This is a genomic window from Streptomyces sp. NPDC047525 (assembly GCF_040643025.1).
GTDB classification, from domain to species: domain Bacteria; phylum Actinomycetota; class Actinomycetes; order Streptomycetales; family Streptomycetaceae; genus Streptomyces; species Streptomyces durmitorensis.
In genome coordinates this window covers 802,640-914,279 of sequence record NZ_JBEYTL010000002.1, presented here as the reverse complement: position 1 = coordinate 914,279, position 111,640 = coordinate 802,640, and the positions used below count along the sequence as shown (strand labels likewise).

The window sequence follows — 111,640 nt, the reverse complement described above, 5'->3', positions numbered from 1 at the left end:
GACGTATCCGTAGAACCCCTTCTTCTTCTCGGTGAGTTCGAGTGCGGCCGACATCAGCGCGTCCAGGGTGCGCGGCGGGCCGCCGAGCCCCTCGACGAGATCCTTGCGGTAGTACAGCGTGGGGCGTTCGGTCACCACGGGGACGCTCAGGATCTTGCCCGCCGCCAGGGACGCATCGCGCGGCGCCTTCTGGAAGTCCGCCCAGGCGAACTCCTTGTCGCCCTCGACCCGGTCGGTGAGGTCGGTCAGCCAGTCGTTGTGCGCGAAGACCAGTTGCTCCTGGAGCGCGCGCACCATCATGACGTCCACGTCGGTGCCCGATGCGTTGAGCTTGACGTTGTAGCTGCTCGACAGCTGATCCGAGGTGAGCAGGGTCATCGAGACCCGGCGCCCGATCTGCTCCTCGAACTCCTTGGTCCGGCGCTTGATCGCCTGCGACCACACATGGTTGATCGCCATGATCCGCAACGGGCTGCGGGCCGAGGGCCTGGTGCCCTGTGGTGAACAGGCGCCCGATGCGCCCATGCCGACGGCGCCCGCCGCGCCTGCGGCCAACCTGCCGAAAGAGCGCCGACTCAAGGGCTGGCTGCTCGTGGACATCGTTGTCCTCGTCTCTGTCCTGGGAATGTTCCCGAACCCGTGGTTCCAGCAGTGGTTCCCACCGCGGTCCAAGAGTGGTCCAAGGCTGGTCCAACTGGTAGGACCAGTTGGAATCTGACGGGACCGTAGCAGGATGCGGAGGCCCGCCAACAGCCCCTGAGAGAAAGATCCACACAACGAAGCGGTCACGCCCACCACCTCGCGCCATGCCGCACAGAGCCCTCAACTGCAGGTCAGGGCTTGGCCGATGGCACCTGGCGGCTACTCCCCCGCCCTGCCGCCCGTCCGTCGGACCTCCGCCTGCCCAAGGAGCGTCTCGATGTGGTTGCGCGCCATGATGTCCACCTGCACGTCGAGATCAGCGCCGTAAGTGCGCAGTCCGAGCATGAGGTGCTCTCGCATGCGCGCAGCCGCGAGCTCCTCGTCACGCGCCTCGATCGCCTCGAAGATCTCCGGGTGATGCGGCACTCCGGGCTCGCCGATCGAGGGGTCCGAGTTCGAGCGGAGCATCATCTCGAACATCATCCCGCTGATCGACGACAGCATGATCCGCAGTACGGGATTCTTGCTCGCCACCGCGATCGCGTCATGGAACTCCATGTCCGCCTGCGCCTTGACGACGACGTCCGTGGCCGACTCCAGGGCATCGCACGCGCCCCGCATCACCGCGATGTCCTCGTCCGTGGCCAGCCGGGTCGCCAGCCGCACCATCTCGACCTCCAGCGGAAGCCGCGCCTCGATGAGCTGACGGACCGTGGGCCGGCCCGCACGGTACAGCGCGTCATACCCTCGGGCCTGGCCCGAGGTCTGCTCACGTACGAAGGAACCGCGCCCCGGAGCGACTTCGATGAGGTGCTGCGCTTCCAGCCGCCGCAGGACCTCCCGCACGACATTGCGGCTTGAGCCGAACTGGGTGGCCAGTTCACGCTCGGAGGGCAGCTTGGCCCCGACCTCGATCTCACCGGAGCGGATCTCGTGTTCCAGCTGGCGCGCGATCCGCTCGGTCAGCAGGCCGCGCTCAGCCGTTTCGGGGAGGCGGCCCGGCTGCGTGGAACCCGGTGACGAGGAGGATGCGGACGGCTGCATGGTCGCAGCGTACAGCGGGGCCTTGCTCTCATCCCAGGTAGTGGTGATCTTGCCGAAGGGGGTGATCAGGCGGTTGAGCTGGGAGGTGCCAGCATGTCCCTAGGTGCGCTCCAGCCCGTGGCGGGCGGCCCAGCCGTTGATCGCCGCGGCCAGCTCTTCGGGGCGGTCCTCCGGGGAGTGGTGGCCTGCGAGGCCGTGGCGGGAGACCTCCAGGCCCGCGATGTGTTCCTCGCACCAGGCGACGGCTCCCTGGTCGGTCATCGCGCCCGGTCCCGGTTCGAATGCGGCCAGCAGCTTGGGGACTTCGGGGCTGGCGGCCAGCCAGGCGTCGTAGCGTTCGATGCGGGCCACGACGTCGGCGGGTTCGGCGTCCAGCGGCATCATGCGGGTCCATGCCAGTACCGGGCGGCGGCTGTGCGGGGTCGGGAAGGGGCGGCGGTAGACCTCCAGGTCCGCGGGGTCGAGCGGGGTGGCGAGCGTGTCCGGCAGGCCCTCGATGAACAGCGAATTCTCCAGGATCATCTCCTCTCCCACGCCGGGGGTGCGAAGAAGCGTGAACAACTCCCTTCCGGCCGCCGGGAATTCGTCGCCGACCAGCGGCTTGATGATCGTCTCGGTGAACGCGATCCCACGGACGCGACCCGGGAGGCGGGCGGCGCGGTCGAAGGCGAGCGCGCCGCCCCAGTCGTGACCGACGAGGACGGCCTCGGCAAGGCCGAGGGCGTCGAACCAGGCGTCGAGATGGCGTGCGTGGTCGTCGAAGGTGTAGGCGAGGTCGGGCTTGCCGGATTCGCCCATGCCGATGAGATCGGGAGCCAGGAGGCGGCGGCCGGGCGCGGCCACACCTGGCAGGACGTTCCGCCAGAGGTGGGACGAGGTGGGGTTGCCGTGGAGGAAGACGAACGGCAGTCCGTCGGGGTCGCCGGACTCCCGGTAGTGGAGGGTGGATCCGAGGACGGGGAGGGTGGGCATCGCGGGGTCACTTCGCTTTCAGGGCAGGGAGTCGGAGGCCGTGAGCCAGAAACAGGGAGTCAGACACAGGGAGTCAGACGCAGGGAGTCACAGGTTCAGGCTCAGGGCGCGTTCGACGGTGATCTCGATGACGGCCAGGTCCGGCGGGGCGGGCGGGGCCGCGCGGTAGCGGACGGTGTAGCGGCGGACCGCTTCGGCCAGGCACACGGGATCGTCGGTCACGGAGGCCCGGCCTTCGAGGGTGATCCACCGGAAACCGTCCGCCTGGCAGAGGGCGACCCGGGACATCGGGCCACCCTCCGTCACGTTGCGGGCCTTGCGGGCCCCCGCCCGCGTGGTCACCCGCGCCAGGCCGGCGGCAGCGTCGAAGGTGAAGCGAACGGGGGTGACGTGCGGCGTGCCGTCGGGGCGCAGGGTGGTGAGGGTGGCCGTGTGGGGGCGAGCGAGGAACGCCCGCGCGGTGGCCGGGAGTTCGGCTGCCTGGCTCACTTCTTCTTCACGCCTTCGTTCCAGATCAGCTTGGCGATGTTCGGCTTCACGGCCGTGGTGATCACGCCCATGGCCCGGTGGACGTACTCCCGCTCCCCCAGCTCGCGCAGCATGCTCGCCGCCAGGTCGGCGCGTGCGGTGAAGACGCCGTCGGCGCTGGTCTCGGCCGTGTGGTAATCCGTGACGACGGAGTGCTCGAAGAGGCCCGACGGACGGACGAGGGTCCAGTCGAGGTCCGCCTCCCGGATCACGGCCTCCATACGGCGCATGTCCTCGTGGAGGGTGCGGCCGAGCCGTCGGTTCACCAGCGGGTCCAGGACGTGGTTGAAGAAGTGCGCGCCGGTGGGGCGCCAGTTCGGGTCGGCGATGCTGGAGCTGACGGCGAGCAGGCGCTTGATGCCGTGGCCCGCCATGGCCTCGGTGATGGCCGTGGCGCTCGCCGAGTACGTGGTGACGGCCTCCTTGCTGAATCGTGCGCCCAGGGCGGAGAGGACGGCGTCCGTCCCGCCGATCGCGGCATCGACGGCTGCCGGGTCGGTGGCGTCGGCGACGGCGACAGTGAGGGCGGGTCGCGGGGTGAGTGAGCCGGGGCGACGGGTCACGGCGACGACCTCGTGGCCGGCGGCGATGGCTTGGTCGGTGAGGTGGCGGCCGGTCGGTCCGTTGGCGCCGAAGACTGCGATGCGCATGGTGTCGGGACATCCCTTCGTGTGGTTCCTGGAACGCCCTTGACTGTCCCGATCCGTGTGCGCAGGCTCAACGCTGATGAATAACGAAGCCCCTGCTCCAGCCCGCACGCGAGGCCGCCCCCGCGGCAATCCGCCGACCCGTGAATCGATCGTCTCGGCCGCCCGTGCGCTGTTCTTGGAGCGCGGCTACCGACGTACCACTCTGCGTGCGGTGGCAGGAGCCGCCGGAGTCGATCCGGCGCTGATCGCCTACCACTTCGGCTCGAAGAAGGGGCTGTTCGCGGATGTGATGCAGTTCCAGTGCGCCAACGCGCTGACGGTGGACCATGTCCTCGGCGGTGACCCGACCACCCTTCCCGAGCGTCTGATCGACGCGGTGACGGGTCTGTGGGAGGACGCCGATTTCCTGGCGCTCACCGCCCAGGGCGACGAGGCCGCCGAGGTGATCCGTGAATACCTGGAACGCGAGTTGCTGGCCCGGCTTGTTGAATTTCTCGGCGGCCAGGACGCGACCGCCCGCGCCACCGCCGTGACGACGATCCTCGGCGGCCTGATCTACACCCGCTACCTCAACCCGCTCCCCACCCCCGCCGCCCTCACCCCGTCCGAGGCCCGCCACGTCCTGGTCCCCGCGCTGCGCGCGGCCCTGACCCCCAGGCCACGCACCGCGTCGCCCCGGGCCGACGGACGGCTGGGAGCGCGGTCTTCGGCGTAGCGAGGGTGCGACCGGAGAACGGCGAAGGGGTGGGCCCGGCCGTCCCAGGCCAGGCCCACCCCTCAGGCACGCACGCCACCGCCCGTGGCGCCGCGCCGCTCTTTGGTTGGCGCACTCAGGTGCGCGTCACCGTGTTGTCGCATTCAGGTGCGCGTCACCATCGGTACCAGCGGCCCTTGCGGCCGCCGCTCGCAGCGGGCCTGATCACGAAGCCGAGCAGCCACACCACCAGCAGGATGACCGCGACCCACCACAACGCCTTCAGCGCGAATCCCGCACCGAAGAGGAGCAGGGCCAGAAGAAGTACCACGATAAGGGGAACCATTGTTATCAACCTCCAGACGACCGTGTGCTCCCATCCCTGCCGCGCAAACACACAAGAAGCCTGTTTCCCACACAGGTTGAAGGGATCCGATCCCGATCGCGGTCATGATGTTTGGCGGGCAGCTGAGCGGCCAGACGTACCGACAGAACATGACGTCGATGCCAAGGGAGCGTGAGCGGACCATGACCGCCAACGAGAAGGCCAAGGCGAAGACCGAACAGGCCGGCGGCGCAGCCGCGCAAGCCATCGGACGCGCGGTGGGCAACGAAAGCCTTACTGCCAAGGGGCACGCCCTGCAGATGAAGGGCGACGCACGCGAGGCCAAGGAAAAGACCAAGGACATCGGCAAGCATTAACACCCTTTCCACTGCACGTCGTTGGGGCGGCCCCTCCTTGGGGCCGCCCCAACGGCGTTTGGTCAAACGGAAGAAGACAACGGAAGCGGCGGCCGGTCATCACCCGCCCATGAACCGCCGTCGGCCCTCACCTGGGGCGATCAAACTGCTGTTGATGACGATACGCCCGTTTTGACACGAAGAACGACCTCCGCAATATGTCCGTCTTTGAGTTAGAAAGCCACTCCTTTATGTCATTGGCGGAGTATATGCAGTCGTCCCCAATTCAGTGAAACGGGTCACACCGGCAGCCGATCCCGCAGGAGCCACTGAGCGCATTTCCGTTCCACGCAAAGAAAGTTGGGCTTTTCGATCAAAGAGGGCAACGGGCTCCGGTCGACGGCGGCCGGGCCTCGCACATTTCTATTTGAATTCTGGCCTTGTTCGGTCCGGTCTTTCTCGCCTAACGTCACCGTCAATCCGGACGGAACGCCGAATCCTGCCGCTGTCCGGAAACCCTCCACCCACTCACATACGCCCGGCAGGAGCGGGGGACCCAGGTAAGCCGCCGATCCGGATTCCGGAACGGCTCGGGGTGAAGTCGCCTTTGCAGTGCGACCGGACATCTCCCGTCCGAACCCGACAGCTCACCTCGTAGGCGACGGAGAGGAAATTCGTCATGCCTGCAAAGGGAAAGCACCGCCGTCCCAAGTCCAACTCGCTCACCCGGGGTATCGCCGCCGCAGGCACGGGCGGGGCCGTGCTCGTTCTCCCGGTGCTCGGCGCGACCACCGCCGGCGCGGCGGAGGCGGCCGCGGCCGCCAAGCCCGCCGCGGCCCCGAAGACCTACGTCGTCGTCGCGGGCGACACCCTCTCCAAGATCGCCCGAGAGCACTCCGTGAGCGGCAGCTGGAAGAAGCTGTACGAGGACAACCGCAGCGCCCTCGGCGACGACCCGAAGCTGATTCGCCCCGGTGTCCGGCTCACCCTCGACAAGGAGGACTCGGGCAAGCCCTCCAAGGCATCCGGCGAGCGGGCGGACCGCTCCGAGCGCAAGGACGCGGTCGAGCCCGCAGCCGCCCCGGCGAAGAAGTCCTACGCCAACAACCTCGACGGCTGGATCAAGGAGTCGCTCGACATCATGGCCGAGCGCGGCATCCCCGGCTCCTACGAGGGCATCCACCGCAACGTCATGCGCGAGTCCTCCGGCAACCCGCTGGCCATCAACAACTGGGACTCCAACGCCACCGCCGGAACTCCCTCCAAGGGGCTCCTGCAGGTCATCGCCCCCACGTTCTCCGCGTACCACGTGCCCGGGACGTCACTGGACAGCTACGACCCGGTCGCCAACATCACCGCCGCCTGCAACTACGCGGCCGACCGGTACGGCTCGATCGACAACGTGAACGGCCCGTACTAGACCTGATCCCTGTTCGTCTGAAGGACGTCCACCTGCGGCAGAGAACGGTGCCGATGGTGGGCGTCCGCCGTCTCCGCGAGCCTGGGGCGGCCCAGCGCGCGATAGGCCGTGACGAGGAGTTCGTTCGCCAGTGCCTCGCGCGCCGGGTCGCCTGCGGACGCCCAGTGCAGGTCGCGGCCCAGCAGAAGGGCCTCCGTCGGGTCGCCCGCCGAGCAGCGGCGGCGGGCCTCCTCCAGGGACTCCCCCAGGGACTCGGCGTCGTCGAACAGGCCGTACATGTACGTCGCGAACTTGTACTCGTCGGCCCCGTTGTGGGCCGGGCGGCCCAGCGCGGAATCGCCCGACGCGAGTGCGCCGGCGCCGTCGAGCGTGGTGATCCGGTCGGGGTCCACGGGCGGGACCGCCGTGTCGTACGCCCTGGAGTAGGCGAGGCCCGTCTCGGTGCGCTCACCTGTCTCGACGGCGGTCAGCGCATCACGCAGCAGGCCCAGGCGCGAGCGACGGGCCGACACCTCGTCGTCGTCCTGCACGTCGTCGTCGAGGTCGCGCCAGCAGCGTTCGAGGATCGCCCGCACCGCTTCGAGCGGGGTCGTGGAGCGCGTGTCGATGCCGCCGCCGTCGTTGTTGTAGTAGGAGGCGACACCACTGCAGGTTCGGCCGTCGTCGAACCACAGGCCGTGGTGCAGACCGTCGGAGCCGCCGTGCAGGAAGGTCAGGAACTCCGGCGGATCGCGGTAGTAGCGACCGTGCACCCGGACGTCGATGCCGTCCCGCGGCCGCAGACCCGGATCCGCGAACAGATCCAGGATGCCGACCGGGCTCACGCCCAAGTCCTGGAGCGCCCGCTCTCCGTCCGGGCCAAGGGATCCCAGGAACTCCCAGAACTGGAAGATCGATTCAGGCAGTTCGAGCCCCCAGTCCTGGCGGAACCGCTCTTCCACGGCGGCCCGGTCCCTGAAGCCCTCGCCCTTCTCCCCGCTCATTGAACTCCCCGCTCATGACGCTCGTACAGCCGATGACGACGGCCAAGGGTAAGGCTCGCTCAGGCGTCGATGATGACCGGGATGATCAGGGGCCTGCGGCGGTGGGTGCGGTACGCCCAGTTCGCCACGGCACGAGCGATGAGCTGCTCGAGCTGGTGGGCGTCGCCGACCCCTTCCTCGGCTGCGGTGGCCAGCGTCTTCTCGATCACCGGGATGACGGACTCGAAGGTGGTCTCGTCGTGGACGAAGCCGCGGGCCAGGAAGTCGGGGGCCTCGGCGAGCGCGCCCGTGTCGGCGTCGACGATGGCGACCACGGTGACGACGCCCTCCTCGGCCAGCGTGAGCCGGTCCTTCAGCGAGGCTTCGTTGACGCCGCCGACGGTCATCCCGTCCACGTAGACGTAGCCCGCGGGCACCTTGCCGGTGATGGAGGCGCGGCCGTCGACGAGGTCGACGACGACGCCGTCCTCGGCGATGACGACACGATCGGGGTCGACACCGGTGCGGATGGCCAGGTCGGCGTTGGCCTTCAGGTGCTTCCACTCGCCATGGACGGGCATGACGTTGCGGGGCTTGACGATGTTGTAGCAGTAGACGAGCTCGCCCGCGCTGGCGTGCCCCGAGACGTGCACCTTGGCGTTGCCCTTGTGGACGACGTTCGCGCCCCAACGGGTCAGCCCGTTGATCACTCGGTAGATCGCCGTCTCGTTGCCGGGAATCAGGGAGCTGGCGAGGAGAACGGTGTCTCCCTTTCCGATGCGGATCACGTGGTCGCGATTGGCCATCCGCGACAGCGCGGCCATCGGCTCGCCCTGGGATCCGGTGCACACCAGGGTGATCCGGTGGTCGGGGAGCTTCTCCAGCTCCTTCATGCTGACGACCAGGCCCGAGGGAACGTTCAGATAGCCCAGGTCGCGGGCGATGCCCATGTTGCGGACCATCGAGCGGCCCACGAAGGCGACCTTGCGGCCGTGCTGGTGGGCGGCGTCGAGCACCTGCTGGATACGGTGCACATGGCTGGCGAAGCTGGAGACGATGACCCGCCGCGGCGCGGTGCGCAGGACCTGCTCGATCGCGGGGTTGAGCTCGCGCTCGGATGTGGTGAAGCCCGGCACCTCGGCGTTGGTGGAGTCGGTGAGGAACAGGTCGACGCCCTCCTCGCCGAGCCGCGCGAAGGCGCGCAGGTCGGTGATGCGGTCGTCGAGCGGGAACTGGTCCATCTTGAAGTCACCGGTGTGGAGCACCATCCCGGCACCCGTGCGGATGGCGACGGCGAGCCCGTCGGGGATGGAGTGGTTGACCGCCACGAATTCGCAGTCGAAGGGCCCGAATCCGCGCCGGTCCCCCTCCCGCACCCGCACCGTGCGCGGCCGGATGTTGTGTTCCTTGAGCTTGGCCTCAAGGAAGGCAAGTGTCAGCTTCGACCCGACGACGGGGATGTCGGACCGTTCACGCAGCAGGTAGGGCACGCCGCCGATGTGGTCTTCGTGGCCGTGTGTGAGGACCACGGCCACGACGTCGTCAAGGCGGTCCCGGATCGAGGTGAAGTCGGGAAGAATGACGTCGACGCCGGGCTGGTTCTCCTCGGGGAACAGCACGCCGCAGTCGACGATGAGCAGCTTGCCGGCGTGCTCGAAGACGGTCATGTTGCGGCCGATCTCGCCCAGGCCGCCCAGGGCGACAACCCGCAGGCCTCCCTTGGGCAGCGGCGGGGCAGGCTTCAGCTCGGGGTGCGGATGGCTCATGGGGTGACGCTACCGGAGAGTTGAAAGAGCTGTTCAACAGGACGCCCGCGGGCCGCGCGACATGCGCACAGCACATCCCCCGGACGGCTGGTTCGACTCGCCCTCCGAGCTCAGACGCGGAAGATGTGCACGACGTGCCGGGCGTCGGCCAGGGTGTGCGGGGCCAGGGCGTGGTACGCCCACACGTGGACCCAGGCATTGCCGGTGCGCAGGGTGAGCACCGCCTTCATCATGCCGGGGGCGAAGTAGGTCAGGAGCAGGAAGGCCGCCGACAGCAATGCGTCGCCGGGTGAGCCGAACCGTGTCCAGGCATCCCAGAGGTGGAAGACGGCGTAGGCGAGGCCGCACAGGATCACGGTCGCCGGGGTCGAGCCGGTGAGACGGAGCATGCGGGGCAGCAGGATCGCGTAGATGAAGATCATGGCCGGGAGCACCGCCCCCGCGAGGTAGAGCGTGAAGGTCAGTGGCAGGCCCAGGAGGAGTTGGCGGCCGCCGAGGTCGAGGATCTCGGGTTTGAGCACCAGGAACTGCACCGCCGACTCGACCAGGAGGACGGTGGTGATCAGGACGGCGTCGGCCGGGCGGTCACTGGAGCGCAGGCAGAGCCGTTCGGCCGTGTAGCGGCGGAAGTACAGCAGGGGCAGGAGGGCGTACACGACCAGGTTGTAGAGCGCCCAGGTGACGGCCTCCGCCGCGGTGACCTGCTCGTGGGTTCCGTAGAGCGTGCCCGCGAGGTGGAAACCGAAGGGGTGCCAGCCGAGTGAGCGGGCGAGGACGTGTCCGAGGGCGAGCCCGGCGGCTCCATAGGCCAGCAGCAGGAGAGTCTCGCGCAGGGCCTGGGTGCGCTCGGGGGCTCGGGCGGCGATGTCCGGGCGCCGGCGGTGGCGGGTGAGCAGCCGGACGAGGGCCATGAGGAGCAGGACCTCGACGAGTCCGATGTTGGCTTCCAGTAAATGGTCGGTGGTGGTTCGCCCGGTGCTCGACGGCCAGTTGAAGGGCAGCCGGTCCCCGGCGGCGGCGAGGACCAGTGCGTTGAGGGCCAGCCAGCCGAGGACTGCGGCCCATACGGCTCGTGAGCGTGGCAAGGGGATGCGGCGGGCGCGGCGCGACTTCGGGTCGGTGGAGCGGGTGAGCTGCATGGGAGCCTCCGCGATCTATGTAGCACGACCGTGCCACATAGAAAGTAACACAGGCGTGCTATAAAAGACTCATGCCCAAAGTGGTCGACCCTCAGCTCCGCCGAAGAGAGCTGGCCGAGGCCGTATGGCGCGTTGTCCGGCGCGACGGCCTGGACCACGCCTCGGTGCGCAACGTGGCCCGGGAAGCGGGCCTTTCGATGGGGTCGTTGCGGCACTACTTCGTGAGCCAGTCCGAACTGATGGCCTTCGCCCTGCGGATGGTCATCGACCGGATCGAGCAGCGGATCGCGGCGCTGCCTCCGGATGACGATCCCCTGCGGCACGCCGCACGCACCCTCGCCGAACTGCTGCCGCTGGACGACCAGCGGCGGGCGGAGAACGAGGTGTGGCTGGCTTTCACGGCTCGCGCCATGACCGACCCCGAACTGCGAACGCTGCGCGACGAGGGGTACGACACTCTCCGCGCAGGCTGCCGCGGCCTCGTGGCGGGCCTCATCAGCCCCTGCCGCGACCCGGAACAGGAGACCGCCCGGCTGCACGCCCTGGTGGACGGGCTCGCCGTGCACGCGGCGATGCGGCCGGACATCGAAACTCCCCAGTCCATGTACGCCGTCGTCGTCGACCACTTGGCGGAACTGCGGACCCCGCAGGCCACCCGCCCTCCGGCCGAACCCTGACGGGGCCCGGCCGGGTCGGCACGGGGGAGGTCTGCGTGCCATGAGACCCGCCATGGATCACCGAGGGCCGGAAGCGCCGCTCTCGCCCGCCCTGCGGTCCTGGACCTTGATGCGATACAGCCACAGGACGACAGAGAGCCCGAGGACGGCCAGGGCGGTGCCGAGTTCCTTGTAGCCGCCGTACCCCGTGATGGAGAAGCCCGTCGCGCCGACGACGAGGATCGCGCCCAGGGCGACGACGAGGACCCAGGCCAACGGGATGAAGATGCCGGGCAGGCGTATGGGGCGGAGCGCGCTCACCCTGTCCCTGCCGCGCAAGTCCACGGCGACCACGGCGCGCATCGCCTTCGGCGCCCACCGGCCGGATTCCATCGCTCTGGAAGGCCGTACGAGGCAAGGAAGTTGGCGCGAGCTCGCCACCGCCGCGCCGCCCGCGAGTGGCCCGCTGAACCTCGCCCTCCCGAAGCTGCGCACAGACACCTACCGGCTCACGGTGAAAGCCAAGGAAGCAGGCAGCCAGGTCACTTCGCTGGAGCTGCGCACGTCCTGAAGCAGCTCCCCGGCCGGAAACGGCTTCTCCCCCACACGCACACAGCCCAGGAGGCGCACATGAACCTGCTCATCAACGGCGACGCCGAGCAAGGAAGGACGGAGCCCGGACGTCCGTGGAGTTCCCGACACCTGGCACTGCCGGGCCAACTCGATCATGCTCAGCCAGCAGCGCTGGAAGGACGGCAACTACCTCTTCACCGACCAGTGGGACGGCTTCGTCCCCGAACTCAACGACGTCCTGGACCACGTGCGCGCATCCGGCCTAGAAGACCTGGTCGTCATCACCGGCGACCGGCACTCGGCGTTCGTCGCCGACATCCGCACCGATTTCGACGACCTCGACACGCCCGTCATCGGCACCGAATTCACCGCGCACTCGATCACGTCGGACGGCTACGACGCCGACTGGAATGCGGAGGCCGGCCCGGTCTTCGGTAGCGCCAACCCCCACCTGCAGTACTTCGAAGGCAACCGCTACGGATACGACGTGAACGAAACAGTCCGCCGCGCAGTACCGACGCGACTGACAGGTCAAGGCACCCGCGCCACCACCGCGTACATCCCGCTCGGTTCGGGCTGCGGCGCGGGCTGCTCGCGGAACCACTCGGGGGCCGTCACCAACCCGGGGTCGACGGGCTCCAGACCCTCGATGAAGCGGACCGTCTCCTCGCGGGAGCGGAGCGCGAGCGTCATGCCGCTCCTCGCGTACTGCTCGGTCACCCGCTCCGCCACCTCGGGGAAGATGTCGTTGGAGGCGTGGGACAGCACCAGGTGGCTGCCGGACGGCAGGGCCGAGACCAGCGTGGCGACGATGCCGTACGGGTCCTGCTCGTCCGCGACGAAGTGCATCAGCGCGATCAGCGAAAGACCGATCGGACGGCCGAAGTCCAGTACGGTACGGGCGTGTTCGAGGATCACCTCCGGCTCACGCACATCGGCCTGGAGGTAGTCGGTAGCACCTTCCGGGCTGCTGACCAGCAGGGCCTCCGCGTGGCGCAGCACGATGGGGTCGTTGTCCGTGTAGACGACCTTCGCGGACGGCGCGATGCGCTGCACGATCTGGTGCAGATTGGGCGCGGTGGGGATACCTGCGCCGATGTCGAGGAACTGGTCGACGCCCAGTCCCGCGAGATGGGCGGCGGCCCGCTTCATGAACGCGCGGTTCTGCAGGGCTCCGATGCGCACCTCGGGCGGCAGCTTCTCGCCCACTGCCTCGTCCACGGGGTAATTGTCCTTGCCCCCGAGCAGCCAGTCGTAGACCCGTGCGGGGTGCGCCTGGCCGGTGTCGATGCGGGGTCGGGGGGAGGGTGCCGTCATGAGCGGACTCCATCGTCACAGGGAGGCGGGCGGGTGGCTGGCGCTCAGCAGTGTGCCATGCCAACTGGCTTATACAGCAGGTGCGTTGGCGGTGCGGGCGTTGACGGCGCGGGCATTCCGGTGCGGGGCCACCACCATCGTTCGCATGTGCCGTGGCTCACACGGGCCCTCCGTCCTGCGGATGCGGCGCAAGTTCGGTCTCGCATAGTGGTCGCGCTCTGGACCTGGGCACTGGGCAGCATGTTTCCATGCGCATAAGACGTGATCGTCCCGCGCACGGCTATGGCGCCGTACGCCCCGACCGGCTGTACCGGAGCGCGCCGCGCCGGACCCCCGGTGTCAGCCGTTCCAGAAAGGGCTCCTTTGACCACGCGTTCCGAGACGAAGACCACGCTCGCGCAGTTGCTCACCGCGATCGAGCACCGCAACCCGGCCCAGCCGGAGTTCCACCAGGCTGCCCAGGAGGTCCTGGAGACTCTGACGCCCGTCATCGAGGCTCGCCCCGAGTACGCCGAACCCGGACTGATCGAGCGGCTCTGCGAGCCGGAGCGGCAGGTCATCTTCCGAGTGCCGTGGCAGGACGACCGGGGTCGCGTCCACGTCAATCGCGGGTTCCGGGTGGAGTTCAACAGCGCGCTCGGCCCGTACAAGGGCGGCCTGCGCTTCCACCCGTCGGTGAACCTCGGTGTCATCAAGTTCCTGGGCTTCGAGCAGATCTTCAAGAACGCGCTGACCGGTCTTGGCATCGGCGGCGGCAAGGGTGGCAGCGACTTCGACCCGCGCGGCCGAAGCGACGCGGAGGTCATGCGTTTCTGCCAGTCGTTCATGACGGAGCTTTTCCGGCACATCGGTGAGCACACGGACGTGCCCGCGGGTGACATCGGCGTCGGCGGTCGCGAGATCGGCTACTTGTTCGGCCAGTACCGGCGCATCACCAACCGCTGGGAGGCCGGTGTCCTCACCGGCAAGGGGCCGGGCTGGGGTGGCTCACTGATCCGTCCGGAGGCCACCGGATACGGCAACGTCCTCTTCGCGGCGGCGATGCTGCGCGAGCGCGGCGAGGACCTCGAGGGCCGCACGGCGGTCGTCTCCGGCTCCGGCAACGTCGCCATCCACACCATCGAGAAGCTGGCCGCCCTCGGCGCCAACGCCGTGACCTGCTCGGATTCGTCCGGTTACGTGGTCGACGAGAAGGGCATCGACCTTGACCTCCTCAAGCAGGTCAAGGAAGTGGAGCGCGGCCGGGTCGACACCTACGCCCAACGACGGGGCGCATCGGCCCGCTTCGTGCCGGGCGGGAGCGTCTGGGAGGTCCCGGCCGACATCGCGTTGCCGTCGGCCACACAGAACGAGCTCGACGGCGACGATGCCGCCGCTCTGATCCGCAACGGTGTGAAGGCCGTTTCAGAGGGCGCCAATATGCCGACGACCCCCGAGGCGGTGCAACTGTTCCAGGAGGCGGGTGTCGCGTTCGGGCCCGGCAAGGCGGCCAACGCAGGCGGTGTAGCGGTCAGCGCCCTGGAGATGGCCCAGAACCACGCCCGTACGTCGTGGTCGGCAGCACGGGTCGAGGAAGAACTGACGCACATCATGAACGACATCCACACCACCTGCCACGAGAGGGCCGAACGCTACGGTGCCCCCGGAAACTACGTGACGGGGGCGAACATCGCAGGCTTCGAGCGGGTGGCGGACGCGATGCTGGCCCAGGGCGTCATCTGAGAACCCAGGCGCCAGACGCCTGCCCGTGGGCCCCTGCCGAGAGTTCAGCAGGGGCCCACGGTGTGAAGAGCTACCGAGGGCCGGGAGCCGGGACCTGTACCTGTACCTGTACCTGTCCTCGATGAGCGGCATTCCGGCCGACGTCAGCCAACGGCTGCTGCCGGACGGCCCGGCCTCACTTCAGGTGTCGGGTGAAGAACTGGGCCGCGGCGTCCCCCGCGAACTGCGGGACGCCGGTGTGCCCGCCGAGGTGGGCGTGCAGGGACTTCTCCTTGGAGCTGAAGGCATCGAACAGGTCCAGGGCCGCCTGCCGGTCGTTGCCTTCGTCGTCCCACTGCAGCAGGACATGCAGTGGAATGGTGACCTGCCGGGCCTCCTCGTACATGGCGCGAGGCACGAAACTTCCGGCGAACAGAACACCGGCCGAGATACGCGGCTCGACCACCGCCAGCCGGATGCCGATGGAGATCACTCCCCCCGAGTACCCGACCGGGCCACCGATCTCGGGCAGCGTGAGGAGGGCGTCCAGGGCGGCCTGCCATTCCGGGACGGCCTGTTCGACCAGCGGGAGGATGAGGGCGTCGACGATCCCGTCGCTGACCGGTTCCCCGGCCTCCATCGCCCGCCGCAGGTCGGCACGGGCCTGCTCGGCGGCGGGCAGGCGGGGCCGGTCGCCGCTTCCGGGGAGCTCGATGGTGGCCGTGGCGAAGCCATCCGCCGCTGCTTGCTGGGCTCGGCCCACCAGCCGGGGGTACATCTTGCGCAGCCCCAGGGGAGGATGGCCGAGCAGGATCAGAGGCGCAGGTGCGGATGGCTCTGGTGCGGATGCGGATGCAGATGCGGGTGCGGATGCGGGTGTCCACAGGATGCCGGGGATCTCACCGAGAGTGAATTCGCGCTCGAGGACGCCGCCGTCGAGGCGTTGCTCGGAAGTGAAATGCATGGTCGTGCCTTTCGGGAGTGCACTGGAACGGCGCTCCCGGACGACCTGTCTATCGCCCGACCGTGGCCCCGGAGGGGAGCACCCATGTCGATACTGCGTTCACGGGTACCACCTCCTCGATCTCTCGCACGGCCTCCGGAAACGTAGCAGTGGTCGCCCTCGTCCGCCCAACGGTTTTTGCGGTATCTCCGTCGCCGGATGCCAAGGAGTCACCGAGCAGGGCTACTTGGGGTGCGTCGCCTGCATAGGGAGGCTGGAAAATCTGGATAAACGCGCCTAAAACTACCCTCAGAACAGGGCGGCGGTGCAAGTACAAGATCCGTACCCTCTTCCTCTCCCCGCACGGCGCGCGATACCCCTGAGAACGAGCGGCCGGTCAGCGGGCGCCATGCGTAAGGGAGTGGACCATGGGCGATGAACGGTTTGAGGGCGGCTGGCACGTGGACGAGCGCTGCATGAACTGCGACGTCGCCCGGCAGCTCGCCCCCGGCCTGATCGGTGAGGCTGACGGTCGCGCGGTCGTCCTGCACCAGCCGCACGGCCAGGACGAGATCCGGCAGTTCCACGCCGCCGCGCACGCCTGTCCCACCCGCTCGGTTCGTCCCCCGACCGGGCGGCTGGACGCGGCGCTGGATCCCTTCCCGCTGGCACTGGACGACTCCGTGTACCTGTGCGGGCACAACTCCCCGCACACCGCAGGAGCCAACTCCTACCTGTTACGCCGCGCCGACGGCGCCCTGATGATGGTGGACACGCCGCGCTGGAGCACTTCGCTGGCCGCGCGCTACGAGGCGCTGGGGCCCGTCACCGACGTCCTGCTCACCCACCGCGACCACGCCGCGCACGGCCGTCGCTACGCCGATCGTTTCGGGGCCAAGCTGTGGATCCACGAGGGTGACCTGGATGCCGCCCCGGAGGCCGATTGTGTGCTCCGTGGCACCGAACCGGCGGAGATCGCCGGCGGGGTCGTCGCCTTCCCCCTTCCTGGACACACGCGGGGCAGCGTGCTCTACCTCGCCGACCAGCGGTACTGCTTCAGCGGCGACAGCTTTTACTGGTCGCGCACGACAGCGGACGTCGAGGTGGCCGACAGCGTCACCTGGTATTCCATCGAGGAGCTGGCCGCCTCCCTGGCCCGCACCGCCCACCAGTTGCGCTTCGAGTGGCTGCTACCGGGCCACGGCGACCGCCAACGCCTCCCCGGCGACGACATGGCACAACGGCTGCGGCAGCTGACAACGCGTACCCAAGAACTCCGGCCCCGCCCCGTCGACTTCACCGCGATGCGCTGGTAGCTGCGCTGTCCCGCGCGAGTGGGGGGCTGGTACCCCCGGAGGCCGGGGGCGTGCACCATGAGCAGCCGTCGCACCCACGTAGCCGCCCTTCTGTCCGCCGCCGCTCTCGTCGGCATATCCACTCCGACGGCCGCCGCGCCATCAAGGCCGGGACCGCCGTGATGCGTCTGGTGGCCGACGGCGAACTGCAGGTGGACGACCGCGCCGGAAGGTACGTGCCGCAGCTCGCCGACAGCCCGATCACCGTCCGGCAGCCCCTCAAGCAGTGCAGCGGCCTGACCGACTACGCGCGGCTGATCGACTGGGACGAGCCCAACAGTGACGAGGGCTACGTCGGGCTGGTGCTGAAGGCCGGCCCCGAGTTCGAGCCCGGCACGGAGTGGGGCTACTCCAACACCAACTACCTGGTGCTCGGCATGGTGATCGAGAGCGCCTCCGGCACCGACTACCGTTCGTACGTCGAGGACACGATCCTGGAGCCGCTGGACCTCAGGTCCACGTACTGGCCCGACCTCGACGAGCTCACCCTGCGCGGCCCGCACGCCCACAACTACGGCATCCACCCCGCCCACCCGGAGCAGGGCGAGGCGGATGTGACGGAGCTGCCTGGCCATGAGTTCGGCGCGTCCGGCGGCCTCGTGACGACGCCCGGGGACCTCAACGCGTTCTGGACGGCCTGTTCGGCGGCGGGCTGCTGCCGCGCTGGGCGGTGCGGCAGATGACGCACGACACGACGCGTGTACACGACCACCGGGGCGGCCGAGGGCTCCAAGCTCGCCCACCTCCAGGGCGCGGTGGACGCCGCCCTGTGCGACGGGCGCTGAGGGAAGCACGCCTGGCGGCACCTCATTTGCTGCGTGCGGGCCAGACCCGTGCGGCAGCCTCCGCCCTCTGCCCTCTGCCCTCTATCCGAGCGTGAGCATCGCCTCGGTGACCTCGCCGACCGCCGCGTCGGGGATCGCGTTGGCGGTCTCCTTGAGGACGAGCAGTCGTGCCCCGGGGATCTCGCGCGCGATCGCCTCGCCGTTGCCGACGGGGAAGAACCGGTCGCGGCGGCCGTGGACGACGAGTGTGGGGATCTCGATCTCGGGCAAGCGATCGCGCCAGCGGGGTGTGCAATCGAGCCTGGAGAACACCATGCCCATCTGGTTGGCCATGTGGACCGGGGCCCCGGTGCCGGGCGTGCGGTCCCAGATGCGCGCGGCGATCGTGCGCGCGGCGACGGGGTCGTCACCACGGATCTCCGCGCCGGCGGCGGCGAACTCCGCAACCGCCTCGCGGTCGGTCCAATCGGGCATCGGACGCGCGAACAATCGGCTCATCGTCGCCTGGTCATGATCGGGGAGGTCGTCATCGGGCGGGCCAGGTGCAACCGCGCGGGTGCCGACCAGGGTGAGCGCCGAGAAGGTGCCCGGGTGGTCGAGCACGGCCACCTGGGCGACCATCCCGCCCACGCCGATCCCCGCGAGGTGCGCGGGTCCCCCGCCGAGCGCCTCAGCAAGCGCCGCCGCGTCGGCGGCGAGGCCGCGCAGGGTGTAGGCGGGCGACTCCGGATCCGCCGTTGTCGACTCCCCGCTGTCGCGCAGGTCGTAGCGCACCACACGGCGCCCGCCGGCGGCGAGGCGCTCGCACAGCGCGTCGGGCCAGGAGAGCATCGTGGTCCCGCCCGCGAGCAGAACGAGTGGCGCGTCGTCGTCACCGAACGACTCGATGCCCAAGGCGATCTCATTGGCGTTGACAGTGGTCATCGGATCACCGAATCCCGGCGCCCGGCACAATAGGCGCGACGTGCCGTGCCGTCGCTGCCCGGACCGTTGTCCGAGCTGGGGTCGGGCCCCGGTGACGAAGCCGTCGCGAGAGTCCGAGATGCAGCGATGATTCGAGTCATGCCAGGGCAGACCCGATCCACCGCCCAAACTCATCGGTCACGCACGAGGCGTGTGGCGGGGGGGCGAGTTCGGCGGCACGACGCGCGAGGCGAGGCGGCACGCCGTACGTACAGCTCTCCTCGCACCCCCAGCCATGCACGAGGACGGCATAAGACTTCGGCCCGTCCCGGTCGACAATCTCTACGGCTACCCGCGCTCGTGACCTGCGCCTGGGCCCGGGGCCTCTGAGTTCCTTGCCACCTCTCGGCAAAGAGCAGTCAGATGCACCGAGTTTCACAGGGCGCTGACTGGCAACACGGACTGCATGGCTGAAGAGAGAAGAACCTCTGACAACAGCGCCGGAAACGGCCGGCACAGCACGAAGGCAACAGCCGCCAAGGGGCGGTCGACTCCAAGCACAGGAGCGCACAAGGTGAACACCACTGCACAGAAGGCCAAGCAGGAATCGGCTCAGGCTGCCGAGAAGGCGAAGGATTCCGCTGGCGAGGCGGCCGACGCCGCCGCTTCTGGTGCCCATACGTTCGGTCTCGCGACGCAGCGCGCAAAGCAGGCGGCATCCGCCGGTATCGAGAGCGGCGGCAAGACAGTGGTATCGGCCACCGGCAAGGTCGCTTCCACGGCAGTCGCCGGCTGGACCCTGGTGAAGAACCGCAAGGCCATTGCCGCAGGGGCTGCCGCTGGTCTGGTCACCGTGGTCGGAGCTTCTTTCACCGCCGGGCGCCGGTCAGCGAAGATCCAGGGCGGACCGCTGACTCGGCTGACACATGGCCGTATCTGACTTCTGCCGCATGAACCACATAGACCCACCACTTCAGGCGTCAGGGTGGCGAGAGGGCTAGTCCCCTCTCGCCACCCTGACGCCTGAAGTGGTGCAGCCACCCGCCTCAACTGCTCCGACCTCGCGCCCTGAGGCCCGGAGATCTCGTCATGATCGCATCGCTGTCCGGTCCGCTCCATGCCGCTTCCCCACGACGGGGTGGCCGGCGGCGCACCGATCGGTTCCGTACCGTCAGCGTGGTGTGGTTAATTCCGCACGACGGACGTGACCGGCGTCGCGCCCCTCCTCGGGGGGAACCGAGGTGATCATGCATCAGCGCACGACGTCGAAGACGTTCATCTGCATGCCGTTGGCGTACGCCTCGTGCTCGACCAGCTTCAGCTGCTGCGCGTCCTTGTCGGTGGTGCTGAACGGACGCTTGCCCGCGCCCAGCAGTCGACGAACTGGGAGCGGTCCAGCGCCAATTGCGGGACAGCCTGCGGCGCGCCGAGCAGGCAGCCCGAGGGGCTACCGGGATTCTCCGCCTGGGCATGATCGCCGCCAATGTGGACGATCTAGAGCCGTACTTCCAGGCGTTCGCCACCGCGCGTCCCGGCGTCGCAGTGCAGATCCGCACCATCGGCTTCGCCGACCCCTTCGCCGGGCTGCGCGCCGGAGAACTCGACATCGCCATGCTGTGGCTGCCCGTCCGGGAGCCCGACCTGACGGTGGGCCCGGTGATCCACATCGAGCCGGTGGTGCTCGCCGTCTCCTCCCACCACCCGCTCGCACGCCAGGCTTCGGTCTCCCACGAGGACCTCGCCGACCAGGTCACCATCGGCGACGCCGCGCCCGCGTACTGGCGCGCAGCCATGGTGCCGTCGCACACCCCTACTTCGCACGGCCGGGGTCTTTCGTGCGGACCGCTGGGCGGCCCGAGGAGGATGCCCAAGATCAGCCTCGAGCCATGTGCACCGTGACCGTCTTCTGTCCGTATGCCGACGCGGGTACAGGAAGGCGACCTCGTGCTCGCGGGCGGTCAGCACGACGGTCACGGTGCAGGAGGACGGGGCCGGGCCGTCGGATCCGTGAACACTGTGGATCAGGTGCCCGGCTTGCGGCCGTAGACGAAGACGTCGTCGCCCTTGCGCAGCATGTTCCAGTACTGCACGGCGTCCTTCTTCGTCATGTTGACGCAGCCGTGGGAGCCCGGTGGGGACCAGACGCTGATGCCGACCGAGTGGAACGCCTGGCCGCCGTCGAAGAACTGGCTGTACGGCATCGGCACGTGGTAGATGCTCGACACGTGGTCGATGTTGCGCCAGTAGACCTTCTTCAGGCCCGTGCGGGTCTCGTGGCCGTTGCGGCCGGTGCGCACCGGGACCGGACCGTACTTGAGGTTCTGGCCGTCCTGGATCCAGCTGAGCTGGAGCGTCAGGTCGACACAGGCGATGCGCCCCTTGTTGGTCGGGCACTTGCCCGCCTTGTTGGGGTTGTTGCCCACCGCCTTCTGCTTGTTCATCAGGTTCATGACGCCCCAGGTGACGCTGCCCGCGTACCCGGCGTTCGGGGCGATCTTGTGCTTGGTCTGGAAGGCCCTGATGACCTTGCAGTCGGCTGCCGACTGCTTGCCGTCCACCGGGCGGCCGAGGAACTTCTCGACCTGCTTCTGGTAGGGCCCGGTCTGTGTCGAGCACGACGCGGCCTGAGCACTCCCCGTACCGAGCGCCACCGTGAGCGGGGCCACCAGCACGGTGATCCCCAGAGCCACGGCTCCTCGTCTGCGTATGTCCCCCACTGCTGACCACTCCTCGTTCGTCATTCGTCCACGGGTCGGATCCCACCTGCTAGACGACGCGGCCCCGGAGTTCGTTGTAGGGCAAATCGACACAGGTGTGTAACAGGGGATGATTTGCCGCCGGGGCAGCCGCCCGGCGCCGGGGCCCACCGCGACGTCCGTGTCGGCCGCAGCGTGATGCCCCTTGACCGCCGTAACCACGCCCCCCACCCACCGGCAGAGCCAAGCTCACAATGACGGTGATGGCGCAACTCCCCGCCCGTCAAACGGAGTTCACGCGAATGTCTCGTTTATTGAAGGGCCAACTGTGGGCATGAAAGCGCTTGTTGAGACGGAAGCGTCATCCCCCCGCAGGAGACCCCATGCGCCCTCGACTGACCGCTCTCGCCGTGAGCTGTGCATCCCTCACCCTGGGATTAGGAGTAGCCGCCGCCCCCGCGTACGCCGTGCCCGCCGACAAGGCTCAGGTGCTCGGCCAGTGGACCCAGACCGACGCCGGCAGTTACAACGCCTGGGTGTCGGCCAACGGGAACCAAGGCGCCTGGAGCGCGTACCAGTTCAACTGGTCCACCGACTACTGCTCCAGCTCGCCCGACAACCCCCTCGGCTTCCCCTTCAAGACGGCCTGCGCCCGGCACGACTTCGGGTACCGCAACTACAAGGAAGCGGGCACCTTCAACGCCAACAAGGCCCGCGTCGACAGCGCCTTCTACGAGGACCTGAAGAGAGTGTGCGCGAGATACAGCGGCGCGACGAAGACCACGTGCGACGGGACGGCCTGGACCTACTACCAGGCAGTCGACAAGCTCGGCTTCTCCCGTGTGGTGGGCGACGGAACCGCCCGCTGACCCATCACTCCTCCAGACGAAGGGTGGTGGCCGCGTCCGAGCCACCGCCCCTGAACCTCGCCGTGGCCTCCCCGCGGCCACGGCGAGGCCACTCACCCGGTCAGCGTGGGCGTGGTGCGAGGAGCCGACTCCGTACGCTATAGTTGATCTTGAGCCCGCAGCCGGTGAAACCCCGGCAACGGGCCCGGCGTTGGTCGTCCAAGGAAAGACGCCCCGCTTCCTGCGGGGAAATGCAGGTGCAAGGCCTGCCCAGCGCTCATGGCAAAGCCCCGGACGCTTTTCGGCGTCCGGGGCTTTCTGCTGTGCCGCTACGCCGCCGTCAGCGCGGCAACCAGCTCATCCAGGCTCTGCGCCCGCCAGTCGAAGGAGTCGGTCGCCCTGGGTGGATCCCCGGCCGGCCGCCTCACGTAGGCGGTTCGCATGCCCAGCGCCTGAGCTCCGCGCAGATCCCAGGCATGCGCGGCAACCATCAACACACGCTCGGGCGGACAGCCCGCCGCCTCAACCGCGAGCTTGTAGACCTCCGGAGCGGGCTTGTAGGCGCGGGCGTCATCGGCCGACAACACCTGATGCCAGCGCAGCCCCGCATGCGCGTTCAGACGGAGCAGAGCGCCAGGAGTGGCATTCGAGAGTCCCAGTACGGGAAAGTGCCGCGAAAGGCGGGCGAGCCCGGCGACGGAGTCCTCCCAGGGGCCGAGCCGCTGCGATGCGGCAGCAAGCCGCCCCGATGGCCACCGGGTCGGTGATCCCGGCACGCTCGGCCACCCGCTCGGCCGCCTCGCGGTCGATGACCTCGCTGTTGGCATACGCCCGGTCCCCCTCTCCGATGCGCCGCTGCTCACGCTCGACATGCTCGTGCCACACCGCGAGCAGGTGCTCGACCGATGCCTCTGACGAGGCATGGTCAGACGTGGCGACCGCCTCGCCGATGGCCGCACCGAGCCCACCGGACTCGTCCACCATCGTTCCCAGGACGTCGAAGACGACGACCTCGATTTCGTGCGCCTCGGGCATCCGTTCTCCCAGGTCCTGTCCGTACGTCACCGGTTCAACAGGTGACAAGTGTTGCCCGACCGCACGTCACCGGTCAAGATGGTGACGTGCACTTCGCCTTCGTCAGCGGAAACCCCGCCCTGGACCTGGTCGCCACCGTGGAATCCCGCCGCGACCAGCCCCGCGACCTCCTTGCCACCCCCGCCGACCTCGAACAGTGGGTGATGGCCTGCGACGAACTCCCCGACCAGGTGCCCGCCGACCCCGCAGCTCTCACCTTCGCCCTTCAGCTCCGTGAGGCCATCCACCGACTCGCCCTCGACCTCATGCAGAGCCGCCCCTACACACCGGACAGCCTGGACATCCTCAACAACGCCGCTGCCGGGCCACTCCCCACCCTGCGGCTCAGCGACGCAGGCACCCATCTGTCGGGAGATCTCCGCTCCGCGCTCACCCACATCGCCCGCCGCGCGATCACCCTGCTCGCCGACCCCCACACCTGCCTGAAGGAGTGCGGCCGCCCCACCTGCACCCGCCTCTACCTCGACCGCTCCCGCGGCACGCGCCGCACCTGGTGCGGCATGCAGGCCTGCGGCAACCGCGTCAAGGCCGCCGCCTACCGAGCCCGCAAGCACACCGCCCCCTAGCCCCGGCGGGAGGACGGCACCCGGCGTACACGCGGCGCCGTCAGTCGTCGATGCCCGAGCGCTCCACTCCCGCCACGATCCACCGCTGGAAGAACAGGAACACCACGAGCAGCGGAACGATCGACACGGCGGCCGCGATGAAGAGCTCGTGCAGTCTGATCACCTGTGACGTGGTGAACGACGACAGGGCCACCTGTACCGTCCACGCGTTTCTGTCCTGGCCGATGACCAGTGGCCACAGGAACGAGTTCCACGCACCGATGAAGACGATCGTGCCCACCGCCGCGAAGACCGGCCGGGAGTTGGGCACGACCACCCGCCAGTACGTGCGCCAGTATCCGAGCCCGTCGACGCGCGCCGCGTCCTCCAACTCCCTTGGAAATCCCAGGAAGTACTGCCGGAAGACGAAGCACGCGAAGGCGGAGAACAGGGTCGGGACGATCAGACCGCGCAGCGTCGACACCCAGCCGAGCGACGAGACCAGGACGAAGGACGGCACGAAGGTGACGGAGGCCGGGACCATCAGCGTGCCGAGGATCGCGTAGAAGACCTTGTTCGCGTGGCGGTAGGGGATGCGGGCCAGGCCGTAGCCGGCGAGGGAGGCGAGCAGCAGTGTGCCGAGCGTCGTCGCGACCGCGATCAGGGAGGAGTTGAGCAGGGAGCGCGCGAACGGCACGGAGGTGTCGTCGAAGAGTTCCTTGACGTTCCCCCAGCGCAGCGAGGACGGGAAGAAGGTCCACTCGGGCGAGGTGATGTCGCTCTCGGCCGAGAGTCCGTTGCGCACGAGGAGGTAGAAGGGGATCAGGAACAGGAGGGCGAGCGCGATGAGCAGGGAAAGCCGCAGTGCGCGGCCCGCCCTGACCCTTGAGTCGTCTCTCACTCCGCCTCCTTCTTGCCGAGCCCGAACCACTTAGCCTGTCCCACCGTCACCACCGCGATGATCAGTGCGAGCAGGACGGCGCCCGCGCTGCCGAGGCCGAGGTTCTGCCCCTGGCCGAGCGCCGTGTAGTAGAGGTAGACGAGTGGGGGTCTGGCGTAGGGCGGATAGCCGCGGGAGTCCGAGAGCAGGTTGTAGAACTCGTCGAACGCCTGGAACGCGTTGATGACCAGGAGCAGCACCACCGCCACGGATGTGGCCTTCAGCTGCGGGAAGGTGATGTGCCGGAAGACCTGCCAGCCGGGCCGTGCCCCGTCCACGGCCGCCGCCTCGTAGAGGGTGGGGCTGATGCGCTGGAGTCCGGCGAGGAAGAGCACCATGTAGAAGCCCGCCTGGAGCCAGAGCCGGACGGTGACGATGACCGCCCAGTACCAGGGCGGGTCGGTCGTCGACAGCCAGGCGATCTGGTCGCCGCCGAACCAGCCGAGGACGGTGTTGGCGAGCCCGAACCGCACCCCGTTGAAGATGGACATCTTCCAGATCAGCGCGGCCACCACGTAGGAGCAGGCCGCGGGCAGGAAGAAGACCGAGCGGAAGAACGCCTGGGCGCGGCGCTGGCGGTGGACCATGAGGGCGAGCGCGAGGGAGAGCGCGTAGGTCGCGGGCACGATGAAGAGCGAGAAGACGAGGAAGGTCCACAGGCTGTCCGTGAACGCCTCGTTCTGCAGCATCGCCGTGTAGTTGCCGAAGCCGACGAAGTCGCTCGGGGTGACGGTGTTGTGGGCGTCGAAGAAGCTGAGGTAGACGCTCCAGCCGAGTGGGATGTACGTGAAGATGCCCAGGCCGAGCACGAAGGGCCCGACGAACACCCAGAACCAGAGGGTGCGGTTCTGGTGGCCCCACACCTTCCGTCGCCCGGTCGCCTGCTGTTCGCCACGGGCTGCTGTCGTCACGACGTCTTCTTCACCCGGCCGAGCTCGGCGGACACCTTGCGCACGACCTTCTTGAGCTCGTCGTCCGGGCTCGCGCCGTCCTTGATGATGCGGCTCAGGGCGTCCTGGTAGGCGCTCCTGCTGGCCGGGGTCCACAGGAGGGGTTCGGCATGGCCGTACTCCGTGGTGTAGCGGACGGCGTCGGCAGCCGCGCCCTTCCTGAGCTTCTCGGCCTTCTTCGCCAGGGAGATGCGGGCCGGGATGTGGAATCCGTACGCGAGGGCGAAGTCCTCCTGGCGTTCGGTGCTGTCGATCCACAGCCACTTGAGGAAGTCCTTGCCGGCCTGTTGGTGTCTGCTGCGGGTGCTGACCGCGGCGGCGTACGCCCCGACCGGCACCGAGGGCTTGCCCGCGGCTCCGTCCTTCGGGAACGGCAGGACGCCGAAGTCGTCGCCGAGTTCCTTCTGCACGGTGGGCAGTGCCCACAGGCCCGACCACTGCATGGCGGTCAGCCCCTGGACGAACGCCGACGGGTCCGACCAGTCGGCGGGCGCCCCCAGGAGCAGCGACTTGTCGGCGTACAACTGGTGGATCTTGCCGAGGGCGCGGGCGGCTGCCGGGTCGTCGAAGCCGACCTTTCCGTCGGCGGTGACGAGTTCGAGGCCGGCCGCGTGCAGGGGCGTGCCGCCCAGGACGCCGGCACCTCCGTCATTGCCCAGGAACAGGCCCTTCGTCTTCTTCGTGGTGAGTTTCCTCGCGGCGTCCACGAGCTCGTCCAGCGTCCTGGGCGGCCGGACACCGGCGTCGGCGAGCAGGCTCTTGCGGTAGTAGAGCATCTGCATGTCGATGACCTGCGGGATGCCCCAGATCTTGCCGTCGTACGTCTTCGGGGCGAGGACGGCAGGGTTGAAGTCGTCCTTGACGCCGTCGAACAGTTCGGTGAGGTCGGCCACCTGCTTGCCCTGGATCTGGTCGAGGGAGGGTCCGTTGGCCTCGAAGACGTCGGGGCCGGAGTCGGTGAGGAGCGCGGCCGCGGTCTGTTCGTCGTAGTTGCCGGGCCGCCACTGGACGGTGACGTTCGCCTTCTTGTAGGCGGCGGCGTACTTCTTCACGGCCTGCTCGGTGCCCTGCTCGCCGTACTGGTGGTACCACTGCGACAGCTTCGGCCCGTCCCCTGAACCACCGTCGTCCCGACCGGTGTTGGAACCACATGCACTCAGCAGCCCCAACGCCGCGCTCGCCCCGAGCAGTCCTCTGCGGCTGATGGTCATTGATCGTCCCCCTGTTCGGCGTACGGCTGATTCCGACGGCCCAACGATCAACCATGCAGGCGGATTACGACAGGGGGACTACGGCCGTGTGTCGGCTGATCCGGACACCCGGTTCTACCCTCTTCGGATGGCAGCCGCCGTGAGAGGCGTCAACATCAACAACATCGTCGGGGGGAGTCTCCAGAGCGGAGCCCTCGGCTACACCTCCTACGCCTCCACCACCGGCTGAACGGCTGGAACTCCACCGGCTGGAAGCGAACATCCAGCCGGACAACACCGCCTCGCTCCACCTCGTCGAACGCCTGGGGTTCCGGCGCGAGGGATTCTCCACCGCCTTCCAGTTCATCAACGGCGAGTGGAGGGACCACGAGCGCTGGGCGATCACCGCACAGAGCGGGCGTACTACCCTTCCAGCGTGACAAAACCCCCCGAGCGCCAGGGCCCGCGGCCGGCCAACCAAGGGCCGCGGGTCGCGGCCCGCAACCGTGCCGCCCTCATCGCGGCCGCCCGCGAGGTGTTCGCCGAGCAGGGTCTTGACGCACCCCTTTCGGCCGTCGCCCGCCGCGCGGGGGTGGGACAGGGCAGCCTCTACCGGCACTTCGCCGACCGGATCGCGCTGGCCTCCGCCGTCCTGGACGAGAACGTCCAGCAGATCGAGCTGGCCGCAGACGAAGCCGGAGCCGACCTCGCGAGCGTCCTGGGCGTGGTCACCTGGCACCTGACCCGCTCGACGGCGTTCGTCGACCTGCTGCGCATACGGGGCGCGCGGGGCGACGGCGAGCAGGCCAGGGCGCTGGCCGGGCGCGTCCACTGCGTCCTGTCCCGGTGCCTGGCCGCAGGCCATCGGCTGTCCGCCGACGACGTCATGCTCGCCGTCGCGATGGTCTCCGGGGCCGTCACCGGCCCCACCCCGGAGGAACGGGAACGCCGCGCTCTGGCGGCCTGGGGCCTGCTCGGCGTCGAGGTGGGGCCGTTGCGGCCCGTCGAGACCGATGTCGACGTGTGACCGTCAGCCGCCGTTGGACTGACGGATGCCCTCGGCGAGCGCGGTGAACCGGAAGACGTACCCGCCGTCGGGTCCGCTGACGGTCATGTACGCCTTCTTGCCGCCCGGGGTGATGGCGACATTCGTGGCCGACTCCAGCCCCTTGGCGGCCTTGGCCGGAATCTCGACGGTGGCGAGCCGCTCTCCGTTCGGGCTGTAGACCGCCATGGCCGGTCGGCCGTGCAGCGCCTGGTAGAGGTTGCCGTCGGCGTCCACGGCGATGGAGTCGGCCTGGGCCACCCCGGCGTCGACGTGGATGGCCTCGTGCTGAGAGGTCACGGCGGTCTTGTCGGCGTCGAGCAGGAGGTACGAGACGGTGTTCTCGGCGAGTTCGCTGATCCACAAGCCGTGCAGCTCCGGGTCGAACATCACGCCGTTGGGGTGGGCGAGCCCGTCGGCAAGGACGGTGGACTTCTCGCCGTCGCGGTCGATGCGCACGATGCGGCCCTTGGCCTCGCCGGGCTTCATGCCGTGCAAGTCGCTGACGTACAGGTTGCCCTCGTCGTCGAAGGCGATGTCGTCGAGGTTCGTGGCGGAGCCTTCGACCTCGCCGGAGAAGAACGTACGCGGGTCCGAGCCGTCCGGCTCGATGCTGACGATCGATCCGGTGTAGTCGGTGAGGTAGAGGCGGCCGTCGTACGGGCTGATCTGCGCGGAGGTGTAGGCGCCCGTCTTGTCGGTGTAGACGCCCTCGCTCTTCCCGGTGGTCAGGTCGACGGAGAGGACCTTGGGCTCACCGGCGGGTGCGGTGACGTCCACGACGTACAGGTCGCCGTCCTCGTCCAGGACCGGGCCCTCCAGCAGGGTTCTGCCGGTGACCTCGTGAGGGTCGGTCACGTGCGCGATCTGGGTGGCGCGGATCGTGCGGCCTTCACCGGACGGCTCGGGGCGCGAGGCCGATGCGCTGGTGGTGGTCTGGGTGCCGCATCCGGTCAGGGCAAGCAGGCCCCCGGCAGCCAGGATCGCCAGGGCGGGGCGGGGGTCGAGTGTGCGGTGGGGTGTCATGGGGTGGAGGTGCTCCTTCCGCGCGTCCGGGCGGGGCCGGACGTGGTGGTGTGCGGGAGACGTACGGCGGACTGCGGGGCCGGTGCGTGGGCGGCGGGCGAGCCCCGGCCGGACGGGTGTCAGGCGGCCGACCAGCCGCCGTCGGAGGGCAGGATCGCGCCGTTGATGTTCACCGCGTCCCTGCTGAGCAGGAACGTGATCGAGGCGGCCAGTTCATCGGCCATGGCCAGGCGCGGGATCGCCACGCGCATCTTCGCCGTGCGGGACGAGCCGTAGGGGGCGGCGGCGGGCATCGGGATGCCGGTGGCGACCGCGCCGGGGGCAACGGCGTTGATCTGCACGCCTGTTCCCGCGTACTGATAGGCCGACGACATCGTCAGGCCGACCAGGGCGTGCTTGGACGTCGTGTAGGCGGCGCCGGCCGCCGAGCCGCGCAGGGCCGCCTCGGAGACGACGTTGACGATCCGGCCGCCGCCCGCGGCGAGCATGCCGGGCACGACGGCGCGCATCAGCCGCATCGGGCCGTCGACGTTGATGCGCATGACGCGTTCCCAGGTCGTGTCGTCGACTTCGTGCACGGCGGCGTCGTCGTCCATCACGCCCGCGACGTTGGCCAGGGCGTCCACGCGCCCGCCCGCGGCGGCCAGGACCGCGTCGGCGGAGGCGGGAGCGGTGATGTCCGCGGTGACGGGCACGAGTTCATCGCCCAGGTCGGCGGCCAGGGCCGCGAGGCCGTCGGCGGAGATGTCGACGGCGATGACGCGGCCGCCCTCGCGCACGATGCGGGAGGCGACGGCCTTGCCGATGCCGGAGGCGGCGCCGGTGACGACGACGCTCCGGCCGCCGAAGCGGCCGGGCGTGACCTGCTCGGTCCACGGCTCGGGGGCGCCGATCTCGACGCCCAGGTCGGGCTCCGGGGCAGGGACAGCGGCACCGGTCGGCGACGGGGCCGGTGCCGCGGTCGGCAGGCCGTCGGGGATCTGCCCCGTCTCGGCCGCGGTGACCAGCACGTCCACGAGCTCCGGCGGGAACTTCCCCCCGGACATCTTCACGAGCTGCTCAAGCGGCAGGCCGAGGGCGGGGGCAAGGGCCTCCTCGCTCTGTCCCTGGGAGGCCAGCAGGCCGCGCAGCACCTGTCCGGCGGTGGGCTCCGCCAGCCAGTCGCGCAGCGGGGAGGCGGGGGTGACGTTCGGCATCGCAGGCCTTTCATGTCGTGGCGCTCGGGCGGGACGCGGGGTGACCGACCCCAACCGGACAACACTGTCCGGTTCCTGGGTTACGGTACCTGTGGCCGCGCGGGACGCTCCAACGAGGGCACTGACCACGCCTGTTCGGGACCCGGCGCAGCTCCCCCACGAGCCCGACCCACCTCCCCCACGAGAGGCCTCGCACCATGCACCTGCCGCAGTACGCCACCCAGCCGACCCCGCAGGAGATCGTCGCCCTGCGCGAGCGCTACCGCCTCGAGCGGGAACGCCGTGTGCGCCCCGAAGGCGCGGGCCAGTACCGGTCCACCGAGGCGGAGTTCGGCTACTTCGCCGACGACCCGTACTCCGGTGGGACGGCGGAGCGCGAGCCGCTGCACGACGTGGTGGACGTCGCGATCGTCGGCGGCGGGTTCGGCGGGATCCTGGCGGGCGCACGTCTGCGCAGTCAGGGAGTGGCGCAGGTGCGTGTCATCGAGAAGGGCGGTGACTTCGGCGGCACGTGGTACTGGAACCGCTACCCCGGCATCCACTGCGACATCGAGTCGCACGTCTATCTGCCGCTGCTCGACGAGACCGGATACGTGCCCGAGTGGAAGTACGCCCCGGGCGAGGAGATCCGCCGGCACGCGGTGCGCATCGCCGAGCAGTTCGGCCTGTACGAGCACGCCCTGTTCTCCACCGCCGTCACCTCCCTGACCTGGGACCAGAGGGCCGAGCAGTGGCTGGTCAGGACCGACCGGGGCGACGAGTTCCGGGCCACCTACGTCATCACCGCCACCGGCACGCTCTCCGAGCCCAAACTGCCCGGCATCCCCGGCATCGAGGACTACCGGGGCCACACCTTCCACACCTCGCGCTGGGACTACGGCTACACCGGCGGCAGCCCCGAGGGCGGCATGAAGGGCCTGGCGGGCAAGCGGGTCGGCGTCGTCGGCACCGGAGCCACCGGTGTGCAGGTCATCCCGATGCTGGCCGAGGACGCCGGTCAGCTGTACGTCTTCCAGCGCACACCCTCGGCCGTGGACGTGCGGGGCCAGCAGCGCATGACGCCGCAACAGGTGGGGGCGGACCGGCCGGGGTGGGCCGCCGAGCGCCGCGAGAACTTCCTGCGGATCTGCTCCGGCGAGCACGCCGAGCAGGATCTGGTCTCGGATCGCTGGACGGAGTCGGCCGGTCTGCTCGAGAAGCTCCTGCCCAGCTTCCGCCGCCGGGGTGAGCCGGACTTCGAGGCCGCCTACGAGGTCGCCGACCACGCGACGATGAACACGATCCGCGCCCGCGTGGCCGCCGAAGTCACCGACCGGGCCACCGCCGCCGCCCTCAGGCCCTGGTACCGGTACGCGTGCAAGCGCCCCACCTTCTCCGACAAGTACCTGCCCGCGTTCAACCGCGGCAACGTCACCCTGGTGGACACGGCCGACACCCATGGGATCGAGCGCATGACCGAGCGCGGCGTCGTCGTGGGCGGGGTGGAGTACGAGGTCGACTGCCTGGTGTTCGCCACCGGGTTCTCCGTGGGCCTGTCCGGCATCACCTCCGGGAAGCTGCCCGTGACCGGCCGCGACGGCATCCAGCTGCTGGACACGCTGAGGCAACGGGGTCCGCGCACCCTGCACGGCTTCACCAGCAACGGATTCCCAAATCTGATCCGGATGGGCTCACTGCAGAACGCCAGCAGCGTGAACTTCACACACATCCTGGACGAGCAGGCCGTGCACGCCGCCGCCCTGGTAGCCGCCGCGGAGGAGAAGGGCGCCGTCGTGGAGCCCACCCCCGAGGCCGAGGACGCCTGGGTCGATGTCTGCGGGCAGGGCGCCCCCGACCACGCGTGGTTCCACGCCGAATGCACCCCCGGCTACTACAACGGCGAGGGCCGCGGCCGCCCGAACGGTCCGACGGCCTATCCGCACGGCGCCGTCGCCTTCCACGAACTCCTGCGCCGCTGGCGCGAGGAGAACATGGGCGATGCTCTCCAGGCCAAGGCCGCCGCCTCGGCCTGATTCCCGCCGAACCGGCGGGCGGACAATTTGCCGGTCACTCTTGATCAGCCTAATTTTGCGGCGACACGGCTTTTTCTCGGTCAAGAGGAGAAAAGCTTCATGGTGAAAGGCCTTCCGCACCGAAAGCCCCCGCGATCCCGGGGCCCTGAGACGGAATCGACGCGCGCATCACGGTCGGCGACCGACCGCATGGCGCGTACGCTGCTGCGTCGTCGGAAGAAGGCGCTCAGTGCCGAGGACGTCATGGTCTCGGACCGCCCGAAAGTGCGGCGCGCGGTGACGGCTGCCGCACTGGGCAACACCATGGAGTGGTTCGACTTCGGCGTCTACGCCTATTTGGCGGGCACGATCGGCAAAGTCTTCTTTCCGTCGAGTTCGCCCGGGGCCCAGGTCGTCGCCACCTTCGCCACGTTCGCCGCGGCCTTTCTCGTACGCCCACTGGGCGGTCTCGTATTCGGGCCGCTGGGTGACCGCATCGGCCGGCAGAAGGTGCTCGCAGCCACGATGATCATGATGGCCGCGAGCACGTTCGCCGTCGGCCTGCTGCCCTCCTACGCCTCGATCGGCTTCGCGGCCCCGCTGCTGCTGCTCGTGTGCCGACTGGTCCAGGGCTTCTCCACGGGCGGCGAGTACGCCGGTGCCACCACCTACATCGCCGAGTACGCCCCCGACCAGCGGCGCGGCTTCCTGGGCAGCTGGCTCGACTTCGGAACCTTCGTGGGCTACTCCCTGGGCTCGGGCCTGGTGACGGTCCTTACGCTCACCCTCGGATCGGACGGCCTGGAGAGCTGGGGCTGGCGCATCCCCTTCTTCATCGCAGGGCCGCTCGGGCTCATCGGCCTGTACATGCGGCTGAAGCTGGAGGAGACGCCCGCCTTCCAGCAGGAAGCCGCCACCGCCGCCGCGGAGCGGGAGGCGGGTCCCGAGGGCGGCGAGGACGACCCCGTCGAGCAGGCTCGCCAGTCCGGCAAGGGGCGCCTCAAGGAGATCTTCACCCGCCACTGGCAGGCGGTGCTGATCTGCATGGGGCTTGTGCTGCTCTACAACGTCACGAACTACATGGTGACGTCGTACCTGCCCACCTTCATGACCGTGACCCTGGGCGAGAGCGACACGACCGCCCAGTTGCTGGTGCTCGGCACCATGCTGCTCGTCGCCCTCGCCATCACCACCGTGGGCCGCAGCTCCGACCGGTGGGGCAGACGCCCGATGTTCATGGGCGGCAGCATCGCGCTGATCGCACTCGCCATCCCGGCGTTCCTGCTGATCCGGGAGGGTGGCATCCTCCTGCCCGCGTTCGGCTGCGCCATCCTCGGTCTGCTGCTCGTCTGCTTCGCCGGCACGGCCGCGGCAACGCTTCCCGCCTTGTTCCCCACCCGTCTGCGCTACGGCGCGCTCTCGATCGCGTACAACATCTCCGTCTCCCTCTTCGGCGGCACCACCCCGCTGCTGGCCTCCTTCCTGGTCGACAAGACCGGCAACACTCTGGTGCCCGCCTTCTACTTGATGGTGGCGGGAGTGATCGGCCTGGTCTCGACGTTCTTCCTGCACGAGACCGCGGGCCGACCGCTGCGTGGCTCAGGGCCCATGGTCGAGACGCACGACGAGGCCCGCGAGATGGTGGCGCGCAGCCGCACGGAGGCGGGGCGCCACGCACGCGACGTGTGGCTGCGGTTGTGGCATCCCCGTGGGAGCCGGAACGATTCCACGCGAGGCCGTGAGCGCGGGGACTGACGTGTCGCGCGCGGTGGGACAGCCCACGTGCTCACGGTCCGGCCTGCCGCCCGACTCCCCCGGGCTCGTCCTCCACCGCCACCTCGAAGGTGTTGAGGAAGTCGCAGATGAGTTGGTAGAAGCCCACGGTGATCACGAGGTCAGCGAGCTGGTTCATCGTCAGGAATGCCAGTAGCTCCTCACGTGCGGCGTCATCGAGGGTGTGCCGGTCGAGCAGTTGGTCCGTGGCGGCCAGGACGGCGGCTTCGGGGCCGGAGAGCTTCACGGCCGAACCGGTATCGGCGGCGGCGAGCGCCTCGTCCCCCAGCCCCACGAGGCGAGCGGCCTTCTCATGGTGGTGGACCTCGTAGGCCGCTCCGTAGACACGGCCGACCCGCACGATGGCGAGTTCGCGCAAGGTGTCCGGCAACGAGTTCCGCTGCAGGATCGCGTCTCCGAGCCTGAGTACGCCCGGTGCGAGGACCGGCGAGTGCATGATCATCCGGAAGATGTTGAGCGAGCCGTGAGACGTCACGGCCTCCTGTAGTTCCACGGGCAGCTGGGAGAGATCCGGATACTCCATGTCGGCTCCGTTCGAGAAGGGCGACGGGCTACGCGAGCCTAAGGGAACACCAAGCGCGTCGCTTCGTCGTCCGGAGCGGAATCGCCCGGCCTCATTGCTCACACGGCGGACAGATCTGACCCATCGTCAGAGAAGGGAGAAGACCCGCCGGAACAGGTCCAAGGCCTCATCGGCCCAGCCAAGGGCCTTCAGGGAGGAACCCAGATTCCCCGGCGGGCGGTTGACCAGTGTGTCGTGGCGGATGAGCCGGTCGAAGTCGACGAGCACCGGGTCCTGGCGGAGGGTGTCGCCGTCCGGGCGGAAGAACCGGACTCCCGCCAGCCGCATCACATTGATCACCTCCTGGGCGAGAATCCCGTACCCGACGGTCGTCGGGTGGACACCGTCGAGGGAGAACAGGCCGCCGTCGGTGCGCCGTTCGCCGTCGCCCGCGAGGAAGTGGGAGTTCGGGGGCGGAGAGAGCGCCTGCAGCGCCGACGGCAGCGGATACGGCTGCCACCAGTCCGGACGCGCCTGCGGGTCCTCGGCGTAGCGGCGCGACGCCAGGCGGTCCATCAGGCCGCAGGTCTCCAGCAGGTACCAGTCCTTCCCGTTCTTCCGGGCAGCGCGGACCGTCGCGGTGATCGCGTCGTTGTACTCGTCGATCGCCTCGTCCACCTGCCGCGCCTCGTCCGCGGTGATCTTCGGGTCCCGGCCGGCGTCGAAGTCCCTGTCCTTGATCCACGGACGGGTGTAGTAGGGGTAGTACCGCGAGCCGGGCTGGACCTTGCCCGCCACCCCGCGCGCTATCGGCGCGATCGTCACGTGCGGAACCGTGCACCAGATGACGTGGCGCGCCTTGATGGCGGCGACTTCCGCAGCCACTTTGCGCAGTTCGGACGTGAAGTGCTTGGGCTGCCAGACCGTGAAGCGCCGCTTGTCGTCCAGGCTGTCGAAGCCTGAGTCCTCGCTCCACACCACGTTCAGTTCGGTCACCGCCCGCAGCGCGTTGTTCGCACCCAGGAACACGATGAGCGTCTCGATGCCGTGCTTCGCTCCTGTGCCCTCGGTGTCCTTGCCCAGCTCGGCCGCCGCGCTCAACTGGGTCAGGGCACCCGCCGCCTGGGGCCGGGTGGGCAGCACGCGTAGCGCCGCGCGCTCGCCGGCGTTCTGCACCACCTGATTCACCAGGTTGTCCTTGGGCACGTCGATCCGCTTGCGGCACTCGTCCGCCGACTTCGACAGCGCATCGCGCAGGTCCCAGCCGAACACGGCGAGGTTGTGCATGATCGCCGTGGTCGAGGGCACCGTTCGGCCCGGCCCGCGCTCCCAGTAGTCCTCCACGCGGTCCATCACACTGCGGGCCCGGAACAAGGCCAGCGGCGCCTCCCACCAGTCCACGGTCCGCCCGTAGCGGGACTCCAGGTCACGCAGGAACAGCTCGAGGTTGAAGGGCAACCCGCCGAAGCCTCCGTAGAGGGGGTAGCGGAAGTCCGGCAGGCATCCCAGCTCATGGGCGACGATCGCCGGGTACGACAGAGGGGTGTTGAAGATCGCCGCGCTCTGGAAACCCTGCGTCAGCGAATCCCCCACCGCGACCAGCCGGTGCCGCGGATTGCCCGCCCGGTTCGTACTGACGTCGACCCCCACCTTGGGATCGGCCTCGGGCGCCCGTGGACCTTCACGACGTACGGCACCGGCCATGATTCCCCCTGGCACACCGCGGGGCACCGGCTGCGCCCTCGCGCGGGGCCTGTTCCTGCGTAGCAGAGCCTGCCCGCGGGCGGCACGTCGCGGACGAGAGATACGCAGAATTCGGTGCCGCCGGGCTTCTCGCACCATCGGGACGCGGTGTGGGGTGGATCACAGTGGCGAACTGTCACGCTTCGCCGTCGCGGGGTGTCTCGATGGGCGTGCGACGAGAGGAGCAGGGTGTGCTGACGGAGTACCGGTCCACAATGACCGGGCGGGACGGGGCCGCTGATGACTGAGGACGACGCCTTCACCGAGCACCGTCCGCTGCTGTTCACCATCGCCTACGAGATGCTGGGCAGCGCCGCCGACGCCGAGGACGTACTGCAGGAGAGTTACCTGCGATGGAGCACCGTCGACCGGGCGGCCATCGCGCATCCGCGTGCCTATCTGGTCCGCGTGGTGACCGGCCAGGCCCTCAACCACCTGCGCGCGGTCAAGGCGCGGCGCGAGGACTACGTCGGCCCGTGGCTGCCCGAGCCGATCCGCACCGCGCCCGAGGTGAACGAGGACGCGATCCTGGCCGAGTCGGTGTCGATGGCCATGATGCTCGTCCTCGAAACGCTCAACCCGACCGAGCGCGCGGTGTTCGTGCTGCACGACGTGTTCGGCTACACCCACGGCGAGATCGCCGCCTCGGTCGGCAAGACCGAAGTGACCGTCCGTCAGATCGCCCACCGCGCACGCGGGCACGTCCACGCACGGCGCCGCCGCTTCGAGCCCGACTCCGATGCCACCCGGGCCATCGTCCGGCGATTCCTGCTCGCGGCCACGACCGGTGAGATCCAGGCGCTGATGGACCTCCTCGCGCCCGACGTCGTGGAGATCTCCGACGGCGGCGGGAAGGTGACCGCAGCCCGCCGGCCGATCACCGGCCGCGACGACGTCGCCCGCTTCACCCTCGGCGTGGCCCGCACCAGCATCACCGCCACGACCCGCATCGAGCACGCCGTCCACAACGGCATGCCCGCGGCCCTCTGCCTCACCGACGGCCGACTCGACTGGCTGCTCGCCTTCGAGATCCACCACGGCCGGATCACCGGCCTCTACGCCATGCGCAACCCGGACAAGCTGCACCGCGCCCGGACGGTGCGCCCACTCGACCGAGGAGATCTCCAGCCATGGAAACCATGACCGCCCGGCGCACCATCGACGCCCCGATCGACGACGTGTTCGCCTGGCTCACCACGACCACCAACTACACGCGCTCGCCCCTGGTGCTGCGCTGCCGCCTGACCCGCCACGGCGACGGCGCCCCCTACGGCGTGGGTGCGGTCCGCAGCCACCTCTGGATGATCGGCTGGCTCAGCGAACGCATCACCCACTACGACCCGCCCCACGCCACCGAATACGTCGTCGACCGCAGCGTGCCGCCGTCCCGGCACGAACTCGGCCGCATGACGTTCACCGAGACCGACGGCGGCACCCTGGTCGAATGGATCACCCGCGCCGAAATGCGCGCCCCGCTCGTCGGCGCTTTCCTCACCCGGCACCTCGTACGCCCGATGATCACCCGCAGCTTCCACAGCATCCTCGACGCCGCCGACACCGCACTGGCCCGACACCCCAGCCCCAACCGGGCATGACGACGCACGCCGTCCCGGGCGGGGACAGGGGTGGCGGCTGTTCCACCGCCCGCATGCGGTACGAAGTGTTCTGTGAACGAACAGATTCAGCCCGCGACCGTTCGTGTGTTCATCGCTCTCGCCCCGCCCGACGACGCGAAGCAGGAACTGGCCCGGGTACTCGAACCCGCCTACCGCGCGCATCCACGGATGCGGTGGAACCGCATCGAGGACTGGCACATCACCCTGGCGTTCCTCGGTGAGGTTCCCGCCTCGGCGGTTCCCCTCCTGCGTACGCCGCTCGCGCGCATCGCGGCCGCCCGCAGCCCCCTCGCCCTGTCGCTGCGCGGTGGCGGGCACTTCGACGAGCGTGTGCTGTGGAGCGGGATCGACGGCGACCTCGACGCGTTGCATCTGCTCGCCACCGAGGTGCGTGCCGTGGTCGACGACTGTGGCATCGCTCGCGCGAACCGGCCGTTCCGCCCGCATCTGACGCTGGCCCGCGCCCGCCGGGACACTCCGTCGTGCGCGGTGGAAGCCGCTGCCGGGCTCACCGAGTTCAGCGGCCGGACATGGCAGGCCGCGCGTCTGCACCTGGTCGCGAGCAACATCGGCCGCGGACCTGGGCCCATCCACTACCGCGACGTCGGCGCCTGGGACTTCGGGGCCTAGTCGCCTGGAGGCCCGGGTGTCACGCGGTGGCGCTTGTAGTGGCGAGCCGCGCGGGCCCGGTTGCCGCAGGAGGCCTTGCACCACTCCTGCCTGCCGTGGCTCTTGACGAAATAGCGCACGCACCGAGGCGCCGTACAGGCGCGCAACTGCTCTCGCTGCGGGCCGCTCAGAAAGTCCACCGCCGCTCGGGCAAGGGCCGCCAGGACGCCGATGTGCGGGTCGCTCTGCGCCGTCAGAAACCGTGCGGTGGGGGTCCCGTCCCGGGGCCAGTCCAACTGCGGGGCGACCAGCTCCCGGGCGGCGGTCGCGTTGAGATGGGCCAGCGCCTTGTCCGCGGGCATCAGGTGACGGGCGTCCGCCGGGCTGGGCGGCGCCGGGCTCACCGCCCGCGCGAACAACGCCCGCACCGCTCCCCGCAGTTCGATGATCCCCTGTCTGAGGTTGTCATCCGCCGTGAGTTCCCCTGCCCGGATGTGGACGGGCAGCAGGTCGTCCTGCGCGCGGATCCAGCGGGTGACGTCCTCGACCGTGGCCAGGTCGTCGGCGACACCGCCGTCCCCGTCATGCCGGATCGTGCTCGCCAACTCCAGTGCCGGCCAACGCTCCACGATCCGTCCCCTTCTCCCTCTGCCCGTTCCGGGCCCTGCTCTCCACCACTTGATCACATCCCCCGCACACTCTACTGTCCCTAACGGTAAATCCGTAGACTTCCGTTAGGCCCCTGAGGCGGGGATCCCTCCACCCGACCGACCCCGCCACCTGGAGGAGACAGAGCGATGACAGCGTTGCTTGCCCACATCAGCGACCTGCACCTGGACGGCAGCGAAAGGGCGACCCGGCGCGCCACGCACGTCATGGACTACCTGCGCGCCCTGCCCCGCCCGGTCGACGCCCTCCTGGTCACCGGGGACATCGCCGACCACGGCGACGAGGCCGAGTACGAGGAGGCGGCCCGGATCCTGATCGCCCCCTTCCCCGTCCTCACCTGCCCCGGCAACCACGACGCGCGCCCCGCCTATCGCAAGGCCCTGCTCGGCCAGAGCCCCGCCGACAGCCCCATCAACCAGGTGCACCGCATCGCCGGCACCGCCGTCCTGATGTGCGACTCCACCATTCCCGGCCGCGACGAGGGGCGCCTGGACGCGGCGACACTCGCCTGGATCGACTCCACCCTTGCCGCGCTGCCCCACGGCATCCCCGCGCTCATCGCCTTCCACCAGCCGCCCGTCGCGCTCCACCACCCGCTGCCCGACGCCCACAGCCTCCAACACCCCGAACAGCTCGCCGCGCTCCTCGCAGCACACCCGCGCATCGCAGCCGTCCTCACCGGCCACGCCCACACCGCGGCCGCCACGACCTTCGCCGCGCGCCCGCTGATCGTCGGCCCCGCCATCACCTGGACGCTTCGCCTGCCCTGGGAAGGCGACCGGCCCGCCGACCGCGAGCAGCCGCCCGGCCTCGCCTTTCACATACTCGACGACGACCACCGCCTGACCACCCATTACCGCGTCCTCCCCTGAGGCCGGGAGGGGAAAGGCCACCTCGCGCCCCTCCCCCAACGACTCGCTCAAGGGCGCCAGGTGAAGGTGGCCACCGCCCCTGCGGGCAACGTGCAGGTGAAGGTGCGGCCCGCGTCCGTGACCGAGAACGTCTTCGCCGCGGAGCCCGTGTTCACCGCGTACACGGCCCGCGATCCGTCCGGGTTCTGGAACGCCACGTTCTGGATGGTCGCGTCGGCGGTCGAGCCGATCCGGGTCGCTCCCTCGTCCACGAACTTGGTCAGATGGCCGAGCATGTAGAACTCGGCGTTCCTGGTGACCGTGCCGTCGGTCCTGGTCTCGACGACGCCGTTGCAGCGGGTGCCGCACAGTCCCTGGTGCGGGCCGCCGTTCTCGTCGAGGGCGAGGTTCCAGCTGACGACGGTCTCGCCGCCGCTGCGCATGTTCCGTACGACCAGATTCTCGGCGTGCCACTTCAACGTGTCGCCGAACGTCTTCGAGGCGTCCGAGGAGTCGGTGCCCGAGCACTCCGTGAAGAACACGCGCTTGCCCGCGTCCCGCACCTGCTGCTCGGCCTCCGGGGTGCCCCCGTAGCAGTGGAACGCGGCGCCGATGAGCCGGTTCATCCCCGAGGTCCTGCCGAACACGTCGAGCGGGTAGTTCGGGTGGTCCCAATTGTGGTCGTAGGCAAGGATGTTGGTGCTCAGACCGGCATCGGTAAGGGTCTTGTCGAGGACCTTGAGGAAGGATGCCTGCTCACTTGAGGTCATCGACATCGACGGGTACGTGGAGTTGGCGAACTCCGGCTCGTTCTGGACGGTGAGGTCGGTGAGCTTCACGCCCTCTGCCTGGTACGCCTTGACGGCCTTGACCAGGTAGTCGGCGTAGTCCTGGTAGTGCGCGGCGCTGAGGCTGCCGCCCTTGAGGGAGCCGCCTGTCTTCATCCAGGCAGGCGCCGACCAAGGGGATCCCATGAAGCGGATCCGCGGGTTGACGGCGAGCGCCTCCTGGAGGACGGGGAGGGTGTCCTTCTTGTCGCGGTCGATGGTGAAGGTGCCCTTGATGTCTTCGTACGTGGTGAAGTTCGCGTCCGCGTTGAAGTCGCTGCTGCCCAGGGGCTGGCGCAGGTAGTTCAGGCCGATGCCCTCGCCGTCCCGTGAGAACAGGGACGTGAGCAGCGCCTTGCGCCGGTCGGCGGGCAGTTGCCGGATGAGGCGGGCGGACGCCTCCGTCACCGAGGCGCCCGCGCCGGTGAAGCGCTGCCCCGTGGCTTCGGGGTCGATGCGGATGTCCGTGCTCTGGGGCTGACCGGTGAAGGGCGCCTCGCCCGCGTGCGTGAGCCTCTTGCTCCCGTCCGGCGTGGTGATCCATACCTGCGCCGCGGGATCGGCTGCCGCGCGCTCGGAGTTGCCGTGGGCCGCCGCGGGAGTCGTCGCGGGGGCCGGGCGGGCTTGCGCCTCGCCGAGGGGGCCATAGGCGATGGCCGCGCCGGCGAGCGCCAGGGCCGCTGCCGCCCCGGCGGTCTTCATACCTGTGCGGGGGTGTGGTCCGGTGCTTGATCTGGTGCGCGTTCCGGCTCGTGTTCTCATGTGCGGCTCCTGGTCTGCGATGGGACGCGAACAGGGATCCATCGCAGGCCCTGCCGTACGGCGGCGGCAGGGCCTGCGATGGCGTGAACGGGCAACATGGAAGCACACTTACTAAGTACTCAGTAAGTGGTTGGGGAGCGGTTCTTTCCGGGCGATCAACTCGCGCCTAGACTCCGCACGGTGAGCACGCAAAAGGCGGCGAAGGCCGCAGGCGCGAAGACTTCGACGGACCGCCGACGCCAGGGGGAGACCACCCGCCGCGGCCGGAGCCAGGCCGCCCAGGAGCGTCACGACGAGATCCTTCAGATCGCCATGGAAACCTTCGCGGCCCGTGGCTACGGCAAGGCCTCGCTGGCCGAGATCGCCGATCGCGCGGGCCTGACCCAAGCAGGCGTCCTGCACTACTTCCGCACGAAGGAGAATCTCCTCACCGAGGTCCTCGAACTGCGCGACAACGCCGAGATCGCACCGCTCGGCCCGCAACGGCCCCGCGGACTCGCCTTCCTGCGCCACCTCGTGGACACCGTCCGCCACAACACCGAACGCGAGGGCATCGTCCGGCTCTACACGGTCCTCTGCGCCGAGAGCGTCACCGACGACCACCCGGCCCAGCCCTATTTCCGGCAGCGCTACGCAGGCTTGCGCACCTTCATCACCGAGGCCCTCGCCGAAGCCTGCGAACTCGACGAGGCGCGCCCCGACCTGGACATCGAGAACACCGCCAACGTGATCATCGCCGTCATGGACGGTCTACAGGTGCAGTGGCTCCTCGACCCGGCCGCGGTGGACATGGCGGCCGCCACGGAGCAGGCGCTCGACGCCCTTCTCGCGCACATCCGCGCCCAGCAGTCCTGACAGCCGAGTGCCCCGCCCCCTGCATCACGGGGGCGGGGCGGCAGCGCTGCAGCCACAGCGCGGATGGAAGAACCCAGGCTATCGGCGGGCACTGACAATCGTCGGCCGCCCTACGGCTGCGAGGCGGACCTACGACTGCGGGGGCTGGTCCTGGTCCCTGCCGAGCTGGTCCCTCAGCTTGTCCTGGGCCGTGTCGACCTGGCCGGAGTACTTGCTCTGGGTCTTGTCGTCGACGAAGTCGCCCGCCTTGTCGATTCCCTTGCCGGCCTGGTCCTCGTGGCCCTTGAGCATCTGCTTCAGCTTGTCCATGACTGACATGGGCAACCGCCTCTCTGTGTCGCCCCCACCACCAGGCTCACATTGCGGGGCGCGATGCGCATCCGGTGGCCCGCCCCGGCGCCTCTGCCTGCGGTAACCCGTTCGCGCGCCTCCTGCTGCACCGGGCCGGGCATCCCTTGAAGCTGAGGGGCGGATGGCACGGCGTACGAATCCAACTCGGAAGAAGGCGTTCATGGCGAAGGCGTATCTGGTGGGCAGCGGAATCGCGTCCCTGTCGGCGGCGGCGTTCCTGATCCGCGAGGGCGGGTTCTCGGGATCCGACATCGTCGTACTGGAGGAGCAGGACCGTGAGGGCGGGAGTCTGGACGCCTCGGGGTCGCCCGAGACCGGCTACACGATGCGTGGCGGCCGGATGTTCGAGATCCACTTCGAATGCACCTACGACCTGCTCGGTTCGATCCCCTCTCTCGACGATCCGTCGAAGTCGGTGACCGACGACACCTTCGCCTTCCACGAGGACTTCGCCTGGGACGACCACGCCCGGCTCGTCGACGCCGACGGCAAGGTGATCGACTCGCACTCGATGGGCTTCTCGGAGCGTGACCGGCTCGAACTGGTCAAGTGCGTGGGCACCCCCGAGAAGCTGCTCGACGGCAAGCGCATCACCGACTGCTTCAGCCCGGAGTTCTTCCGCACGAACTTCTGGTGGATGTGGTGCACCACCTTCGCCTTCGAGCCGTGGCACAGCGCGATCGAGTTCCGCCGCTACCTCAACCGCTTCATCCACCTCTTCAAGACCTTCGACTCCATGTCGGGGATCTACCGGACCCGCTTCAACCAGTTCGACTCGATCGTGCGCCCGCTCCTGAAGTGGCTCACCGACCAGGGCGTGACCGTGCAACTCGGCACCAAGGTCGCCGACTTGACCCTGACCGACGGTGACGCCCTCACCGTCAAGGCTCTGAGCTGCGCGCGGGGCGACCGGACCGAGGAGATCACGCTCGGCCCCGACGACCTCGTCATGGTCACCAACGGCTCGATGACGGCCGGTTCGACCCTCGGGTCCACCGACACGGTGCCCGCCCTGGACACCTCGGGACGCGACGGTGCCTGGCGCCTGTGGGAGACCCTCGCGGCCAAGCGCCCGGGGCTCGGCAAGCCGGAGGTCTTCAACTCCTCGATCCCCGAGTCGACTTGGGAGTCCTTCACGGTCACGACCAAGGACCCCACCTTCTTCAAGCTGATGGAGAAGTTCAGCGGCAGCGAGGCCGGCAAGGGCGGGCTGATCACCTTCAAGGACTCCAAGTGGCTCCTGACCATCGTCCTCAACCATCAGCCGCACTTCCACGACCAGCCCGAGGACACCTTCGTCTGGTGGGGGTACGCCCTGTTCCCGGACGAGGAGGGCGACTTCGTCCGCAAGCCGATGCGTGAGTGCACCGGTCGGGAGATCCTCGACGAGGTCCTGCACCACCTGCGCTTCGAGGAGGGCCCTGACATCCTCGACCACTCGATCGTGCTCCCGGCCCTGATGCCGTACATCACCAGCCAGTTCCTGGTGCGCAGCGCGGGTGACCGGGCTCCGGTCGTGCCGGAGGCCTCCACCAACCTCGCCTTCATCGGGCAGTACGCCGAAGTCCCCGACGACGTGGTGTTCACGGTCGAGTACTCGGTGCGCACCGCCTGGACGGCCGTCGCGCAGCTGCTCGGCCTCGAGAAGCAGCCCCCGCCCGTCTACAAGGGCGGGCACGACCCGAAGGTGCTGGTCGAGGCGTTGCAGACCATGCACCGCCGCTGACGGCCGCCGTCGTCGCGCTAGGCGGACTCACGCACCACAAGTTCCGGCTCGAAGATCACTGAGGTGGGGTCGGTCCGTACGCCCTCTATCTGTTCCTGCAGCAGCCGGGCCATCTCCGCGCCCATCTCTTCGACCGGCTGCCGCACCGTCGTCAGCGGGGGCACGCAGGTGACCGCCACGCTCGAGTCGTCGAATCCGACCACCGCCACGTCCTGAGGCGCCCGCTTGCCCTGTTCCCTCAGGACCTGGCAGACACCTTGTGCCATCAGGTCGTTGGCCGCGAACACCCCGTCGACGTCGGGATGCTCGGCCAGCAGGCGACGCATCGCCCTCGCTCCGCTCTCCAGGGTGAACCCGCCCTCCGCGACGGGGATGTAGGGCTGTCCTCCCCGCTCCATGCCGTCCTGGAAACCGGCGAGGCGTTCCCGGCCCGCGGGGATGTCCAAGGGGCCCGAGATGGTCGCCACCCGTCTGCAGCCGCGGGCCAGCAGATGGTTGGCGGCCAGCCTCGCCCCGTCCCGGTGTGCGAAGTCGACGAACGTGGCGCGGGCCCGCAGTGCCGGGCGCGCGAAGAACACCGCGGGCAACCGCGCTTCGGCGAGCAGGGCCGGGAGCGGGTCCTTGGCGTGCGTCGAGACGACCAGGGCGCCGTCCGCGTTGCCCTGGCGCAGGTAGGTCAGGACCTGTTGCCGGGCCTCCTCGGTCTCCGCGAACATCAGCACCGGATGCATGGCACGCGGGCGCAGGAATCCCACCACCCCGCTGACCGCCCTGCCGAAGAACGGGTCGGCGAACACCCGGGCGGCGAACGCGTTCTGCGCGGTGTCGGAGTTGTCTCCGGCGCCCGACACGACCAGGGCGATGGTGCCCGCGCGCTGGGTCACCAGGGAGCGCGCCGCCCGGTTGGGCGCGTAGCCCGTACGCTCGATGGCCGCTCGGACCACGTCCTGGATGGCGGGGGCGACATTGCGCACGCCGTTGACCACCCGGGAGACGGTGGCGCGCGAAACCCCCGCTTCGCGCGCCACGTCCTCCAGCGTCGGCATCTGTCTGTCCATTCGGGAACCCTAACGCCCCGCCCCCGCGGGGCCATAGAGCGCTCTCCCGCCCTGAATCGTCGGCTACCGGCGGTCGTTTGACCTGCGTACCGTCGCCGTCAGCGGCAGATCCCCCGCGCTGCGCCCCGCGAGGACCTGCCAGACGCCCGCTTCGGTTCGCCAGCGGCCCGCCCGCGTGTCCCAGTGGCGCAGCATCCTGGCCGGCACCCGCACCGATGCCGTCACCGTCTCCCCCGGCTCCGCCCGGACCGCCGTGAAGCCCGCGAGCCAGCGGACCGGGCGCTCCACGGCGGATTCGGGCCGCGCGAGATAGACCTGCACCACCTCACGTCCCGGACGCACGCCCGTGTTGCGCACCTGGACCTCGACGACCAGCGCCTCTCCCCCGTCGACCCCGTCGACCCCATCGCCCCCGCCGACCTCGCTCGCCACTCGAAGGCGGTCGTAGCTCCACGTCGTGTAACCCAGGCCGTGACCGAACCAATAGGCGGGTTCGAGGCCCGCCCGCAGCCACGCCCGGTAGCCGATGTGCAGGCCCTCCGCGTACTCGAGCACACCGTCGCGCGGTGTTGTGTCCCTGACCGGCACGTCCGCCAGGGCGGCTGCCCAGGTGGTGGGCAGCCTGCCGCCCGGTTCGGCCTGCCCGAACAGGACGTCGGCGAGCCCGGATCCCGCCTCCTGCCCGGGGAACCACGACAGCAGCACCGCCGCTGCCCGCTCCCGCCAGGGCAGCTCCACGGGCCCGCCCGAGTTGACGACGACCACGGTGCGCGGGTTCGCGGCGGCCACTGCCGCGACCAGTTCGTCCTGGCGGCCGGGGAGTGTGAGCGAGGTGCGGTCGTGCCCCTCGGACTCGCTGCCATCCGTGGTGCCGACCACGACGACGGCCACGTCCGCGTCCCGCGCGGCCTCGACCGCTTCGGCCAGGGCCTGTTCGGGCTCCGGCTCGGGCGCCGCGGCCGTCACGACGACGGCGCGGCCGGTGTCGGGGGCCAGCTCCCGGCGTGCCACGACGTGCGCGGCGTGGCCGCCGGCCAGCCAGACAGAGGCGTGGCGGCGCGGAGGGTCGAGGTGAATGACGGCCGGATCCTCGGTGTCGCGCGCGAACTCCCCTTCCACCAGCAGTTGTCCGTCCACCGCGAGACTCATCCGGCCGTAGCCGCCCACGCCGAAGGTCCACTTTCCGTCGCTGGGCGGGCGCACCAGGGCGCTGATCTCGACGGTGTGCGACCGCGGTGCGAGGGGAGGCTCCAACTGCCGCCCGGTCAGACGGTGTTCGGCGGACAGCTCACGCCCGGACGCGTCCAGGACCCGCATCAGTACGCCGGGCTCCCCGGTCAGGGGGTTCGCGCACCGTGCGGGATCCAGCGGCAGTGGTTGCCCGCCCAGGTCCGGGCCCGGGGCGTAGCGCACCCGGGCCCGCCCGTGCAGCCGGGCCCGGATGCCGTCCAGTGGCGTGACGACGTCCGCCGGGTAGACCCCGGCGCTGCCTTCTCCCTGGAGCCGGGGCGCGCAGGCGTGCCGTCCGATGACCGCCACGCTGTGCAGCGCGGAGACGTCCAGGGGCAGGACGTCCTCGTTGCGCAGCAGCACGGTGCCGGACGCCACGGCCCGCCGCAGAAGACGGCGGGCCGTGCCACCGGGCCACGCGCGCCGCGGGAGCCTGCGTCCGCTCCCGAGCGCGCCGACCCGGTCGGCCAGGGTGAGCAGCCGTACCACCTTGTCGTCGATCGCCTCCTCGGGAACGTTGCCGCTCCGGACCGCGGCCACCAGCGCCTCGCCCCACGGACCCTCCGGGCCGGGCATCGCGAGGTCCTGGGCGGCCGCCGCGCTCTCGGCCGTCAGCCGCACGGCGCCCCAGTCGGAGACGACGGCCCCGTCGAATCCCCACTCTCCTTTCAGCGGTTGGGCCAACAGCTCGTTGGCGGTCATCGTCGTGCCGTTGACACCGTTGTACGCGCTCATGACGAGCCACACGCCCGCTCTGACGGCGGCCTCGAACGGGGCCAGATACACCTCGCGCAAGGTCCGCTCGTCCACCCGTACGTCCACGGTGAGCCGCTCGGTCTCCGAGTCGTTCGCCACGTAGTGCTTGGCGGTCGCGGCGACGCCGTGGGCCTGGATGCCGCGGATCAGGGCGACTCCGGTGCGGGCCGCCAGTTCCGGGTCTTCGGCCAGGCACTCGAAGTGGCGCCCTCCCAGCGGGGTGCGATGGAGGTTCAAGGTGGGCGCCAGGACCGCGTGCACGCCCTTGCGCAGGGCCTCGTGGGCGAGCAGCTCGCCGAGCTGACCGGCGAGTCGCTCGTCCCACAGCGAGCCAAGGGCGGAGGCGGAGGGCAGGAGGAGTGAGGGACTGCGTTCGTCCCACGCCTCGCCCCGCACGCCCGCGGGACCGTCCGAGAAGACCATCTCCCGTAGCCCCACGGCTGGTTCGGCCCGGGTGCGCCACACCGTGGCTCCGGTCAGCAGACCCACCTTCTGCGTCAGGTCCAGCGTGCCCACCAGCGTGAGCAGTTCGTCCCGCGTCATTCGTTGCTCCTCCTGCCCCCGACGAGGATGCGGCGCCGAAGCCGGATCAGTCGCAGATCAGTCTCAGATCAGTTGACGGTCAGTCAAAGATCACTTGTAGACGCCGAACTCGTAGAGCGAGTAGCCGTATCCGGTGCCTCGCTCCGTGCCGTTGACCCGGACGTAGCGGCCGGAGCCGCTCACATCGAAGTCGTCGACCCCGCCGTTGCCGCCGCGCACCTCGTGCACGGTCTTCCAGTTCTGTCCGTCGTCGGAGGTCTGGATCGTGTACGTCTTCGCGTACGAGGTCTCCCAGTTGAGCTGGACGTGTTTGAAGGACGTCGTGGAGCCGAGGTCGACCTGGACCCACTGCGGGTCGCTCCAGTCGCTGGCCCAGCGGGTGTCGTTCTTGCCGTCGACGGCGTTGGCGGCGGGGCACGGGCAGTCCCCGCTGCCGGGCTGGAAGGAGGAGGCGGTCGCGGGCTTGCCCAGGGCGACGTTCGTGCCGTCGACCGGCGGCACCACCACACGCACGGACCGTGTCTCGATGCCGACGTTCCCCTTGCCGTCGGTGACCTTGACGTAGATCTTCCAGACGCCGGGCTTGTCCGGGGCCGTGACCTTCAGACGGCCCGATCCCTGGTCCGTGGCGGTCAGCGGGGTGAGGTCCTTGTTCTTGTCGATGTACATGCTGTTGGCCAGCACTTCGTACGAGAGCGCGTCGCCGTCGGGGTCACTGACCTTGGTGGTGAGCGTGAGCGGGCCACCCGCGGGGACCTTGCCCGCGTCGCCGTCCACGGCCAGTTCGGAGATCACCGGCGGGGTGTTGTCACCGGCGGTGCTGCCCTTGTAGGCCTTCTTCGCGGCGTAGTACGCGAGTCTCTTCTGGCCTGCGGGAAGCAGGTTGAACCAGACGCCGCCGAAGTCGTACTCCGTGCCGTAGTGGAACATGGTGGCGCCGAGCGCGACGCCGCGGTGACCGGTGACGCAGTCCCAGGCCTTGATGTAACCGGCCGCCTTGGCCTGGTCGGTGGGCTCCTCGGGGACCCCGTTGGCGTCGTCCGGAACCTCCCACTCCCCCGCGGGACCGGTCTCGGTGACGATGTAGGGCTTGGTGTAGCCGCCCTTGTCCCAGTCGGCCTTGATCTCGCAAGTGGCGTTGTAGGCGTTGACGGCATAGAGGTCGAGGTCCGGGGCGTTCTTCTTGTAGTACGGCCAGGCCCCGGTCCAGGCGTCGGTGGAGGTGACCGGGTGGTTGGGGTCCACCGCGTGGATCTTCTTGGCGACGTCGTTCACGAAGGTGGTGTACGCGTCGCGCTGCTTCTCCAGCTCGTCACCGGCGTAGCAGTTCTGCAGGCCGAGCACCGACTCGTTGCCCACGTTCCACATCAGGACACCGGGGTTGTCCTTGTAGGTGTCCACCCACTTGGGGAACTCGTCGAGCATCTTGTTCTTGTACTCGGTGTCCGTCAGGTAGTTGACACAGCCGCCGCTTCCCGGGCCGCCGCCGGGCTGGAGCCAGAAGCCCGCGACGACCTTGATGCCGTGGGCGGCGGCGGAGTCGAACAGCGGCTTGCTGGAGGCGTCGGTGCCCCAGGTCCGGATGGTGTTGACGCCCATGGACTGCAGATCGGGCATGTACTTGTCGGCGTCGGCGACCGAGGGACCCCAGGTCAGGCCCTTGACCTGGTAGGGCGAGCCGTCGACGGTGAGCTGCCAGTTGCCTTGCGAACCGGTCACCTTCACGACGCTGCCGGCCGCGTGCGCCTGCTGTGCGGGCAGCGCGAGCGCGCCGGCCACCAGCAGGCCGGCTATCGCGGGGGCCACGATGCTGCGTGGGGAGAGTGCGGTACCAGGTCTGCGCATGGGGGTCTCCTGGGCGAGGGGGATGAGGTGTTGGAGCGAGGGGGAAGGTGCGGAGTGGGGGCGGGCGCCTGTGAAGGGCGGAAGGGAGCTCCGCCCTTCACAGGCCTCGGTCACGGCAGCTCGTAGTTCTCGTCGAGCGCCGCGCCCGCTTCGGGGTGCGTCTGGTCATAGCCGCGCGGGTCGCACTGCAGTCCGCCGACGATGCAGTGGTCCACCATCGCCTTCAGCGTCGCGTCGTCCCACGCGTTGAAGAAGTCGTAGTGGAAGGAGTGGCTCGCGCCGCTCGCCAATCGGGCCTTCGACAGATCTCCGTTGACGGGGAACGCCATCTTGAACTCGACCATCGGCAGGGCGACGGGGTGACTGGTCGGGCAGATGTTGTCGTTGGTTCCGTCCTTGACCACCGGGTAGGACATGTGGCTCTGGTGGTTCGGGGAGTCCAGCGACTCACCGTCCCAGCAACTGGGCGCCTGGAAACGGATGTTGAGCTGGGTGTCCGCTGTGGTGGGGCAGTCCTTGGGGAACTCGACGTTGAAGTAGCTGGTCCCGCACTCCCACCCTTCGACGAAGCCCGGGTGATTGCGGAACTCCTGTGCGGTCTGCATCGGGCTGCCGACGACGAACCTGAGCCCCTTGGGGAACGGCCGCACGCTCGTGTAGTCGGTGACCCCGGCCTTGTAGTAGATCGTCTGATCCCCTACGGGACGGATCTCCTTGTCGCCGTTGTACAGCGTCGGCATCCAGTACGCCGACCTGTCGCCGGGAGCAAGGCACTTGGTGGAGCCGGAGTCCAGCGACCCCGTGGTGCTGTGGGCGTTCGTCGTGGTGTTGCCCATGAACGTGTGGTCGTGCGACTTGCCGGGCTGCCCGGGGTAGACGACGGGGTCGTCGGGGGCGGTGTGCGACACCGAACAGTGCGCCTGGAACTCATGGAAGTAGCGGTGCGGTGGCGCCTTGACCGACGGCTTGACGCCGGTGACGGGCGACTTCGCGGGGATGTACCCGTCCGCGTCGGCGTCCTCCGCCGACGCGCGGGTGGATGCGGCCATGGTGTGTCCCGAGTGGGATGCCATGGCCTTCGGCGACCGGGACTGCGACGCGTTGTCGGCGCTCACCGCGATACCGCCGATGCCGAGTGAACTCAGTATCAGGGCGCCCGCGATGAGCGCTCCTGAGATCGTTCTCGATCTCCGTGCCATGGAGACCTCCTGCCACGTGGAGAGGGATGTGGGGACCGGCCTGCCGGGAGCCGTGGCCGTGCGCTCCCGGACACCGGGTGGGGACATGGGTGGCCGAGGGCATGCCAATCGGCCGCCCCAGGACACCTGTTGCAGAGCACCCGTACGGCAATAGAACCGGGAGAGCGCTCTCCCGGAGTGTTCCCACCGTGACACGAACGTGTCAAGAGACGGTGAACGAATGGATGCCGATGACTGCGGCCCGCGGCCCCGCTCATGGCGTACGCGACTTACGGCTCCCCCGGTCGCGCGAACTCCGCTGCGCAACTTCCCGGTGGTCAGAGGGTGTTGGGAGCGCGACGCACGTGAATCCGGACGCCGCCGCGCCGGTCGACGCCGCCCGGCGGCAACATTAAGAGGTGGCTCACGAGCGTTGACGTCTCAGTGCGGCGCGTGAAGGATGCAGGAGGAATGCAGCGCAGGAGAGCGCTCTCCTCGAGCGCTCTCCTGGATTTCGCAGGCCCATCAGGCCCATCAGGGGCATCAGGGGTATGCGGTTGAGCGGTCAGCCGCCGTCGCAGGCGAGGTCGGCGGGCCGCATGTAGCCGAGCTGCTGGCCGTTGTCCGTGCGCGAGACCTGCCACAGGGCGTCCACCCCCTGGCGGGTGCCGTTCACCGGGGTGCCGGGATCGAGGTAACCGACGATCTCGGTCCACGGGTTGTCGCCGGCGTAGATCGGGGCATCGGCGTGGGTGGCAAAGCACGTGCCACCGGCTGCGGCGGTGCCGCCGAGCACCGGGAGCGTCAGCAGGCTCAAGGTCAGCGCGGCCGCGAGTCGGGTCGCGCTCTTGCGCGCCGGTCGGGTACGGGACAAGTGGGTCCTCCAGGTGTGGGCGAGTGCGCCACGTGTTCTTCGGGGGCGTGTGCGCGACGCGGGGCCGGGACGCGTACGTCCCGGCCCCGCGTCCGTCGCCTCAGAGGTTCTGAGTGCTGGAGATGTCAGGGGCGACCACGCCCACACCGGCGCCGGGGGTCGGCGGGGCGCTGTCGGTCCACGGTGCGGCGTCGCCGCTCTCCTCCAACACCCCCGCGGCGTGGGCGGGCTCCTTCGTGTCGGCCGTGTCCGCTCCCGGGGGCGGGCTGATCGCGGCGATGACAGCCCCCGCGGCGAGAGAGGCAACGGCCAGTACGCTTCGCTTCTTCATACCGGGGTCAACTCCCCGTCGCCCTCAAAGGGCACGGCCTGATCCCGGAGATCACTGCAGCGGACGGCTCCGGTTCTGATTCTGATCCTGGTCCTGATTCCAGTTCTGTTGCCGGTTCTGGTTCCGGTCCGAGGCGTGGGCTCACGGCGCCTACGCTGTGCGGATGTTGGTCTACGCCCCGGCGGCGCTCCTATTCCTCGTCTTCTGCGTGCGCGTGGCGCGCGAGCGCAGGAAGTTCAGCAATGCGGTGATCCTGGGTCTCGCCGTGCTCTGTGCCCTTGCGGCCTGGGTGATCCAACTGGTCAGGTCCGGTTCGGCATCGGGTCAGGCCGTCGCGTGGGCGCTGCTGGGCCTGGGGGCGCTCGGCATTCTCGTACTGACCTGTCTTCTGTTCCTCAACGGCCTGCAGATGGTGCGCAAGGAAGGCAGGAGCCCCACCAACCTGCTCTCGTTGCTGGCCGCGTTGTGCATCCTGGCGGTCGTGGCGCTGCTCATCACGGCCGTGGTCGTGCGGACACCGCTGTGGGTCGGGGTGGGCGTGGCGGCCGGCGGGCTCGCCGCCTACCTCTCGTTCCTGTTCCTGAGCTTCGTCTTCTACGCGTTCCTGTACGGGCGGCTGCGGGTGCGCCGCAAGGCCGACTACGTGGTCGTACTCGGTTCGGGCCTCGTCGGGGGCTCCACCGTGCCTCCCCTGCTGGCCAGCCGCCTCACGCGAGCGCATGCGGTGCACGCGGGCCTGGCCAAGCGGGGCGGCTCGCCGGTGCTCATCACCTCGGGAGGCCAGGGCCCTGACGAGGACGTGCCGGAGAGCCACGCGATGGCCGACCATCTGATCGCCCGTGGGTTTCCCGCCGACCAGATCGAGCGGGAGGACCGCTCGACGACGACCGACGAGAATCTGCGGTTCAGCAAGGCGATCATGGAGAAGGCGAAGCCGGACTACCGGTGCGTCATCGTCACGAACAACTACCACGCCTTCCGGGCCGCCCTCACGGCTCGGCGGACCGGGATCAGGGGCCAGGTGGTGGGCTCGCCCACCGCCGCGTACTTCTGGCCCACCGCGACGATCCGCGAGTTCACCGCGGTCCTCGTCGCGTACAAGCGGACCAATGCGGCCATCTGCCTGCTGATCGTGCTCGGCGGGGTGCTCGCCTGGTGGGCGCGGCAGAACGGCGCCGGGTGAGGCTGCCGCCGTGTTCCCCTGAGGCAGACGACGAAGCCGGGGCTACGGCCGGCGGCGGGGCTTGCCCTTCTTGCCGCCCTTGGCGGCGCCGCCGGAACCGCTCCGTGTGCTCTTGCCGGGCGTCCCGCCCTTGCTGCTCTTCCCAGCCTTTCCGGTGTTTCCGGTCTTTCCGGTGGGCTTGCCCGCCGTCGGCTTTCGCCGGGCGCCGCCCTTGTCGGGGCTCTTGCGCTTCGACCGGTCCGCGGCCGAATCGGCAGCGGGATTCTGGGTGCGGCCGCGTGAGCTGTTGACCGTGCGGCCCCGGACGATGCCGATGAAGTCCTCCACCAGGTCCGTGGTCGCCTCCTCGGGCCACGAGAGGGCGACCCTTGATTCGGGGGCTTCCGCCAGCGGCCGGTAGGTGAGGTCCTTGCGGTGGTGCAGGCGGGCGAGCGACTGGGGGACGGCGAGGACGCCCACGCCCGCCGCCACCAGTTCGATGGCGTCCGCCGTGGTGGCGGGGCGCTCGTTCGCGGCCTGTCCCGGCAGGCTCTCCCACGGGAGGGTGTCGTCGAGGGGGTGCAGCACGATCTCGTCGGCCAGGTCCTCGGTCGTCACTTCGTCGACCGCAGCGATGACGTGGTCCTTGGGGATCACCACGACCGTCGTCTCGGTGTAGAGGGGGATCGCGCTGAGGTCGGTGCGGTCGACCGGCAGCCGGACGAATCCCGCGTCGGCGCCGCCGCCCCGCAGGAGCTCGAACGCCTCGCCCGGATCCACCGCCACGAGGGTCAGCGGCACGTCGGTCCGCCGCTCGTTCCAGATCCGCACCCACTTGGTGGGCGTCACCCCCGGGACATACGCGAGCCTGAACGAAGGGGTTACTTGCGAGTCTGTCACCCCGCCAGGTTACCGGTCGTGGTCGGCGGTAGCTCACATGCTCGATACCCTGGGGACCATGACGTCGCACCAGACCACCCAGACCATGAAGCCCGCGACCGCGGCGAAGAAGCTGGGTGTGTACCTCGAGGCCACCCCCGCCGAGTTCCAGGAGGGTGTCGTCTCGCGCACCGAGCTCAACGCCCTGCAGACCGAGCCGCCCGAGTGGCTGCAGGAGCTGCGGCGCAACGGCCCGCATCCCCGGCCGGTCGTCGCGGCGAAGCTCGGCGTGTCCATCGCCGGTCTCGCACGCGGCGGGGTCACGGAGGCCCTCACCACGGAGCAGATCGACGCGCTCAAGACGGACAACCCCGAGTGGCTGCAGAAGGAGCGCGCCACCCAGGCCGAGGTCCGCAAGGAGACGGTACGCATCAAGGAGAAGAACGCGGAGCGGGCCGAGCAGGACCGCCGGCCGCGTTCCTGACCCAGCTCGGACCGAGCCCCCGGACACTGACACCGTCGGCCGGGGGCTCCGTCATACGCGGCCGCCCCTGGTCAGCGGCCCTGCTCGGCCGGATGTCCGCCCCCGTTCCTGGCAGGGCCGGGGCCCCTGCGATGCTGATGCCGTGGTCCTCACCCCCGCCGTGCCGGAACCGATAACCGCCGATCCGCCCGCCTCCGCCGAGAATCCGCTGCTCACGCAGTCGTGGCTCGACCTTGCCTTCGTGCACTGGGCCGTGGATCCCGCGGACGTCGCGCCGCTCCTTCCGGCCGGGACGGTTCCCGATCTGCACGACGGGGTGACCTATGTGGGCCTCGTCGCGTTCCGCATGCACCGGGTCGGCTGGTTCCGGCTGCCCGGCATCCCCTATCTGGGTACGTTTCCCGAGACCAACGTGCGCCTCTACTCGGTGGACGCCCATGGCCGCCGCGGCGTCGTCTTCCGCTCCCTCGACGCCTCGCGCCTGATCCCGGTGGCGGTCGCGCGCGGTGCCTTCCGGCTGCCGTACCAGTGGTCGCGGATGAGCATCCGACGCAGCGGCGACACCGTCACGTACACGAGTGCCAGGCGCTGGCCGGGCCCGCGCGGTGCGCACAGCCGGATCGCCGTCCGGGTGGGCGAGCGGGTCGAGGAGGCCACCGATTTCGAGCACTTCCTGACGGCCCGCTGGGGCATGCACAACACGTTCTTCGGGCGGCAGATGTTCCTGCCGAACGTCCATCCGCGCTGGCCTCTGCACCGGGCCGACCTGATCGAGTGCGACGAGGACCTGGTCGCGGCCGCGGGGCTGCCGCGGCCGGTCGGGGATCCGGTGAGCGTGCTGTATTCGCCGGGCGTTCCGGTCCGGTTCGGGCGGCCCGCGCGGCCGGGCGGCATCCCGACTCCCTGACGGGTGGCACGACGGCGTACGACACCGCGCCGTCCCCGTACGGCCTCACAGCGAGGTGGGCACGACGAACAGGGCCCAGGTGACGAGGGGGCCGATCACGGCGATGCCGAGCCCCCAGGCCATGAGACGACGGAAGACGAAGTCCCGTTGATCCTCGGGGGTGTTGGCGGTCACCAGCGCTCCGCTGGTGGAGAACGGCGAGGCGTCCACCACCGACGCGGAGATGGCCAGAGCCGTGATGAGCCCGACCGCTCCGACCTCACCGGCGAGCAGGAAGGGCACGGCCAGCGGGATCAGCGCGCCGAGCATTCCGGTCGTCGAGGCGAAGGCGGAGACCAGGGCGCCGATGAGGCAGATCAGCAGGGCGCCGAGAAGAGGTGCCTCGATGGAGGCGACCTGCTTGCCGAGGTAGTCGATGGTGCCCATGCGCTCCATCTGGCTCACGTAGGTGACGATGCCGCAGACCAGCAGCACGGTCGACCACGCGCAGCGGTCCACGGCGCCGGTGACCGACTTCGGGGAGGCCAGGGAGAGGACGACGGTGATGGTGAGCGCCATCAGGCCGACGTCGAGGTCGAAGAAGAGTGCTCCGGCGACGAGGCTGAGCAGTCCGAGCAGGGTGAGCGCGCGCGGGCCGTCGAGCTTGAGGGGTTCGTCCTGTGCCGTGGGGGTGCTGGTCGTGGCGACAGCGAGGGCGCGCCGGGGTGCCGCGCCCGCCCCGACCAGTTGGCCGCCGGTTCCGCCGGTTCCGCCGGTTCCGCCGGTTCCGCCGGTTCCGCCGGTTCCGCCGGGCGACGGTGCGTCGTCGTGGCGCTGGCTGTCGGCGTTCGTGCCGCCGCCTTTGTACATTCCTGCGCGTTGCCCGAGCAATCGTCGTCCGCCGAAGACGAAGAAGACGATGACGCACAGCACCACGTTGAACAGGAACGAGGCGGCGAACAGGAGGGCGGGGTTGCCCGGCAGATCATTGCGCTCGACCACGTTGTTGGTGATGCTGCCGAACACGCCGATCGGGGAGAAGCCTCCCGCGCTTGCTCCGTTGGCGATGAGCAGCCCCATGAGCACGGGATTGATGCCGTAGGCGACGGCGAAGCCGAGGCCGATGGGGGCGACGATGCCGACGGCCGCGGGGGTGACCGCGCCGACGGCGGTGAGCATGGCAGTGACGAGGAACATGACCCAGGGGATGAGGGCGATCCGGCCCCGCACCGCTTTCACGGCAGCGTTCACGAGCCAGTCCACTGTGCCGTTGTTCTTCGCTATGGCGAACAGAAGCGTGACGCCGACGAGGACGACGAACAGGTCGCCGGGAAACCCGGAGAAGAGATCGTCCGTCGACTCGTCCGCCACGGTGGAGCCGATGATGAACGCGGCCACTAGGGCGAGCGCACCCAGGTGGACTGCGGAGAAGGTCGCGATGGCGAAGACAAGGACCAGGGCGATGATGGAGATGACTTGATCTGACACGAGGGCTCCCTTGCCGTCGGCCGATGGTCATGTCGCGGCGCGCCGGGGCGCGTGACGAGGGGTGCGCGCGGCACCGGGAAGTGCGCGGTGGATGACGGCGCGCACGGACGTCCGCCCCTGGGCCGCATGAGCCCAGGGGGGATGATTAATTCCGCCTGGCGGAATTGAGCTTTCGCAATGGGGAGTATTGGAGCGCGCTTCCCGGGGCGTCAAGGGGAACGCCCGAATGCGTTGCGCGGAGCGGAGACGGGGCGGCGACGGGGTGGAGCTCGCTAGTGCCCGGCCTCGGAACCGCCCCCGGCACCCTGCCGCGAATGCCCCAACGCGGCGCTGACCTGCCGCGCGGTCTCGCTCACCAGTGCCCCGTACGCGGCACTCGCCTCCTGCGTCATCCGGCTCGTCGGCATGTTCACGCTGATGCTCGCGACCGGCGTCCCCGACTCGTCCCACACGGCGGCCGCGACCGCGGACACGTCGTCGCGCCACTCCCCGCCGTTGGTGGAGTACCCCCGCTCCCTGATCCGCGCGAGCTCGGCGAGCAGCCGCTCCCTGTCCGTGATGGTCGAGCCCGTGAACTCCTCAAGGCCGAGGTCCAGCTGGCGGTCGATCACTTCCCGGGGGCTCACCGCGAGGACCGCCTTGCCGTTCGCGGAGGCGTGGATGGGCAGCTGGGTGCCGAGCGCCAGGATGATCCGCACCGGCTTGGAGGTCTCCAGGCGCTCGATGAGCACCACCTTGTCGCCGTCCGGGACGGTCAGATGAACCGTCTCGTCGATGCGCCGCCGCAGCTCTTCCATCAGCGGCAGAGCCACGTCACGCAGGCTCAACTCCCCCGTGGCACGCCGTCCGACCTGCAAGGCCTTGGTGGTCACGACCCAGCGGGTGACCTCACCGCCGGCCGGGCGGATCCAGCCCGCCTCGTGCAGTGTGCGCAGGGCGCGCTGCGCGGAGCTCTTGGGCAGCTCCAGGCCGCGGGCCAGGTCCGCGACGCCGATCGGCTGCCGCGCGGCGACCTCTTCCAGTACGCGAAGTGCGTTGAGAACGCTCTGCATCCGTTGACTCCCCACCGGGTCGGCCCTACGCTCCTCCGTGCCACCTTACGACACACCGTGCCACAATACGGCACGCATAGCAAGGGAGTTGGCCACTGTGACCTCTCGACCCGGGCGGCACTTCCTGCAGATACCAGGCCCCACGAACGTCCCCGACCAGGTGCTCCGCGCCATGTCGGCGCCGACGATCGACCACCGGGGTCCCGAATTCGCGGCGCTGACCACGGAGTTGCTCGCCTCGCTGAAGCCGGTCTTCGGCACCACGGGCCCCGTCGTGGTCTTCCCCGGCTCCGGCACCGGGGCCTGGGAAGCAGCCCTGGTCAACACGCTCAGCACCGGGGACAGGGTGCTGCACGTGGAGACCGGCCACTTCGCCACGCTCTGGCAGCAGATGGCCGCGGGCCTCGGCCTCTACGTCGACTTCGTGCCCGGCGACTGGCGCCACGGCGCATCGCCCGAGGCGGTAGCCGAACGGCTCGCCGCGGACAGCGCTCGTACGATCAAGGCCGTCTGCGTGGTGCACAACGAGACCTCGACCGGCGTGACCAGCCGGGTGGCCGACATCAGGCAGGCGATGGACGCGACGGAACACCCGGCGCTGCTGCTCGTCGACACCATCTCCTCGCTGGGTTCGATCGACTACCGGCACGACGAATGGGGCGTCGACGTCACCGTCGCCGGGTCCCAGAAGGGGCTGATGCTCCCGCCGGGACTCGGCTTCAACGCGGTGAGCGAGAAGGCCCTGGCCGCTTCCCGCACCGCGCGGCTGCGCAGGTCCTACTGGGACTGGCAGCCGATCATCGAGGCGAACCGGCGCGGCTTCTTCCCGTACACCCCCGCCACCAACCTCCTCTACGGCCTCGCCGAGGCCCTGCGGATGCTCCAGGCGGAGGGGCTTCCCGAGGTCTTCGCACGGCACGACCGGCACGCGGAGGCGACCCGAAACGCCGTGCGCGGCTGGGGACTTGAGGTGCTGTGCGCCGACGACCGCGAGTACTCGTCCTCGCTGACCGCGGTGCTCATGCCCGAGGACCAGGACGCCGACAAGGTGCGGAAGATCATCCTTGAGCGGTTCGACATGTCCCTGGGCGCGGGCCTCGGCAAGCTCGCCGGACGGATCTTCCGCATCGGCCACCTGGGCCACTTCAACGATCTGACGCTCGCGGGCACGCTCGCCGGGGTGCAGATGGGCCTTCAGCTGGCCGGTGTGCGCATCGATCCCGGCGGGCTCACCGACGCCCTGGACGTCCTGCGCGCCGAGTGACGGCGGCCGTGCGCCCGCCCGACTCACCAACCGGCCGAGGAGGTTGCCGAGCATGACCGTCACCGAGGGCGAGAGCCCCACGCACCACAGCTCCGAAGGCGCCGAGAGCCAGGAACAGGCCCGCGGGCTCCACAAGGACCTGGTCAGGGATCTCGACGGAGAGGTCCAATTCGACGACTACACCCGGCACTTGTTCGCCAGGGACGCGAGCATGTACGCCATCACGCCGCTGGGCGTGGTCTTCCCCCGGCACGCCGACGACGTCGCCGCGGCGGTCGCGGCCGCCGCGGCCCACCGGGTGCCCGTCGTGCCACGCGGGGCCGGGACCAGCCTGGCGGGCCAGACCGTCGGGCCCGGCCTCGTCCTGGATCTGTCCCGGCACATGAACCGCATCGTGGAGCTCGACCCGAGCAGTGGCACGGCCCTGGTCGAGGCCGGTGTCGTACAGGACCAGCTCAATCGTGCCGCGAGCCCGTGGGGGCTGATGTTCGGCCCGGACACCTCGACCAGCAACCGCGCCACCATCGGCGGGATGATCGGCAACAACTCGGCGGGCAGCGGCTCGGTGCGCTACGGCATGACCATCGACCACGTCCGCGAACTCGACGTGGTGCTCTCGGACGGGAGCCGGGTGCCCCTGGGCCGGGTCGACGAGGCCGAACGCGCCTACCGCGCCGGGCAGTCGACGCTCGAGGGCTCCCTGTACCGGGAGCTGCCCGAGATCGTCCGGGCCAATGCGGCAGCCATCGCCGAGGGGTTCCCCGAGCACTGGCGCCGCGCCTGCGGCTACCGCCTGGACCGGCTCGCCGGCGAGGACGCGGCCTTCGACCTCGCCAAGTTCGTCGTCGGATCGGAGGGGACCCTCGCCGTCGCGACGAGCGCCCTCGTCGATCTCGTGCCCAAGCCGAGCCGCACGGTGATCGCCGTCGGCCACTTCACCTCCGTGGCCGGAGCCATCGCGGGCACTCAGGACGCGCTGGCCTGCGACCCGGCCGCCGTGGAGCTGATGGACCGTACGATCCTGGATCTGTCCCGTCGCAAGATCGAGTACGCGGCGCTCGGCGACCTCCTCGAAGGCGAACCCGAAGCACTCCTCTTCGTCTCCTTCACGGGCGACGACGAACCCGAACTCCTGGACCGGATGCGGCAGCTCACGAAGCTGTGGTCCCGGCACGGGCACGGCTACCACACCCTCCAGGCCGTCACCCCGGCCCAGCAGTCGTCCCTCCTGAAGGTCCGCAAGGCGGGGCTCGGCCTGCTGATGGCCGCCAGCGAGGGCACCCGGCGCCCGCTCGCCTTCGTCGAGGACACCGCGGTCGACCCCGTGCACCTCGCGGACTACACCCGCAGGTTCAAGGACGTCCTCGACCGCCACGGCATGACGGCCGGGTTCTACGGCCACTGCTCGGTCGGCTGTCTGCACATCCGGCCCTATCTCGACCTCGCCGACCCGGCGGACGTGAGCCGGATGCGTGCCGTCGCGGAGGAGGTGAAGGATCTGGTCGCCGAGTACGGCGGCGTGAACTCCAGCGAGCACGGCGACGGTCTCGCGCGCAGCGAGTTCAACCGGGAGATCTTCGGCGAGAAGCTGTACGAGGCGATGCGCCAGGTCAAGCGGCTCTTCGACCCCGACGGCGTCCTCAACCCCGGCAAGATCGTGGACGCGGCTCCCATGACGGAGAACCTGCGCGACGCGGCGCTCACGCCCGCCGAGCCGCTGCGCACCCGGCTGTCCTTCGAGGTCGTGGGCGGCGGCGGGATGCGGGCGGCGGCGGACCGGTGCATGAACATCGGCCTGTGCCGCAAGTCCGGCACCGGCGCCATGTGCCCGTCGTACATGGCGACCCGCAAAGAGGAGGACTCCACCCGCGGCCGGGCGGGAGCCCTGGTCAAGGCGCTTTCCGAGCCCGACCCGAAGGCCGCGCTCGGGGACGAGCGGCTGCACGAGATCCTCGACCTGTGCCTGATGTGCAAGGCGTGCAAGAGCGAATGCCCCCTCGGCGTCGACATGGCGACCCTCAAGAGCGAGACCCTCTCGCACTACCACGACACCCACGGAGTGCCGCTGCGCTCCCGCCTGTTCGGTGCGATCCGCGTACTGAACCGCCTGGGGTCCGCGACCGCCCCGCTGTCCAATCTGCCGGGCCGCATCACACCGGTGCGGCGGCTCATGGACCGCCTGGTCGGCATCGCCCCGCAGCGGCCGCTGCCGGTGTTCGTGCGCCGCAATCTGCTGCGCTGGTTCCGGCGCCGTACGCCCACCGCTCATCCGGTCACCCAGGGCACCGTCACCTATCTCGCCGACTCCTTCACCACGTTCACCGAGCCGGGCATCGGCCGCGCGGCCATCGAGCTCCTCGAACGGGCGGGGTGGCAGGTGCGGCTGGAGAGCGGGGGCTGCTGCGGCAGGTCGAGCCTCTCCAAGGGCCTCGTCGACGACGCCAAGAACAAGGCGCGCCAACTCGCCCACACCTTGCGGGAATCGAGCGAGCCCGGCTCACCGATCGTGGGGTGCGAGCCCTCGTGTCTGATGACGCTGCGCGACGAACACCGGGCCCTGCTGCCGGACGACGCCGCCGTCAAGGACATCGCGGGGAGGGTGCGCCAGGTCGAGGAGCTGCTGGTGGAGGCCATCGACGACGGACGCCTTCGGCTGCGCGAGGACTCCTGGCTCGCCGGACGCAAGCTGCTCTACCACGGTCACTGCCACCAGAAGGCGGAGGTCGGCACGGCCGCGACCGTCGCGCTCCTGAAGCGGATCCCGGGAGCGACGGTGGACGAACTGGACGCCGGCTGCTGCGGGATGGCGGGGTCCTTCGGCTTCGAGTCCGAGCACTACGAGGTGTCGATGACGGTCGGCGATGACCGGCTGTTCCCCGCGATCGAGGCGGAGGACGACGACACGGTCGTGGTCGCCACGGGTGTGTCCTGCCGTCAGCAGATCTTCCACGGGACCGAGCGCGATGCCTGGCATCCGGTGCAGTTGCTGTGGGAGGCGGTGGAGCAGGCGTGAGCGCGGGGGCGGCCGCGGTGACCGGGCACCGCGACCGCCCCGCGCCCGGTCGTGTCACGCGGCCGCGTGGGAGCCGCTCACCCCCGCGGTGCCCGCCTCGTGGTGGATCGGCGTCCCGGCACCGGTCAGCGGAACGCCCGACCCGCCCCGTCGCGCCGCGACGATCTCGGCCGCGATGGACAGGGCGGTCTCCTCCGGCGTACGGGCCCCGAGGTCGAGCCCTATCGGGGAGTGCAGACGGCTCAACTCCTCATCGGTGACCCCCACTTCACGCAGACGTGCGTTGCGGTCCTCGTGGGTGCGGCGCGAGCCCATCGCACCGACGAACGCGACGGGAAGCCGCAGGGCCACCTCCAGCAACGGGACGTCGAACTTGGCGTCATGCGTGAGGACGCACAGGACCGTGCGGCCGTCGGTCGCGGTGTCCCGGAGATAGCGGTGCGGCCAGTCGACCACGATGTCGTCCGCCTCGGGGAAGCGGGTCCGCGTGGCGAAGACCGGACGGGCGTCGCACACGGTCACGTGGTAGCCGAGGAACTTGCCCGTGCGCACCAGGGCGGCGGCGAAGTCGATCGCACCGAACACGATCATGCGGGGCGGCGGCACGCTCGACTCGACGAACAGGGTCAGGGGCACCCCGCAGCGCGATCCGCTCTCCGACACGACGAACTCGCCGGTGCGGCCCGCGTCCAGCATCGCCCGGGTCTCCCCCACCACCGTCCGGTCGAGGTCCGGATGACCGTCCAGGCTTCCTTCGTACGATCCGTCGGGGTGGACGAGCACGACCCTGCCGAGGAGTTCGGCCGGGCCCTCGGCCACCCGGGCGATGGCCGCCGCGTCGCCCCGGGCGGCGGCCGAGAGCGCCGCCGCGAAGACCTGCCGGGCGGGCGCGTCCGCGCCGAGCGGCGTGACAAGCACCTCGATGACGCCGCCGCAGGTCAGACCGACCGCGAAGGCGTCCTCGTCGCTGTAGCCGAACCGCTCGCGTACGGCCGTGCCGTCCTGGAGCGCCTGGACGCACAGGTCGTACACCGCTCCTTCCACGCAGCCGCCGGAGACCGAACCGATGGCCGTGCCCTCACTGTCTACGGCGAGGGCCGCGCCGGGGTCGCGCGGCGCACTGCCGCCCACCGTCACGACGGTGGCGACGGCGAAGTCCCGGCCCTCCTCGGCCCAGCGGTTCAGCTCTTCGGCGATGTCAAGCACCCGGGGCTCCTCCTCCGTTCAGGATGCGGTCGGGCCGGATCGGCAGGTTCCGGTGGCGTACGCCGGTGGCGTGCCAGACCGCGTTGGCGATCGCCGCGGCGGCCCCCACGATGCCGATCTCGCCGATGCCCTTGATGTCGATGGGGTCGTCCGCGTCCGTGTCCTGAACCCAGTCCGCCTCGATGAGCGGCACATCGGCGTTGGCGGCGAAGTGGTAGCCCGCGAAGTCGGCGCCCACGTGGCCGCCCGTCGCCTGGTCCCGGTGGGCCTCTTCGTGCAGAGCCATGGAAAGGCCCCACGTCATCCCGCCGACGAACTGGCTGCGTGCGGTCAGCGGGTTGATGATCCGGCCTGCGGCGAACATGCCGAGCATGCGCCGCACCCGCACCTCACCGGTGGTGACGTCGACGGCGACCTCGGCGAACTGCGCGCCGTAGGAGTGCCGTTCCTTCTTGGAGAGGCCTCCGATGGCCGCGCTGGTGTCGGAGCGCACGGTGATTCCCTGCGGCGGAATGTCGCCGCCCAGGGCCAGTTGCTCCCGCAGCTCGGCCACCGCGGCCGTGACCGCCCAGCCCCAGGAGCGGGTGCCCATCGAGCCGCCGGAGATCGCCGCCTGGCCGAAGTCGCTGTCCCCGATGCGCACATGGACGCGCTCCTGGGGCACCTCCAGGGCTTCCGCGGCGATCAGGGTCAGCGCGGTCCGCGCGCCGGTCCCGACGTCCGCGGCGGTGATCCGCACCGTGAAGGTGCCGTCGGCCTCCGCCGTCACGGCCGCCGTGGACGGCGCGACGATCACCGGGAAGGTGGCAGCCGCCGTGCCGGTGCCGAGCAGCCAGCGCCCCTCGCGGCGCAGCCCGGGACGCGGGTCCCGCTCGGCCCAGCCGAACCTGCGGGCACCCTCCTGGAAGGCGGACAGGAGATTGCGGCTGGCGAACGGAAGACCGGAGACGGGGCCGACGTCAGGTTCGTTGCGGGCGCGCAGCGCGATCGGGTCGACGCCGCACCGCTCGGCGAGTTCGTCGAGCGCGGATTCCAGGGCGAACGAACCGGGGGCCTCGCCGGGCGCACGCATGTAGGTCGGCGTCGGCACGTCGAGGCGCACCACGCGGTTGACGCTGCGATGGGCGTCGGAGGCGTACATGGGACGTCCGAACCCGGCGCTCGTCTCGACGAATTCGTGCACCTTCGACGTGAGGCTGTGCGACTGGTGGTCGACGGCGCGCAGCCGTCCGTCGGCGTCGGCGCCGAGCCGCACGCGCTGGGCGGTGGGACTGCGGTAGCCGGTGAGCGAGAACAGCTGGCGGCGGCTGAGGACGACCCTGACGGGGCGGTCGAGGAGCGTCGCCGCCATCACGGCGAGGATCTGGTGCACGCGTACGCCCTTGGACCCGAAGGCGCCGCCGACGTGCTCGGACCGCACCCGTACCGAGGCCGGGTCGAGCGAGAACAGCTTCGCCAGCTCGTCGGCGACCCAGGTGCTGCCCTGGTTGGAGTCGACGACTTCGAGGCGTCCGCTGTCCCAGCGCGCCATCGCCGCATGCGGTTCCATGGAGCTGTGGTGCTCTTCGGGGGTGGTGTACTCCGCGTCCACGACGTGGGCGGACGCGGCGAGTTCGGCCTCCAGGTCCCCCTTCTCCACCAGCATGCCGTCGCCCTCCGGCGTGTACGTGCCGGGGTGGCCCGCGGAGAAGGCGACGTCGTGCGACTCCTCCTCGTACCGCACCACCAGCGCCTCGGCGGCCTCTCTCGCCTGCTCGGAGGTCTCGGCGACGACGAGGGCCACCGGCCAGCCGACGAACGGCACCCGGTCGTGCTGGAAGACCTCGACGATCGGGTCGGGCGGGCCGAGCATGCTGATGTAGTCGCTGTCGACGCGCGGCGCGTTCCCGTGGTGCAGGACGGCCAGGACACCGGGCATCGTGCGCACGGCGTCCGACTCGACCGACAGGATCCGGCCGCGGGCGATCGTGGAGAGCACCAGCCAGCCGTGGGCGAGTTCGGCGAAGGGGATCTCCCCCGCGTACCGCGCCGCGCCGGTGACCTTCTCCCGGCCCTCCACGCGGGTGAACGAAGCGCCGACGGCGCTCGCGGAACCGGTGGACGTGGTCGTCGTGGTCCGCGCCGTCATCGGGTCGCCTCCTCGGTGAGCTCGGTCAGCAGGGCGACCACGAGGTTGCGCATCAGCGTCACCTTGTAGCCGTTGTCGGGCAGCGTCTGCGCGGCGGCAAGTTCGGCGTCCGCGGCGGCGGCGAAGGCCTCGGCGGTCGCCGGGCCTCCCGTCAGGACACGCTCGGCCTCCCGTGCGCGCCACGGCCGGGACGCCACCGCGCCGAAGGCCAGGCGCACTTCGTGTACGACGCCGTCCCGGACGTCGAGCGCGGCGGCGATCGAGCCGATCGCGAAGGCGTACGACGCGCGCTCGCGCACCTTGCGGTAGCGGGAGTGGGCGGCGACCGGGGCGGGCGGCAGGGTGATGCCGGTGATGAGCGCGCCGGACGGCAGCGCGGTCTCCAGGTGCGGGGTGCTGCCCACGGACAGATAGAAGTCCGCGAGCGGCAACTCGCCGGTGCCGTCGGCCGTTTCGTACGAGATCACGGCGTCGAAGGCGGCGAGCGCCACCCCCATGTCGGAGGGGTGGACGGCCACGCAGTGCTCGGTGGCGCCGAGGATGGCGTGGTTGTGGTGTTCACCCCCCACAGCGGGGCAGCCGCTGCCGGGGTCGCGTTTGTTGCACGGTTTGGACAGGTCGGCGAAGTAGCCGCAGCGGGTGCGCTGGAGCAGGTTACCGCCGACGGTGGCCATGTTGCGCAGCTGGCCCGAAGCGCCGGCCAGGACCGCCTCCGCCAACGCGGGGTAGCGGCGGCGCACTTCTGGATCGGCCGCGAGGTCGCTGTTGGTGACGGTGGCTCCGATCCGCAGCCCGCCGTCGTCCGTGGCCTCGATCCGGTCGAGGGGCAACTCGCGTACGTCGATGAGCAGTCCGGGCCGCTCCACGCCGGTCTTCATCAGGTCGACGAGGTTCGTGCCGCCGCCCAGGACGCGCGCGTCGGGGTCGGTGCCGAGCAGCGCGACCGCGCCGGGGACGTCGAGCGCCCGCTGATATCCGAGTTCCCTCATGCCACGGTCTCCGTACCCTCGGTCTCGGCTGCTGCCGCCTGCGCGACCGCCTGGACGATCGACACATACGCGCCGCAGCGGCACAGGTTGCCGCTCATGCGCTCCCGGATCTCGTCGGCGCTCAGCTCGGGAACACCCGCCTCGGGCCGTACGTCGGTGGTCGCGGCGCTGGGCCAGCCCGCCGCGTGCTCCTCGATGACCGCGATGGCCGAACAGATCTGTCCGGGCGTGCAGTAACCGCACTGGTAGCCGTCGAGGTCGAGGAATGCCTGCTGCACCGGGTGCAGCCCCTCTCCCTCCGCCGCCACGCCTTCGATGGTGGTGATCTCACGCCCCTCGGAGGCGACGGCGAGTTGCAGGCAGGAGACCGCACGACGTCCGTCGATCAGTACCGTGCAGGCGCCGCACTGCCCTTGGTCGCAGCCCTTCTTGGTGCCGGTCAGATCGAGGCGCTCGCGCAGGGCGTCGAGCAGGGTGGTGCGGTGGTCGACGGGCAGCGAGTGCTTTTCGCCGTTGATGTTCAGCGTGATGGCGCTGGACGTCGATAGGGCCACGATCAGCCTTCTTTCGCTTCTGTCAGCTTTTTTCACGTAAGAGCGGGAGCGTCGTGCGGGACGGTCCCGCCGGAGGCCCCGCGGTAGGGGGATGGCGCCATGCGTAAGGGAGGACGGCTCAGGGCACCCATGGCCCATGAGGCGGGGCGGACGGTCCACGATGATCGCGGCCGATCATCCCCACCGGCTGACTCTGCCGGTATGGTGACCCTAAGCGGACAGCTGTCCGTTAGCTTCAAAACTTAACGGACAGCTGTCCGCTTAGCAAGAGTGGTCGCGGCCGTGATTCTCGGGAGGAGGACGAGTGCACCAGAAGAAGGACCCGCAGCTGCGCTCGGACGCGCAACGGAATCGCGAGCGCATCCTGGAAGTCGCCCTGGACGAGCTGACGCGCTCGGCGGACGCCCCGCTCAGCGCGATCGCGAAGAAGGCGTGCGTCGGGCAAGGGACGTTCTACCGCAACTTCCCCAACCGCGAGGCGCTCGTCCTCGAGGTCTACCGCTACGAAGTCCAGCAGGTCGCCGACACCGCCTGTCAGCTCCTGCAGACCCGCCCGCCCGACCAGGCCCTGCGGGAGTGGATGGACCGCCTCGCGCAGTACGCCATGGCCAAGGCGGGCCTGGCCGACGCGATGCGCAAGGCCACCAGTAAGCAGGGCACGCTGGCCGGGGTGGGTCACGGCCCTGTGAGTTCGGCCGTCGCGCTCCTCCTGAAGGCGAACGAGGAGGCCGGCACCATCCGCCCCGGCCTCACCCCTGACGACTTCCTGCTCGCCATCGCGGGCCTCTGGCAGCTCGATCCGCACGGCGACTGGCAGTCGCGCGCCGGACGGCTCCTTGACCTGGTCATGGACGGTCTGCGCGCAGGAGCGCCGCGGTGACGCAGGCCGCGGCCAGCAGGATGACGAAGGCGACCGTCAGAGCCGTGGTGTAGCCGTGCACGGAGGCCGCCGTGGGGGTGGCATCCGCGGTGGACGCCAGGTACGACGCGGTGGCGCTGGCCGCGACCGTGTTGAGCAGGGCCGTGCCGAGCGCCGCTCCCAACTGCTGGGACGCGTTGTACGCCGCCGCCGCGGCTCCGATGTCGTGCGGCGGCACGTCCGCGGTGGCCAGGCTCGCGGTGGGCGGCAGGACGCAGCCGAGGCCGAGGCCGGTCAGGATCAGCGCCGGCACGAGGTACAGCGGGAGGACGTCCGTGCTCTGCGCCGTCAGGCGGGTCAGGAGGAACATCCCCGCGGCCGCGGCGAGCAGCCCCGGCACGATCAGTGCCACGGGCGCGACACGCCCGTGGAGCTTCCCGGCGACCAGTGTCGCGCCGGCCAGGGCGGCCACGGCGTTGATGATCAGCGTCAGGCCCGCCTCGACGGGCGAGTAGCCGAGGACCGTCTGCGTGTAGTAGCTCATGAACAGGTAGAAGCCGAACATCGCGACGAACAGCAGCGTGATCGAGGCGAACGCACCGGCACGGGCGCGATGCGTGAGCACCCGCAGCGGAAGCAGCGGCCTCGGGGCCCGGACCTCGACGGCGGCGAACGCGGCGAGCAGCAGGACACCGCCCGCGAGCAGGGCGATGACCTTCGGTGAGTCCCACCCGAGCGGTTCGGCCTCGTTGAAGGCGTACACGATCGCGGCGAAGCCCGTGGCGCTGAGCAGGGCGCCCGCGACATCGAGCCTCCCCTCGCCCCGCACCGGCCGGTCCCGGGGCACGAACGCCGCGCCGAGCACGGCGAGCAGGGCCACGGGGACGTTGACGTAGAGGCACCAGCGCCAGCTCGCGTACTCGGTCAGCAGGCCCCCCGCGACCAGGCCGACCGCCGAACCCGCGGCGCCGACCGCGGCGAACACGCCGAAGGCCCGGCCGCGTTCACCCGGCTCCGTGAAGGTGATCGTCAGCAGCGAAAGACCCGCGGGTGCGAGGACCGCGGCGAACGCCCCCTGCAGCGCACGCGCCCCGAAGAGCATCTCGGGGTTCACGGCGGCGCCGCCGAGCGCGGACGCGGCGGCGAAGCCGATCAGGCCGATCAGGAACGTGCGCCGGTGGCCGAGCGCGCCGCTGATCCGGCCGCCGATCAAGAGCAGCCCGCCGAAGGCCAGCGCGTACGCGGTGATGGCCCACTGGCGGCTCGCGTCGGACATGCCGAGCGCGCTCTGCGCGGAGGGCAGCGCGATGTTCACGATGGTCCCGTCAAGGACCACGAGGAGCTGGGCGGCGCTCACCGCGAGGAGCGTCCACCAGCGCCGCCGGGTGGAGTCGGCTGCGAGGCGCGGCGCCGTGTCGTCGGCTCGCGTCGCGTCGTGGGGTGCCGGGGCGTCGGCGCGCAGCTGTGCCCCGGACCGTTCGTTGTCCGCTGGATTCATGACTTCAAGTGTTTCGTTGAAGTCGCCCCGGAGACTTCTGCTCCCTTCCGGTCGGCGCCCTGGGCGTATCACGCTGTGAACCCTCAAGCCCCGGTTGCACCCCGCCGTGACAGAATCCGCCCTGAACAGCGGCGATGAGGGTGTGAGCGCAGTGACACGGCGGACCAGGACCGGCACATGGGACCGCTTTGTGGCGTCGGATCCCGGACTCCTGCGGCTGATGGCGGGGCTGCGGACGGTCGGCGCGATCGCGCTCACTCTCGTCGTCCTCGCACTCATCGGCACGGACGTCACGCACATGGTCGCGGGCGCGATGACCGCGATGGTCTCCACCTTCGCCATCAAGGAGAAGGAGGTGCGCGGCCAGGCCCTCACCCTCGCGCTCGGCCTGCCGGTCGCCATCACGGCGATCTCGCTGGGGGCGCTGCTGCACGACCAGGTCATCGCGGGTGACATCTTCTTCGTGGCGCTGATCTTCGGTGCCGTCTACAGCCGCCGGTTCGGCGACCGGGGCACGGCGCTCGGTCTGATCGGCTTTCAGGTCTACTTCGTCTCACTGTTCGTGGGTGCCACCACGTCCGCCCTGCCCAGCCTGTATCTGGCGCTCGCCGTCGCCTTCGTGTGCAGTGCCGTCGTACGGTTCGCCGTCGTCCCGGAGACCCCAGGCCGTGATCTGGGGCGGCTGCGCGTCGCCTTCAGGGCACGGCTCGCGCAGCTGGTGGCCACGCAGATCGAGCTTCTCGACGCCGCGCCCGAGCAGTTGGAGAAGGTCCTCGACGAACTGCGCCGTGGCACCGCGCGGCTGCACGAGACCGCCCTGATGATCCAGGGCCGCCTCGCGGAGGGCACCCCCGACGCGGCCACCGCGACCCTGGTCCAACGCCGCGTGGCGGACGCGGAGATCGCCGCCGAACGTCTGGGCGTACTCCTCCTGAACGCGCGCAGCGCCGAACGCGCGGACACCCTCACCCTGCACCTGCCGCACGCGCCCGTCCCGGCGACGGGCACACGCATCCGGGCCGAGGACGACGCGACGGTCACCCTGCGCCGCGATCTGAAGGCGCTGCACCTGCTGGTCGGCCGCCCCGTCGCCGACGACCGGGGCACGGGCCTGGCCCACGTACGCAACAGGCTGCTCGGCTACCGCGACGAGGACAATCTGCCGCGCGCCTCGATGGCCGTCCAGGACGTCTTCCGCGGCATCGGTGAGGCCGCTCGCGCCGTCCTCGGCCTGCGCCTCGCGCTCGACGGTCCCCAGGACGAGTCCGACGACTCACCGGCGACGACCCGCTCCCGCGAGGAGTTCGACGCCGAGGACATCGCGATCGCCGGTGCCGAGGAGGCCGCCGAACCCGACGAGGACGACCGCACCGGGCTGCGGCGCCCCACCACGAGGGCCGCCTTCCAGGTCTCCGTGGGCTCGACCCTGGCCATCATCGGCGGCGAGTTCCTCTCCACCCAGCGCTGGTACTGGGCGGTGCTCACCTGCTGGGTGGTGTTCCTCAACACCGCGTCCACGGGCGAGATCCTGGTCAAGGGCTACCGGCGGCTGCTCGGCACGGTGCTCGGAGTGGTCGCGGGTGTGGCGCTCGCGGGTCTGGTCGGCAACCACACCTGGGTCGCGTTCGCGCTCGTCCTGGTCTTCATCTTCGCGATGTTCTTCACCGCTCCCCTGTCGTACGCGCTCATGTCCTTCTTCGTCACGGCGATGCTGGGCCTGCTCTACACGCTCCTGAACACCTACAGCCTCGCCGTGCTCTGGCTGCGCATCGAGGAGACGGCGCTCGGGGCCGCCTGCGGCATCATCGCGGCGGTCCTCGTCCTGCCGGTGCGCACCGACCATCGCACCGACGAACTCCTGAACACGGTCCTGACCCGGCTCGCCGACGTCATCTCCGCGTCGGTCGAGCAGCTCAGCGGTGGTCCGGCGGCCGATCTCCTGGACAAGGCGCGCGACTTGGACACCGCGCTCGACGATCTGCGCGCCTCCATCCAGCCGTTGACCCACCCGATCACCCCGCTGCGCGGCCGCCGCAGGACCGCCCGCTATCTGGTGGCGCTCCTGGAGACCTGCGCGTACCACGCCCGTTCCCTGGCGGCGACGGCCGAGCTCGTGCCCTACAGCAAGAACGTCGCCGCCGATCCGCGTCTGGAGCGGGCCGGCCTGCGCATCGCCCACAACATCGAGGTCATCGCCGCGTACGTGGACGACGACAAGGCCACGGGTGAGGTCGAGTCGGGTGCCAGCATCGCCTCGATGCTGGAGGCCGAGGGGTCCGGCGCACCTCGCTCGGGCACGGTGACCTACCGCGTCCTGCGCCATCTGCAGCGCCTCGACGAAGGAGTGGTGGGCCTCGCCCGGCCGCTCGACGTGCCGGTCGCGGGCCGCGGCCGGGCGGCGAGCAGGGCTCCGCGGGTCTGATCACCTCGCGACGGCGCTCTTCGGTGCCTGTGCCGCCGCGAGCCGGGGGTGCGCCGCGCGCAGTGCGGTGCGTTGGCCGGAGAGCGCGGGGTTGGCCAGGGCCAGGAACCAGGCGTCCAGGGCCGCGTGCAAGCCGCGGGCCGCGGCGGCGTGACGGCACGCGCGCAGCCCGTCGACGCCGACGATCCAGCGGGGCCGGGCCACCACGGTGACGGAGCGCACCCAGCGGTCGGCCTCGGTCAGGTCGTCGGTCTGCACGGCGACCAGTCTGCGCGGGGAGATGACCGCCGAGAGGGCGCGGGCGACGTCGCTGTCGTCGGGCAGCAGGGCCACCGGCTCGCCGTCGAGGTCGATCAGGCCGACCAGTTCGATGTGCGGACAACCGCGGTGGACGAAGGACAGACGGGCGGCCGGCGTACGGGCCAGCAACTCGCGGCACTCCTGCTCGGTCAGCGCACTTCGTTCGCTTCGGTCCATGTCCCGGCTCCCCAGCGGGATGCCTGCCCGCTCGGCGGGCAGGGATACATCACGGGCGAGATCCATCGCCGGGGTCCTGGGCGGCGGTTCCTCCCCGGGCGAGGCCTCAACTCGCTTCCGTGGAGGACCCTTTGACTGTCGTACTGCCGGGGCGCGGACGCAATACGCCGGGGGGCGGCTCCGGCGGAGGGCTGAATGTCGCCCCTTGGAGCCCCATGTGGTGGAACCCCAGGGGAACCGGCGCGGGCAGGGGCTCTGCGGGGGCGGCGCGATCGGCGCGGAAGGAGTCGAGGAGGTAGGCGACGAACCGGCGGGACGCGGCCGGCGCCGCATCGGTGGAACACGCGGTGATGCCGCTGTTGGCCATGAGGAGGAGCGGGAGGTCCGACGCGTCGAAGTCGGGACGCAGCCGGCCTGCGTCCTTCGCGCGGCGCACCAGCTGCGCGAAACCCCGCTCGGCGCGCACGCGTTCGCGCTCGAAGTCGATCGCGTCCGGGAAGGCGGTCAGGAACGCCGCGGTGAATCCGCGGTCGACCACGTGCATGGCGCACACCTTCTCGATGGCCGTACAGAACCCGTGCCATGGATCGGGGTCCGCGAGGGCGGCGTCGACGACCGCCACGCACTCCCCGAGCTGGTCCTCGAAGACTTCCGTGACCAGGGAGTCCCGCGTGGGGAAACGGCGGTAGAGCGTGGCCACACCTACTCCGGCCCGGCGCGCGATGGCGGCCATCGGCACGTCGAGGCCACGCGCGGCGAACAGGTCGCGGGCGGCTTCGAGGACGCGCCGGCGGTTGTGGAGCGCGTCCGCGCGCAGCCCCGTGCGCGCGGCGGGCGCGGGGGCTGTCGCAGGCCGCATCCGAGAGGAATCAGCAGGCATGTTTCTCACATTAGCTCAAGTGGACGCCCCTCTCCGTTTAGCGCGTTAGCGTCGCTGACAGTGACATTCGACGGCCACAGATGGGGATATGGAAACGATGAGTGACATGCGCGCGGCTCTGTACGACGGGTACGGCTCTCCGGAGGTCCTGTACGAAGGCACGTTGCCGAGGCCGGCCGCCGGCCCCGGCGAGGTGCTGGTGCGCGTCCACGCCGCCAGTGTGAACGGCGGCGAGCTGATGGGCCGGGCGGGGAAGGTGCGTCTTGTGACGGGACTGGCCGGGCGGGGCTGGCCCAAGCGCACGGGGGTCGACTTCGCCGGTGAGGTGGCGGCCCTTGGCTCGCCCATGCCCGGTCTCTCGACGGGTGACCGGGTGTGGGGCGCCATGGCGCGCTCCCAGGGATTCGGCAGCGCCGCGGAGTTCGTGGTCGTACGCCCTAGGCAGCTGGCCCTGGCACCGGCCGGTCTTGATCTGGTCGAGGCCGCGGCCCTGCCCGGTGTCGGCACGACGGTGATCACGGCGCTGCGGGACAAGGCCGGGCTCACGGCGGGTGAGCGGCTGCTCGTACGCGGCGCGAGCGGCGGCGTCGGGAGCGTGGCGGTGCAGCTCGGCCATGCGTACGGCGCGCATGTCACAGCGCTCGCGGGGGCCAGGAATCTGGACTTCGTGCGGGACCTCGGAGCCGATGAGGCCTTCGACTACGCGACGACCGGTGCGGCCGGCCTCGGCCCCTTCGACGTCGTACTCGACACGGTCGGCACGGAGTTGGGCGCGTACCGCCGGCTGCTGGCACCGGGAGGCCGCATGGTGTCCGTCACGTTCGACGCCCGGCGCATGGCCGCGTCGATCTCCTACATCCTCGGGTCCGCGGTGTTCGGGCCGCGGCGCGTGCGGTACTTCAGCGGCAATCCCGGCCATCAACTCTTCGCGGAACTGACCCGGTTGACCGAGAGCGGGGCGGTCCGGCCCGTCGTGGACACGGTGTACCCGCTGGCCGACGTCGCCGGGGCGCACCGCGCGCTCGAGGCGGGCGGAGTCCGTGGAAAGCTCGTGGTCGACGTCAGGGCGTCACAGACCGTGGACTTGAGCTGACGGCTTCCGCCACGGGCAGGGACTCCAGCAGGAACGCTGCCGCCTCCCTCAGCGGTGCCGGGGCACCTGGCCTGGCGCGCAGGACGGCCGCCGTCCGCCGGAGTGTCCGGGTCGTGCGTACGGATCCGATGCGGGCGGCGCGGGGGGCCAGCTCGGCGATGAGGTCCTCCGCCTCTGTCCAGGCTCCGGCTCGGGCCAGGGCCGAGAGGAGCTGCGCGGTGAACAGGTTCCGGTAGGACGGGCCCGGTGCGGTGGCCGCCTCGTGCAGGAGCGGGATGGCCTGGTCCCATTGACGCAGCCGGGCGAGGACCCAGCCCTGGTGGCCGAGCAGCTCGGTGCGGTCGATCCACCAGGCCCAGGGCGGGTCGTGGCGCGAGATGCCGTCCAGGAACCGGCTCTGGGCGCAGGCCATCAGGTCCTTGGGCTCCCGGTCGCCGCCCAGCATGGCGATCGCGTGCGCCCGGCGGATCAGGACGAGACTGCTGACCCTGGCGGGGAGCGCTCGCGTCCCGCTCACGCGGGCCGCGGTCTCCAGGGCGGCGCGCGGCGCCCCCGTATGGGCCTTGAGCATGCTGTCGTTCAGCAGGACGAAGCGGGCCGTCCAGCGGTCGCCGCACAGCTCCGCAAGGGCCAGCGCCCGTGCGTTCATCCGGTGGGCCTCGCAGTAGAGGCCCGCGTCGAAGAGGATCCACCCGATGACTTCGCACAGCTCGGCGAGCGCCGCGAGCCGGTCGCTCCCCTGGGCACCAAGGGTCCCGGGATCAGCCGACAGTTCCGGGATGCTCCTCATGGCCTCGCGCACGGCGGGCATCGCGGACGTCGCGCCGGACGCGGCGTCGAGGGCCACGAGGCGCTCGATGGTGTGGACGGCCAGGGGGATCACCTTGCCATGATCCGCCACCCGTCGACATTTCGATGGTGCAGCAACTGCCGGGCTCCGAACCGATCTTCTCGCGCAGTCGCTTGCTGTGGAAGGGTGCGTCTTCAGGGGATGGCCGACCGTCGGCTGCCGCAGCCCGACGCCTGGGGTACACCCGCGATGCGCTCCATCACCGGTACACGTCGGCGGAATGCGAGCGGCCGACATCGCGGACCACCTCCAGACCGAGCACACGGTCGAGGTGGGCGAACGTCTCGAACTTGGCGCCGCCCGGAACATCGACCACCGCTTCCAGGTCGCCCAGAAGCCGCAGCACGGCCGGGGTGTCGAGGCCGTTCTCCAGGGCGGCCCGCGCCCTGTCCACGAAGCCGGCGGGCATCGCCTTGGACGGTTCATCGGCCCAAGCGGCCACGGCCTTGCGCCAGTTGGCCAGCCTCACGCCTGCGGCGTCGACGGCTTCCGCGGTGACGTCGACGGGTTCGTGGTGCGGGTGGCCGAGCAGGAACAGGCGCAGGGCGAGCGCGTCCCGGCCCGCGTCCTGGCCCGTGCCTCCCCCGGCAGCGGCTTCACCGATGTGCAGGGACAGACCGCCCGCGCCTTCGTACGTGCGGCTGGTGAGGTGCACGGCCGGCGGGCCGCCGAGCGCTTCGGCGATCTCGTCGGGGGTGCCGTGGGCGTCGGCCGGGCGGATTCCGGCGGCGTCGGCCGACGCCGCCGGTGGGCAGGTCCATCCGATGAGGACGGTCCGGCCGCGCAGCTCGGCGACGCGGGCCAGGACATCCGTGACCAGCAGCACGCGCAGACCGGTCAGGTCATCGGGGTCGTCGGCCGACGGCGCGTGGGCGCACATCCGCAGCGGTCCGAACCCGGCCAGATCATCCACGATGCTCAGCACACCACGAACACTAGGCGTACCGCGCCTCCATGGCACGCGGCGGGAGCAAGCCGGCGGGCACAGAGGCATAGATCCGTGCCCGCCCTGCCCGCCGCCTGCCCCTCCCTCAAGTGCTCGCCCTCAGCTCACGCCGGTCCGACCCCGCCCGTGCAGGCCGCGCCGGGCTCCGGGGTCTGCTCGCCCTGGACGTACTTGCCCAGGAACTGTCCGACCCGGGGGTCGGACGCCTTGTCCACGGTGAGCTGGCGGCCCCACGCGGTGAGCGTGAGTGCGCCCTTCTGCTCCTCGACCGGGCTCATCAGCGTGTAGGGCGTCGCCTTGACCTTCTGGCTCAGCGCCTTTATGTCCCCGTCCGACGCCTTGTCGTTGTACGTGATCCAGACGGCGCCGTGCTCCAGCGAGTGGACGGCGTTCTCCTCGCCCAGCGGCTTGTCGTACACGTCTCCTTGGCAGTTGGCCCACGCCTGGCTGTGGTCGCCGCCTGCTGCCGGGGTCATCGGGTAGTCGACCTCCTTCGTGACGTGGTTGCGCCCGAGCTTCTTCGCGTCCCACGTCTTCTCGCCCCTGACGGGGGCCTGCGCGACGGCCTCTTCCTTGTCCTTCTTCTCGGACGCGTCGAGCAGGACGTACGAGCCGAATCCGGCGAGCCCGGCCAGCACCGCCACGCCCGCTGTGACGGCGATGACGCGGTTGCGCCGGTCGCGCGCCTGCTCGGCGCGGCGCAGCTCCTGGATGCGGGCCTTGCGTGCGGCGGTGGTCGCGGCCTTCTTGCCTGTCTTGGAGGTACCCATGTCCGGGGATGTCCTTGTCCCCGCCGTGCCCGGGGCGCGGCGGTGGTGATGGTGCGTGAGGTGGGCGGCGCGAGCGCGCGTCCGTGACCACGTCCGTGAACGGACGGGGTCGGCCGCGCGAAGGTCCGGCCTAGGTCCTCTGCACCTGAAGGACGTGGAGATCCGGGGCGTGACGGTGAACAGGCCCCCGCGGCACGGGATGCGAGGTGGCCGGGGCCGCGGGCAGTCCCGCCTCCACCAGCGTCGTCGGCACCGAGGGTTCGGGAGCAGGCAGCGCGGTCGCCGCGGCGTGCGTGGCGGAGGCGCACCGGTCGCCGGGCGGACAGCTGTGGCCGAGTGCGGCTTCCTCGGCGGGTGACGCGCCACCGCCTCCGCCCGTGGGTGCGGCGGAGACGGAAGCCATCACGTCACGGACGCGTGTGTCGTCGTGATGGGCGGCGGAGCCGAAGCACACGCACAGGACGGCCAGCAGGGTGGCCAGGCTGATGCCGAACGCGGCGCAGCGAGCGGCCGTACGCCGCTCCTCGCACCCCGTGTCCCGCATACCTGACGCCATGGCCGCAGATAGTAGCCGCTGCGTTCCCGCTCATGTCCCGTGGTGCGCGAGGGCCTTGTGCGGGTCGGGGGCCCCGGGCACGACCGCCGGGTCGGCGTGCACCAGTGCGGCGGTCAGCTTCGGCACCGCGTGCAGCAGGGAGTGCTCCGCGTCGACCGCGACCTCGTGCGCCTCCCGTACGGACAGCTCTCCGTCCACGACGACCGCCACTTCGGCGCGCAGCCGGTGGCCGATCCAGCGAAGGCGCAGCTCGCCGACGCCGCGTACGCCGGGAACCGTCAGGAGCGCCTCCTCCGCCGCGTCGACCAGGGCCGGGTCGACGGCGTCCATCACCCGGCGGAACACCTCACGCGCGGCGTCCCGCAGCACCAGCAGGATGGCCGCGGTGATCAGCAGGCCCACGATCGGGTCGGCGAGCCGCCAGCCCAGGGCGGCGCCGCCCGCGCTCAACAGGACGGCCAGAGAGGTGAATCCGTCCGTGCGGGCATGCAGACCGTCGGCCACCAGGGCGGCCGAGCCGATCTCACGGCCGACGCGGATGCGGTAGCGCGCGACCCATTCGTTGCCGATGAAACCGATGACGGCAGCGGCGGCCACCACCCAAAGGTGTTCCAGGGTACGGGGGTTGAGCAGCCGGTCGACGGCCGCCCAGGCCGCGAAGGCCGCGGATGCGGCGATCGTCAGGAGGATGACGATGCCCGCGAGATCCTCGGCTCGGCCGTAGCCGTAGGTGAAGCGGCGGGTGGCGGCCCGTCGGCCCAGGACGAAGGCGATGCCGAGAGGGATCGCGGTCAGCGCGTCCGCCGCGTTGTGCACGGTGTCGCCGAGGAGCGCGACCGAACCGGTGAGCACCACGACCACCGCTTGGGCCCCGGCGGTCACGCCCAGGACGGCCAGTGAGATCCACAGTGCGCGCATGCCGCGGGCGGACGACTCCAGCGCCGTGTCGACCTTGTCCGCGGCCTCGTGCGAGTGGGGTTTCAGCAGGTGCCCGGCCTTGTGCCGCCACCGGGCCAAGTGCCTCGCGCCACCGGACTCATGGCCGTGGCTGTGGTCATGGTGGTGGTGCTCGCGCGAAGGGTGCGGGTGCGGGTGCGGGTGTCCGTGCTGCTCACTCACGAGTACGGCCTTCCGACGCGGGACGGGAGAGTGGACACCCCTGGGCGCCCGCACCCATTATGTGCGTATGAACGCACGCATGCACCTATCACCTGCGCACGATGCGCACCCGCAAGATCCGGGCACCGAGCACTTCGCCCATGCCGCCGAGGTCCTCGGCCTCCTCGCCGACCGCACCCGGCTCGCCCTGCTGCACACCCTCGGCACGGGCGAAGCGGATGTCACGACCCTGACCGCCGCGTGCGGCGCGGCTCGCCCGGCGGTCAGCCAGCACCTGGCCAAACTGCGCCTCGCCGGGCTCGTCTCCGTACGCAAGGAGGGACGACGGATGATCTACGGGCCGCCCGACGGGCACCTGCGCCGCGTGGTCGACGAGGTCCTGAACCTCGCCGACCACCACCTCAGCGGGGCCGCCACCCACGACTGAGCGGAGCCGCCCGAGCGGGCCTCAGGCGTACGTGCGCCTGCCGCGCCGGTAGGCGATCTCCCCCAGCACGATGTCCACGGCGAGGAAGGCCGCCAACGGGATGCCGAGCAGCGGCACGAAGTAGCCGAGCGCGGCGATCGCCGCCATCAGCGGGACCAGGACAGGGGCCGGTACGTTCTGCCACGCACCGCGCGGCAGCGGGCGCCCGAAGGAGCTGCCGCGCCCGCGCTGCCACCACATGCGGTACCCCCACACGATCATCAGGATCAGGCCGAGGGCGAGAACGGCGAGGGCGATCTGGTTGACCAGCCCGAACAGCGTGCCGGTGTGCGCGTCGATGCCCCAGCGGGTCAGCTTGGCGAGCACGGGATAGTCGGCGAACCGCAGCACTTCGGTGACCTCGCCGGTCGCCGGGTCGACGGCGACGGAGTCCTGCTTCTCGGGCCAGCTGCGCTGGATCTGCCTCACGACGTACGCGGACGACGCGTCGGCGGGCGGCACGACCTCGACCGGGTTGGAGAGCCCCTCGGCACGGGCCGCCTTCAGGACGGCGTCGAGCCCGGCACCGTCGCCACCTGTCGCGCCGGACGAGCCCGGTCCACCGTGCCCCGCGTGCTCCCCGCCGCCGGCGGCGCTCGCCGTCAGCTCCGGCGTGGTCTGCCCGATGGCCTCGCGCAGATCACCGACGCTCTGTCCGGCATACGTCGACCAGGTAAGACCCGTCGCCGACAGGAAGATCAGTCCGACGGCGGCCCACACACCCACCGAGCCGTGCAGCGAGAGCGTGCGCCGACGGCCGGTCGTCCCGCGCAGCTTGCGCTGGGACCGCCGCCGAGCGAACCACAGCACGAGACCGCCACCCGCGATCACCCACAGCCAGCTGGCGGCGAGTTCGCTGTAGAGCCGACCGCTCTCGCCCAGGTGCAGATCGCGGTGGAGCTCGTCGATCCAGGTGCGCAGCGGCAGCGCGCCGGTGGAGCCGTACTGCTCCAGGGCGCCGCGCACTTCGCCGTTGTACGGGTTCACGAACACGGCGAGCGTGTGGTCTGCGTCCACGCCCGGCGCTCCGGACAGGAGCACGCGGGTGGTCGCGCCCTCCTCCGGCGAGGGCCGTACCGCGCTGACCGTGCCCTCGGGGTGCGCCTTGCGGGCTGCGGCCACCTGTTTCGAGAGCGGCAGCTCGGTCTTGTTCTCGCCCACGGGGACGCGCAGTTCGTGGGAGTACACGATCTTCTCGGCCTGGTACGAGCAGGCGTACAGGAGTCCCGTGGTGGCGGCGACGAGCAGGAAGGGCGCGATGAGCACCCCGGCGTAGAAGTGCAGCCGCAGCACGAGCGGACGCAGCGACGCCCATCCGGACCGTCCTGCGGAGGGCTGCGCCTCCTGGGTCTCCTGCCCGTCGTCCGGGGCGAGGAGTGTGGGTTCGGCGGACATGAGCTGCTCTCCTGGATGAAGGGGTGGTGCCTAGCGGCCGTAGTGGGCGGGCCGGTGCAGGAGTCGGCCGGGGAGGCGCAAGAGTTCCCGGCGATGGCGATGAATCATGTGATGCGCGCCACATCAAACCGTGTGGGCGGCCCGGGTCGACGGGGAGGATCCGGCGGACGGTAGCGCGCTGCGATCGGCGCACCCCGCGCCCTTCACCGGCGGCGAGGGCGGGACTAGCGTCGAGAGACCGGGAGTCCTCAGGTCCGGGAACCCCCGGAACCGGGGCCCCTCAAGACTCCGTTGGAGACGCGATGCTCCAGACGCGCGAGTTGTTCGACAGCCTTGCCTCCCGTGCCGACCACCTCGACAACCAGACCCTGGCCACCGCCGCCGACGCCCTCTCCGCGTGCGAACTTGCCGTGACCGCCTGCGCGGTCGGCATGCTCGCCGAGAAGGAGGCCGATGAACTGCGGGCCGCCATCAACCGCGACCTCAACTGTGCCGACGTGGCCTGCGCCACGCGGCGGGTCCTGACGCGCGGCACGGACGCCGATCACGCGCTGCTTGCCGCGCAGTTGGAGGCGTGCGTGATGGCGTGCGAGCACAGTCATGAGCTGTGCGCCCAGCACGCGCCGCGGCACGAGCACTGCCGCCTGTGCTCCGAGGCCACCGACCGCGCGGCGACCGCCTGCCGCGAGGTCCTGCGGAGCCTGCGGGGCTAGCGCGCCGGGTCCCGGCTCAGGCGTCCGCCCCGGCGTCCCCGGGGAGCAGTTCGCGCAGCATGGCCTCGAACTCGTCGGCCGTGACGGGCGCGTCCGCGAGGAGCGCCTGCAGAAGCATGCCGTCGTAGGCGTTGGTGAAGAGCCTGACGCGCAACGGGTCGTCGGTGAAGAGCCGGGCGAAGGCGCTCAGGGTGTCCGCCCAGTGCCGCGTCGGCCCGCGCAGTTCGGGCCTGCGCGAGGCGAGCAGGCACAACTCGAACTCGGCGAGCAGCCGTCCGGGGGCCGTGAGCAGGCCGGCCATCAGGCGGGCGAGGGCGCCGCGCTTGTCGGTGCCCTCGTCGGGTGCCTCGATCAGCCGGCGCAGGCGCTCGGAGTCCTCGTACATGCAGGACGTGAGCGCCGCGGTCAGCAAGGCGTCGATGCTCTCGAAGTAGTACGTGCTCGCGGTCGTCGGCAGGTCCGCCTCGCGGGCCACCTTGCGGTGCGTCACCCCGGAGGCGCCGTCCCGCGCGATCACGCGCAAGGTGGCCTCGATCAGTTCGCGCCGACGGCGTTCGCCCTTGGCCCTACGGCCGTCGGTGATCGGCTCGTTCAGTGTGCGACTCCTGTCCGGTGGCGGTCTCCGCGACGATACCCGGCCGGTCGGGCCCTCTCGTGACCTCATCCCTGCCGACCGCCCGCGCCGTCTCCGCACTCACGTGCCGGTAGCTGAGCAGGGTCGTCAGGAGCGCGAGGGCGCCCATGGCCAAGGACACGGTGAAGCCGGCGCGGGTACCGAAGGAGTCCACGACCTGCCCCGAGGCGGCGGCGCCGAGCGCCACGCCGATCTGCAGGCCCGCGATCATCCAGGTCATTCCCTCGGTGAGCCGGGCCGCGGGAGTGAGCCTCTCGACGATGCCCATGATGGTGACCATGGTCGGCGCGAAGAACACGCCGGCGAGGAAGACCGCGGCGGACAGGGGCGCGATGCTGTTCACGACGAGGAACGGCAGCGTCGTCAGGGCCGTGCCCGTCACCCCGATCACGAGAAGCCTTGGGAGCGGCACGCTCAACTTCAGCGCCCCGAAGGTCAGCCCCGAGACGGCGGACCCGACGGCGTACACGGCGAAGACGATCCCCGCCGCCTCCTTCTGCCCCTGCTCCTGGGCGAAGGCGAGCCCCATCGTGTCGACGGTCCCCGCGATGGCGCCGCCGAACAGCAGCGTGAGCGCCATCGCGAGGAGCGAGCCCGACCGGATCGCCGACCGCCCCGCGCCGTCGGCCTGCGGCTGCACGGGAGGTTCGGTGCGCTTCTGGGGGACGAAGAGCAGTACGCCCACGACGAGCAGCACCGCGGCGACCATCGGCCCCGCTTCGGGGAAGAGGGCCGTGCCCAGGACGACGGCGATGGCGGGCCCGATGATGTAGGTGAGCTCGTCGACCACGGATTCGAGGGAGTACGCGGCGTTGAGCCGCGGCGAGCCGCGGTACAGGTGGGTCCAGCGGGCTCTGACCATCGCACCCATGCTCGGCATGAACCCGGCCAGGAACGCGAAGACGAAGAGGGTCCACACGGGCGCGCCGTAGTACGCGCACAGGAGCAGCCCGCCCAGCGCGGCGACGCTGACACCGGTGGCCGGGAGCAGGACGCGCCCTTGCCCCAACCGGTCGACCACACGGGATATCTGAGGGCCTATCAGGGCCATGGACAGCGTGAACGTCCCGGCGACGGCGCCCGCAAGCGCGTACTCGCCGCGCAGCTCGGACAACATCGTGAGGATGCCCATGTGGGTCATCGGCAGCGGCAGCCGTGCGAGCAGCCCGGCCGCGGAGAAGCCCTTCGCCCCCGGTGCGGAGAACAGTGCGCGGTAGGGGTTAGCCATCGAGGGCCCCTCGGTCGTTTCCGGGCAGCAGGAAGTGGCGCATTCGGTCCTCCGCAGCACATCACGAGAAACTTGAACGAACGTCCCACTTTCTATCACGGGTGACCTCCGGGAGGGGCGGGCCCGGATCACGGGAAGGGCGAAGCGCGGATCGTTGCCGCGTTTCGCACCGCGGTCCCCGATCCGGCAAACTGCCCGGATGGACTATGAGTTCTGGAACGACATCCACCACCGCGGCGGCATCCCCGCGGTCAAGAGCGCGCTGGAGGAGCTGGCGGAGCGCGGTTCCGCCGAGGACGTGGACGCCGCGATGGATCTGGCCTGCCGGGTCATCGCCGACGACACCGCACGTCTCCAGGCCCGCGCGGATCAGGCCGAGGCCAGACTGCGGATGCTGACCGACGAGGCGCGTGAGGTGGGGCGCCAGGTCGACGCGCACGCCGAGGCCGAGGGCTCCGCCGCACCTCAGGAGCGCGCCGAGCGCGACTGACCGTCACCGGGCGCCCGGCAGCTGAGCCGCAGAGCTGCTTGGCGCTTTCGGGGCTCCACCGTGACGGCGCCCGGTGCTAGCGTCCCAGCGTCCGGCGCGTACCGCGCACGCTTCTTCACCGTCCTCTTGAGCACGTTGAGCACGCCTTCTCCAGCACGCCTTCTCGAACTCATCGAGCGCGATTCCTTGACGACCGACCACCCGTCGCTGAAAGGGATGCACCCATGACCGTGGAAGACACCGGCGCAAGCGGCACGACGGCCCCCACCCCCGAAGAAGTCGGGGCGATGTACGACCAGTTCGGCGACATGCTCGCCCTGACGCTCGGCTCCACCGCCGTGCACATCGGCATGTACGCGCCGCACGGCGAGCGCTCACCCGTCACCACGCTGACCGCGCTGGCCGACCTCGCCCAGGACCGGCAGACCGAATTCCTCATCGACACCATCGACTTGGCGCCTCACGAGCACCTTCTCGACATCGGCTGCGGCACCGGCGGCCCGGCCGTCCGCCTGGCCGAGCGCACCGGCGCCCGCGTCACCGGGATCAACGTCAGCAAGAGCCAGCTCGCCCGGTGCCAGGAGCACCTCAAGGCCCGGAGCCGGTCGGCCCAGGGCCTCGCCGAGCGGGTGGACTTCGCCTACGGCAACGCCATGCGACTGGACTACGCGGACGCGGCCTTCGACGCCGTATGGTCCATCGACTGCGTCCCCCACCTCTCGGACCGGCCCGCAGGGCTCCGTGAAGCCCTGCGGGTGCTGCGTCCCGGCGGGCGGTTCCTGTTCACGGAGTTCGCCCTGCGCGGCAGCCCCACCGCCGAGGAAGTGGCGGCCTATACGCGGATGTGGACCTGTCCCCCGCTCACCCCCTTCGCCACGCTCGTCGACGAACTCCAACAGGCGGGCTTCCATGTGGAGTCCGTGCGCGACATGACCGCGAACGCGGCCCTGTGCGGCGAGCTCATGTGCGTGCTCTACGAGGACCGGCGCGGCGAGATCGAGGAGCGGTTCGGCAAGGAGGCCCTGGCCCACACCGATCCGCTCATGGCTCCCTACCGCTCCTTCTGCCGCGACCACATGGACTACTACCTGCTCGTCGCGCGCGCACCCGAGGCCTGACGCGGCACGGCCCCGGGTGCGAGCGGCGGGCCCGCCGCGGGTCAGCTCACGGTCACCTTGACGACCGGTGAGACGGTGGCGCCGCTGGCGACGCGCAGTTCGTTCTTGCCCTTGAGGCCGAGCTTGGCGCGCAGGCCGTAGCTCCCGGACTTGTTGGTGACCGTGCTGGCGGGCAGGGCCTTCCACGCCCCGTGCTGCTTCTGCTGCAGGGTCACCTTGCTGCCGGCCTTGAGCCCGGTCGCCTTGCCCGTGATGCGCAGCTCCTGCCAGGCACGGACGTGGGAGACGGACGCCTTGGCCGTGAGCGTGGCCGGGGCGGGCTTGGCGGCGGCCTGCGCCGGGACGGGCTCCGGGCCCGACCCGGCGGCGAGCGCGGCGGTGGCGGGGATCAGCAGGACCGATCCGGCGATGGCGGAGACGGCGGCGGTGCGCAGAAGGCTGTGGCGGCGGATGTTTCGCATAACGGCAGTGATCCCCTTGGTCGTCGGTCAGTACGCGGCCCTCGTCGTGCGACGAGCCGCACAATGAGGAACATAAACGTATGCACCCGACATTGCGATCACCCGGAGAGCGCGTAACGGAATCCGGTAAAACCGGTCACAGCGTCGCAACTGCCCTCACAGCTCGGCCGCGTGGTCTCCGACCCGGCGTCCGCGGACGAGACCGATCAGCGAGGGGCCGCCACGCAGGCACCAGAGCGCGATGACGGGATCGCAGATGGCGCAGCCGAGGGACGAGTCGTGGGCGAAGGGGATGATCGGGTTGCCCTTGAGGTGGTGGAGCAGGTCCCAGCCGGTGTGGAGCAGCCAGCCGATGCCGATGAACGTCCAGGATTCCAGGCCCCGGTAGGCGCAGTACGTGACGGCCGCGGTGAAGAGGAACTCCCAGCCTCCGAATCCGCCGCCGCTCAGGTAGGCCGCTCCCGCACCGGCCACCATGATCGCGTTGAAGCGGCGCCGGTTCGGTTCGCGGATCAGGGACATGACGAGGGCGTACAGGACGCCGATCAGTACCGGTGCGACATAGGTCATGACCTGCATGGAGTTCCTTCAGCGGTGGCGCGCGCCCGGTCCGTGCCGGGATCACCGCCGAAGTTATCCGGGCCTGCGGCCACCTCCCAGTGGCATTAATGACAGCCTTCAACGGGATAGCGACACCAGCGGTGCGGACCCTCCGCCCAGCCCCTCACTGCCCCTTGGCCTCGCGACGGCCCGCCTCGCCACCGGCCAGGACGGACTCGATCCCGTGCCGCCGCTCCCCCAGTACCTGCTGGCAGTTGGCGGCTTCCGCGGCCGGGCTGAAGGGCCCTGCGGCGCGACGCGCTGCCACGGCCGACCTCGTGTCGTCGGCCACGAGATCGGCGTTGATCGCTGCCGCGGCCGTCATGCCGGAGGCTGCGGACACCATGACTCCGGCCACGAGATCGGTGACGTTTCCCGCGACCCACACCCCCGGGGCGTCCGTGAGGCCGCTCGCGTCCGACTCCACGTAACTGCCCACGCCCATCGGGTGGTTCACGCCCGTCAGGCCAAGCCCCGCGAGCACCGCGCCGCGCGCTTCGAACCGCGGCGCCACGGCGAGAGCCCGCACCGGGATGCTCCTGCCCGAGGCCAGCCGTACGCCGGAGAGCTGGTCCGCCTCGACGTCGAGACCGGCCACCTCGCCGTCGACCACGGCGATGCCACGGGCGGCCAGTTGCTCCCACTGCTCCCCGGTCAGCTCGCCCGCGGTGTGCAGGAACAAGGTCACGTCCGGCGACCACTGTCGGAACAGGAGCGCCTGGTGCACCGCCATCGGGCCGGTCGCCAGGACGCCGATCGGCTCGTCACGCACCTCCCAGCCGTGGCAGTACGGGCAGTGCAGGACGTCACGGCCCCACCGCTCGCGCAGGCCGGGCACATCGGGCAGCTCATCGACGAGCCCCGTCGTCACCAGCAGGCGTCGCGCGCCATGGCTCCGGCCGCCCGCGGTCTCCACCACGAAGCGCTCGCCGACCCTGCGGACGGCCGTCACCAGGTCCGACACGATCCGCCCGCCGTATCCGGTGACCTCATCCCTGCCGATCCTCAGCAGTTCGCCCGGCGCGAGGCCCTCACGGGAGAGGAACCCGTGCACCCCGTCGGCGGGAGCGTTGCGGGGCTCCCCGGAGTCGACCACCAGGACCGAGCGCCTCGCACGGGCCAGGGTCAACGCGGCCGAAAGACCCGCCGCGCCGCCCCCGACCACCAGCACATCGACGTCCTGCTCATTCGTCTCGATCTCAGTCTCAGTCATGCCGACACCGTGCGCCCGGCCTCAGCAGATCGGCAAGCTTCTTTGCTGCTTCAGCAAGTACCCCTTGCGCCGGTTCACCGCTCGCACCCCAGCTCCGCCAGGTCTACGGCGTCAGCCATCGCCCGCATGCCCTTGTCGTTGGGATGGAGGTGGTCCCCGCCGTCGAAGACCGGGAGCAGGCGTTCTTGGTCATACGGGCTGCGGAGCGCCTTGTCGAAGTCGGTCACGGCGTCAAGATCGGCACTGTTCCTGATGAAGTCGTTGACCTCCTGGCGCACCGCCTCACCCGCGGCGTCGAACTCCGACCAGCCCTTGAAGGGCAGTACCGTTCCGCCCACGACGCACTTGCCCGCCGCGTGCGACCGCTCGATGATCTGCCGGTATCCGGCGATGAGTTGGCCCGCCGTCACACCGGTGTGCGCCTTGATGTCGTTGATGCCCTCGAACAAGAACACCGTGCGCACGCCCGGCTGGGAGAGGACGTCGCGTTCCAGCCGGGCCAGGGCGCTCTGCCCGGCGCCGTCGGCAAGCACCTTGTTGCCGGAGATGCCCTCGTTGGCGACACCCTTGATGCCGGTCCCTGACGCGCTCTGCAGCCGCCGCGACAGATAGTCGGGCCAGCGGCGGTTCGTGTCGCCGGTGGACTGCCAGCCGTCGGTGATGGAGTCGCCAAGGGCGACCACGGCGCCCGTGTCCGCCCCGCTCTCCACACTCACCGCGTCGAGATAGAACCACGAGCCGATCCGCTGGCCCCAACTGCCCGCGCCCTCCTCCCCCGCATGGTCACCACTCGCCGCGTACGACGTCTGCATCGCCATGCCGTGCCCCGTCGCCTGGCCCGCGGCCTCGGCCACGTACAGGCTGACGACCAGATCGCTCTGTGCCACGAGCCGTCCGGACAGCGGGTCGCTGGTCACGCTCTCGCCCGGCGCCACCGTGACGGAACGCCCGCCCCCGAAGGTGATCCTGCGGTTGCTGCCGGGGACGAGCCGCGCGCCCTCCGCGCGCGCTCCGGCGTAGGCGCTGCCGAAGGTCACCGGGCGGTCGCCGAAGGCGTTGGACAGCCTGATGCGCGGATGGGCGCCGCCGACGCTCGTCCGGACGACGAGGCGGTAGCTGCGGTCGGCCACCGCCTGGCCGAGCCGGTCGGCGCTCGCTCCCCACGTGACGACCTGATGCCTCGACGACTTCCCTGCGGCCGTCTCGGCCGAAGCCGTCGCCGGTAAGCACAGCGCGAGCACGAGCCCGCAGACGATCCCGACGGCCCGCCCACGGCGCACGCGCCACATGCCGGGCCTCAACTACCCGCTCCCCGTAGCGTGAGGGAGCCGCCCGGCTTGAGGGTGACCTTCCTCGTCACTCCTCCGTACGACACCGTGGTGCCGCGTCCGCCGACACTGCGCAGGCGCGCCTCGGTGACCTTGCCCGCCCGCCAGCGCAGGTCGACCACGAAGCCGCCCCGTACGCCGACGCCGGTGACCGAGCCGGAGCGCGCCCAGGCATCGGGCAGGGCGGGCAGCAGCTCGACGTGTCCCGGCCGTGAGTAGACCAGCATCTCCAACATCGCGGCCGCGGTACCGAAGTTGGACTCGATCTGGAAGATGCCGCGGCCCTGCTCGACCTCGTAGATGTCGAAGAGGTTCATCGCGGTGCCGTTGCTCCCGCCGATCGACGGCCGCAGATTGTTCACGACCAGCTGGTACGCCTTGTCCGCGTCCTTCAGCCGGGCCCAGCACAGGCTCCGCCAGGCGTTCGCCCACCCGAAGCTCTCCATGCCGCGCGCGGTGAGCAGCGCCGTCGCCCCTTCGATTAGGGCCTTCGGGGTCGATTCGTCGGGGCGGATCCTGTCGCCGGGGAAGAGCTGGACCAGCGGGGAGAGGTGCCGGTGGGTGGTCTCGCCGAGGTTCTCGGGTGACATCCACTCCTCCAACCAGCTGGTCTTCGGGCTGACTTGGGGGAGGTACAGGCGGTCCTGGAGTTTGCCGATCGCCTTGCCGTGGGCGGTGTCCCTGCCGAGGACGGAGCAGGCGGTGAGGTAGTTCTCGAAGAGCGCCGAGACCAGTTCCTGTGCGTACGTGATGCCCTTGGCGTCGAGCGGACCGTGCTCGGGAGACCAGTCGCTGTCGGCGATCAGGACCTCGCGGCTCTTGCCGGTCGCCTCGTCGGTGACGGTCGTCGTGAGCAGCCGCGCCTCCCAGAACTCGCAGGCTCCCTTGAGCAGCGGGTGGATCCTGGCGAGGTAGGCCCTGTCCTGGGTGAATTCATAGTGCTCGAAGAGGGAGTTGGACAGCCAGGCGTTTCCGGCGGGGTGCCACCACCAGCCGTTCCCGCCGTGGATGTTGGTGGAGATGGCCACGGTCCAGCCCGCGATCTTCCCGCTGGAGTTGCGGTAGCGGTTGCGCGGGTCGTTGAACAGGGTCCGGGTGTGCTCGGTCCAGGAGGGAAGCTGCGCCAGGCAGTAGTCGGCGTACGCGTCGAAGCAGGGGGAGAGTGCCGCACGGTCGGCCAGCCAGTAGTTCATCTGGATGTTGATGTCGGTGTGGTAATCCCCCATCCAGTCCGGGTCGTTGCCGTCCAGCCACAGGCCCTGGAGGTTGAGCGGCAGGCTGTCGCGGGATCCGGCGATCATGAGGTAGCGGCCGAACTGGAGGTAGGAAGCCTCCAGTTCGGGGTCCGGATCACCGCCCTGGGCGCGTGCCTGCACACGTTCCCAGGTGTCGAGGCCGCGTTGCGTCCGGGACGACGTGCCGAGCGAGACGGTCATCCGCTCGAACAGGCGCCGGTGGTCGGCGACATGGGAGTGCAGGAGCGTGGTCGCCGAATGGCGGGCCGCCGCGAGGACCTTGGTCCTGGCGAGCCGCTGCGGGTCGAGGTCGGGGTCGCGGTAGCCGGCGGCCGCGTCGGGCGCGTAGTTGGTGCCGCCGCTGACCACGACGGTGAGCTCCTTGCATCCGGCGAAGGAGATCCGCGAGCCGTCGACGGCCACCGCGCCGGTGGTGCTGTACGCCGTCACCGCGGCGCCGTAGCGCAGCCCGCCGTCCGGGAAGGCGGCGCCGAACGAGGCGGAACGGGGGCCGTGCGCGGTGGTGGTCTCGTCGTGGGTGCCCGCGAGGGTGACCGTTCCCGTGTGGCGGCCGCCGCCCTCCTGTGAGAAGTGCAGGACGATGGCGTCGTCGGGATGGCTCGCGAAGATCCGGCGCAGGTACCTCACCCCTGAGCGGACGTACGAGGTGGTGACGAGCCCCTGGCTGATGTCGAGGTCGCGGCGGTAGTCGGAGACCGCGGAGAGGTCGTGGTCGGGCAGGTCGACGGTCAGTCGGCCCAGGAGAGTGAAGGAGCCGAAGTCGTCCCGGCCGTAAGGGAATTGGCCGTCCGCGTCGAGGGTGGCGTTGAGACCGCCGGTCCACAGGGTCGCGTCGGTGATGAGGAGCAGTTCGCGGGCGGGGTCGTTGCCGGTGAGCGCGCCCAGCCGCCCGTTGCCCACGGGCAGGCCCTGTTCGATCATCGCCCGGTCTGATGCGGGCGCCTGGTACCAGAAGCGGGTCGTCTCCGCTGCGGCGAGCAGGGGTGAGTCCGTCTCCCGGGTCGCGGAGGCGGAGGCCGCGAAGGCGGGCAGGCCGCCGAGTGCGGTGAAGGCGCCCGCGGCGGCGGCCGCGGAGAGGATGTCGCGGCGGTTCAGTCTGGGCCGGGTCGAGTCGGTGTGCTGGTCGTCGTCCACGAGGCACTCCATTCCGGAGGGATGGTGCGTGCGGGAGGTGCGTGCAGGAGGTGCGTGCGGGAGGAGCCGGGGGGCCTTGCCCGTCAGGAACGCTTCGGTACGCCGATCCGGTCGATGTCAGGGGCGTAGCCGTCACCGCTGTCGAAGGTGACCGTGTTGCTGCCGGCCTTGAGGGTCACCGGTACGCCGATCGTCTCGGCGGTTCCCCAGTCCCCGGTGGAGGGGAACTTCAGGGCGGTGGAGCCTTGGCCGTTGGCGGAGACCTGGACCGTGCGCGGATCACCGCTGACGTACGCGACGTCGATCACGTAACGGCCTGCCTTGCGCACCACGATGTCGTTGAACCGGAGCTTTCCGCCCTGGTAGAGATTGCCGACCTTGCTGCCGCCCGAGCACGCGGCGCAGTCACCGACCGCCGCGTTGCCGCTGAGGGTGTTGGCGGCGGACTCGGCCTCGTACTTCGTCATCTGCTGCTCGGGGCCTCGGGGTGCGACGGTGAACAGGCGCGAGCCGTGCGCGGGCAGTGTCTGGGTCACCTTGTCCTTGTAGGTGCCGAGGTCCTCGTGGTTCCACAGGTCGCGGACCTTGCCCCGGCCCGAGAAGCCGAGGGTGGAGAAGTCGGCGGTGACGGCGGCGGGCGAGTCGCCGAGGTTGAACAGGGCGACGGTGTGGCTGCCGTCGGCGTTCTTCGCGCTCCAGACCTGCCGGTCGCCGGATGCGGTGACGGGCCTCGCGGGTGGCGTGCTGCCCTGGTTGAGGGCGATGACCTCGCGGTTGGTCAGGAGCGATACGCCGTAGTCGTCGAGGCGTGTGAGGTCGTCGCCGGTGTAGAGAGGTGACTTGGCGATGGCCCACAGGGTCGCGTAGCTCTGCCGTTCGGCCTTGGTCAGGCCGTCCATCTCGCCGTTGCCCACGTTCAGGGAGTCGAGGTCGTTCCAGCCGCCGGGACCGGCGTGCCGGGTCCAGCCGGGTGCGTCGTCCCAGCGGTCGTCGACGGAGTTCTCCCACGACACCAGGGTGTTGCAGTAGCACTCGACGTCCGTGTCGATGCGCCAGCCGTTGGAGTACCGCTTCCAGTCGGCGACGTGGTTGATGTCGAGGGCCCAGGAGATCTCCAGGTGGATCGGGCGCCCGGCCTTGGCGATCGCCTTCTTCCAGGCGGCGACGTCGGCGATGTTGTTGTAGTTGTCGCCGCTCTTGGAGGAGCCGGGGCCCACGCCGTCCAGCTTGAGGAAGTCGTATCCCCAGTCGGCGAAGAGCTGGGCCTGCGAGTCGATGTACTTCTGCGCGCAGGGCCGGGAGAAGTCGAGTTTGTAGGCGCTGTCCCAGCCGTTGGTGGTGCGCAGGTCGTCGTGGACGATGTCGGCGGTGGTGCAGCCCTCCGCGTTGAAGATGGGCACCTTGCCCTCGCCGTATGCCTCCTTCTCCAGGCCCACCGGCAGGTAGATGCCTGCCTTGAGACCCTTGGCGTGGATGTCGTCGGCGACCGGCTTCATGCCGCGCGGGAAGCGGCCCGCGTTCGGTGCCTGGCGGGCGTAGGCGTCGAACTCCGGCTTCCACGCCATGTCGCGCCACCAGCCGGCGTCGATGTTGACGTACTCGTAGCCGTACTTCTTGAGCTTGGACGCCATGGCGTCGGTCTGCTTGAGGACGTTCTTCTCGGTCAGGTAGCTGTAGTCGCCGTCGGGGTTGAGCCCGGGGTACTTCGAGGACTGCATGCTCCAGCTGGTCCAGCCCATGTAGGGCTTCTGGGCCAGGTCCGCGGCGGGCTTCGCCTCGGCCACGGGAGCAGCGGCTGCGGGCACGGCCGTCGTCAGACCGGCGGCGAGGGCGAGGGCGAGCACGGAGGAGTACAGGGACGACCGCATGGGCCGGACCTCCTGAAGTCGGGGGCAGCGTGTCGGGGGTGCGGGACGTACGCGCGGCTGTGCGGCAGGTCAGCCCTTGCCGGAACCGATGGTCAACCCGCTGATGAACTGGCGCTGGAGCGCGAAATACACGAGGAGCGTGGGGATCGCGGTCAGCAGCGCACCGGCCGCGATGAGGTTGGGGTTGGTGAAGTACTGGCCCTGGAGATTGGCGAGGGCGGAGGTGATCGGCCGCTTGTCACCGGTGTCGATCAGGGCGAGCGACCAGAAGAAGTCGTTGTAGATCCAGATCGATTCGAGGGTGGCGAGCGCCGCGAAGGCCGGGCGGCACAGGGGCAGCACGATCTGGAAGAACTGCCGCCACACGGGAGCGCCGTCCACCAGGGAGGCTTCGGTGATCTCCTTGGGGATCGTCCTCATGTAGTTGCTGAGGACGAAGGTGCAAAAACCGCACTGGTAGGCGATGTGGATCGCGATGATGCCCCAGACGGAGTCGTAGAGCAGGAACGAGTCGCTCATCCAGCCGGGCAGCGGGACCTGGAGATAGAGCCGGTACAGCGGGGTGATGAGCACCTGCGCGGGCAACAGGTTGCCCGCGGTGAAGAACATGAGCAGGGCGATGTTCCACCGGAAGTCGAAGCGCGAGACGAAGAAGGCCACGGCGGCCGAGAACAGCAGGGTGCCGAGCACCGCGGGGACCGTGATGAGGACGGAGTTCCAGAAGAAGTGCGGCATCCCGGACTGGCTCCAGGCGTTGGAGAAGTTCTCCAGGCTGATGCCGTGCGGCCAGGACAGATAGCCGTGCTTCGCGGTGTCCTCGTACGGCCGCAGCGAGGTGTACACCGCCCACAGCAGCGGGACGAGCCACAGGAGGGCGATCCCGCCGAGGAGGAGATGCCTGCCGGTCTGCCGCCTAGGGCGCGGCGGGCCGTCGCCCGTCGGGGTTGCGCGGCGGGTGCGTGAGCCGGCGGCCGGCGGGGTGACGGTCGCGGTCACTGGTCCTCCTTGCGGAAGGTCTGTACGAGGAAGGCGCAGATGGCCAGCAGGGAGACGACGAGCAGGACGACCGCGAGCGCGGAGCCGTAACCGATGTGGCTGGACTCGCCGATGATGTTGTCGGTGATCAGGAGCGAGAGGAGCTCCATGCCGGGTTTGCTGCCGGTGCCGCCGCCCAGGACGTACACGATGTCGAACGCTCGCAGCGACTCCATGACGGTCACGACGAGGATGATGATGTTGACCGGCTTGAGCGCCGGGAAGACCACGCGCAGGAACGTCTGGCGGCCGTTGGCGCCGTCGAGGGCGGCGGCCTCCTTCAGCGCGGGGTCGAAGCCCTTCAGGCCCGCCAGGTAGAGGATCATGATGTAGCCGGTGTGCCGCCAGGCCGACGCGACGAGCACGGCCCAGAGGTTGAGGTCGGGGTCGCCGAGCCAGTCGATGGGCTGCCCGGAGCCCGCCCCGCTCAGGACGCCGTTGAGCAGACCGTTGTCGGGGTTGTAGATGATCTCCCAGATGAAGCCGACGACGGCGAGCGAGAGCACCATCGGCAGGAAGATCGCGGTCTGGTAGACCCGTGTGAAGCGGATCTTCCGGTCGAGCTGGTAGGCGAGGAAGATGCCGAACGGGGTGGGCAGCAGCGCCGTGAAGAGCAGCCAGACGACGTTGTGCTGGACGGCCGGCCAGAACGGCGGGTAGTTGGTGAAGATCTCCCGGTAGTTGTCGAGCCCGGTCCAGCGGATGTCTGACAGCGCGATGCCGTCCCAGTTCGTGAAGGACAGGCCGACGGAGGCGAGCGCGGGAAGCCAGACGAAGACCAGCAGGGCGAGCAGCGGAATGCCGACGATGACGGTGAGGAAGACGCGGTCACCGGGGCCGAGCCGCCGGGGCCGGGCACGCTTGGACGGGGGCGCTGTGCGCACGGAGGACATGGTGAACCTTCCCGGTCCTGATCAGGCCGTGTCAGGAGGTGTCAGGCCGTGAAGAAGCGCGAACGCTGGGACTCGATCTTCTTCAGGAGGGCCGCGCCGTCGTCCGGGTGGCCGAGCCACTGGGTGAATCCGGGCAGTACGACGGTGGAGATGAAGCCCGGGTCGCTGTCGCGGTCGCCGAACTGGGTGATGTGCTTGGCCGACGCGATGAGGTCGGCGGACTTCTTCTGCAGGGCGTTGTACTTGCCGGTGTCCGCACGGGAGTTGACGGCGACGTTGCTCGGGTCGACGCCCATGTAGAGATTCTCGGCCTCGGCGCCCCCGAGGTATTCGAGCAGCTTGGTGGCGCCCTTGAGGTTCTTCGGCCTGCGGCTGAGCATGAAGCCGTCGGTGGGGGCCTCGACGGTCTCCTGGCCGTGGGTCGGGTCGACCTCCGGGAAGGGGAAGAAGTCGATGTCCGCGCGGAGCTTCTCGTCGGTGATCTGCTGGCCGAGGAAGAGCCCGATGACCGCCATGCCGGACTTCTTGTCGAGCAGCGACTGCGCGGCGTCCTGCCAGGAACGGCCGCCCGCGCCCTGCTGGTAGAAGCCGCTCAACTCACGCCACAGGTCGAGTGTCTTGGTGGTGCGGCGGTCGGTCCAGGCGACCTCGCCCCGCATCAGGTCCATGTGGAAGTCGTAGCCGTTGGCGCGGAGATTCAGATAGTCGAAGGCCCCGAGGACGGACCAGCTGTCGCCGCCGCCGTAGCCGGACGCGATCGGCGAGAGACCGTCCTTCTTCATCCTCTTGGCGAGCGCGGTGAACTCGCTCCAGGTACGGGGGACTTCATAGCCCCGCTGCTTGAACACGCTCTTGCGGTAGAAGACGGCCCACGGGTAGTTGTACAGCGGGACGAAGTAGTACTTCCCGTCCTCGCCCTTGGACAGCTGCTTGGCGGCTTCGCTGAATCCGGAGCCTATTTTCTCCCATACGTCGTCGATGGGATGGGCCAGCTTCTTCTTGGCGAAGTACTGCATGCGGTAGCCCGCGAACCAGGTGAAGACGTCGTCCGGGGTGCCCTGGAGGTAGGTGGAGATGCTCTTCTGGAACGTGTCGTGGTCGACGGTGTTCGTCTTGACCTTGAGGCCGCTGTCCTCGGTGAACGCGCCGGTGACGGCGGCGTAGGCCTTCTCGGGGGTGGCATCGGCCCCGTTCGACCCGAAGGTCACCGTCTTCGGATCGGCGGCCGGTCCACCGCCGCAGGCGGAAAGGAGCGGGGCGCCCAGCGCGGCGGCGCCGATCCCGAGGGATCCGCGGACCACGGTGCGGCGGCCCGGCTCGCGTATCCCGCGGGTGGGGAAGGGTCTGCGGCTCTGCTGCGTCATCGCAACTCCTAGTACGTGTCTATGCCGATGAAGGACTGGATCGCGGTGGCCGCGGCCCCGCGCGCCCACTCCTCGAAGGGCAGGGGACGTGTCATCACGTCGCACTGCGCGGCGGTGCCGAAGGCGGACGCGGTGAACGCGTCGCGGATCTGCTCGGCGAACAGGTCGTACGCCGCGAGACCTTCGCCGGAGATGATCACTCGCTGCGGTCCGAGGACGTTGACGACGGCCCCGATGGCACGGCCGATCGCCTCCCCGGCTCGTGTGTAGGCCTCGCGCGCGCCGGGGTCGCCCTGGTGCGCAAGTTCCAGGGCTCCGGCGGAGTCGGTGACCGGGGTGCCGGTCGCCTCGCGGACGCGGCGGATGATGGCGGCGTCCCCGGCGATCGCCTCCACGCAGCCGGTGTTGCCGCAGTGGCACGGCGGGCCCAGCGGGTCGATCGGCAGATGGCCGATCTCACCGGCCACGCCGTGCGCGCCGGAGACCACCTTGCCGTGCACGACGAGACCGCAGCCGATGCCCGCACCGACGGTCACCAGGGCGAAGTCGGAGACGCCAGCCCCTGCGCCGAACCACTGCTCGGCGACCGTCAGCGCGCGGACGTCGTTGTCGACGGTGACGGGCAACCCGGTCACGGTGGAGGCCAGTTCGGCAAGCGGCACATCACGCCAGTCCAGGAAGGGCGAGTAGCGCACGACGCCTGCGGCGCGGTCCACGTCACCGGAGACGGCGAGACCGAGCCCCCGCACCTCGACGCCGAACCCCTCAGCCTCCGTGAGGAGTTCCTGGACGAGTCCGGAGATCGAGGCGAGCACGGCGCCGGGGTCGCGGTCGGTGACCGGGAGGTGGCGGGCGACGCGGATGCGGCAGCACAGGTCGGTCAGGACCGCGATGATCTCGTCGCCGGTCACCTTGACCCCGATGAACAGGGCCCGCCCTCCGTCGACCCGCACGAGGGTGGCGGGCCGCCCGAGGGAAGGCCGTGCTTCCTCGTCCGCGTCCTCGACGAGGTAGCCGGCCGCCATCAACGGCCGTACCGCTTTGGTGACCGCCGCCGAGGACAGCGCGGTACGCCGGGAGATCTCGATCCGCGTGAGCGGGCCGTGGGTCAGGACAGTGGTGAAGACCAGGGAAGCGGCCGGTGTGGGTGCCGGAACCACGTCGATACGAGGGGTCGTCGAGCGCATGGCCGAAACGTAGGGGGTGTTCTTTTCCTCTGTCAATGAAAGAAGCAAGTGCCTTTCAAGAAGCCTCTGTAGAGGACCCGAGCCATTCAAATATGCGACAGCGGCCGGGTGTTGACAGTTGATCGAAGGGAGTGTTGGCTGCCGCATGTTCTCGAGGCGCTATCTGAACGTGAGGATCCATGCCTGTGATCTCCTTCGCCCCTGAGACCGGGGTCTGGCTGCTCTGCACTCCGCGCACGTCGTACGCGCTCCGGGTCGATGAGACCGGAGCGCCCTGTCATCTCGCGTGGGGACCACGGCTGACCCTGGAGGAGGCAGAGGAGTTCGCCACTCCCCCGGCCCCGCACCCCAGCAGTTTCGAGGGGCGGCCGCCCGTCGGCGAGGAGCTCCCCGTGGACGGCGGGGCGCGCTACGGAACCCCCTCGCTGCAGGTGCGCTTCGCCGACGGCACCCGCGCCTTCGAATGGCAGGCGACAGGCCACCGCGTCCACGAGCCCGCGCCGGGATCGACGGAGCTGGCCCTGGATTTCCGTGACCGTCACTACGCCCTGGAGATCACTCTCCACTACCGCGTCCACGACGACAGCGACGCCGTCGAGCGCTGGTCCGTGCTGCGCAACACCGGCGAGGAAGCCGTGACGCTGCTGCGCGCCGACTCCGCCGCATGGACACTTCCGGCGAGGGACGACTACCGGCTCAGCCATGTCACGGGCCAGTGGTCCGCCGAGACCCAGCTGCACCGGGACCGCGTGCCGTTCGGCGAGACGGTGCTGACCAGCCGCAGGGGCATCACCAGCCATCACGCCAACCCCTGGGTGATGCTCGACGCGGGCGACGCGACCGAGGAGCACGGCCAGGTGTGGAGCGCGGCCCTGGCCTGGAGCGGCGGCTGGCGCGTCACCGTGCAGCGCACCCCTGACGGCCGGGCGGGCCTCACCGGCGGCGCGGGCCACGACGGCATGGCCCAACCCCTGGCACCCGGCGAGGAGTTCACCACTCCCCAGTACGTCGGCCTCTACACGGACGGCGGTTTCGGCGCGGCGAGCCGCGCCTGGCACGCGTACGTCCTCGGCCACGTGCTCCCCCACTCCGAGGAGACACGACCGGTCCTCTACAACTCGTGGGAGGCCACCGGATTCGACGTCGACGAGGCGAACCAACTGCGCCTGGCGGCGCGGGCGGCGGCGCTCGGCGCGGAGCTCTACGTCATGGACGACGGATGGTACGGCGCGCGGCGTGGCGAGGGCGCCGGGCTCGGCGACTGGACACCGTCACCGGACCGCTTCCCCGAAGGGCTCACTCCCCTGGTGCGCGAGGTGCACCGGCTCGGGATGGGCTTCGGTCTGTGGGTGGAGCCCGAGATGGTCAACCCGGACAGCGATCTCTACCGTCAACACCCGGACTGGGTCCTGCACTTCCCGCACCGCACCCGCACGGAGCTGCGCAGCCAGCTGGTGCTGAACTTCGCACGGCGTGACGTCGCGGACTGGGCGTACGGCTGGCTGACCCGCCTGGTGGGCGACCACGGCATCGACTTCCTCAAGTGGGACATGAACCGCGCGCTCAGCGAGGCGGGCTGGCCGGACCGGGCGGACGGCACGGAGCGCGTGCGGACGGCGTACGTGCACCGCCTGTACGACGTCATCGACCGCCTCCGCGCCGACCATCCCGGCCTGCGGATCGAGGCGTGCAGCGGCGGCGGCGGGCGGGTCGACCTGGGCATGCTGTCCCGCACGGACCAGGCGTGGACCTCGGACAACACCGACGCGGCGGACCGCGTCCTCATCCAGCACGGCTACGGCCAGATCTACCCGGCCCGGACCATGGCCGCGTGGGTGACCGACGTGCCCAACCCGCTCACCGCCCGGTCTGTGCCGCTGCGCTTCCGCTTCCATGTCGCGATGGCCGGGGTGCTCGGCCTCGGCGGCGACCTGACCCGCTGGACCGACGAGGAACTGGCGGAAGGCGCGGCATTGGTGGCCGAGTACAAGCGCGTGCGCCACCTCGTCCAGCACGGGACCCTGCACCGTCCGCGCGGCCCGGTCGACGACGGCCCGGCCGCGGTGCAGTACACCGCGGCGGACGGCAGCGAGGCCCTGCTCCTTGCCTGGCAGAGGGCCCCGCGCCACGGCGCCGCACACCCGCCCCTGCGCCTCGCCGGCCTCGATCCCTCCGCTCGCTACCGTGACGCCCGCACGGGTGCGGTCCATTCCGCGACCGTGCTGAGCGACTACGGACTCCGGCCCGCGCTGCCGCGTGGTGACTGGGCCAGCGTGGCGGTGCACTTGATCCGGGTTCCTTGACGGTGACTCAAGTCGTCTGTTGCCCCAGCTCGGCGAGCATCTTGAGCATGGCCTGGGCGGAGGGCTCCTCGGAGTCGGCCCCCTGGATCTCGGCGCCTTCGAACAGGGCGGGCTCGGCGCTGCGGGGGAACATGGCCTGTTCGTACTCGGTGAGTGCGGCCTCGACGTCGTCGGGGTGCGCGGCGAGGCACTTGCCGAGCTCGGCGCCGTCGAGCATGGCCAGGTTGGCGCCTTCGCCGTTCGGGGCAGTGAGGTGGGCGGCGTCCCCGAGCAGGGTCACCCCCGGGACCCGGTCCCACCGGTGGCCGGTCGGCAGGGCGAATTCCTGGGCGATGCGCGCGGTGGCCACGGCGGCATCGCCGAAGTCGATGCCGTCGAACCAGTCCTGCGGCCTGGACAGTCCCACGTACGCGTGCAGGGTGTCGCCCTTCTCCCGGTGAGCGAAGATCTCCCGGTCCGTCGAGGGCACGATCATCGACCCGCCGCCGACCGCCTTCGCGGCGGCGGGGTGCCGGGCGTAGGCGTCGAACAGGTAGGTGTCGACGACCGATTTGCCGACGTACTCGGGTGTGGCGGTGGAGAGCAGCGGCCGGACCCGTGACCACGCGCCGTCCGCGCCGACCAGCAGGCCCGCGACGACGGTGCCGCCGTCGGCGAACGTCACCTCGTGACGGCCATCGCCGAGAGCACGGGTGCCGCTGACCTTGTGATCCCACCGGACGGTACCGGCGGGGAGCGCGTCGAGCAGGATCTGTCGCAGCTCGCCGCGCTGCACCTCGGGGCGGCCCCCCGTGCCGTCGTCGGTCATCTCGTGCAGGAGGGTCCCGTCCGGGTCCAGGACCCGCATGGCCTGGCGGCCCTCCAGGATGATGCCGTGGAACTCGTCCACCAAGTCGGCCGCTTCGAGGGCGATTTGTCCGTTGTAGTCGTGGATGTCGAGCATCCCGCCCTGCGTGCGTGCCGTCGGGGAGGGTTCCGCCTAGTACACCGTGGCCGGGATTCCGTGGACGTGCAGGACGCGGGCCAGCGTGAGGCCGCCGAGTCCGGCGCCGATGATCGTGACGGGGGTGCGCATGGCGGCTCCTCCAGGTCGGGGCTGCCCGTGATGTCCGGCGGCCGTTCCTGGGAAGGTGTCAGGACACTCCGACAAGCCACCGACAGCTGTCCGACAGTCCCCGACTAGCCGCTCGCCATGGCGCGGCGGACGCTCTCGTGGAGCAGGGCGCGGCGCTGCTCGTGCAGTTCCGGCGGCTCCTGGGCGGTCGCGGCGTAGACATTGCTGACCGGTGACCACGTCATCGACATGGCGATGACCATGGCCATCACGTCGAACGGGTCCCCTTCGCGCACCAGCCCGGCGGCCTGTGCCTCGGCGATGGCGCGCAGCTTGCGGTCGTCGAGGCGGTCGGGGTCGTCGACCAGGTGACCTGTCGGGCGTCGCTCCAGGCGGGCCCAGGTGGCGAGCCGGATGAGGTCGGGGCGCAGGAGGTACTCGTCGTAGAGACGCACCGCCCAGTCCGCGAGGTCCGTGGCGTCGATCGGCACGACGTTCACGATCCGCTCGAGCGAACCGAAGAAGATGGCGTCGAACAGCCCTTCCTTGTTCCCGAAGTAGGCATAGAGCTGAGCCTTGTTGGTGCGCGCGGCGGCCACGATCCGCTCGATGCGCGCCCCGGCGATCCCGTGCTCGGCGAATTCCTGGGTCGCCACATCGAGGATGCGCTGGTAGGTCGCGGCTCCGCGTGTGGTCAAGGGCTGGTCGGCCATGCCCGCAGGTTACCAAACAGAACAGTTGGTTTGCCTGGCGGGCCGCAGGCGCCTACTCTCCAAATAGACCGAACAGTCTGTCTGAAGATCCGAGGAGTGCCCATGAGGACCACTGTGAGCTGGCAGGCCGAAGGACCGGCGACGACACTGCGGCGGACACCGCTGAAGCGGCGCGACCTGCGCCCCGACGACCTCGCGATCCGGGTGGACTACTGCGGGGTCTGCCACACGGACCTGCACGCCGTCCGGTCCCGCGAGGACGGCCAACCCCTGGTGCCGGGGCACGAGTTCACGGGCGTGGTGACCGAGACGGGGTCCGAGGTCTCCGGCGTCACGGGCTTCGCTGTCGGTGACGCGGTGGCGGTGGGCAACATCGTCGATTCGTGCGGCACGTGTCCCATGTGCCGGGCCGGCCAGGAGAACTTCTGCCATGCGTTCCCGACCCTCACCTACGGCGGAGTCGACCGCCACGACGGGTCGACCACCCAGGGCGGCTACTCCCGTGAGTACGTCGTCCGGTCGCGCTTCGCATACCCCCTTCCCCCCGGCCTCGACCCGGCCGCCGCCGCTCCCCTGCTCTGCGCCGGGGTCACCGTCTGGGAACCGCTGCACGCCCTCGCCGTGGGGCCGGGAGCCCGCGTCGCCGTGGCGGGCCTCGGCGGTCTGGGCCATCTCGCCGTCAAGATCGCCGTCGCGCTCGGTGCCGAGACCTCGGTCATCAGCCGCTCGCCGGACAAGGCCGACGACGCGCGCCGCCTCGGCGCGCACGACGTGATCGTCTCCACCGACCCGGAGCGCATGGCCGCCGCCCGCGACCGGTTCGACGTCGTCATCGACACCATCGCCGTCCCGCACGACCTCGGCCCCTACCTGCGTCTGGTCGCGATGGACGGGACGCTCAGCCACCTGGGTCACCTCGGGCCCATCACCCTGGAGACCACCGACCTGCTCATCGGGCGCAAGCGGCTGAGCTCCGCGGGGAGCGGCGGAAGGCCCGCGACCGCCGCCATGCTGGCCTTCTGTGCCGAACACGGCATCACCGCCGACATCGAACTGCTCCCGTCGGCACGTGTGAACGAGGCCCTCGACCGCCTCGGGCGCAACGACGTCCGCTACCGCTTCGTCCTCGACTTGTCCGACCTGGGCTGAGGCACGGCTCCTGACTCCTAACCTCTGCCTGCCCCCTGACCTCGACGAGGAGACGTCCTCGGCGGGGGGGCGGCTCGACTTGATAGGCAAGTGAGCATTTGCCTATCATGTGGTCGTGGCCGACGAACTCTTCAAAGCCTTGGCCGACCCCACCCGCCGCATCATCCTCGACGAACTCACGGAGAAATCCGGGCAGACCCTGTTCGAGATCTGTTCGCGACTGAGCATGAGGCACCAGCTCGGCATCTCCCGTCAGGGGGTCTCTCAGCACCTTGCCGTACTGGAGGCCGCCGGGCTCGTCGAGACCAGGCGGGAGGGCCGCTACAAGTTCCACGACCTGAACACGGCCCCACTGCGACACATCGTCGAGCGATGGCCCGTGCCCGACACGCCCCGACCGGAGGAGAGCACCCCATGAAGATCCATCTGACCAGCGTCTTCGTCGACGACCAGGCCAAGGCCGAGGCCTTCTACACCGAGATCCTCGGCTTCGTGAAGAAGCACGACGTCCCGGTGGGCGAGAAGGACCGGTGGCTGACCGTCGTCTCACGTGACGAGCCCGGCGGCACCGAGCTCCTCCTGGAGCCCGCCGGTCACCCGGCCGTCAAGCCCTACCGCGACATGATCGTCAAGGACGGCATCCCTCTCGCCCAGTTCGCCGTCGACGACGTGCAGGCGGAGTACGAGCGCCTGCGCGACCTCGGTGTCCACTTCACCCAGGGGCCCCTGGACATGGGCCCGATCACCACCGCCGTCTTCGACGACACCTGCGGCAACCTGATCCAGATCGCGACCGAACCGCAGTAGGGCGGATCCCGGCAACCATCGCGCGCCCGGCGGCGACTACGAGGCGAGCCGCTCATCGGAAACTCCCCGAAGGAGACGTTCCCATGACCATTCCTCGCTCCCCCGCGCTCGTCGGAGTCAGATCCCGCGTACGGAAATCGGTGCGTGCCAGGCGCCTGGCATCCCTCGCCGGCGCCACCGGCATCGCCGCCGCGGCCGTCCTTGCCGTCCCGGGCACGGCCGCCGCACACGGCGTGGCCATGATGCCCGGGTCGCGCACCTACCTCTGCTACAAGGACCTGCTCGCCAACTCCTCCACCCAGATGCCCACCAACCCCGCCTGCAAGGCGGCGGTTCAGGAGGCCGGTACCACCCCGCTGTACAACTGGTTCGCCGTGCTCGACTCCAACGCGGGCGGCCGCGGCGAGGGTTACGTCGAGGACGGCACCCTGTGCAGCGCGGGCGACCGCAGCCCCTACGACTTCTCCCCGTACAACGCCGCCCGCACCGACTGGCCCGTCACTCACCTCACCTCCGGCGACACCATCGAGGTGAACTACAGCAACTGGGCCCACCATCCGGGCCAGTTCAAGGTGTACGTCACCAAGGAGGGCTTCGACCCACAGCAGCCGCTGGGGTGGTCGGACCTGGAGAACGTACAGACCGTTCAGAACCCGCCGCAGGAGGGCGGCCCCGGCAGCGAGGCGGGGCACTACTACTGGGACCTGCAACTGCCTGAACGTACCGGCCAGCACATTCTGTTCGTCCAGTGGATCCGCTCCGACAGCCAGGAGAACTTCTTCTCCTGCTCCGACGTGCTCTTCGACGGAGGCAATGGCGAGGTCACCGGATTGACCGGCGGCGAACGGTCGAGCACCGCCGTGACCGCGCTCGGCGCGGGCAAGCAGAACACCGAGGCGGAAGCGGTGCACGAGGGTCACGCGAGCCATGAGAGCCATGACGGCGGCTCGTCGACCGGGGCCCGCCCCGCGCCCGACACCACCCCCGACATCGCGAACGCCGCATCCGACTCCCCCATGGACTCCCCTGGCGCCGGCCTGGTGGGCGCTCTCGCAGGTGCCGGTGCCGTGATCCTCGCCGGCGGTACCGTCCTGCACCTGCGCCACCGCAGGCCGGACGCGGATCAGTAGGTACGCCCCTGTCGCCGGGCCAGCGCCAGCACGCTCAATCCGAACATCAAGACCCCCAGGGGGAGGTGGACCGACGGGACGTGCGCGATGCCCAGCACCACCTGAACCGAAGCGAGTGCGAGGAAGCCGGACGCGTGCCGGACAGGCCGCGGCGAGCCGCCGCCCGGCTTCCACGCCAGCACGGCTGCGAGCACGTACAGCATCGACGCCCCGTACATCACGCGGGCTCCGGCGCTGTGCAGCGTCTCTCCATAGGACGAGGTCAGCAGGAGTCCCGAGGAGACCGCCTGGAGGAAAATCGTCAGGGTCTGCAGGGCGATCGCGATCTGCAGGAACGAAACGCCGCGCCGTGCGGTCGCGTCCGCGCTCACCTTCGCCGTCACCTGGGTGGCCATGTCGCAGTCCCCTTTTCCGCCCGCGGGCAGTGGATCGATAAGGTCTCACCTGCCCGACGACGCGGGCCTGCGAAAGGTAAGGCGAGGGGCGGCCGGAAGCATGGGGACTGTTGGGACCAGCACCGATGAGACAGCCGGCGAGCGACACCAACTGATCAATGTCGCCTACCGGTTGCTCGGATCGGTGACCGAGGCCGAGGACGCCGTACAGGACGCCTACGCACGCTGGTACGGGCTGTCACGAAGCCGGCGGGAGGAGATCCTGTCCCCCGGCGCCTGGCTGACGACGGTGACCGGCCGCATCTGCCTGGATCTGCTCGGCTCGGCGCGGGCCCGCCGTGAACGCTATGTCGGCGCGTGGCTGCCCGAGCCGCTGCCCGATCGCACCGAGTGGGACCACGCGGGTGGCGCCGACCTCGCCGGCCGCGCGGACCCCGCCGACCAGATCGTCCAGGACGAGTCGGTGGCCATGGCCTTCCTCGTCATCCTGGAGTCGATGACGCCGGCCGAGCGGGTGGCGTTCGTCCTGCACGACGTCTTCCGCTACCCCTTCGCCGAGATCGCCGCCGTCCTCGGCCGGACGCCAGCTGCCTGCAAGCAGCTGGCGGCCTCGGCCCGCCGACGGGTGAGCGTCGCGCGCGCTCCGATACCGGCGACCGGCCGGGCAGACGTGGTGCGGCACGTCAAAGAGGCTTGGGAGACCAAGGACATCGCGGCCCTCGTCGGTCTCCTCGATCCGGCCGCCGTGATGACCGCCGACGGCGGCGGCATGGTCGGCACCGTCCTCCACCCGGTCGAGGGCGGCGCGCGCATCGCCCAGTACATGGTCGCCATCGCCGACAGGGCTCCGGGACTCGAACTCCTGGAGTGCTCGGTCAACGGAGTGCCGGGCCTGGTGGCCCAGCGTGGCGGCATCGTCATGACCGTAGCCGCGTTCGACGTCTCCGACGAGCGCGTCACGCGGATCTGGGCGGTCCGCAACCCCGAGAAGCTGCGTCCGTGGACGCGGGAGGGCTAGCTCCCGGATCACCGATTCCCGCGAAGGAAGTCCGTCAATTCCCGGGACACCACTGGGTCTTCTGTCGACGCCGGTCGGGATTCGCCGTCTCTCTCATGAATTTCAGCCCAACCGCGTCTTACGACGAATGATCGCGCCGCGGATGTGCCGTCAAACACCCCTGGCCAGCAGGTACTTGTGCCGACTTCGTCGGGAACCCACGGACGCATCGCCCGCACATCGCATTACAACCAACCCCAAACCCCGTCAGTCACACGTAATTGCAAGGACCACGTATGCCTCACGGAGGTTATGTAATGCCCTCTCGGCCCTCTCACCTCATCAACCACCGGATTATCCGTACTGCCTCGGCGGTGACGCTCGCTCTCGGTACGGGGCTGGCCGCTCCGTTCCTCCTGGCGGGCACCGCCGCTGCCGCGGCGCCGGAAGCGACTGCCGCGTTCAGCGAGAGCGATCACGGGATCCTTTACACGGCGGCCTCCGGCCAGACCAACAGGGTGACCGTCACCGCGTCGAAATCCGCAGGAACCGAAGAGATCACCTATGTGATCGACGATGCCGTTCCGGTCAGGGCGGGAGACGGCTGCTCCTACCCCGACGGCACGGACCGCACGAAGGTCTCCTGCACCGTCGCCACTCTGGAGAGCCAGGACCCGTACGCCACTTTGAAGTTGGCGCTCGGCGACGGCGACGACACCGTCTCCTACAACAACACCACCGACCAGACGTACTACTTCGCGCGGGCCGAGCTCGGCGATGGCAGGGACACCTGGAACCACACCGGCGGCGTCGACGGCAACTCCGTCATCGGAGAGGCGGGCAACGACGACCTCTCGGTGGGCGAGGCCGGCGTGGTGAGCGGCGGTGACGGCACCGACACGCTCCACGCCGCGGGAGGCAGCATCGCGCAGGGCGGCAACGACAACGACACGATCTACTCGGACGGCGAGGAGAGCGCAGTCGACGGCGGCGCGGGCGACGACGTGATCCAGGGCGGCGCCGAGAGGCAGAACCTGTCCGGCGGCGACGGCAACGACACGATCCGCGGCGGGGCCGGCGACGACTTCCTCTACGGCGGCAAGGGCAACGACATCCTGTACGGCAACAGCGGCAACGACACGATCTACGGAAACAGCGGGAACGACGAGCTGTACGGCGGCGCCGGCCAGGACACCCTCTCGGGCGGTCCCGGCACCAACATCGTTCACCAGGACTGACCTTCACACAGCCGGGGGTGCCGCGCGGTCATCCGTGCGGCACCCTCGGCGCTGCCCCGGCGCATGCTTGGCGGCGCGCGCGAGTGGTCGGCTCAGCGGACCCGGTCGTAGACGAGGGCCAACGTCCCGTGCTCGCCCGCGCTCTGGCTGACGAGCGACCACTTCCCCGTGGGCAGGCCGTCGTCGAAGAGGCGCGGACCGCCGCCGAGGAAGACGGGGAAGATCGTGAGCGCCAGCCGGTCGACCTTGTCGGCCGCCAGCAGTGCCTTGATGACGCTCGCGCTGGAGAGCACGAGGATGTCGCCGCCCTCGGTCGCCTTGAGGTCCGTGGCGACCTCGGCGGTCGGCTTGTCGACGATCGTCGCCCGCTCCCACGGTGCCTCGCCGATGGTGGAGGAGAGGACCACCTTGTCGGTGTCGACGAGCCACTTCGCGAAGGCCTCGTCCCGCGGGTCGGCGCCCTCCATGCCGATGACGGTGGGCCAGAAGCCGAGGAATCCCTCGGCGTTGACCCGCCCGAGCAGAGCCGTCGTCGCAGACTCCCAGAGGCTGGTCATGAGGTCGCGGGCCACGTCGGTGTGGGCGTAGGGCATCACCCAGCGCATGTCCAGCGGGTTGTCCGGCGCGGCGTAGTGACCGTCGAGGGAGAGGCTCATGTTGGTGACGACCCGGCGGCCCGCGGTCTGCTTCTGCTCCTGCTCTGTCACTTCGAGCTCCTCGTGTCGGCGTCGCTGTGGCTTGCGTTGTCGGTGCCTTCGGTGGTGCCGGTGGTGTGCGCGTCCCTGGTCAGGATCGCGGCGAGCTTGTCGAGGCTCTGGCCGAAGCCGATCTCGATGCCCGCGATGAAGTCCGCGGAGTCGACCGTGCTGTCGGTGATCCGCCAGTGGACGTCGAGGTCCGTGCCGGTTTCGGTGGGCGTCAGGCCGAGGTCGACGTGGGCGGTGAACGCGAGGCCGCCGTCGGGAAGCAGTGGCGAGAGCCGGTAGGCGAGGCGCTCCCCGGTGCGTACGTCGTCGACGACTCCCTCCGCGCGTCCGGCGACCAGGGCGGATCCGTCGGTGTCCTCGGCATCGCGGTACTCGTGGACGATCCGTCCGCCCTCTCGCGCCTCGAAGACCAGCTCGGAGACGCGGAGATCGTCGGGCGTCCACCACCGGGCCAGCAAGGTGGCCTCGGTCAGGTGGCGCCAGACCGCATCGGGGCGCCCCGCCAGCGACCTGAGGAACCTGAACGAGCGGCCGTCGGCCCACCCCGACTCCCCCGCGGCGAGCCGCTCCGCGTCCAGGCTCGCCCCGTACCGGTCGAAGGTCGCGCGCGGGCCCCCCTCCTGGTCCGCGGTGTCGGCGAGCCCGCTGAGTGTGGCCGCCAGGTCCCGCAAGGCAGCGGACCGGAGTGCGTAGATGCGGCGCTGGCCGGTGCGCTGTGAGGTGACGACGCCGGCGCGTTCGAGGATCTGCAAGTGCTTGGTCGTCTGCGGCTGGCGCGCTTCGGCGAGCTGGGCGAGGACCCCGACCGAGCGGGGCCGCTCGGCCAGCAGGCTCACGAGCCGCCAGCGGGCCGGGTCCGCCAGTGCGGAGAGGAGTGCGTCCATGAATGCGAGTATTCGTTAAGGAGAATATTCGTGTCAAGGAATATGCCTGCACGAACTCACACCTGTGGGCACGCGGCGTCAGGCCCGGGAGCGGGACAATCGCTTCATGACGCGCTCTGCACCGGACACCCACGACGACGGCGGCTATCTCCTCGACAACGCACAGTCCGAGGCGGGCACCCGTTTCGACGCGCTCGGCGAGCTCTTCGACCCGACCACGTTCCGGCACATCGAGGCCCTGGGGATCACCTCGGGGTGGCGGTGCTGGGAGGTCGGGGCCGGCGGCCTCTCGGTGGTGACGTGGCTGGCCGACCGGGTCGGACCCACCGGCCGGGTACTGGCGACCGACATCGACACTTCCTGGGCCTCGCGAGCAGCGGGCGGCGTCATCGAGGTGCTGCGCCACGACGTGGGCCGGGACGAACCGCCGGTGGGCGGCTTCGACTTCGTCCACGCCCGGCTCGTGTTGGTGCACGTGGCCGACAGGGAGCGGGCGCTGCGCGCGATGGTCGGTGCGCTGCGGCCGGGCGGGTGGCTGCTGGTGGAGGACGCCGACCCGGCGTCGCAGCCGCTGATCTGCCTGGACGAGTACGGTCCCGAGCAGGCGCTGGCCAACAGATTGCGGGCCGGATTCCGTTCGCTGCTCGCGGCTCGCGGCGCCGACCTGGCCTACGGACGCAAGGTCCCCCGGCTGCTGCGCGAGGCGGGACTGACCGATGTCACCGCGGACGCCTACTTCCCGATCACGTCACCGGCCTGCGATGTCCTGGAGGCGGCGACGGTCCGGCAGGTGCGCGAGAGGCTGGTCGCTGCAGGGCTCGCGACCGACGAGGAGATCGACCGGCACCTCACCAGCGTCACGTCCGGCCGCCTCGACCTCACCACCTCCCCCATGATCTCTGCGTGGGGACGCAGGCCATAAGGGGTCGGCATGTAGGCCCGGCCCGCCGTCCGCGTCGCGGCTCAGGAACCGCCTGGTGGATTGTGACCTCTCAGGGCTCCACGCCGCAGCGTCGCGCGATCGCCTCAAGGCGTTCGAGTTCGCGCCGCGCCGCGGTCGGGTGGGCGAGGTCGAGGGCCATCTCGGCGCGGGCAGTGACGTAGATGATGTCCTGGCGTGTGGTCGCGTCGATGTCTGGGGCGGCCTGGAGGCGGCGGCCCGTGACGGACAGGGAGAGAGCGACGTGGTCGAGACGGTCGCGCAGGCCCAAGGGAAGCACCTGCCGCAGTACGTCCTTGGCGTAGTCGCGCGCCTGCCGGTCCGCCTCGCAGGGGCGAGGCGGCGAGGGGGCCCAGCGAAGGGCTGCCTCCCGGGGGCCGTCGTACATGTCCGCCACCACAGCGCGCGCGGTGGCGGAATCGCCTTCAGCCGCGGACTCGCGGGCCGACTCCAACAGGGACCGCAGTCGGGCGCGGACCTGGGGGTCCTCACCCGTGCGGGCGTCCAGATAGCCGGACCACACGTCGAACGCCTTGCTCAACTCGGCGTCCGCCATGGCCTCGTACGCGTCCGGCACTCCGCCGCCTCTCCCGTCGGGCCGTCCCGGTGCGGACGGCAGCGGTTCACGATAGGCGGGTGCCGGGGGCGATGCCTGCGAATTTTCGGCCGCCGGGAGCAGGGTCCGACGCGGCCTCGGGGTGAGCCGGCCACAGACCTGGCACGGTGCCCCCCGACGTCCGGGGCTAGGTTGCCGCCGCGAAAGCGTCGACGCCCGTGAGCTCGGCCGACAGCGCCCACAGGCGCGCGGCCTGCTCGGGGTCGGTCGCGTGTGCGTGCACGCCGCCTTCCGAGCCTTCGCCCGCCGGTTCGGCGATGTCGCAGTCCTCGCAGTACACGCCGCCCATGCCCGCCAGCTGGGGAGAGGTCGCCGCCCATACCTGCGTCGCCGCGCCCTGCCCGGTCGTCTTGAAGGTGGGATCGGTCGGGGTGCCGTTCTCGTCGATCCAGCCCGCGTCGACCATCTCCGCCTTCGCGAGGTGGCGCTGCAGGGGGGTGAGGATGCTGCCCGGATGCAGTGCGAACGCTCTGACTCCGGCGTCGCGGCCGAGCGCATCGAGCTGCACGGCGAACAGCACGTTGGCCGTCTTGGCCTGCCCGTACGCCTGCCATCTGTCGTAGCCATGCTCGAACTGCACGTCGTCCCAGCGCATGCCGGTGATGCCATGGGCGCCGGAGGACACCGCGATCACTCGCGCGCCACCGCGGGCGATGGCCGGCCAGAGGTGGTTGATCAGCGCGTAGTGACCGAGGTGGTTGGTGGCGAACTGCGCCTCCCACCCCGGGCCGACCCTCGTCTCGGGGCAGGCCATGACCCCGGCGTTGTTGATCACGATGTCGACCGAGCGGCCCGAGGCCAGGAACCGGTCGGCGAAACCGCGGACGCTTTCGAGGTCGGAGAGGTCGAGGTCGTCGGTCTCGACGCCGTCGATGCCCTCGACCGCCTCCTGAGCGGCCGCCCGTCGCCGGGCGGGGACCACGACACGGGCTCCGGCACCGGCCAGAGCGCGGGTTGCCTCCAGACCAAGGCCCGAGTAACCACCAGTGACGATCGCGGTGCTGCCGGACAGGTCGATCCCGCTCAGGACGTCGTTCGCGGTGCTCCGGGCACCGAAGCCCGATCCGATCTTGTGCTGAGGTGTCGTCATGGCGGAGACGCTAGATACTGGACCGCGCTCTAGGTCAAGGGGCGTTGATGGCGAACAGCGTCGGCGGCCGTCGGCAGCGTCCCCGACGACAACGGTAGAACGGCTCGGTAGAACGGCTCGGCGGCCAGATGTCGTCGAAGGTGCGGGCACTGTGGACGAACACCACGTCCACGGGGTGCGCCAGGTCGTAGAGCGTCCGGGTCATCGACATCACGGGCGTCACGCCGCTGCCGGCCGAGAGGAACAGGTATTTCGGCGCCGGATGCCGGGTGATGGAGAACTCGCC

General features: G+C 70.1%; 106 protein-coding genes, 6 pseudogenes and 1 riboswitch (2 of these 113 cut by a window edge). Of the genes and pseudogenes, 44 read left to right on the top strand and 68 right to left on the bottom strand.

The window, feature by feature from the left end; all coding sequences use genetic code 11:
* Positions 1-459, bottom strand: partial view of an extracellular solute-binding protein gene (locus ABZ833_RS08975; RefSeq protein ID WP_361043068.1) — the start only. It extends 726 nt beyond the left edge of the window; 459 of the gene's 1,185 nt are visible here — the first part of the coding sequence; the start codon lies at positions 457-459; the stop codon falls past the left edge of the window.
* Between ABZ833_RS08975 and ABZ833_RS08970 the strand changes: the two genes are divergently transcribed.
* Positions 458-718, top strand: a complete 261-nt coding sequence (locus tag ABZ833_RS08970) for a hypothetical protein (RefSeq protein WP_361043066.1) — start codon at positions 458-460, stop codon at positions 716-718. The genes ABZ833_RS08975 and ABZ833_RS08970 overlap by 2 nt on opposite strands.
* A gap of 143 nt (positions 719-861) precedes the next feature.
* On the opposite strand, the gene ABZ833_RS08965 is transcribed toward ABZ833_RS08970, so the two are convergent.
* The 4 genes from ABZ833_RS08965 to ABZ833_RS08950 all read right to left on the bottom strand — a co-directional run bounded on the left by ABZ833_RS08965 (position 862) and on the right by ABZ833_RS08950 (position 3,836).
* Complete coding sequence (locus ABZ833_RS08965) at positions 862-1,686, bottom strand: FadR/GntR family transcriptional regulator (RefSeq protein WP_361043064.1); 825 nt, start codon at positions 1,684-1,686, stop codon at positions 862-864.
* Between the two features lie 99 nt (positions 1,687-1,785).
* Positions 1,786-2,658: a haloalkane dehalogenase gene (locus ABZ833_RS08960; protein ID WP_361043061.1), complete on the bottom strand. Its 873-nt coding sequence runs from the start codon at positions 2,656-2,658 to the stop codon at positions 1,786-1,788.
* Positions 2,659-2,745: 87 nt separating this feature from the next.
* Positions 2,746-3,147 (bottom strand): TIGR03618 family F420-dependent PPOX class oxidoreductase, encoded by a 402-nt coding sequence (locus tag ABZ833_RS08955; protein ID WP_361043058.1) that lies wholly within the window; start codon positions 3,145-3,147, stop codon positions 2,746-2,748.
* Entirely contained in the window at positions 3,144-3,836 is a 693-nt protein-coding gene (locus tag ABZ833_RS08950; RefSeq protein WP_361043055.1) for an NAD(P)H-binding protein, read from the bottom strand. The genes ABZ833_RS08955 and ABZ833_RS08950 overlap by 4 nt, the downstream gene beginning before the upstream one ends.
* 76 nt (positions 3,837-3,912) lie before the next feature.
* Here ABZ833_RS08950 and ABZ833_RS08945 point away from each other — a divergent pair, with 76 nt between their 5' ends.
* Positions 3,913-4,551, top strand: coding sequence for a TetR family transcriptional regulator (locus ABZ833_RS08945; RefSeq protein WP_361043053.1), 639 nt, complete (start codon positions 3,913-3,915; stop codon positions 4,549-4,551).
* 154 nt (positions 4,552-4,705) lie between these two features.
* Here ABZ833_RS08945 and ABZ833_RS08940 read toward each other — a convergent pair whose 3' ends face one another.
* On the bottom strand, positions 4,706-4,876 hold the full coding sequence (locus ABZ833_RS08940) for a hydrophobic protein (protein ID WP_249592385.1): 171 nt from the start codon (positions 4,874-4,876) through the stop codon (positions 4,706-4,708).
* A 182-nt stretch (positions 4,877-5,058) separates the two neighbouring features.
* Here ABZ833_RS08940 and ABZ833_RS08935 point away from each other — a divergent pair, with 182 nt between their 5' ends.
* Together ABZ833_RS08935 and ABZ833_RS08930 are read left to right on the top strand one after the other, a co-directional pair.
* Positions 5,059-5,232, top strand: coding sequence for a CsbD family protein (locus tag ABZ833_RS08935; RefSeq protein WP_249592384.1), 174 nt, complete (start codon positions 5,059-5,061; stop codon positions 5,230-5,232).
* 459 nt (positions 5,233-5,691) lie between these two features.
* Positions 5,692-5,887, top strand: a riboswitch (cyclic di-AMP (ydaO/yuaA leader).
* A 3-nt stretch (positions 5,888-5,890) separates the two neighbouring features.
* Positions 5,891-6,631, top strand: coding sequence for a LysM peptidoglycan-binding domain-containing protein (locus ABZ833_RS08930; RefSeq protein WP_361043050.1), 741 nt, complete (start codon positions 5,891-5,893; stop codon positions 6,629-6,631).
* Here ABZ833_RS08930 and ABZ833_RS08925 read toward each other — a convergent pair.
* From ABZ833_RS08925 to ABZ833_RS08915, 3 genes are all read right to left on the bottom strand, one after another.
* Entirely contained in the window at positions 6,628-7,614 is a 987-nt protein-coding gene (locus ABZ833_RS08925; RefSeq protein WP_361043048.1) for an ADP-ribosylation family protein, read from the bottom strand. The genes ABZ833_RS08930 and ABZ833_RS08925 overlap by 4 nt on opposite strands.
* Before the next feature lie 59 nt (positions 7,615-7,673).
* Positions 7,674-9,359: a ribonuclease J gene (locus ABZ833_RS08920; protein ID WP_249592381.1), complete on the bottom strand. Its 1,686-nt coding sequence runs from the start codon at positions 9,357-9,359 to the stop codon at positions 7,674-7,676.
* Between the two features lie 110 nt (positions 9,360-9,469).
* Positions 9,470-10,498, bottom strand: coding sequence for a hypothetical protein (locus ABZ833_RS08915; RefSeq protein ID WP_361043046.1), 1,029 nt, complete (start codon positions 10,496-10,498; stop codon positions 9,470-9,472).
* A gap of 71 nt (positions 10,499-10,569) precedes the next feature.
* On the opposite strand from ABZ833_RS08915, the gene ABZ833_RS08910 reads away from it, so the two are divergent.
* Entirely contained in the window at positions 10,570-11,175 is a 606-nt protein-coding gene (locus tag ABZ833_RS08910) for a TetR/AcrR family transcriptional regulator (RefSeq protein ID WP_361043044.1), read from the top strand.
* A 57-nt stretch (positions 11,176-11,232) separates the two neighbouring features.
* Here the strand turns inward: ABZ833_RS08910 and ABZ833_RS08905 are convergent, their stop codons facing one another.
* Positions 11,233-11,430 carry a hypothetical protein gene (locus tag ABZ833_RS08905; RefSeq protein WP_361043042.1) on the bottom strand — a complete coding sequence of 66 codons (198 nt, stop codon included), beginning with the start codon at positions 11,428-11,430 and terminating at the stop codon, positions 11,233-11,235.
* Positions 11,431-11,440: 10 nt separating this feature from the next.
* On the opposite strand from ABZ833_RS08905, the gene ABZ833_RS08900 reads away from it, so the two are divergent.
* Entirely contained in the window at positions 11,441-11,725 is a 285-nt protein-coding gene (locus tag ABZ833_RS08900) for a hypothetical protein (protein ID WP_361043040.1), read from the top strand.
* 138 nt (positions 11,726-11,863) lie between these two features.
* A pseudogene (locus ABZ833_RS08895) lies at positions 11,864-12,220 on the top strand (alkaline phosphatase D family protein); the annotation flags it as partial.
* 38 nt (positions 12,221-12,258) lie between these two features.
* Here ABZ833_RS08895 and ABZ833_RS08890 read toward each other — a convergent pair.
* Positions 12,259-13,044 carry an SAM-dependent methyltransferase gene (locus ABZ833_RS08890; RefSeq protein WP_361043038.1) on the bottom strand — a complete coding sequence of 262 codons (786 nt, stop codon included), beginning with the start codon at positions 13,042-13,044 and terminating at the stop codon, positions 12,259-12,261.
* Between the two features lie 363 nt (positions 13,045-13,407).
* Between ABZ833_RS08890 and gdhA the strand changes: the two genes are divergently transcribed.
* Entirely contained in the window at positions 13,408-14,766 is a 1,359-nt protein-coding gene (gdhA, locus tag ABZ833_RS08885; protein WP_361043036.1) for an NADP-specific glutamate dehydrogenase, read from the top strand.
* A 175-nt stretch (positions 14,767-14,941) separates the two neighbouring features.
* Here gdhA and ABZ833_RS08880 read toward each other — a convergent pair whose 3' ends face one another.
* Positions 14,942-15,709, bottom strand: a complete 768-nt coding sequence (locus ABZ833_RS08880; protein WP_361043033.1) for an alpha/beta hydrolase — start codon at positions 15,707-15,709, stop codon at positions 14,942-14,944.
* Positions 15,710-16,116: 407 nt separating this feature from the next.
* Between ABZ833_RS08880 and ABZ833_RS08875 the strand changes: the two genes are divergently transcribed.
* Both ABZ833_RS08875 and ABZ833_RS08870 read left to right on the top strand, forming a co-directional pair.
* The gene (locus tag ABZ833_RS08875; RefSeq protein ID WP_361043030.1) at positions 16,117-17,004 is read left to right on the top strand and encodes an MBL fold metallo-hydrolase; all 888 of its coding nucleotides are present in this window, start codon (positions 16,117-16,119) and stop codon (positions 17,002-17,004) included.
* Positions 17,005-17,054: 50 nt separating this feature from the next.
* A complete protein-coding gene (locus ABZ833_RS08870) occupies positions 17,055-17,726 on the top strand; it encodes a serine hydrolase domain-containing protein (protein WP_361043027.1) in 672 nt (223 codons plus the stop codon).
* Positions 17,727-17,909: 183 nt separating this feature from the next.
* Here the strand turns inward: ABZ833_RS08870 and ABZ833_RS08865 are convergent, their stop codons facing one another.
* Positions 17,910-18,752 carry an alpha/beta hydrolase gene (locus ABZ833_RS08865; RefSeq protein ID WP_361043024.1) on the bottom strand — a complete coding sequence of 281 codons (843 nt, stop codon included), beginning with the start codon at positions 18,750-18,752 and terminating at the stop codon, positions 17,910-17,912.
* Between the two features lie 553 nt (positions 18,753-19,305).
* Between ABZ833_RS08865 and ABZ833_RS08860 the strand changes: the two genes are divergently transcribed.
* Positions 19,306-19,671: a hypothetical protein gene (locus tag ABZ833_RS08860; protein ID WP_361043021.1), complete on the top strand. Its 366-nt coding sequence runs from the start codon at positions 19,306-19,308 to the stop codon at positions 19,669-19,671.
* Between the two features lie 312 nt (positions 19,672-19,983).
* Here the strand turns inward: ABZ833_RS08860 and ABZ833_RS08855 are convergent.
* Positions 19,984-20,106, bottom strand: a pseudogene (locus ABZ833_RS08855) (deaminase); the annotation flags it as partial.
* Positions 20,107-20,135: 29 nt separating this feature from the next.
* Between ABZ833_RS08855 and ABZ833_RS08850 the strand changes: the two are divergent.
* Positions 20,136-20,630: a LysR substrate-binding domain-containing protein gene (locus tag ABZ833_RS08850; RefSeq protein ID WP_361043018.1), complete on the top strand. Its 495-nt coding sequence runs from the start codon at positions 20,136-20,138 to the stop codon at positions 20,628-20,630.
* Positions 20,631-20,752: 122 nt separating this feature from the next.
* Here ABZ833_RS08850 and ABZ833_RS08845 read toward each other — a convergent pair whose 3' ends face one another.
* Entirely contained in the window at positions 20,753-21,448 is a 696-nt protein-coding gene (locus ABZ833_RS08845; RefSeq protein ID WP_361043016.1) for a L,D-transpeptidase, read from the bottom strand.
* A gap of 362 nt (positions 21,449-21,810) precedes the next feature.
* Between ABZ833_RS08845 and ABZ833_RS08840 the strand changes: the two genes are divergently transcribed.
* Entirely contained in the window at positions 21,811-22,296 is a 486-nt protein-coding gene (locus tag ABZ833_RS08840; RefSeq protein ID WP_361043014.1) for a phospholipase, read from the top strand.
* 308 nt (positions 22,297-22,604) lie between these two features.
* On the opposite strand, the pseudogene ABZ833_RS08835 reads toward ABZ833_RS08840, so the two are convergent.
* Positions 22,605-23,310, bottom strand: a pseudogene (locus tag ABZ833_RS08835) (haloacid dehalogenase type II).
* A gap of 86 nt (positions 23,311-23,396) precedes the next feature.
* On the opposite strand from ABZ833_RS08835, the gene ABZ833_RS08830 reads away from it, so the two are divergent.
* A complete protein-coding gene (locus ABZ833_RS08830) occupies positions 23,397-23,936 on the top strand; it encodes an ABATE domain-containing protein (RefSeq protein WP_361043011.1) in 540 nt (179 codons plus the stop codon).
* Between the two features lie 40 nt (positions 23,937-23,976).
* Here the strand turns inward: ABZ833_RS08830 and ABZ833_RS08825 are convergent, their stop codons facing one another.
* The 3 genes from ABZ833_RS08825 to ABZ833_RS08815 are packed head-to-tail and all read right to left on the bottom strand — an operon-like array spanning position 23,977 to position 27,016.
* On the bottom strand, positions 23,977-24,816 hold the full coding sequence (locus ABZ833_RS08825; protein ID WP_361043009.1) for a carbohydrate ABC transporter permease: 840 nt from the start codon (positions 24,814-24,816) through the stop codon (positions 23,977-23,979).
* Positions 24,813-25,766, bottom strand: a complete 954-nt coding sequence (locus ABZ833_RS08820; RefSeq protein ID WP_361043007.1) for a sugar ABC transporter permease — start codon at positions 25,764-25,766, stop codon at positions 24,813-24,815. Before ABZ833_RS08820 ends, ABZ833_RS08825 begins: the two co-directional genes overlap by 4 nt.
* The gene (locus tag ABZ833_RS08815) at positions 25,763-27,016 is read right to left on the bottom strand and encodes a sugar ABC transporter substrate-binding protein (RefSeq protein WP_361043005.1); all 1,254 of its coding nucleotides are present in this window, start codon (positions 27,014-27,016) and stop codon (positions 25,763-25,765) included. Before ABZ833_RS08815 ends, ABZ833_RS08820 begins: the two co-directional genes overlap by 4 nt.
* Before the next feature lie 133 nt (positions 27,017-27,149).
* Between ABZ833_RS08815 and ABZ833_RS08810 the strand changes: the two are divergent.
* Positions 27,150-27,435 (top strand): annotated as a pseudogene (locus tag ABZ833_RS08810) (RimJ/RimL family protein N-acetyltransferase); the annotation flags it as partial.
* Positions 27,432-28,022: a helix-turn-helix domain-containing protein gene (locus tag ABZ833_RS08805; protein WP_361043002.1), complete on the top strand. Its 591-nt coding sequence runs from the start codon at positions 27,432-27,434 to the stop codon at positions 28,020-28,022. The pseudogene ABZ833_RS08810 and the gene ABZ833_RS08805, both read left to right, overlap by 4 nt.
* 3 nt (positions 28,023-28,025) lie before the next feature.
* On the opposite strand, the gene ABZ833_RS08800 is transcribed toward ABZ833_RS08805, so the two are convergent.
* Together ABZ833_RS08800 and ABZ833_RS08795 are read right to left on the bottom strand one after the other, a co-directional pair.
* Positions 28,026-29,066: an SMP-30/gluconolactonase/LRE family protein gene (locus ABZ833_RS08800; RefSeq protein WP_361042999.1), complete on the bottom strand. Its 1,041-nt coding sequence runs from the start codon at positions 29,064-29,066 to the stop codon at positions 28,026-28,028.
* A 119-nt stretch (positions 29,067-29,185) separates the two neighbouring features.
* The gene (locus tag ABZ833_RS08795; protein ID WP_361042996.1) at positions 29,186-30,262 is read right to left on the bottom strand and encodes an SDR family NAD(P)-dependent oxidoreductase; all 1,077 of its coding nucleotides are present in this window, start codon (positions 30,260-30,262) and stop codon (positions 29,186-29,188) included.
* Between the two features lie 197 nt (positions 30,263-30,459).
* On the opposite strand from ABZ833_RS08795, the gene ABZ833_RS08790 reads away from it, so the two are divergent.
* Entirely contained in the window at positions 30,460-32,274 is a 1,815-nt protein-coding gene (locus ABZ833_RS08790; protein WP_361042994.1) for an NAD(P)/FAD-dependent oxidoreductase, read from the top strand.
* Positions 32,275-32,463: 189 nt separating this feature from the next.
* Positions 32,464-34,008 carry a glycine betaine/L-proline transporter ProP gene (gene proP / locus ABZ833_RS08785; RefSeq protein WP_361042992.1) on the top strand — a complete coding sequence of 515 codons (1,545 nt, stop codon included), beginning with the start codon at positions 32,464-32,466 and terminating at the stop codon, positions 34,006-34,008.
* A gap of 31 nt (positions 34,009-34,039) precedes the next feature.
* Here the strand turns inward: proP and ABZ833_RS08780 are convergent, their stop codons facing one another.
* Positions 34,040-34,570, bottom strand: a complete 531-nt coding sequence (locus ABZ833_RS08780; RefSeq protein WP_361042990.1) for a carboxymuconolactone decarboxylase family protein — start codon at positions 34,568-34,570, stop codon at positions 34,040-34,042.
* Positions 34,571-34,696: 126 nt separating this feature from the next.
* Complete coding sequence (locus ABZ833_RS08775) at positions 34,697-36,253, bottom strand: SGNH/GDSL hydrolase family protein (RefSeq protein WP_361042988.1); 1,557 nt, start codon at positions 36,251-36,253, stop codon at positions 34,697-34,699.
* A gap of 279 nt (positions 36,254-36,532) precedes the next feature.
* On the opposite strand from ABZ833_RS08775, the gene ABZ833_RS08770 reads away from it, so the two are divergent.
* The 3 genes from ABZ833_RS08770 (at position 36,533) to thpR (ending at position 38,538) form a co-directional block, all read left to right on the top strand.
* On the top strand, positions 36,533-37,435 hold the full coding sequence (locus ABZ833_RS08770) for an RNA polymerase sigma-70 factor (protein WP_361042986.1): 903 nt from the start codon (positions 36,533-36,535) through the stop codon (positions 37,433-37,435).
* Positions 37,423-37,887, top strand: coding sequence for an SRPBCC family protein (locus ABZ833_RS08765; RefSeq protein WP_361042984.1), 465 nt, complete (start codon positions 37,423-37,425; stop codon positions 37,885-37,887). Before ABZ833_RS08770 ends, ABZ833_RS08765 begins: the two co-directional genes overlap by 13 nt.
* Before the next feature lie 72 nt (positions 37,888-37,959).
* Entirely contained in the window at positions 37,960-38,538 is a 579-nt protein-coding gene (gene thpR / locus ABZ833_RS08760; protein WP_361042980.1) for an RNA 2',3'-cyclic phosphodiesterase, read from the top strand.
* Here thpR and ABZ833_RS08755 read toward each other — a convergent pair.
* Positions 38,535-39,146 (bottom strand): CGNR zinc finger domain-containing protein, encoded by a 612-nt coding sequence (locus ABZ833_RS08755; RefSeq protein WP_361042978.1) that lies wholly within the window; start codon positions 39,144-39,146, stop codon positions 38,535-38,537. The two genes, thpR and ABZ833_RS08755, sit on opposite strands and share 4 nt — an antisense overlap.
* Before the next feature lie 168 nt (positions 39,147-39,314).
* On the opposite strand from ABZ833_RS08755, the gene ABZ833_RS08750 reads away from it, so the two are divergent.
* Positions 39,315-40,058, top strand: coding sequence for a metallophosphoesterase (locus tag ABZ833_RS08750; protein WP_361042975.1), 744 nt, complete (start codon positions 39,315-39,317; stop codon positions 40,056-40,058).
* Between the two features lie 47 nt (positions 40,059-40,105).
* Here the strand turns inward: ABZ833_RS08750 and ABZ833_RS08745 are convergent.
* Positions 40,106-41,431, bottom strand: a pseudogene (locus ABZ833_RS08745) (glycoside hydrolase family 30 beta sandwich domain-containing protein); the annotation flags it as partial.
* Positions 41,432-41,932: 501 nt separating this feature from the next.
* Here ABZ833_RS08745 and ABZ833_RS08740 point away from each other — a divergent pair.
* A complete protein-coding gene (locus tag ABZ833_RS08740) occupies positions 41,933-42,481 on the top strand; it encodes a TetR/AcrR family transcriptional regulator (RefSeq protein WP_361043175.1) in 549 nt (182 codons plus the stop codon).
* Positions 42,482-42,610: 129 nt separating this feature from the next.
* Here ABZ833_RS08740 and ABZ833_RS08735 read toward each other — a convergent pair whose 3' ends face one another.
* Positions 42,611-42,799 carry an antitoxin gene (locus tag ABZ833_RS08735; RefSeq protein ID WP_361042972.1) on the bottom strand — a complete coding sequence of 63 codons (189 nt, stop codon included), beginning with the start codon at positions 42,797-42,799 and terminating at the stop codon, positions 42,611-42,613.
* A gap of 154 nt (positions 42,800-42,953) precedes the next feature.
* On the opposite strand from ABZ833_RS08735, the gene ABZ833_RS08730 reads away from it, so the two are divergent.
* A complete protein-coding gene (locus tag ABZ833_RS08730) occupies positions 42,954-44,558 on the top strand; it encodes an oleate hydratase (RefSeq protein ID WP_361042969.1) in 1,605 nt (534 codons plus the stop codon).
* Positions 44,559-44,575: 17 nt separating this feature from the next.
* On the opposite strand, the gene ABZ833_RS08725 is transcribed toward ABZ833_RS08730, so the two are convergent.
* From ABZ833_RS08725 to ABZ833_RS08700, 6 genes are all read right to left on the bottom strand, one after another.
* Positions 44,576-45,616, bottom strand: a complete 1,041-nt coding sequence (locus tag ABZ833_RS08725; RefSeq protein WP_361042966.1) for a LacI family DNA-binding transcriptional regulator — start codon at positions 45,614-45,616, stop codon at positions 44,576-44,578.
* 63 nt (positions 45,617-45,679) lie between these two features.
* A complete protein-coding gene (locus ABZ833_RS08720) occupies positions 45,680-48,145 on the bottom strand; it encodes a glycoside hydrolase family 3 C-terminal domain-containing protein (protein WP_361042964.1) in 2,466 nt (821 codons plus the stop codon).
* Positions 48,146-48,235: 90 nt separating this feature from the next.
* On the bottom strand, positions 48,236-49,990 hold the full coding sequence (locus ABZ833_RS08715; RefSeq protein WP_361042960.1) for a discoidin domain-containing protein: 1,755 nt from the start codon (positions 49,988-49,990) through the stop codon (positions 48,236-48,238).
* Positions 49,991-50,100: 110 nt separating this feature from the next.
* On the bottom strand, positions 50,101-51,189 hold the full coding sequence (locus ABZ833_RS08710; RefSeq protein ID WP_361042958.1) for a DUF1996 domain-containing protein: 1,089 nt from the start codon (positions 51,187-51,189) through the stop codon (positions 50,101-50,103).
* Positions 51,190-51,733: 544 nt separating this feature from the next.
* A complete protein-coding gene (locus tag ABZ833_RS08705; protein WP_361042956.1) occupies positions 51,734-52,042 on the bottom strand; it encodes a hypothetical protein in 309 nt (102 codons plus the stop codon).
* Positions 52,043-52,142: 100 nt separating this feature from the next.
* On the bottom strand, positions 52,143-52,373 hold the full coding sequence (locus tag ABZ833_RS08700) for a hypothetical protein (RefSeq protein WP_361042953.1): 231 nt from the start codon (positions 52,371-52,373) through the stop codon (positions 52,143-52,145).
* Positions 52,374-52,536: 163 nt separating this feature from the next.
* Between ABZ833_RS08700 and ABZ833_RS08695 the strand changes: the two genes are divergently transcribed.
* A complete protein-coding gene (locus ABZ833_RS08695; RefSeq protein ID WP_361042951.1) occupies positions 52,537-53,556 on the top strand; it encodes a YdcF family protein in 1,020 nt (339 codons plus the stop codon).
* Between the two features lie 42 nt (positions 53,557-53,598).
* Here the strand turns inward: ABZ833_RS08695 and ABZ833_RS08690 are convergent, their stop codons facing one another.
* Positions 53,599-54,435: a LysR family substrate-binding domain-containing protein gene (locus ABZ833_RS08690; RefSeq protein ID WP_361042949.1), complete on the bottom strand. Its 837-nt coding sequence runs from the start codon at positions 54,433-54,435 to the stop codon at positions 53,599-53,601.
* A gap of 58 nt (positions 54,436-54,493) precedes the next feature.
* Between ABZ833_RS08690 and ABZ833_RS08685 the strand changes: the two genes are divergently transcribed.
* Both ABZ833_RS08685 and ABZ833_RS08680 read left to right on the top strand, forming a co-directional pair.
* A complete protein-coding gene (locus tag ABZ833_RS08685) occupies positions 54,494-54,898 on the top strand; it encodes a DUF5997 family protein (protein WP_249592345.1) in 405 nt (134 codons plus the stop codon).
* Between the two features lie 142 nt (positions 54,899-55,040).
* Positions 55,041-55,805, top strand: a complete 765-nt coding sequence (locus tag ABZ833_RS08680) for a DUF2071 domain-containing protein (RefSeq protein WP_361042946.1) — start codon at positions 55,041-55,043, stop codon at positions 55,803-55,805.
* Positions 55,806-55,850: 45 nt separating this feature from the next.
* Here ABZ833_RS08680 and ABZ833_RS08675 read toward each other — a convergent pair whose 3' ends face one another.
* Complete coding sequence (locus ABZ833_RS08675) at positions 55,851-57,272, bottom strand: SLC13 family permease (protein WP_361042943.1); 1,422 nt, start codon at positions 57,270-57,272, stop codon at positions 55,851-55,853.
* A 272-nt stretch (positions 57,273-57,544) separates the two neighbouring features.
* Positions 57,545-58,324, bottom strand: coding sequence for an IclR family transcriptional regulator (locus ABZ833_RS08670; protein WP_361042941.1), 780 nt, complete (start codon positions 58,322-58,324; stop codon positions 57,545-57,547).
* A gap of 97 nt (positions 58,325-58,421) precedes the next feature.
* Between ABZ833_RS08670 and ABZ833_RS08665 the strand changes: the two genes are divergently transcribed.
* Both ABZ833_RS08665 and ABZ833_RS08660 read left to right on the top strand, forming a co-directional pair.
* A complete protein-coding gene (locus tag ABZ833_RS08665; RefSeq protein ID WP_361042938.1) occupies positions 58,422-59,588 on the top strand; it encodes an aminotransferase class V-fold PLP-dependent enzyme in 1,167 nt (388 codons plus the stop codon).
* 52 nt (positions 59,589-59,640) lie between these two features.
* Entirely contained in the window at positions 59,641-62,601 is a 2,961-nt protein-coding gene (locus ABZ833_RS08660; protein ID WP_361042936.1) for an FAD-linked oxidase C-terminal domain-containing protein, read from the top strand.
* Positions 62,602-62,655: 54 nt separating this feature from the next.
* Here the strand turns inward: ABZ833_RS08660 and ABZ833_RS08655 are convergent, their stop codons facing one another.
* From ABZ833_RS08655 to ABZ833_RS08640, 4 genes are read right to left on the bottom strand one after another with little or no spacing between them, the layout of a single operon-like run.
* Entirely contained in the window at positions 62,656-63,807 is a 1,152-nt protein-coding gene (locus ABZ833_RS08655; RefSeq protein ID WP_361042934.1) for an XdhC/CoxI family protein, read from the bottom strand.
* Entirely contained in the window at positions 63,800-65,935 is a 2,136-nt protein-coding gene (locus tag ABZ833_RS08650) for a xanthine dehydrogenase family protein molybdopterin-binding subunit (protein ID WP_361042932.1), read from the bottom strand. The genes ABZ833_RS08655 and ABZ833_RS08650 overlap by 8 nt, the downstream gene beginning before the upstream one ends.
* Entirely contained in the window at positions 65,932-66,924 is a 993-nt protein-coding gene (locus ABZ833_RS08645) for a xanthine dehydrogenase family protein subunit M (protein WP_361042929.1), read from the bottom strand. Before ABZ833_RS08645 ends, ABZ833_RS08650 begins: the two co-directional genes overlap by 4 nt.
* Complete coding sequence (locus ABZ833_RS08640) at positions 66,921-67,478, bottom strand: 2Fe-2S iron-sulfur cluster-binding protein (RefSeq protein ID WP_361042926.1); 558 nt, start codon at positions 67,476-67,478, stop codon at positions 66,921-66,923. The genes ABZ833_RS08645 and ABZ833_RS08640 overlap by 4 nt, the downstream gene beginning before the upstream one ends.
* Positions 67,479-67,782: 304 nt before the next feature.
* Here ABZ833_RS08640 and ABZ833_RS08635 point away from each other — a divergent pair, with 304 nt between their 5' ends.
* Positions 67,783-68,358, top strand: coding sequence for a TetR/AcrR family transcriptional regulator (locus tag ABZ833_RS08635; protein ID WP_361042922.1), 576 nt, complete (start codon positions 67,783-67,785; stop codon positions 68,356-68,358).
* Here the strand turns inward: ABZ833_RS08635 and ABZ833_RS08630 are convergent.
* Positions 68,324-69,835, bottom strand: a complete 1,512-nt coding sequence (locus ABZ833_RS08630) for an MFS transporter (RefSeq protein ID WP_361042919.1) — start codon at positions 69,833-69,835, stop codon at positions 68,324-68,326. The genes ABZ833_RS08635 and ABZ833_RS08630 overlap by 35 nt on opposite strands.
* Positions 69,836-70,055: 220 nt before the next feature.
* Between ABZ833_RS08630 and ABZ833_RS08625 the strand changes: the two genes are divergently transcribed.
* Complete coding sequence (locus tag ABZ833_RS08625; protein ID WP_361043171.1) at positions 70,056-72,257, top strand: FUSC family protein; 2,202 nt, start codon at positions 70,056-70,058, stop codon at positions 72,255-72,257.
* Here the strand turns inward: ABZ833_RS08625 and ABZ833_RS08620 are convergent, their stop codons facing one another.
* On the bottom strand, positions 72,258-72,800 hold the full coding sequence (locus ABZ833_RS08620; protein ID WP_361042917.1) for a hypothetical protein: 543 nt from the start codon (positions 72,798-72,800) through the stop codon (positions 72,258-72,260). It lies immediately after the preceding gene.
* Positions 72,801-72,840: 40 nt separating this feature from the next.
* Positions 72,841-73,614 carry a helix-turn-helix domain-containing protein gene (locus ABZ833_RS08615; RefSeq protein WP_361042915.1) on the bottom strand — a complete coding sequence of 258 codons (774 nt, stop codon included), beginning with the start codon at positions 73,612-73,614 and terminating at the stop codon, positions 72,841-72,843.
* Positions 73,615-73,720: 106 nt separating this feature from the next.
* On the opposite strand from ABZ833_RS08615, the gene ABZ833_RS08610 reads away from it, so the two are divergent.
* Entirely contained in the window at positions 73,721-74,707 is a 987-nt protein-coding gene (locus tag ABZ833_RS08610; protein WP_361043168.1) for an NAD(P)-dependent alcohol dehydrogenase, read from the top strand.
* Here the strand turns inward: ABZ833_RS08610 and ABZ833_RS08605 are convergent.
* The 5 genes from ABZ833_RS08605 to ABZ833_RS08585 all read right to left on the bottom strand — a co-directional run bounded on the left by ABZ833_RS08605 (position 74,676) and on the right by ABZ833_RS08585 (position 78,846).
* Positions 74,676-75,590: a DNA-binding protein gene (locus ABZ833_RS08605; protein ID WP_361042912.1), complete on the bottom strand. Its 915-nt coding sequence runs from the start codon at positions 75,588-75,590 to the stop codon at positions 74,676-74,678. The genes ABZ833_RS08610 and ABZ833_RS08605 overlap by 32 nt on opposite strands.
* Before the next feature lie 166 nt (positions 75,591-75,756).
* Complete coding sequence (locus ABZ833_RS08600; protein WP_361042910.1) at positions 75,757-76,482, bottom strand: hypothetical protein; 726 nt, start codon at positions 76,480-76,482, stop codon at positions 75,757-75,759.
* A gap of 125 nt (positions 76,483-76,607) precedes the next feature.
* The gene (locus ABZ833_RS08595) at positions 76,608-77,273 is read right to left on the bottom strand and encodes a DUF3105 domain-containing protein (RefSeq protein WP_361042907.1); all 666 of its coding nucleotides are present in this window, start codon (positions 77,271-77,273) and stop codon (positions 76,608-76,610) included.
* A 130-nt stretch (positions 77,274-77,403) separates the two neighbouring features.
* Positions 77,404-77,829 carry a hypothetical protein gene (locus ABZ833_RS08590; protein ID WP_361042905.1) on the bottom strand — a complete coding sequence of 142 codons (426 nt, stop codon included), beginning with the start codon at positions 77,827-77,829 and terminating at the stop codon, positions 77,404-77,406.
* Between the two features lie 30 nt (positions 77,830-77,859).
* A complete protein-coding gene (locus ABZ833_RS08585; RefSeq protein ID WP_361043165.1) occupies positions 77,860-78,846 on the bottom strand; it encodes a cation diffusion facilitator family transporter in 987 nt (328 codons plus the stop codon).
* Positions 78,847-79,027: 181 nt separating this feature from the next.
* On the opposite strand from ABZ833_RS08585, the gene ABZ833_RS08580 reads away from it, so the two are divergent.
* Complete coding sequence (locus ABZ833_RS08580) at positions 79,028-79,375, top strand: metalloregulator ArsR/SmtB family transcription factor (protein WP_361042902.1); 348 nt, start codon at positions 79,028-79,030, stop codon at positions 79,373-79,375.
* A gap of 21 nt (positions 79,376-79,396) precedes the next feature.
* Here ABZ833_RS08580 and ABZ833_RS08575 read toward each other — a convergent pair whose 3' ends face one another.
* A complete protein-coding gene (locus ABZ833_RS08575; protein WP_361042899.1) occupies positions 79,397-80,809 on the bottom strand; it encodes a PepSY-associated TM helix domain-containing protein in 1,413 nt (470 codons plus the stop codon).
* Positions 80,810-81,111: 302 nt separating this feature from the next.
* Between ABZ833_RS08575 and ABZ833_RS08570 the strand changes: the two genes are divergently transcribed.
* The gene (locus ABZ833_RS08570; protein ID WP_361042897.1) at positions 81,112-81,522 is read left to right on the top strand and encodes a hypothetical protein; all 411 of its coding nucleotides are present in this window, start codon (positions 81,112-81,114) and stop codon (positions 81,520-81,522) included.
* A 16-nt stretch (positions 81,523-81,538) separates the two neighbouring features.
* On the opposite strand, the gene ABZ833_RS08565 is transcribed toward ABZ833_RS08570, so the two are convergent.
* Together ABZ833_RS08565 and ABZ833_RS08560 are read right to left on the bottom strand one after the other, a co-directional pair.
* The gene (locus ABZ833_RS08565) at positions 81,539-82,057 is read right to left on the bottom strand and encodes a TetR family transcriptional regulator (protein WP_361043162.1); all 519 of its coding nucleotides are present in this window, start codon (positions 82,055-82,057) and stop codon (positions 81,539-81,541) included.
* A gap of 31 nt (positions 82,058-82,088) precedes the next feature.
* The gene (locus ABZ833_RS08560) at positions 82,089-83,384 is read right to left on the bottom strand and encodes an MFS transporter (RefSeq protein ID WP_361042894.1); all 1,296 of its coding nucleotides are present in this window, start codon (positions 83,382-83,384) and stop codon (positions 82,089-82,091) included.
* A gap of 199 nt (positions 83,385-83,583) precedes the next feature.
* Here ABZ833_RS08560 and ABZ833_RS08555 point away from each other — a divergent pair, with 199 nt between their 5' ends.
* Positions 83,584-83,874, top strand: a complete 291-nt coding sequence (locus tag ABZ833_RS08555; RefSeq protein WP_361042891.1) for a hypothetical protein — start codon at positions 83,584-83,586, stop codon at positions 83,872-83,874.
* 224 nt (positions 83,875-84,098) lie between these two features.
* Complete coding sequence (locus ABZ833_RS08550) at positions 84,099-84,992, top strand: methyltransferase domain-containing protein (RefSeq protein WP_361042888.1); 894 nt, start codon at positions 84,099-84,101, stop codon at positions 84,990-84,992.
* A gap of 41 nt (positions 84,993-85,033) precedes the next feature.
* On the opposite strand, the gene ABZ833_RS08545 is transcribed toward ABZ833_RS08550, so the two are convergent.
* The 10 genes from ABZ833_RS08545 to ABZ833_RS08500 form a co-directional block, all read right to left on the bottom strand.
* Positions 85,034-85,453 (bottom strand): hypothetical protein, encoded by a 420-nt coding sequence (locus ABZ833_RS08545; RefSeq protein ID WP_249592314.1) that lies wholly within the window; start codon positions 85,451-85,453, stop codon positions 85,034-85,036.
* 156 nt (positions 85,454-85,609) lie between these two features.
* Positions 85,610-86,023, bottom strand: coding sequence for a DUF6010 family protein (locus ABZ833_RS08540; protein WP_361043160.1), 414 nt, complete (start codon positions 86,021-86,023; stop codon positions 85,610-85,612).
* A 154-nt stretch (positions 86,024-86,177) separates the two neighbouring features.
* Positions 86,178-87,266: an NAD(P)/FAD-dependent oxidoreductase gene (locus ABZ833_RS08535; RefSeq protein ID WP_361042884.1), complete on the bottom strand. Its 1,089-nt coding sequence runs from the start codon at positions 87,264-87,266 to the stop codon at positions 86,178-86,180.
* A 74-nt stretch (positions 87,267-87,340) separates the two neighbouring features.
* Positions 87,341-88,567: an SGNH/GDSL hydrolase family protein gene (locus ABZ833_RS08530; RefSeq protein ID WP_361042881.1), complete on the bottom strand. Its 1,227-nt coding sequence runs from the start codon at positions 88,565-88,567 to the stop codon at positions 87,341-87,343.
* Complete coding sequence (locus ABZ833_RS08525; protein ID WP_361042878.1) at positions 88,564-90,984, bottom strand: glycoside hydrolase N-terminal domain-containing protein; 2,421 nt, start codon at positions 90,982-90,984, stop codon at positions 88,564-88,566. Before ABZ833_RS08525 ends, ABZ833_RS08530 begins: the two co-directional genes overlap by 4 nt.
* 83 nt (positions 90,985-91,067) lie before the next feature.
* Positions 91,068-92,852, bottom strand: a complete 1,785-nt coding sequence (locus ABZ833_RS08520; RefSeq protein WP_361042876.1) for a carbohydrate-binding protein — start codon at positions 92,850-92,852, stop codon at positions 91,068-91,070.
* Between the two features lie 69 nt (positions 92,853-92,921).
* On the bottom strand, positions 92,922-93,848 hold the full coding sequence (locus ABZ833_RS08515) for a carbohydrate ABC transporter permease (protein ID WP_361042872.1): 927 nt from the start codon (positions 93,846-93,848) through the stop codon (positions 92,922-92,924).
* Complete coding sequence (locus ABZ833_RS08510; RefSeq protein ID WP_361042869.1) at positions 93,845-94,780, bottom strand: sugar ABC transporter permease; 936 nt, start codon at positions 94,778-94,780, stop codon at positions 93,845-93,847. Before ABZ833_RS08510 ends, ABZ833_RS08515 begins: the two co-directional genes overlap by 4 nt.
* A gap of 41 nt (positions 94,781-94,821) precedes the next feature.
* Positions 94,822-96,144 (bottom strand): ABC transporter substrate-binding protein, encoded by a 1,323-nt coding sequence (locus tag ABZ833_RS08505; protein WP_361042867.1) that lies wholly within the window; start codon positions 96,142-96,144, stop codon positions 94,822-94,824.
* 8 nt (positions 96,145-96,152) lie between these two features.
* The gene (locus ABZ833_RS08500) at positions 96,153-97,331 is read right to left on the bottom strand and encodes an ROK family transcriptional regulator (protein WP_361042865.1); all 1,179 of its coding nucleotides are present in this window, start codon (positions 97,329-97,331) and stop codon (positions 96,153-96,155) included.
* A 179-nt stretch (positions 97,332-97,510) separates the two neighbouring features.
* Between ABZ833_RS08500 and ABZ833_RS08495 the strand changes: the two genes are divergently transcribed.
* The gene (locus ABZ833_RS08495; protein WP_361042862.1) at positions 97,511-99,634 is read left to right on the top strand and encodes an alpha-galactosidase; all 2,124 of its coding nucleotides are present in this window, start codon (positions 97,511-97,513) and stop codon (positions 99,632-99,634) included.
* Positions 99,635-99,641: 7 nt separating this feature from the next.
* Here ABZ833_RS08495 and ABZ833_RS08490 read toward each other — a convergent pair.
* Positions 99,642-100,709 (bottom strand): annotated as a pseudogene (locus ABZ833_RS08490) (NAD(P)/FAD-dependent oxidoreductase).
* Positions 100,710-100,813: 104 nt separating this feature from the next.
* Entirely contained in the window at positions 100,814-101,401 is a 588-nt protein-coding gene (locus ABZ833_RS08485) for a TetR family transcriptional regulator (protein WP_361042861.1), read from the bottom strand.
* 102 nt (positions 101,402-101,503) lie between these two features.
* Here ABZ833_RS08485 and ABZ833_RS08480 point away from each other — a divergent pair, with 102 nt between their 5' ends.
* From ABZ833_RS08480 to ABZ833_RS08465, 4 genes are all read left to right on the top strand, one after another.
* On the top strand, positions 101,504-102,550 hold the full coding sequence (locus tag ABZ833_RS08480; RefSeq protein WP_361042860.1) for an NAD(P)-dependent alcohol dehydrogenase: 1,047 nt from the start codon (positions 101,504-101,506) through the stop codon (positions 102,548-102,550).
* 115 nt (positions 102,551-102,665) lie between these two features.
* On the top strand, positions 102,666-102,968 hold the full coding sequence (locus ABZ833_RS08475) for a metalloregulator ArsR/SmtB family transcription factor (RefSeq protein ID WP_361042857.1): 303 nt from the start codon (positions 102,666-102,668) through the stop codon (positions 102,966-102,968).
* Entirely contained in the window at positions 102,965-103,357 is a 393-nt protein-coding gene (locus ABZ833_RS08470) for a VOC family protein (RefSeq protein WP_361042855.1), read from the top strand. The genes ABZ833_RS08475 and ABZ833_RS08470 overlap by 4 nt, the downstream gene beginning before the upstream one ends.
* A gap of 83 nt (positions 103,358-103,440) precedes the next feature.
* Positions 103,441-104,487, top strand: coding sequence for a lytic polysaccharide monooxygenase (locus ABZ833_RS08465; protein WP_361042853.1), 1,047 nt, complete (start codon positions 103,441-103,443; stop codon positions 104,485-104,487).
* On the opposite strand, the gene ABZ833_RS08460 is transcribed toward ABZ833_RS08465, so the two are convergent.
* On the bottom strand, positions 104,481-104,882 hold the full coding sequence (locus ABZ833_RS08460; protein ID WP_361042850.1) for a hypothetical protein: 402 nt from the start codon (positions 104,880-104,882) through the stop codon (positions 104,481-104,483). The two genes, ABZ833_RS08465 and ABZ833_RS08460, sit on opposite strands and share 7 nt — an antisense overlap.
* A gap of 100 nt (positions 104,883-104,982) precedes the next feature.
* Between ABZ833_RS08460 and sigJ the strand changes: the two genes are divergently transcribed.
* Together sigJ and ABZ833_RS08450 are read left to right on the top strand one after the other, a co-directional pair.
* The gene (gene sigJ, locus ABZ833_RS08455) at positions 104,983-105,900 is read left to right on the top strand and encodes an RNA polymerase sigma factor SigJ (RefSeq protein WP_361042847.1); all 918 of its coding nucleotides are present in this window, start codon (positions 104,983-104,985) and stop codon (positions 105,898-105,900) included.
* Between the two features lie 353 nt (positions 105,901-106,253).
* On the top strand, positions 106,254-107,117 hold the full coding sequence (locus ABZ833_RS08450; RefSeq protein WP_361042844.1) for a calcium-binding protein: 864 nt from the start codon (positions 106,254-106,256) through the stop codon (positions 107,115-107,117).
* A gap of 92 nt (positions 107,118-107,209) precedes the next feature.
* On the opposite strand, the gene ABZ833_RS08445 is transcribed toward ABZ833_RS08450, so the two are convergent.
* Positions 107,210-107,773: a dihydrofolate reductase family protein gene (locus ABZ833_RS08445; protein ID WP_361043157.1), complete on the bottom strand. Its 564-nt coding sequence runs from the start codon at positions 107,771-107,773 to the stop codon at positions 107,210-107,212.
* Positions 107,774-107,820: 47 nt separating this feature from the next.
* Positions 107,821-108,708, bottom strand: a complete 888-nt coding sequence (locus ABZ833_RS08440) for a metalloregulator ArsR/SmtB family transcription factor (protein WP_361042842.1) — start codon at positions 108,706-108,708, stop codon at positions 107,821-107,823.
* A gap of 106 nt (positions 108,709-108,814) precedes the next feature.
* Here ABZ833_RS08440 and ABZ833_RS08435 point away from each other — a divergent pair, with 106 nt between their 5' ends.
* A complete protein-coding gene (locus ABZ833_RS08435; protein WP_361042839.1) occupies positions 108,815-109,630 on the top strand; it encodes a methyltransferase domain-containing protein in 816 nt (271 codons plus the stop codon).
* Positions 109,631-109,700: 70 nt separating this feature from the next.
* On the opposite strand, the gene ABZ833_RS08430 is transcribed toward ABZ833_RS08435, so the two are convergent.
* The 3 genes from ABZ833_RS08430 to ABZ833_RS08420 form a co-directional block, all read right to left on the bottom strand.
* The gene (locus tag ABZ833_RS08430; protein ID WP_361042836.1) at positions 109,701-110,225 is read right to left on the bottom strand and encodes a hypothetical protein; all 525 of its coding nucleotides are present in this window, start codon (positions 110,223-110,225) and stop codon (positions 109,701-109,703) included.
* Between the two features lie 166 nt (positions 110,226-110,391).
* On the bottom strand, positions 110,392-111,354 hold the full coding sequence (locus tag ABZ833_RS08425) for an SDR family NAD(P)-dependent oxidoreductase (RefSeq protein WP_361042834.1): 963 nt from the start codon (positions 111,352-111,354) through the stop codon (positions 110,392-110,394).
* A gap of 34 nt (positions 111,355-111,388) precedes the next feature.
* Positions 111,389-111,640 carry the final stretch of an FAD-binding oxidoreductase gene (locus tag ABZ833_RS08420; protein WP_361042832.1) on the bottom strand. It continues 354 nt past the right edge of the window, so only the last 252 of its 606 coding nucleotides appear in the window; its start codon lies beyond the right edge, outside the window; the stop codon is at positions 111,389-111,391.

Excerpts from the sequence above, each read along its gene's own strand:
- ABZ833_RS08695 (WP_361042951.1), top strand. The coding sequence starts at position 52,537 with ATGTTGGTCTACGCCCCGGCGGCGCTCCTATTCCTCGTCTTCTGCGTG.
- ABZ833_RS08445 (WP_361043157.1), bottom strand. The coding sequence starts at position 107,773 with ATGAGCCTCTCCCTCGACGGTCACTACGCCGCGCCGGACAACCCGCTG.
- ABZ833_RS08780 (WP_361042990.1), bottom strand. The coding sequence starts at position 34,570 with ATGGAGTATCCGGATCTCTCCCAGCTGCCCGTGGAACTACAGGAGGCC.
- ABZ833_RS08940 (WP_249592385.1), bottom strand. The coding sequence starts at position 4,876 with ATGGTTCCCCTTATCGTGGTACTTCTTCTGGCCCTGCTCCTCTTCGGT.
- ABZ833_RS08765 (WP_361042984.1), top strand. The coding sequence starts at position 37,423 with ATGGAAACCATGACCGCCCGGCGCACCATCGACGCCCCGATCGACGAC.
- ABZ833_RS08650 (WP_361042932.1), bottom strand. The coding sequence starts at position 65,935 with ATGACGGCGCGGACCACGACGACCACGTCCACCGGTTCCGCGAGCGCC.
- ABZ833_RS08460 (WP_361042850.1), bottom strand. The coding sequence starts at position 104,882 with ATGGCCACCCAGGTGACGGCGAAGGTGAGCGCGGACGCGACCGCACGG.
- ABZ833_RS08620 (WP_361042917.1), bottom strand. The coding sequence starts at position 72,800 with ATGGATCTCGCCCGTGATGTATCCCTGCCCGCCGAGCGGGCAGGCATC.
- proP (WP_361042992.1), top strand. The coding sequence starts at position 32,464 with ATGGCGCGTACGCTGCTGCGTCGTCGGAAGAAGGCGCTCAGTGCCGAG.
- ABZ833_RS08750 (WP_361042975.1), top strand. The coding sequence starts at position 39,315 with ATGACAGCGTTGCTTGCCCACATCAGCGACCTGCACCTGGACGGCAGC.
- ABZ833_RS08925 (WP_361043048.1), bottom strand. The coding sequence starts at position 7,614 with ATGAGCGGGGAGAAGGGCGAGGGCTTCAGGGACCGGGCCGCCGTGGAA.
- ABZ833_RS08505 (WP_361042867.1), bottom strand. The coding sequence starts at position 96,144 with ATGACGCAGCAGAGCCGCAGACCCTTCCCCACCCGCGGGATACGCGAG.
- ABZ833_RS08630 (WP_361042919.1), bottom strand. The coding sequence starts at position 69,835 with ATGAATCCAGCGGACAACGAACGGTCCGGGGCACAGCTGCGCGCCGAC.
- ABZ833_RS08645 (WP_361042929.1), bottom strand. The coding sequence starts at position 66,924 with ATGAGGGAACTCGGATATCAGCGGGCGCTCGACGTCCCCGGCGCGGTC.
- ABZ833_RS08425 (WP_361042834.1), bottom strand. The coding sequence starts at position 111,354 with ATGACGACACCTCAGCACAAGATCGGATCGGGCTTCGGTGCCCGGAGC.
- ABZ833_RS08700 (WP_361042953.1), bottom strand. The coding sequence starts at position 52,373 with ATGAAGAAGCGAAGCGTACTGGCCGTTGCCTCTCTCGCCGCGGGGGCT.
- ABZ833_RS08725 (WP_361042966.1), bottom strand. The coding sequence starts at position 45,616 with ATGGACAGACAGATGCCGACGCTGGAGGACGTGGCGCGCGAAGCGGGG.
- ABZ833_RS08595 (WP_361042907.1), bottom strand. The coding sequence starts at position 77,273 with ATGGGTACCTCCAAGACAGGCAAGAAGGCCGCGACCACCGCCGCACGC.
- ABZ833_RS08865 (WP_361043024.1), bottom strand. The coding sequence starts at position 18,752 with ATGACCACTGTCAACGCCAATGAGATCGCCTTGGGCATCGAGTCGTTC.
- ABZ833_RS08685 (WP_249592345.1), top strand. The coding sequence starts at position 54,494 with ATGACGTCGCACCAGACCACCCAGACCATGAAGCCCGCGACCGCGGCG.
- ABZ833_RS08965 (WP_361043064.1), bottom strand. The coding sequence starts at position 1,686 with ATGCAGCCGTCCGCATCCTCCTCGTCACCGGGTTCCACGCAGCCGGGC.
- ABZ833_RS08580 (WP_361042902.1), top strand. The coding sequence starts at position 79,028 with ATGCACCTATCACCTGCGCACGATGCGCACCCGCAAGATCCGGGCACC.
- ABZ833_RS08520 (WP_361042876.1), bottom strand. The coding sequence starts at position 92,852 with ATGCGGTCGTCCCTGTACTCCTCCGTGCTCGCCCTCGCCCTCGCCGCC.
- ABZ833_RS08880 (WP_361043033.1), bottom strand. The coding sequence starts at position 15,709 with ATGCATTTCACTTCCGAGCAACGCCTCGACGGCGGCGTCCTCGAGCGC.
- ABZ833_RS08790 (WP_361042994.1), top strand. The coding sequence starts at position 30,460 with ATGCACCTGCCGCAGTACGCCACCCAGCCGACCCCGCAGGAGATCGTC.
- ABZ833_RS08930 (WP_361043050.1), top strand. The coding sequence starts at position 5,891 with ATGCCTGCAAAGGGAAAGCACCGCCGTCCCAAGTCCAACTCGCTCACC.
- ABZ833_RS08970 (WP_361043066.1), top strand. The coding sequence starts at position 458 with ATGATCCGCAACGGGCTGCGGGCCGAGGGCCTGGTGCCCTGTGGTGAA.
- ABZ833_RS08480 (WP_361042860.1), top strand. The coding sequence starts at position 101,504 with ATGAGGACCACTGTGAGCTGGCAGGCCGAAGGACCGGCGACGACACTG.
- ABZ833_RS08570 (WP_361042897.1), top strand. The coding sequence starts at position 81,112 with ATGCTCCAGACGCGCGAGTTGTTCGACAGCCTTGCCTCCCGTGCCGAC.
- ABZ833_RS08775 (WP_361042988.1), bottom strand. The coding sequence starts at position 36,253 with ATGGCCGGTGCCGTACGTCGTGAAGGTCCACGGGCGCCCGAGGCCGAT.
- ABZ833_RS08900 (WP_361043040.1), top strand. The coding sequence starts at position 11,441 with ATGCCGGGCAGGCGTATGGGGCGGAGCGCGCTCACCCTGTCCCTGCCG.
- ABZ833_RS08960 (WP_361043061.1), bottom strand. The coding sequence starts at position 2,658 with ATGCCCACCCTCCCCGTCCTCGGATCCACCCTCCACTACCGGGAGTCC.
- ABZ833_RS08920 (WP_249592381.1), bottom strand. The coding sequence starts at position 9,359 with ATGAGCCATCCGCACCCCGAGCTGAAGCCTGCCCCGCCGCTGCCCAAG.
- ABZ833_RS08465 (WP_361042853.1), top strand. The coding sequence starts at position 103,441 with ATGACCATTCCTCGCTCCCCCGCGCTCGTCGGAGTCAGATCCCGCGTA.
- ABZ833_RS08660 (WP_361042936.1), top strand. The coding sequence starts at position 59,641 with ATGACCGTCACCGAGGGCGAGAGCCCCACGCACCACAGCTCCGAAGGC.
- ABZ833_RS08625 (WP_361043171.1), top strand. The coding sequence starts at position 70,056 with ATGGCGGGGCTGCGGACGGTCGGCGCGATCGCGCTCACTCTCGTCGTC.
- ABZ833_RS08540 (WP_361043160.1), bottom strand. The coding sequence starts at position 86,023 with ATGACCTATGTCGCACCGGTACTGATCGGCGTCCTGTACGCCCTCGTC.
- ABZ833_RS08735 (WP_361042972.1), bottom strand. The coding sequence starts at position 42,799 with ATGTCAGTCATGGACAAGCTGAAGCAGATGCTCAAGGGCCACGAGGAC.
- ABZ833_RS08945 (WP_361043053.1), top strand. The coding sequence starts at position 3,913 with ATGAATAACGAAGCCCCTGCTCCAGCCCGCACGCGAGGCCGCCCCCGC.
- ABZ833_RS08510 (WP_361042869.1), bottom strand. The coding sequence starts at position 94,780 with ATGTCCTCCGTGCGCACAGCGCCCCCGTCCAAGCGTGCCCGGCCCCGG.
- ABZ833_RS08590 (WP_361042905.1), bottom strand. The coding sequence starts at position 77,829 with ATGGCGTCAGGTATGCGGGACACGGGGTGCGAGGAGCGGCGTACGGCC.
- ABZ833_RS08555 (WP_361042891.1), top strand. The coding sequence starts at position 83,584 with ATGGACTATGAGTTCTGGAACGACATCCACCACCGCGGCGGCATCCCC.
- sigJ (WP_361042847.1), top strand. The coding sequence starts at position 104,983 with ATGGGGACTGTTGGGACCAGCACCGATGAGACAGCCGGCGAGCGACAC.
- ABZ833_RS08485 (WP_361042861.1), bottom strand. The coding sequence starts at position 101,401 with ATGGCCGACCAGCCCTTGACCACACGCGGAGCCGCGACCTACCAGCGC.
- ABZ833_RS08875 (WP_361043030.1), top strand. The coding sequence starts at position 16,117 with ATGGGCGATGAACGGTTTGAGGGCGGCTGGCACGTGGACGAGCGCTGC.
- ABZ833_RS08935 (WP_249592384.1), top strand. The coding sequence starts at position 5,059 with ATGACCGCCAACGAGAAGGCCAAGGCGAAGACCGAACAGGCCGGCGGC.
- ABZ833_RS08890 (WP_361043038.1), bottom strand. The coding sequence starts at position 13,044 with ATGACGGCACCCTCCCCCCGACCCCGCATCGACACCGGCCAGGCGCAC.
- ABZ833_RS08670 (WP_361042941.1), bottom strand. The coding sequence starts at position 58,324 with ATGCAGAGCGTTCTCAACGCACTTCGCGTACTGGAAGAGGTCGCCGCG.
- ABZ833_RS08720 (WP_361042964.1), bottom strand. The coding sequence starts at position 48,145 with ATGACGCGGGACGAACTGCTCACGCTGGTGGGCACGCTGGACCTGACG.
- ABZ833_RS08500 (WP_361042865.1), bottom strand. The coding sequence starts at position 97,331 with ATGCGCTCGACGACCCCTCGTATCGACGTGGTTCCGGCACCCACACCG.
- ABZ833_RS08550 (WP_361042888.1), top strand. The coding sequence starts at position 84,099 with ATGACCGTGGAAGACACCGGCGCAAGCGGCACGACGGCCCCCACCCCC.
- ABZ833_RS08470 (WP_361042855.1), top strand. The coding sequence starts at position 102,965 with ATGAAGATCCATCTGACCAGCGTCTTCGTCGACGACCAGGCCAAGGCC.
- ABZ833_RS08535 (WP_361042884.1), bottom strand. The coding sequence starts at position 87,266 with ATGACTGAGACTGAGATCGAGACGAATGAGCAGGACGTCGATGTGCTG.
- ABZ833_RS08915 (WP_361043046.1), bottom strand. The coding sequence starts at position 10,498 with ATGCAGCTCACCCGCTCCACCGACCCGAAGTCGCGCCGCGCCCGCCGC.
- ABZ833_RS08435 (WP_361042839.1), top strand. The coding sequence starts at position 108,815 with ATGACGCGCTCTGCACCGGACACCCACGACGACGGCGGCTATCTCCTC.
- ABZ833_RS08495 (WP_361042862.1), top strand. The coding sequence starts at position 97,511 with ATGCCTGTGATCTCCTTCGCCCCTGAGACCGGGGTCTGGCTGCTCTGC.
- ABZ833_RS08710 (WP_361042958.1), bottom strand. The coding sequence starts at position 51,189 with ATGGCACGGAGATCGAGAACGATCTCAGGAGCGCTCATCGCGGGCGCC.
- ABZ833_RS08440 (WP_361042842.1), bottom strand. The coding sequence starts at position 108,708 with ATGGACGCACTCCTCTCCGCACTGGCGGACCCGGCCCGCTGGCGGCTC.
- ABZ833_RS08770 (WP_361042986.1), top strand. The coding sequence starts at position 36,533 with ATGACTGAGGACGACGCCTTCACCGAGCACCGTCCGCTGCTGTTCACC.
- ABZ833_RS08560 (WP_361042894.1), bottom strand. The coding sequence starts at position 83,384 with ATGGCTAACCCCTACCGCGCACTGTTCTCCGCACCGGGGGCGAAGGGC.
- ABZ833_RS08795 (WP_361042996.1), bottom strand. The coding sequence starts at position 30,262 with ATGCCGAACGTCACCCCCGCCTCCCCGCTGCGCGACTGGCTGGCGGAG.
- ABZ833_RS08800 (WP_361042999.1), bottom strand. The coding sequence starts at position 29,066 with ATGACACCCCACCGCACACTCGACCCCCGCCCCGCCCTGGCGATCCTG.
- ABZ833_RS08730 (WP_361042969.1), top strand. The coding sequence starts at position 42,954 with ATGGCACGGCGTACGAATCCAACTCGGAAGAAGGCGTTCATGGCGAAG.
- ABZ833_RS08575 (WP_361042899.1), bottom strand. The coding sequence starts at position 80,809 with ATGTCCGCCGAACCCACACTCCTCGCCCCGGACGACGGGCAGGAGACC.
- ABZ833_RS08610 (WP_361043168.1), top strand. The coding sequence starts at position 73,721 with ATGCGCGCGGCTCTGTACGACGGGTACGGCTCTCCGGAGGTCCTGTAC.
- ABZ833_RS08545 (WP_249592314.1), bottom strand. The coding sequence starts at position 85,453 with ATGCGAAACATCCGCCGCCACAGCCTTCTGCGCACCGCCGCCGTCTCC.
- ABZ833_RS08950 (WP_361043055.1), bottom strand. The coding sequence starts at position 3,836 with ATGCGCATCGCAGTCTTCGGCGCCAACGGACCGACCGGCCGCCACCTC.
- ABZ833_RS08715 (WP_361042960.1), bottom strand. The coding sequence starts at position 49,990 with ATGCGCAGACCTGGTACCGCACTCTCCCCACGCAGCATCGTGGCCCCC.
- ABZ833_RS08615 (WP_361042915.1), bottom strand. The coding sequence starts at position 73,614 with ATGCCTGCTGATTCCTCTCGGATGCGGCCTGCGACAGCCCCCGCGCCC.
- ABZ833_RS08840 (WP_361043014.1), top strand. The coding sequence starts at position 21,811 with ATGCGCCCTCGACTGACCGCTCTCGCCGTGAGCTGTGCATCCCTCACC.
- ABZ833_RS08815 (WP_361043005.1), bottom strand. The coding sequence starts at position 27,016 with ATGACCATCAGCCGCAGAGGACTGCTCGGGGCGAGCGCGGCGTTGGGG.
- ABZ833_RS08910 (WP_361043044.1), top strand. The coding sequence starts at position 10,570 with ATGCCCAAAGTGGTCGACCCTCAGCTCCGCCGAAGAGAGCTGGCCGAG.